This is a genomic window from Streptomyces sp. NPDC055254, assembly GCF_053606025.1.
Genome location: NZ_JBSGQV010000004.1, coordinates 1 through 115,343, shown reverse-complemented (window position 1 = coordinate 115,343; position 115,343 = coordinate 1). Strand labels below are relative to the sequence as shown.

The 115,343-nt window shown below is 73.8% G+C and carries 89 protein-coding genes and 2 pseudogenes (1 of these 91 running past the window's edge); 55 read left to right on the top strand and 36 right to left on the bottom strand.

Features of this window, described 5'->3' with window-relative positions; all coding sequences use genetic code 11:
* A protein-coding gene (locus tag ACWFQ8_RS05965) for a glycoside hydrolase family 15 protein (RefSeq protein ID WP_453784968.1) crosses the window boundary here: on the top strand, positions 1-1,469 show its 3' portion. The gene continues 325 nt to the left of window position 1, outside the view; the window shows 1,469 of its 1,794 coding nt (coding positions 326-1,794); its start codon lies off the left edge, out of view; its stop codon occupies positions 1,467-1,469.
* Between the two features lie 59 nt (positions 1,470-1,528).
* Here the strand turns inward: ACWFQ8_RS05965 and ACWFQ8_RS05960 are convergent, their stop codons facing one another.
* The 3 genes from ACWFQ8_RS05960 to ACWFQ8_RS05950 all read right to left on the bottom strand — a co-directional run bounded on the left by ACWFQ8_RS05960 (position 1,529) and on the right by ACWFQ8_RS05950 (position 5,226).
* Positions 1,529-2,062 (bottom strand): rhodanese-like domain-containing protein, encoded by a 534-nt coding sequence (locus tag ACWFQ8_RS05960; protein WP_453784967.1) that lies wholly within the window; start codon positions 2,060-2,062, stop codon positions 1,529-1,531.
* Positions 2,063-2,390: 328 nt separating this feature from the next.
* Positions 2,391-2,966: a hypothetical protein gene (locus ACWFQ8_RS05955; RefSeq protein ID WP_453784966.1), complete on the bottom strand. Its 576-nt coding sequence runs from the start codon at positions 2,964-2,966 to the stop codon at positions 2,391-2,393.
* Between the two features lie 106 nt (positions 2,967-3,072).
* Positions 3,073-5,226 (bottom strand): SpoIIE family protein phosphatase, encoded by a 2,154-nt coding sequence (locus ACWFQ8_RS05950; protein ID WP_453785150.1) that lies wholly within the window; start codon positions 5,224-5,226, stop codon positions 3,073-3,075.
* 407 nt (positions 5,227-5,633) lie between these two features.
* Here ACWFQ8_RS05950 and ACWFQ8_RS05945 point away from each other — a divergent pair, with 407 nt between their 5' ends.
* Positions 5,634-6,371: a class I SAM-dependent methyltransferase gene (locus ACWFQ8_RS05945; RefSeq protein ID WP_453784965.1), complete on the top strand. Its 738-nt coding sequence runs from the start codon at positions 5,634-5,636 to the stop codon at positions 6,369-6,371.
* Positions 6,372-6,465: 94 nt separating this feature from the next.
* On the opposite strand, the gene ACWFQ8_RS05940 is transcribed toward ACWFQ8_RS05945, so the two are convergent.
* A complete protein-coding gene (locus ACWFQ8_RS05940; RefSeq protein ID WP_453784964.1) occupies positions 6,466-7,374 on the bottom strand; it encodes an alpha/beta hydrolase fold domain-containing protein in 909 nt (302 codons plus the stop codon).
* A 209-nt stretch (positions 7,375-7,583) separates the two neighbouring features.
* Between ACWFQ8_RS05940 and tdh the strand changes: the two genes are divergently transcribed.
* The 3 genes from tdh (at position 7,584) to ACWFQ8_RS05925 (ending at position 11,008) form a co-directional block, all read left to right on the top strand.
* The gene (tdh, locus tag ACWFQ8_RS05935) at positions 7,584-8,612 is read left to right on the top strand and encodes an L-threonine 3-dehydrogenase (RefSeq protein WP_453784963.1); all 1,029 of its coding nucleotides are present in this window, start codon (positions 7,584-7,586) and stop codon (positions 8,610-8,612) included.
* A 121-nt stretch (positions 8,613-8,733) separates the two neighbouring features.
* A complete protein-coding gene (locus tag ACWFQ8_RS05930; RefSeq protein WP_453784962.1) occupies positions 8,734-9,936 on the top strand; it encodes a glycine C-acetyltransferase in 1,203 nt (400 codons plus the stop codon).
* 157 nt (positions 9,937-10,093) lie between these two features.
* Positions 10,094-11,008 (top strand): LysR substrate-binding domain-containing protein, encoded by a 915-nt coding sequence (locus ACWFQ8_RS05925; protein ID WP_453784961.1) that lies wholly within the window; start codon positions 10,094-10,096, stop codon positions 11,006-11,008.
* Between the two features lie 129 nt (positions 11,009-11,137).
* On the opposite strand, the gene ACWFQ8_RS05920 is transcribed toward ACWFQ8_RS05925, so the two are convergent.
* On the bottom strand, positions 11,138-11,917 hold the full coding sequence (locus tag ACWFQ8_RS05920; RefSeq protein WP_453784960.1) for a DeoR/GlpR family DNA-binding transcription regulator: 780 nt from the start codon (positions 11,915-11,917) through the stop codon (positions 11,138-11,140).
* Positions 11,918-12,071: 154 nt separating this feature from the next.
* Here ACWFQ8_RS05920 and ACWFQ8_RS05915 point away from each other — a divergent pair, with 154 nt between their 5' ends.
* The 3 genes from ACWFQ8_RS05915 to ACWFQ8_RS05905 all read left to right on the top strand — a co-directional run bounded on the left by ACWFQ8_RS05915 (position 12,072) and on the right by ACWFQ8_RS05905 (position 15,177).
* Positions 12,072-12,974, top strand: coding sequence for an SIS domain-containing protein (locus ACWFQ8_RS05915; RefSeq protein ID WP_453784959.1), 903 nt, complete (start codon positions 12,072-12,074; stop codon positions 12,972-12,974).
* Complete coding sequence (locus ACWFQ8_RS05910) at positions 12,971-13,807, top strand: class II fructose-bisphosphate aldolase (protein ID WP_453784958.1); 837 nt, start codon at positions 12,971-12,973, stop codon at positions 13,805-13,807. Before ACWFQ8_RS05915 ends, ACWFQ8_RS05910 begins: the two co-directional genes overlap by 4 nt.
* Positions 13,808-13,986: 179 nt before the next feature.
* Positions 13,987-15,177 carry an acyl-CoA dehydrogenase family protein gene (locus tag ACWFQ8_RS05905; protein ID WP_453784957.1) on the top strand — a complete coding sequence of 397 codons (1,191 nt, stop codon included), beginning with the start codon at positions 13,987-13,989 and terminating at the stop codon, positions 15,175-15,177.
* On the opposite strand, the gene ACWFQ8_RS05900 is transcribed toward ACWFQ8_RS05905, so the two are convergent.
* Entirely contained in the window at positions 15,075-15,794 is a 720-nt protein-coding gene (locus tag ACWFQ8_RS05900; RefSeq protein ID WP_453784956.1) for an SAV_915 family protein, read from the bottom strand. The genes ACWFQ8_RS05905 and ACWFQ8_RS05900 overlap by 103 nt on opposite strands.
* A 404-nt stretch (positions 15,795-16,198) precedes the next feature.
* Here ACWFQ8_RS05900 and ACWFQ8_RS05895 point away from each other — a divergent pair, with 404 nt between their 5' ends.
* The 3 genes from ACWFQ8_RS05895 to ACWFQ8_RS05885 are packed head-to-tail and all read left to right on the top strand — an operon-like array spanning position 16,199 to position 20,771.
* Positions 16,199-17,059: an oxygenase MpaB family protein gene (locus ACWFQ8_RS05895; RefSeq protein WP_453785149.1), complete on the top strand. Its 861-nt coding sequence runs from the start codon at positions 16,199-16,201 to the stop codon at positions 17,057-17,059.
* Between the two features lie 26 nt (positions 17,060-17,085).
* Positions 17,086-19,173: a protein kinase domain-containing protein gene (locus ACWFQ8_RS05890; RefSeq protein WP_453784955.1), complete on the top strand. Its 2,088-nt coding sequence runs from the start codon at positions 17,086-17,088 to the stop codon at positions 19,171-19,173.
* The gene (locus ACWFQ8_RS05885; protein WP_453784954.1) at positions 19,170-20,771 is read left to right on the top strand and encodes a phytoene desaturase family protein; all 1,602 of its coding nucleotides are present in this window, start codon (positions 19,170-19,172) and stop codon (positions 20,769-20,771) included. Before ACWFQ8_RS05890 ends, ACWFQ8_RS05885 begins: the two co-directional genes overlap by 4 nt.
* Before the next feature lie 71 nt (positions 20,772-20,842).
* Here ACWFQ8_RS05885 and ACWFQ8_RS05880 read toward each other — a convergent pair whose 3' ends face one another.
* Both ACWFQ8_RS05880 and ACWFQ8_RS05875 read right to left on the bottom strand, forming a co-directional pair.
* Positions 20,843-21,292: a nitroreductase family deazaflavin-dependent oxidoreductase gene (locus ACWFQ8_RS05880; RefSeq protein ID WP_453784953.1), complete on the bottom strand. Its 450-nt coding sequence runs from the start codon at positions 21,290-21,292 to the stop codon at positions 20,843-20,845.
* Positions 21,293-21,364: 72 nt separating this feature from the next.
* Complete coding sequence (locus ACWFQ8_RS05875) at positions 21,365-22,570, bottom strand: FAD-dependent monooxygenase (protein ID WP_453784952.1); 1,206 nt, start codon at positions 22,568-22,570, stop codon at positions 21,365-21,367.
* 122 nt (positions 22,571-22,692) lie between these two features.
* On the opposite strand from ACWFQ8_RS05875, the pseudogene ACWFQ8_RS05870 reads away from it, so the two are divergent.
* The 3 genes and pseudogenes from ACWFQ8_RS05870 to ACWFQ8_RS05860 form a co-directional block, all read left to right on the top strand.
* Positions 22,693-22,932, top strand: a pseudogene (locus tag ACWFQ8_RS05870) (TetR/AcrR family transcriptional regulator); the annotation flags it as partial.
* 45 nt (positions 22,933-22,977) lie between these two features.
* Positions 22,978-23,628, top strand: coding sequence for a hypothetical protein (locus ACWFQ8_RS05865; RefSeq protein ID WP_453785148.1), 651 nt, complete (start codon positions 22,978-22,980; stop codon positions 23,626-23,628).
* A 212-nt stretch (positions 23,629-23,840) separates the two neighbouring features.
* Positions 23,841-24,218 carry a VOC family protein gene (locus tag ACWFQ8_RS05860; RefSeq protein WP_453784951.1) on the top strand — a complete coding sequence of 126 codons (378 nt, stop codon included), beginning with the start codon at positions 23,841-23,843 and terminating at the stop codon, positions 24,216-24,218.
* A gap of 852 nt (positions 24,219-25,070) precedes the next feature.
* Here ACWFQ8_RS05860 and ACWFQ8_RS05855 read toward each other — a convergent pair.
* The gene (locus ACWFQ8_RS05855) at positions 25,071-26,825 is read right to left on the bottom strand and encodes a serine hydrolase (protein WP_453784950.1); all 1,755 of its coding nucleotides are present in this window, start codon (positions 26,823-26,825) and stop codon (positions 25,071-25,073) included.
* 1,894 nt (positions 26,826-28,719) lie between these two features.
* Here ACWFQ8_RS05855 and ACWFQ8_RS05850 point away from each other — a divergent pair.
* The 3 genes from ACWFQ8_RS05850 to ACWFQ8_RS05840 all read left to right on the top strand — a co-directional run bounded on the left by ACWFQ8_RS05850 (position 28,720) and on the right by ACWFQ8_RS05840 (position 33,183).
* On the top strand, positions 28,720-29,826 hold the full coding sequence (locus ACWFQ8_RS05850) for a nitronate monooxygenase (RefSeq protein ID WP_453785147.1): 1,107 nt from the start codon (positions 28,720-28,722) through the stop codon (positions 29,824-29,826).
* Between the two features lie 122 nt (positions 29,827-29,948).
* Complete coding sequence (locus tag ACWFQ8_RS05845; RefSeq protein ID WP_453784949.1) at positions 29,949-31,505, top strand: acyl-CoA synthetase; 1,557 nt, start codon at positions 29,949-29,951, stop codon at positions 31,503-31,505.
* Between the two features lie 538 nt (positions 31,506-32,043).
* The gene (locus ACWFQ8_RS05840) at positions 32,044-33,183 is read left to right on the top strand and encodes a calcium:proton antiporter (RefSeq protein WP_453784948.1); all 1,140 of its coding nucleotides are present in this window, start codon (positions 32,044-32,046) and stop codon (positions 33,181-33,183) included.
* Positions 33,184-33,416: 233 nt separating this feature from the next.
* On the opposite strand, the gene ACWFQ8_RS05835 is transcribed toward ACWFQ8_RS05840, so the two are convergent.
* The 5 genes from ACWFQ8_RS05835 to ACWFQ8_RS05815 all read right to left on the bottom strand — a co-directional run bounded on the left by ACWFQ8_RS05835 (position 33,417) and on the right by ACWFQ8_RS05815 (position 41,955).
* Entirely contained in the window at positions 33,417-34,550 is a 1,134-nt protein-coding gene (locus tag ACWFQ8_RS05835) for a helix-turn-helix domain-containing protein (protein WP_453784947.1), read from the bottom strand.
* Between the two features lie 614 nt (positions 34,551-35,164).
* On the bottom strand, positions 35,165-37,618 hold the full coding sequence (locus ACWFQ8_RS05830; RefSeq protein WP_453784946.1) for a penicillin acylase family protein: 2,454 nt from the start codon (positions 37,616-37,618) through the stop codon (positions 35,165-35,167).
* 291 nt (positions 37,619-37,909) lie between these two features.
* Positions 37,910-38,752 (bottom strand): YhjD/YihY/BrkB family envelope integrity protein, encoded by an 843-nt coding sequence (locus ACWFQ8_RS05825; RefSeq protein WP_453784945.1) that lies wholly within the window; start codon positions 38,750-38,752, stop codon positions 37,910-37,912.
* 93 nt (positions 38,753-38,845) lie between these two features.
* Entirely contained in the window at positions 38,846-40,147 is a 1,302-nt protein-coding gene (paaK, locus tag ACWFQ8_RS05820; protein ID WP_453784944.1) for a phenylacetate--CoA ligase PaaK, read from the bottom strand.
* Between the two features lie 167 nt (positions 40,148-40,314).
* Positions 40,315-41,955 carry an acyl-CoA synthetase gene (locus ACWFQ8_RS05815; protein ID WP_453784943.1) on the bottom strand — a complete coding sequence of 547 codons (1,641 nt, stop codon included), beginning with the start codon at positions 41,953-41,955 and terminating at the stop codon, positions 40,315-40,317.
* Between the two features lie 189 nt (positions 41,956-42,144).
* Between ACWFQ8_RS05815 and ACWFQ8_RS05810 the strand changes: the two genes are divergently transcribed.
* From ACWFQ8_RS05810 to ACWFQ8_RS05795, 4 genes are all read left to right on the top strand, one after another.
* Positions 42,145-42,945 (top strand): crotonase/enoyl-CoA hydratase family protein, encoded by an 801-nt coding sequence (locus ACWFQ8_RS05810; protein ID WP_453784942.1) that lies wholly within the window; start codon positions 42,145-42,147, stop codon positions 42,943-42,945.
* 144 nt (positions 42,946-43,089) lie between these two features.
* A complete protein-coding gene (locus ACWFQ8_RS05805; protein ID WP_453784941.1) occupies positions 43,090-44,058 on the top strand; it encodes a Zn-ribbon domain-containing OB-fold protein in 969 nt (322 codons plus the stop codon).
* Entirely contained in the window at positions 44,058-45,116 is a 1,059-nt protein-coding gene (locus tag ACWFQ8_RS05800) for a thiolase domain-containing protein (protein WP_453784940.1), read from the top strand. The genes ACWFQ8_RS05805 and ACWFQ8_RS05800 overlap by 1 nt, the downstream gene beginning before the upstream one ends.
* Positions 45,113-46,279 (top strand): thiolase domain-containing protein, encoded by a 1,167-nt coding sequence (locus ACWFQ8_RS05795; RefSeq protein ID WP_453784939.1) that lies wholly within the window; start codon positions 45,113-45,115, stop codon positions 46,277-46,279. Before ACWFQ8_RS05800 ends, ACWFQ8_RS05795 begins: the two co-directional genes overlap by 4 nt.
* A gap of 208 nt (positions 46,280-46,487) precedes the next feature.
* Here the strand turns inward: ACWFQ8_RS05795 and ACWFQ8_RS05790 are convergent, their stop codons facing one another.
* On the bottom strand, positions 46,488-46,895 hold the full coding sequence (locus ACWFQ8_RS05790) for a DUF3662 domain-containing protein (protein WP_453784938.1): 408 nt from the start codon (positions 46,893-46,895) through the stop codon (positions 46,488-46,490).
* 345 nt (positions 46,896-47,240) lie between these two features.
* Here ACWFQ8_RS05790 and ACWFQ8_RS05785 point away from each other — a divergent pair, with 345 nt between their 5' ends.
* The 6 genes from ACWFQ8_RS05785 to ACWFQ8_RS05760 all read left to right on the top strand — a co-directional run bounded on the left by ACWFQ8_RS05785 (position 47,241) and on the right by ACWFQ8_RS05760 (position 53,340).
* Complete coding sequence (locus ACWFQ8_RS05785; RefSeq protein ID WP_453784937.1) at positions 47,241-47,480, top strand: DUF397 domain-containing protein; 240 nt, start codon at positions 47,241-47,243, stop codon at positions 47,478-47,480.
* A 610-nt stretch (positions 47,481-48,090) separates the two neighbouring features.
* Positions 48,091-51,309: an AAA family ATPase gene (locus ACWFQ8_RS05780; protein WP_453784936.1), complete on the top strand. Its 3,219-nt coding sequence runs from the start codon at positions 48,091-48,093 to the stop codon at positions 51,307-51,309.
* Positions 51,310-51,355: 46 nt separating this feature from the next.
* Entirely contained in the window at positions 51,356-51,676 is a 321-nt protein-coding gene (locus ACWFQ8_RS05775; protein WP_453784935.1) for a maleylpyruvate isomerase N-terminal domain-containing protein, read from the top strand.
* A complete protein-coding gene (locus tag ACWFQ8_RS05770) occupies positions 51,673-52,158 on the top strand; it encodes a maleylpyruvate isomerase N-terminal domain-containing protein (protein ID WP_453785146.1) in 486 nt (161 codons plus the stop codon). The genes ACWFQ8_RS05775 and ACWFQ8_RS05770 overlap by 4 nt, the downstream gene beginning before the upstream one ends.
* A 109-nt stretch (positions 52,159-52,267) precedes the next feature.
* Positions 52,268-52,768: a hypothetical protein gene (locus ACWFQ8_RS05765; protein WP_453784934.1), complete on the top strand. Its 501-nt coding sequence runs from the start codon at positions 52,268-52,270 to the stop codon at positions 52,766-52,768.
* Between the two features lie 158 nt (positions 52,769-52,926).
* On the top strand, positions 52,927-53,340 hold the full coding sequence (locus tag ACWFQ8_RS05760; RefSeq protein ID WP_453785145.1) for an SgcJ/EcaC family oxidoreductase: 414 nt from the start codon (positions 52,927-52,929) through the stop codon (positions 53,338-53,340).
* Positions 53,341-53,465: 125 nt separating this feature from the next.
* Here the strand turns inward: ACWFQ8_RS05760 and kstD are convergent, their stop codons facing one another.
* A complete protein-coding gene (gene kstD, locus ACWFQ8_RS05755) occupies positions 53,466-55,253 on the bottom strand; it encodes a 3-oxosteroid 1-dehydrogenase (RefSeq protein WP_453784933.1) in 1,788 nt (595 codons plus the stop codon).
* A 167-nt stretch (positions 55,254-55,420) separates the two neighbouring features.
* Entirely contained in the window at positions 55,421-56,548 is a 1,128-nt protein-coding gene (locus ACWFQ8_RS05750) for an aminoglycoside phosphotransferase family protein (protein ID WP_453784932.1), read from the bottom strand.
* A gap of 231 nt (positions 56,549-56,779) precedes the next feature.
* Between ACWFQ8_RS05750 and ACWFQ8_RS05745 the strand changes: the two genes are divergently transcribed.
* The gene (locus ACWFQ8_RS05745) at positions 56,780-58,276 is read left to right on the top strand and encodes a DNA-binding protein NsdB (protein WP_453784931.1); all 1,497 of its coding nucleotides are present in this window, start codon (positions 56,780-56,782) and stop codon (positions 58,274-58,276) included.
* A gap of 125 nt (positions 58,277-58,401) precedes the next feature.
* Here ACWFQ8_RS05745 and ACWFQ8_RS05740 read toward each other — a convergent pair whose 3' ends face one another.
* The gene (locus tag ACWFQ8_RS05740; protein WP_453784930.1) at positions 58,402-59,829 is read right to left on the bottom strand and encodes a PP2C family protein-serine/threonine phosphatase; all 1,428 of its coding nucleotides are present in this window, start codon (positions 59,827-59,829) and stop codon (positions 58,402-58,404) included.
* A 202-nt stretch (positions 59,830-60,031) separates the two neighbouring features.
* Entirely contained in the window at positions 60,032-60,283 is a 252-nt protein-coding gene (locus ACWFQ8_RS05735; protein WP_453784929.1) for an SCO4226 family nickel-binding protein, read from the bottom strand.
* A gap of 341 nt (positions 60,284-60,624) precedes the next feature.
* Between ACWFQ8_RS05735 and ACWFQ8_RS05730 the strand changes: the two genes are divergently transcribed.
* Both ACWFQ8_RS05730 and ACWFQ8_RS05725 read left to right on the top strand, forming a co-directional pair.
* Positions 60,625-62,835, top strand: a complete 2,211-nt coding sequence (locus ACWFQ8_RS05730) for a molybdopterin cofactor-binding domain-containing protein (RefSeq protein ID WP_453784928.1) — start codon at positions 60,625-60,627, stop codon at positions 62,833-62,835.
* Positions 62,836-62,856: 21 nt separating this feature from the next.
* Positions 62,857-63,312: a (2Fe-2S)-binding protein gene (locus ACWFQ8_RS05725; protein WP_453784927.1), complete on the top strand. Its 456-nt coding sequence runs from the start codon at positions 62,857-62,859 to the stop codon at positions 63,310-63,312.
* Between the two features lie 48 nt (positions 63,313-63,360).
* On the opposite strand, the gene ACWFQ8_RS05720 is transcribed toward ACWFQ8_RS05725, so the two are convergent.
* On the bottom strand, positions 63,361-63,774 hold the full coding sequence (locus ACWFQ8_RS05720) for an SHOCT domain-containing protein (protein ID WP_453784926.1): 414 nt from the start codon (positions 63,772-63,774) through the stop codon (positions 63,361-63,363).
* A 195-nt stretch (positions 63,775-63,969) separates the two neighbouring features.
* Positions 63,970-65,211, bottom strand: a complete 1,242-nt coding sequence (locus tag ACWFQ8_RS05715) for a PucR family transcriptional regulator (protein ID WP_453784925.1) — start codon at positions 65,209-65,211, stop codon at positions 63,970-63,972.
* A gap of 263 nt (positions 65,212-65,474) precedes the next feature.
* Here ACWFQ8_RS05715 and ACWFQ8_RS05710 point away from each other — a divergent pair, with 263 nt between their 5' ends.
* The 8 genes from ACWFQ8_RS05710 to ACWFQ8_RS05675 all read left to right on the top strand — a co-directional run bounded on the left by ACWFQ8_RS05710 (position 65,475) and on the right by ACWFQ8_RS05675 (position 73,070).
* Positions 65,475-65,717, top strand: coding sequence for a helix-turn-helix domain-containing protein (locus ACWFQ8_RS05710; RefSeq protein WP_453784924.1), 243 nt, complete (start codon positions 65,475-65,477; stop codon positions 65,715-65,717).
* Positions 65,718-65,877: 160 nt separating this feature from the next.
* A complete protein-coding gene (locus ACWFQ8_RS05705) occupies positions 65,878-66,294 on the top strand; it encodes a hypothetical protein (protein ID WP_453784923.1) in 417 nt (138 codons plus the stop codon).
* Complete coding sequence (locus ACWFQ8_RS05700) at positions 66,291-67,076, top strand: transcriptional regulator (protein ID WP_453784922.1); 786 nt, start codon at positions 66,291-66,293, stop codon at positions 67,074-67,076. The genes ACWFQ8_RS05705 and ACWFQ8_RS05700 overlap by 4 nt, the downstream gene beginning before the upstream one ends.
* 71 nt (positions 67,077-67,147) lie before the next feature.
* The gene (locus ACWFQ8_RS05695) at positions 67,148-67,567 is read left to right on the top strand and encodes a roadblock/LC7 domain-containing protein (RefSeq protein WP_453784921.1); all 420 of its coding nucleotides are present in this window, start codon (positions 67,148-67,150) and stop codon (positions 67,565-67,567) included.
* An 88-nt stretch (positions 67,568-67,655) separates the two neighbouring features.
* Positions 67,656-68,030, top strand: a complete 375-nt coding sequence (locus ACWFQ8_RS05690) for a hypothetical protein (protein WP_453784920.1) — start codon at positions 67,656-67,658, stop codon at positions 68,028-68,030.
* A 183-nt stretch (positions 68,031-68,213) separates the two neighbouring features.
* Positions 68,214-71,798, top strand: a complete 3,585-nt coding sequence (locus ACWFQ8_RS05685; protein WP_453784919.1) for a bifunctional glycosyltransferase/CDP-glycerol:glycerophosphate glycerophosphotransferase — start codon at positions 68,214-68,216, stop codon at positions 71,796-71,798.
* A 124-nt stretch (positions 71,799-71,922) separates the two neighbouring features.
* On the top strand, positions 71,923-72,405 hold the full coding sequence (locus tag ACWFQ8_RS05680) for a VOC family protein (RefSeq protein ID WP_453784918.1): 483 nt from the start codon (positions 71,923-71,925) through the stop codon (positions 72,403-72,405).
* A gap of 224 nt (positions 72,406-72,629) precedes the next feature.
* A complete protein-coding gene (locus tag ACWFQ8_RS05675; RefSeq protein WP_453784917.1) occupies positions 72,630-73,070 on the top strand; it encodes a hypothetical protein in 441 nt (146 codons plus the stop codon).
* A 101-nt stretch (positions 73,071-73,171) separates the two neighbouring features.
* Here the strand turns inward: ACWFQ8_RS05675 and ACWFQ8_RS05670 are convergent, their stop codons facing one another.
* Positions 73,172-73,615 (bottom strand): subtilase-type protease inhibitor, encoded by a 444-nt coding sequence (locus ACWFQ8_RS05670; RefSeq protein WP_453784916.1) that lies wholly within the window; start codon positions 73,613-73,615, stop codon positions 73,172-73,174.
* A gap of 266 nt (positions 73,616-73,881) precedes the next feature.
* Positions 73,882-74,340 carry a Crp/Fnr family transcriptional regulator gene (locus ACWFQ8_RS05665; protein ID WP_453784915.1) on the bottom strand — a complete coding sequence of 153 codons (459 nt, stop codon included), beginning with the start codon at positions 74,338-74,340 and terminating at the stop codon, positions 73,882-73,884.
* A 267-nt stretch (positions 74,341-74,607) separates the two neighbouring features.
* Between ACWFQ8_RS05665 and ACWFQ8_RS05660 the strand changes: the two genes are divergently transcribed.
* Both ACWFQ8_RS05660 and ACWFQ8_RS05655 read left to right on the top strand, forming a co-directional pair.
* Complete coding sequence (locus tag ACWFQ8_RS05660; protein ID WP_453784914.1) at positions 74,608-76,533, top strand: glycoside hydrolase family 5 protein; 1,926 nt, start codon at positions 74,608-74,610, stop codon at positions 76,531-76,533.
* Positions 76,534-76,829: 296 nt separating this feature from the next.
* A complete protein-coding gene (locus ACWFQ8_RS05655; RefSeq protein WP_453784913.1) occupies positions 76,830-79,568 on the top strand; it encodes a DNRLRE domain-containing protein in 2,739 nt (912 codons plus the stop codon).
* A 118-nt stretch (positions 79,569-79,686) separates the two neighbouring features.
* Here the strand turns inward: ACWFQ8_RS05655 and ACWFQ8_RS05650 are convergent, their stop codons facing one another.
* On the bottom strand, positions 79,687-80,139 hold the full coding sequence (locus tag ACWFQ8_RS05650; RefSeq protein ID WP_453784912.1) for a hypothetical protein: 453 nt from the start codon (positions 80,137-80,139) through the stop codon (positions 79,687-79,689).
* 93 nt (positions 80,140-80,232) lie between these two features.
* On the opposite strand from ACWFQ8_RS05650, the gene ACWFQ8_RS05645 reads away from it, so the two are divergent.
* The 3 genes from ACWFQ8_RS05645 (at position 80,233) to ACWFQ8_RS05635 (ending at position 84,701) form a co-directional block, all read left to right on the top strand.
* Entirely contained in the window at positions 80,233-80,559 is a 327-nt protein-coding gene (locus ACWFQ8_RS05645; protein WP_453784911.1) for a hypothetical protein, read from the top strand.
* A 1,868-nt stretch (positions 80,560-82,427) separates the two neighbouring features.
* Positions 82,428-83,243 (top strand): peptidoglycan-binding protein, encoded by an 816-nt coding sequence (locus tag ACWFQ8_RS05640; protein ID WP_453784910.1) that lies wholly within the window; start codon positions 82,428-82,430, stop codon positions 83,241-83,243.
* Positions 83,244-83,624: 381 nt separating this feature from the next.
* A complete protein-coding gene (locus ACWFQ8_RS05635) occupies positions 83,625-84,701 on the top strand; it encodes an RNA ligase (ATP) (RefSeq protein ID WP_453784909.1) in 1,077 nt (358 codons plus the stop codon).
* A 48-nt stretch (positions 84,702-84,749) separates the two neighbouring features.
* On the opposite strand, the gene ACWFQ8_RS05630 is transcribed toward ACWFQ8_RS05635, so the two are convergent.
* Positions 84,750-85,085, bottom strand: coding sequence for a hypothetical protein (locus tag ACWFQ8_RS05630; RefSeq protein WP_453784908.1), 336 nt, complete (start codon positions 85,083-85,085; stop codon positions 84,750-84,752).
* Between the two features lie 327 nt (positions 85,086-85,412).
* Between ACWFQ8_RS05630 and ACWFQ8_RS05625 the strand changes: the two genes are divergently transcribed.
* From ACWFQ8_RS05625 to ACWFQ8_RS05615, 3 genes are all read left to right on the top strand, one after another.
* Positions 85,413-86,834 carry a cytochrome P450 gene (locus tag ACWFQ8_RS05625; protein WP_453784907.1) on the top strand — a complete coding sequence of 474 codons (1,422 nt, stop codon included), beginning with the start codon at positions 85,413-85,415 and terminating at the stop codon, positions 86,832-86,834.
* A 245-nt stretch (positions 86,835-87,079) separates the two neighbouring features.
* Entirely contained in the window at positions 87,080-88,207 is a 1,128-nt protein-coding gene (locus ACWFQ8_RS05620; RefSeq protein ID WP_453784906.1) for a selina-4(15),7(11)-diene synthase, read from the top strand.
* A gap of 15 nt (positions 88,208-88,222) precedes the next feature.
* Positions 88,223-89,578, top strand: coding sequence for a cytochrome P450 (locus tag ACWFQ8_RS05615; RefSeq protein WP_453784905.1), 1,356 nt, complete (start codon positions 88,223-88,225; stop codon positions 89,576-89,578).
* A 69-nt stretch (positions 89,579-89,647) separates the two neighbouring features.
* On the opposite strand, the gene ACWFQ8_RS05610 is transcribed toward ACWFQ8_RS05615, so the two are convergent.
* The gene (locus ACWFQ8_RS05610; protein ID WP_453784904.1) at positions 89,648-90,901 is read right to left on the bottom strand and encodes an erythromycin esterase family protein; all 1,254 of its coding nucleotides are present in this window, start codon (positions 90,899-90,901) and stop codon (positions 89,648-89,650) included.
* 58 nt (positions 90,902-90,959) lie between these two features.
* On the opposite strand from ACWFQ8_RS05610, the gene ACWFQ8_RS05605 reads away from it, so the two are divergent.
* Positions 90,960-91,691, top strand: a complete 732-nt coding sequence (locus ACWFQ8_RS05605; RefSeq protein ID WP_453784903.1) for a TioE family transcriptional regulator — start codon at positions 90,960-90,962, stop codon at positions 91,689-91,691.
* A gap of 97 nt (positions 91,692-91,788) precedes the next feature.
* On the opposite strand, the gene ACWFQ8_RS05600 is transcribed toward ACWFQ8_RS05605, so the two are convergent.
* Positions 91,789-93,147 carry a hypothetical protein gene (locus tag ACWFQ8_RS05600; protein ID WP_453784902.1) on the bottom strand — a complete coding sequence of 453 codons (1,359 nt, stop codon included), beginning with the start codon at positions 93,145-93,147 and terminating at the stop codon, positions 91,789-91,791.
* A gap of 133 nt (positions 93,148-93,280) precedes the next feature.
* On the opposite strand from ACWFQ8_RS05600, the gene ACWFQ8_RS05595 reads away from it, so the two are divergent.
* Entirely contained in the window at positions 93,281-93,460 is a 180-nt protein-coding gene (locus ACWFQ8_RS05595) for a hypothetical protein (RefSeq protein ID WP_453784901.1), read from the top strand.
* A gap of 127 nt (positions 93,461-93,587) precedes the next feature.
* Here the strand turns inward: ACWFQ8_RS05595 and ACWFQ8_RS05590 are convergent, their stop codons facing one another.
* A complete protein-coding gene (locus tag ACWFQ8_RS05590; protein ID WP_453784900.1) occupies positions 93,588-95,033 on the bottom strand; it encodes an ROK family protein in 1,446 nt (481 codons plus the stop codon).
* Positions 95,034-95,192: 159 nt separating this feature from the next.
* Between ACWFQ8_RS05590 and ACWFQ8_RS05585 the strand changes: the two genes are divergently transcribed.
* The 5 genes from ACWFQ8_RS05585 to ACWFQ8_RS05565 all read left to right on the top strand — a co-directional run bounded on the left by ACWFQ8_RS05585 (position 95,193) and on the right by ACWFQ8_RS05565 (position 100,840).
* Positions 95,193-96,512, top strand: coding sequence for an ABC transporter substrate-binding protein (locus ACWFQ8_RS05585; protein ID WP_453784899.1), 1,320 nt, complete (start codon positions 95,193-95,195; stop codon positions 96,510-96,512).
* 10 nt (positions 96,513-96,522) lie between these two features.
* Positions 96,523-97,557, top strand: a complete 1,035-nt coding sequence (locus ACWFQ8_RS05580) for a carbohydrate ABC transporter permease (RefSeq protein ID WP_453784898.1) — start codon at positions 96,523-96,525, stop codon at positions 97,555-97,557.
* A complete protein-coding gene (locus tag ACWFQ8_RS05575) occupies positions 97,547-98,410 on the top strand; it encodes a carbohydrate ABC transporter permease (RefSeq protein ID WP_453784897.1) in 864 nt (287 codons plus the stop codon). The genes ACWFQ8_RS05580 and ACWFQ8_RS05575 overlap by 11 nt, the downstream gene beginning before the upstream one ends.
* Complete coding sequence (locus ACWFQ8_RS05570) at positions 98,407-99,801, top strand: GH1 family beta-glucosidase (RefSeq protein ID WP_453784896.1); 1,395 nt, start codon at positions 98,407-98,409, stop codon at positions 99,799-99,801. Before ACWFQ8_RS05575 ends, ACWFQ8_RS05570 begins: the two co-directional genes overlap by 4 nt.
* Before the next feature lie 121 nt (positions 99,802-99,922).
* Positions 99,923-100,840 carry an NADP-dependent oxidoreductase gene (locus tag ACWFQ8_RS05565; RefSeq protein WP_453785144.1) on the top strand — a complete coding sequence of 306 codons (918 nt, stop codon included), beginning with the start codon at positions 99,923-99,925 and terminating at the stop codon, positions 100,838-100,840.
* Positions 100,841-101,002: 162 nt separating this feature from the next.
* On the opposite strand, the gene ACWFQ8_RS05560 is transcribed toward ACWFQ8_RS05565, so the two are convergent.
* From ACWFQ8_RS05560 to ACWFQ8_RS05535, 6 genes are all read right to left on the bottom strand, one after another.
* Positions 101,003-103,159, bottom strand: a complete 2,157-nt coding sequence (locus ACWFQ8_RS05560) for a discoidin domain-containing protein (RefSeq protein ID WP_453784895.1) — start codon at positions 103,157-103,159, stop codon at positions 101,003-101,005.
* A 352-nt stretch (positions 103,160-103,511) separates the two neighbouring features.
* Positions 103,512-106,775 (bottom strand): poly(A) polymerase, encoded by a 3,264-nt coding sequence (locus ACWFQ8_RS05555; protein ID WP_453784894.1) that lies wholly within the window; start codon positions 106,773-106,775, stop codon positions 103,512-103,514.
* Positions 106,775-108,661, bottom strand: coding sequence for an RNA ligase family protein (locus tag ACWFQ8_RS05550; RefSeq protein ID WP_453785143.1), 1,887 nt, complete (start codon positions 108,659-108,661; stop codon positions 106,775-106,777). The genes ACWFQ8_RS05555 and ACWFQ8_RS05550 overlap by 1 nt, the downstream gene beginning before the upstream one ends.
* A gap of 181 nt (positions 108,662-108,842) precedes the next feature.
* Positions 108,843-110,342 (bottom strand): hypothetical protein, encoded by a 1,500-nt coding sequence (locus tag ACWFQ8_RS05545; protein ID WP_453784893.1) that lies wholly within the window; start codon positions 110,340-110,342, stop codon positions 108,843-108,845.
* A gap of 59 nt (positions 110,343-110,401) precedes the next feature.
* Positions 110,402-110,926 carry a hypothetical protein gene (locus ACWFQ8_RS05540; protein WP_453784892.1) on the bottom strand — a complete coding sequence of 175 codons (525 nt, stop codon included), beginning with the start codon at positions 110,924-110,926 and terminating at the stop codon, positions 110,402-110,404.
* A gap of 57 nt (positions 110,927-110,983) precedes the next feature.
* A complete protein-coding gene (locus ACWFQ8_RS05535; protein ID WP_453784891.1) occupies positions 110,984-111,775 on the bottom strand; it encodes a LysR substrate-binding domain-containing protein in 792 nt (263 codons plus the stop codon).
* 58 nt (positions 111,776-111,833) lie between these two features.
* Between ACWFQ8_RS05535 and ACWFQ8_RS05530 the strand changes: the two genes are divergently transcribed.
* Positions 111,834-112,238 (top strand): DUF5997 family protein, encoded by a 405-nt coding sequence (locus tag ACWFQ8_RS05530; protein WP_453784890.1) that lies wholly within the window; start codon positions 111,834-111,836, stop codon positions 112,236-112,238.
* Positions 112,239-112,521: 283 nt separating this feature from the next.
* On the opposite strand, the gene ACWFQ8_RS05525 is transcribed toward ACWFQ8_RS05530, so the two are convergent.
* On the bottom strand, positions 112,522-113,859 hold the full coding sequence (locus tag ACWFQ8_RS05525) for a DUF418 domain-containing protein (RefSeq protein ID WP_453784889.1): 1,338 nt from the start codon (positions 113,857-113,859) through the stop codon (positions 112,522-112,524).
* Positions 113,860-113,997: 138 nt separating this feature from the next.
* On the bottom strand, positions 113,998-114,279 hold the full coding sequence (locus ACWFQ8_RS05520; RefSeq protein WP_453784888.1) for a hypothetical protein: 282 nt from the start codon (positions 114,277-114,279) through the stop codon (positions 113,998-114,000).
* A 140-nt stretch (positions 114,280-114,419) separates the two neighbouring features.
* Between ACWFQ8_RS05520 and ACWFQ8_RS05515 the strand changes: the two are divergent.
* Positions 114,420-115,237, top strand: a pseudogene (locus ACWFQ8_RS05515) (IS5 family transposase).
* Positions 115,238-115,343 lie beyond the last annotated feature (106 nt).

Genomic DNA, 115,343 nt, shown 5'->3' with positions numbered 1-115,343 from the left:
GGATCTCCGGCCGGGTCAGGATGCGCAGCACCCTGCGCCTGCGCTTCGACTACGGCAACGTCGTCCCCTGGGTCCGCCGCAGCGACGAGGACCGGGTGGCCGTCGCCGGACCCGACTCCGTCTGGTTCCGCAGCGAGCCGCCCGTCCGCACCTGGGGCGAGGAGAACAGCACCCGCTCGCAGTTCCCGATCAGCGCCGGTCAACGCGTCGCCTTCGTCCTCACCTGGCACCCTTCGCACGAGCCGCGCCCCGAGGTCATCGACCCGTACGAGGCCCTGGAGCACAGCCTCGCCGACTGGCGCGCGTGGACCGCCCAGTGCCGCTACGAGGGCCCCTACCGGGAAGCCGTGACGCGCTCCCTGATCACCCTCAAGGCCCTCACCTACGCCCCGACGGGCGGCATCGTCGCCGCCGCGACCACCTCCCTCCCCGAGGAGCTGGGCGGCGTCCGCAACTGGGACTACCGCTACTGCTGGCTGCGCGACTCGACCCTCACCCTCGGCGCGCTCCTCGCCACCGGCTTCCTCGACGAGGCCCGGGCCTGGCGGGCATGGCTGCTGCGCGCGGTCGCGGGCGACCCGGCCGACCTCCAGATCATGTACGGGATCGCCGGGGAACGGCGGATTCCCGAGGCCGACCTGCCCTGGCTGCGCGGCTACGCCGACTCGGCGCCCGTACGCATCGGCAACGCCGCCGTCGACCAGCTCCAGCTCGATGTGTACGGGGAGGTGCTCGACTCGCTGCACCTGGCCCGGGCGACCGGCCTCGCCGCCGAGGCGCACGCCTGGAAGATCCAGCTCGCGCTGCTCGACTTCCTGGAGCGCAACTGGAAGCGGCCCGACGAGGGGCTGTGGGAAGTGCGCGGCCCCCGCCGCCACTTCGTCCACTCGAAGGTGATGGCCTGGGTGGCCGCGGACCGGGCCGTGAAGGCCCTGGAGCGCGACCCCCTGATCCCCGGCGACGTGGAGCGGTGGCGGGCCATGCGCGCGGCCGTGCACGCCGACGTGTGCGAGAAGGGCTACGACCCGGTCCGCAACACCTTCACCCAGTACTACGGCTCCCGGGAGCTCGACGCCGCGACCCTGCTCATCCCCCGGGTCGGATTCCTGCCGCCCGACGACCCCCGCGTCGTCGGGACGGTGGACGCCGTGCGCGAGGAACTGGGCCGCAGCGGACTGGTACGCCGCTACAGCACCGAGGGCCCCTCCATCGACGGACTGCCCGGCGACGAAGGGGCCTTCCTGGCCTGTTCGTTCTGGCTCGCCGACGCCCTGCACCTGACGGGGCGCGGCAAGGAGGCCCGCGACCTGTTCGAACGGCTGCTGGGGGTGTGCAACGACGTGGGACTGCTCGCCGAGGAGTACGACCCCGTCTCCGGACGCCAGCTGGGCAACTTCCCGCAGGCGTTCAGCCACATCGGCCTGGTCAACACCGCGCTCACCCTGGGCACGGGCGAGGTGCTGGACTGACGGCCACCGGTCCCGGGCCTCGAACCGCTACCCGTACCCGCTGCCGGCCGCGGGAGCGACTACCGGCGCCGGTTGAAGGGCAGCCTGCCGAGCACCACGGCCATCCCGCACGTGCCGGTGAGCGCCGAGAAGACCAGCCCGCCCGCGAGCCCGGCGCTGAGCAGCTGGAACGCCGGGTGCACCAGCAGCCCGAGGAGCAGGCCGAGCAGCACGATCAGCCCGGCGGTCAGCCGCACCTGGCGTTCCATGGCCCACACGGCCCGCGGGCGCTCGGCGGGGTAGTCGAGGCTGTGGCCCCCGGCTGACCAGGAACTGGTGCCGCCGGTCAGGCTGGCGGCGGCGATCCCGTGCTCGGCCAGGGTCCGGGCCGCGTTCTCGGAGCGCGCCCCGGAGGCGCAGACCAGCAGCAGACCCCCCTTCGCGGCGGCTTCGCGCAGCTCGGGCAGGGAACGCCGCAGCCGGTCGAGCGGGATGTTCACCGCGCCGGGCAGGTGCCCGGACGCGAACTCGCCCGGGGTGCGGACGTCGACGACGGTGAGCTCGTCCTGACGGGAGTGGGCCTGGCTGACGCTGGGGGTGGTGGGAGTGCTCATGCGATCGGGCTCCTCGGTACGGCGGGGGAGTGCGATACGGGCGTGGGGCACGGGCCTGCGGTACGCACGTCACGTACGCGAGTGAGGTACGGCAGGCCCCGACCGGCCGCGGGGGCGGCGACGGCACGGCGCGCGGAACGGCCCGGGCGGGGCCCCGCGCGCCGACGGGGCGCGTCGCGGGATCCGGAAGGCGGGCAGGCGTCAGCGACAGCAACAGGAGCGCGACAGGAGGCGCGGTACGACGGCCATGCCGCGGATCATAGACACTGCGGCGGGATCGGGCCAGTGAGGCACCCGTTCGTGGACGGCGCGCGTCTCACCAGGCGGATCAGCCGTAGTGGATCGGGCGGTTCCAGCGGAGCGCGTACCGCGCGGCAGCGAGGTGCACCGCCGTGAAGTACGCGGCGTCGAGGTCCCGCGTCCACCCGCCCGGCCGGGCCGCGGCCGCCTCGGCGACACCCGGACCGGCGAACCAGTTCGTCAGGCCCAGAGCGCCCCCGTGTGCCGTCGCCACCGCCGGCAGCGAGAGGGCGGCGGCGAGCCGCTCCGCCGCCTCCAGCGCCCGGTGGGCGCTGCGGACGGTGATCTCCTCCCCGGTCACCGGGTGTTCGGGGAGGTCCAGGGATCCCGTGAAGGGGAGCGGGACCAGCAGGTTCCAGTCGAGCAGCGCGTCCTCGCACTCCGTACCGCCGGACTGCGCCCGGCACAGTTGCGAGAAGCCCTCCATGGGGCGGTTCAGCTTCTCGGAGAACCCCGGCTCCGGCGCGTGCGCCGGCCCCGCCGCCGGACCCCAGGCCGGCCATCCGCGACGTGCCAGCTCGGCGTCGAGCGCGAGCGCGGTCGGCCGCAGCACCTCTTCGTCGGACCAGTCGGCCGCGTCGACGGAGTACAGGTAGATCCCCATCCCCGGGAATTTACGCCCGGGCACCGACAACGCCGGCGGCAGCCCCTCAACGGCGCTTGCGGAGGCGGTGCTTCTGCTCCCTCCGGAGGAGCGGACCAGTGGCCGGTCAGCGCTCTCGGTAGGGGCGGGCGTCCTCGGCGGCGCCGGGGCCGGGGCCCCCGGGGTGTTGTACGGCGGCGCCGGGGCCGGGGCCCCCGGTGCCCGGCTCGGCGCCGCCCGTACGGGACGCGAGCAGCAGGGCGATGTCGTCCGGCCGGTCGGTGGCGCCGCCCGCCTCGCTGATCAGCCGGTCGGCCGTCTCCGTCAGCGGCGCCGGCCGGGCCGCCGCGGCCAGGGCGCACCGCAACCGCTCCACCCCGAGGTCGATGTCGACACCCGGCGCCTCCACCAGCCCGTCGGTGTACAGGGCGAGCACGGAGCCGATCTCCAACCGCAGCGGCGTGACGGGGTACGTGGCCTCCGGGTCGATGCCGAGGACCACGCCGCCCGCCAGATCCAGCACCTCGGTCCGGCCGTCGGGGTGGCGCAGCAGCGGTTGCGGGTGCCCGGCGCGGACCGCCCGGACGGCGCCCGACGCGGGGTCGAGCAGGATGTAGCAGCAGCTGGCGAACTGCCCCGGGTCCAGGTCGATGAGCAGCCGGTTCGTTCCGCGCATCACCTCTTCCGGCGTGCTGCCGGCGAGAGCGAAGGCCCGTACCGCGCTGCGGAGCTGGCCCATCGTCGCCGCGGCCGACACCCCGTGGCCCTGGACGTCCCCGATGACCAGGGCCAGCGGTCCGCCGCGGGTCTCGATGACGTCGTACCAGTCGCCGCCGACCTCCATGCCCTGGGTGCCGGGGAGGTAGCGGCCCACCGTGTCCACGTGTTCGCGCACCAGCAGGCGGTGCGGCAGCAGTGCGGCCTGGAGGCCGCGGGCCAGCGCCGCCTCGGTGTCGTAGCGCCGCGCGCGCTGCAGGGCCTGCGCGATCAGCCCGGCCAGCGCCGTCAGCACCGTACGCTCCTCCGGACTGAATCCCCGGGGCGCCTCGAAGCCGAGGATGCACGAGCCGACCGGCCGGCCGGAGGCGATCAGGGGCAGGAAGGCGCGGGCCCCGACGTCGGCGTCCAGCGGGATGCCCGGATAGGCGGCCGCCAGGTGCTCCATCGACTCGAAGAACAGCGGGCGGCCGGAGGTCAGGGTCTCCACACCGGGCAGCCGGACGTCGAGCGCGACCCCGTCGAACCGGTTGAGGAAGCCGCGCGGGAAGCCGGTCTCCCACGCCAGGTGCAGGTGCCGCTCGTCGAGCAGGTAGATCGCCAGTTGGCGTCCGCCGAAGGCAGGCAGCAGCTCCTGCGTGACCACCGCCGACACCTGGCGGGCCGTGACCGCCTCGGACAGCGCGATGGCGAGGGCCACCGGCCGGTACAGCGCGGTGGCCCGGTCGGTGGGCGAGTCCGGACCCGCGCCCGGCTCGATGACGGAAGCGGGCGCGTAGGCGCTCCTCTCGGCGGCACCGATCGTCAGCGTCACCCCGCCCGGGCCGGGGTAAAGGCCGACGGACATCCACTCCCCGGGCGGGTGCCGGCCGCGCCGGGCCCGGAAGTGCACCGGTTCGGTGGACATGAAGACGGCCCGGAAGTGGTCCTCGTACGCGGGATGCCCCAGCCACGGCAGCACCTGCCAGAGCACCTGCCCCCGCAGCCGCGCCGCGCGGAGGCCGAGGAGCTCCTCGGCGGCGGAGTTGACGAAGCCGACGACGCCCTGCCGGTCCAGGGACAACACGGCCTGCGTCAGCCGGTCCACGGCCTCGCCCGCGCCCCCGCCGGTCGCGGGCGGGCCGACGCCGAGCGCGTCCCCCTCCCAGGCCACCGGGTCCCCGGCGCGTGTGAGCGCGGCGAGGTCGCGGGCGAGCCGCTCCCCGGCCGCGCGCAGCCGCTCCCGGTCGAGGGCCCCGACCGGGACCCCGGGAGTCGCCGCGCGGATGACGAACAGCACGCCGAACCGCTCCGGACCGGCGGCCACCGGTTCGTAGAGGGAGGCGAAGGGGAACGGCAGCCCGACCATCAGCTGCGGGAAGCGCATGGCCGCCTCCGCGTCGGTCAGGTGCACGGCCTGCCCCGTGCGGTACACCTCCGCGACCGGGTAGGGGCGGTTCGCGTGCATCCGCCACCAGGGCCGGAAGAGGCGTACCGGCAGTCCCGTGACCACGGCCAGCCGGAGCAGTCCCTCGCTGCCGGAGCGCAGGTAGACGCCACCCGCGTACCCGCCGACGGCCGCCACGGCTTCCAGGATGGCCCGGGCCAGCGTGCGGGCCGTGGCATCGGGGGCGGGGCCGCCGTTGTCCGGTCTCGCCGTCACACCGCCAGGATGCGCCCCGATCGGCGGGCGCCGCACCCCGGAGGGCGCCCCGCGCGGGCGGAGAGCGGTGCTTCGGAACGCGCCTGGTGCTCTCGCGCCGCCCGCCGGGTCCGCGCCCCTTCCACACGCCGCCGCCGGGTCCGCGCCCCTTCCGCAGACCTGCCCGCCGGGCCCGGCGCCGCCCGCCCCGGGCCCGGTACGGGACGCTACCTGGGCCGACCGCTTCCCTCGTCCGGGGGACGCACGGGTGTACGGGACTTCCCGCGGGTGCGCGCCGGGGCACGATACGCACGCGTCCCCACCCCCGGCAGGCCCCCGGAAGGCAGAGCATGCGGTTCCAGTACGACACCATCGGCGAGCGTTACGCGGAGTCCACGACCACGGCGGCCTTCTCGGCGGCCGACACCTACACCCTGCACGGCGCCCTCGACGCGCTCGGCGGCGTACGCGGCCTCGACGCCCTCGACCTGGGGTGCGGTTACGGCTACAACACCCGGCTGCTGGCCCGGGGCGGAGCCCGCCGGACCGTCGGCGTGGACACCTCGGAGGAGATGATCAGGCTCGCGCGCGAGCACGAGGCGACGCGGGACCGCCCCGACGTCGAGTACGTCGTCGCCGACGCGGACGGGCTGCCCGACCTCGGCCCCTTCGACCTCGCCACCACCGCCTACCTCTTCAACCACGCGCCCGACCGCAGCTCCCTGCACGCAATGTTCCGCTCCGTGCGCACCAGCCTGCGCGCGGGCGGACGGCTGCTCGCCATCGTGCCGAACGCGGGCGCGTTCCCGCGCGTGGACTGGTCACCGTACGGGGTCCGGATCCTCGACCGGGTGGTGCAGGGGGACGCGCCGCTGCTCAAGGCGCACTTCCTGACCGAGCCGCCGATGCCCTTCGAGTTCCGCGAATGGGCCCACGCGGACCTCGCCGAAGCGGCCGTCGAGGCGGGGTTCACCACCGTCGGCTGGCAGCCGAACCGGACCCCACCCGCCGACCCGGTGCGCGACGAGGCGTACTGGACGGCGTACCGGGCCTGGCCGATCAGCTCGCTGATGACCTGCACGGCCTGAGCGCGACACCTCGCGGCCCCCGGCGGGGCGGAAAAGGCCGCCGCGCGGGGCACCCGCGAAGCCGGCGCCGCGGCCGCCCCCGCCCGGGCCGCGCTCAGAGCTCCGCCGCCTCCTGGATCAGCCGCACGATGTGCTCGCGCGCCGCCCGCCCCTCCGGGACCGGCAGCAGCGGGTACACGTGCGGCAGCCCCGCCTCCTCGTGGAAGTCCACCTCCACGCCCTCCGCCCGTGCCCGGCGCACCAGCTCCCTGCTGTCGGTGGCCAGCACGTCCCGGGTCCCGCTGAACACCGTCAGCGGCGCCAGCCCCGCGAAGGACCCCCGGAGCGGACTCACCAGGGGATCGTCGGCCGCCAGCGTCCCCGCGTACAGCCGCCCGGCCTCCCGCAGCCCGGCCCGCGCCAGCATCGGGTCGCCGGTCTCGATCGCCGCCTGGTCCGGATGGCTCATGGTCACGTCCAACCAGGGCGAGATCAGCACGATCCGGGACGGCTGCGCCCCCGTGCGGTCGCGCAGCCGCTGCGCGGCCGCCAGCGCCAGTCCCGCGCCGGCCGAATCCCCGACGAGCACCGTCCCGCCGTCCCCGCCGCTGGCGATCAGGCCGCTCAGCAGGTCCGCGGCGGCCGGGACCGTCCGGTCGGCGGTACCGCGCGGGGCCAGGATGTAGGCCGGGACGATCACCTGTGCCCGGGCCCGCGTGACCAGGGTCCGGATCATCGCCCAGTGCGGACGGACCAGTTCGTTGATGTAGCAGCCGCCGTGCAGGTACAGCACGTGGACCGCCGGCTCGGCCTCGCGGGGGGACACGTTGTACACGGGCCAGGCCCCCACGAAGGTCCGCGAGATCTCCGCCGCCCGGCCCAGCGAACGCGGAGGCAGGTGCGACGCCGGCCGGCGGGCGGACTCCGCCACCCGGGTGCGCACCGCCTCGGCACTCGCGAACCGTCTTCGCCGTCCTGCCGCGATCAGCGCCGCCGACAGCGCCCTGCTGCGCAGACTCGGCACGCCCCCCACCTCCCCGTTCCCCCGTGCCGTCCCCGGCCCGGGCCCCTGCCCGTCACCTGAGGAGCATAGGCGTGAAGCTGGGCTGTCGACCCGCTTAAGAAAGTCTCGATGGACTGATCACCACGCCGCTCGGCAGATTGGTGCCCGTCACCGACGCCACCCGTGCCACCGCACTCGGGGCGCCCCCTTCCGCATGCCTGGAGCCACCCATGAAGGCGCTCGTCAAGCACAAGGCCGAACCCGGTCTGTGGCTCATGGACGTCCCGGAGCCCGAGTACGGTCCCGGTGACGTACTGATCAAGGTGCTGCGCACCGGCATCTGCGGAACCGACCTGCACATCCGGTCCTGGGACGGCTGGGCGCAGGGAGCGGTCAAGACGCCGCTCGTCCTCGGCCACGAGTTCGTCGGCGAGGTCGCCGCGCTCGGAGCCGACGTGCGCGACATCGAGATCGGCGCACTCGTCAGCGGCGAGGGCCACCTGGTGTGCGGGAAGTGCCGCAACTGCCTGGCCGGCCGCCGCCACCTGTGCCGCAGCACGGTCGGGCTCGGCGTCGGGCGCGACGGCGCCTTCGCGGAGTACGTCGTGCTCCCCGCACAGAACGTGTGGGTGCACCGCACGCAGGTCGACCTCGACGTGGCGGCGATCTTCGACCCGTTCGGGAACGCCGTGCACACCGCGCTGTCCTTCCCGCTGGTCGGCGAGGACGTGCTGATCACCGGCGCCGGACCGATCGGGATCATGGCGGCGGCCGTCGCCCGGCACGCCGGTGCGCGCAGCGTGGTGATCACCGACGTCAGCCCCGAACGGCTGGAGATCGCCCGCAAGGCGGACGCCACGCTGGCGGTGAACGTCGCCGAATCCTCCATCGCCGAGGCGCAGAAGTCGCTCGGCCTGCGCGAGGGCTTCGACATCGGCCTGGAGATGTCCGGCCGCGCCGAGGCCATGCGCGACATGATCGACAACATGACCCACGGCGGCCGGATCGCGATGCTGGGCCTGCCGGCGCAGGAGTTCCCGGTGGACTGGGCGAAGGTGGTCACCTCGATGATCACCATCAAGGGGATCTACGGACGCGAGATGTTCGAGACCTGGTACGCGATGACCGTGCTGCTGGAGGGCGGCCTCGACCTCAGCCCCGTCATCACCGGCCGCTACTCGCACCGCGACTTCGAAGCCGCCTTCGACGAGGCGTCCACGGCCCGCAGCGGCAAGATCATCCTGGACTGGACGGCGTAGACCCCGACCGTCCGCCCCGCAGACCACCTCCCCCGGCCGGGCCCCGCAACCCTCCCCCCTCCGCGGGGCCCGGCCCCCCCTCGTCCGCCTCCGCCCCTCCGCCGCACCAGGAGAACCGCACATGTTCGAGTCCGTCCGCGAAGACCTCCGCAGCACCCTCGACGAGATCCGCGCCGCCGGCCTGCACAAGCCGGAGCGCGTCATCGGCACCCCGCAGAACGCGGCCGTCGCCGTCACCTCGGGCGGAGCCGCCGGCGAAGTCCTCAACTTCTGCGCCAACAACTACCTCGGCCTCGCCGACCACCCCGAGGTCGTCGCCGCGGCGAAGGACGCCCTCGACCGCTGGGGCTACGGCATGGCCTCCGTCCGCTTCATCTGCGGTACCCAAGAGGTGCACAAGGAGCTGGAGGCACGGCTGTCGGCGTTCCTCGGCCAGGAGGACACGATCCTCTACTCCTCCTGCTTCGACGCCAACGGCGGTGTCTTCGAGACCCTGCTCGGCGCCGAGGACGCGGTGATCTCCGACGCCCTCAACCACGCCTCGATCATCGACGGCATCCGCCTCTCCAAGGCCCGCCGCTACCGCTACGCCAATCGCGACCTCGCGGAGCTGGAGACCCGGCTCAAGGAGTCGCAGGACGCCCGCCGCCGGCTCATCGTCACCGACGGCGTCTTCTCCATGGACGGCTACGTCGCCCCGCTCGCGGAGATCTGCGACCTGGCCGAGCGCTACGACGCCATGGTGATGGTCGACGACTCGCACGCCGTCGGCTTCGTCGGCCCCGGTGGTCGAGGCACCCCGGAACTGCACGGGGTCATGGACCGCGTCGACATCATCACCGGCACCCTGGGCAAGGCCCTCGGCGGCGCCTCCGGCGGCTACGTCGCGGCGCGCGCCGAGATCGTGGAGCTGCTGCGCCAGCGCTCGCGCCCGTACCTCTTCTCCAACTCCCTCGCCCCCGTCATCGCGGCGGCCTCCCTCAAGGTCCTCGACCTGCTGGAGTCGGCCGGTGACCTGCGCGAGCACCTCGCCGCCAACACCGCGCTGTTCCGCACGAAGATGACCGAGGCCGGTTTCGAGATCCTGCCCGGCGACCACGCCATCGCCCCCGTGATGATCGGTGACGCGGCGGAGGCGGCCAGGATGGCGGAGCTGCTCCTGGAACGCGGCGTGTACGTGATCGGCTTCTCCTACCCGGTGGTCCCGCTCGGCGCCGCGCGCATCCGCGTGCAGCTCTCGGCGGCCCACTCGACGGCGGACGTGGAGCGCGCGGTGGCCGCCTTCATCGACGCGCGCGCGGCGCTGGCGGCGTCCGGGGCCTGACCGTCCGGGGCCGGTCCGGCGGGACCGGTGAGGCCCGGGTGCCGACGGGGCCGACAGGACAGTCGGGGCCGGAGCAGGGCGCGAGACCTGCGCGTCAGCCGGGGCCGGCGAGGATCGGGCGGCCGTAGGGGTCCCGGTGGCCTGCGACAATGGCAGGGTGATCGACCCCCGCCGGCTGCGCATCCTGCGGGCCGTGGCGGACCACCGTACGGTGACCGCCGCGGCCGCAGCCCTGTACCTCACCCCCTCCGCCGTCTCCCAGCAGCTCGCGGCGCTGGAACAGGAGACGGGCCACGTGCTGCTGACCCGCAGCGGCCGGGGCGTACGGCTCACGGCGGCCGGCGAGATCCTCGTCGGACACGCCAGTGCGGTACTGGCCCAGCTGGAGCGGGCGGAAGCCGAACTCGCCGCGTACGCGGGCGGCTCGGCGGGAGAGGTCACGGTGGCCGCCTTCGCGACCGGCATCGCGGAAGTACTCGCCCCGGTGATCGCCCGGCTGGCCCTGGAGCAGCCGGGCATCCGGCTGCGGGTCCGGGACGCGGAGGGCGACCAGAGCCTGCCGCAGCTGCTCGACGGCGAGGCCGATCTGGCGCTCGCGGTCGAGTACCGGGGCGCGCCGGGCGCGGACGACGGCCGGCTCTCCGTCCTCCCGCTGTACGCGGAGCCCTTCGATGCCGTGCTGCCCTCGGGGCATCCGCTGGCCGACCTGCCCGCGGTGGCGCTGGCCGACCTGTGCGATGCGGAGTGGGTGGGCCAGTACCCCGGTAACCCGTGCCACGACGTGACGCTGCTGGCGTGCGAACTGGCCGGCTTCCAGCCCCGGTTCGTGCACTGCTCCGACGACTTCCGCGCCGTGACCGCCCTGGTGGGCGCGGGCGCGGGAGTGGCCCTCGTGCCGCGGTCGGCGCTGCGCGGCATGGACCTCAAGGAGGTCCAGGTCCGTCCCGTGGCCGGCCCGGCCGCCACCCGCAGGGTCTTCGCCGCCACTCGGCGCGGCGCCGAGACCCACCCGCTGATCGCGCCCGTCCTGGCCGCCCTGGTACGGGAGTCCGAGCGGCTCACGGCGCACTGATCGGCGGGCCGCTGCGCCGGCCGCTGCGCCGACCGCTCCGGCGGCCGCTCCGGCGGCCGCTGCGCCGCCGTGAGTGCGGTGGCGCCCGGTGCGGCGCGGAAGCGTTTCGCCGGCGGGCCGGTCGGTCCGTCAGACCCGCAGCACCTGGACGCCCGCCGCCTCGAACTCGGCAGCGACCCCGGACGACAGACCCGTGTCCGTGACCAGGACGTCCACGTCCGCGGTCGCGCAGATACGGGCGAAGGCGCGCACGCCCAGCTTGCTGGAGTCCGCCGCGACGACCACCCGGCGGGCCCGCTCGCACAGCAGCCGGTTGACGGAGGCCTCGTCCTCGTGCCGGGTGGCCGCGCCGTCCGCAGGGTCGAAGCCGTCCACCCCGAGCACCGCCGTGTCCACCGCGAGCTGCCCCAGCACCTGCTCCGCGAGCGGACCCGTCAGCTCGTACGACTGCGGGCGTGCGACACCGCCGGTGAGCACGATCTTGAACTGCGGCCGGATCACCAGCTCGCCCGCGATGTTGAGGGCGTTGGTCACCACGGTCAGAGCCGGCGCCCCCGAGGCCAGGTCGGGACGCCCGGCCAGCGCCCGGGCCACCTCGGTGGTGGTGGTGCCGCCGGTCAGGCCGATCACCTCGCCGGGGGCGACCAGGCCCGCCACCGCCTCGCTGATGCGGTGCTTCTCGGCGGCGCGGCGCGAGCTGCGGTAGCGCAGCGGGAGTTCGTACGACACCCCGTGCTGCACGGCCCCGCCGCGCGTACGGACCAGCAACTGCTGCTCGGCCAGCTGGTCGAGGTCGCGCCGGATGGTCGCCGCGGACACGCCGAGGACCTCCGCCGCCGGCTCCACCTCCAGCTCACCCCGCTCCACGAGCAGGTCCAGCAGCTTCTGCCAGCGTTCTTTGCGGGTCATCGGCCGCCCCCTTCGGTGTACCGCGTTCTCCCTCGGCCTACCCGCCGACACTAACGCAACCGATCAGGTCGTCGATGCTTGAAGTTGCGTGAAACTGCGCGCTATCTTGCAAGAAAGCGCATCGATCCCTAGCCGGCAGCACGAGGGAGCCCGTATGAGTCACGTCGCGCACGAGTTGGGCACGCAGCCCGCATGCTGGGAGCGGGCCGCCGAACTGGCCCCCGCGCACCGTTCGGTGCTGCCGCGACCGGGGGAGCGTACCGCCGTCGTCGGCTGCGGGACCTCGTACTACATGGCCCAGGCGGCGGCCGTGTTGCGCGAGGAGGCGGGACACGGCGAGACCGACGCCTTCCCCGCCTCGGAGTTCCCCCGCCACCGCCGGTACGACCGGGTGGTGGCCCTGACCCGCTCCGGCACCACTACCGAGGTGCTCGACCTGCTGGCCGGGCTGCGGGACGCGGGCGTGCCGACGACCGCCGTCATCGGCGACCCGGCGACCCCGGTGACGGCCCTTGCCGACGACCTCGTCGTCCTCGACTTCGCCGACGAGCGGTCCGTGGTGCAGACGCGCTTCGCGACCACGGCCCTGACCCTGCTGCGCGCCCACGTCGGCGCGCACTGCGCGGCCGTCGTCGCGGACGCCCGGACGGCCCTCGAACGGCCGCTCCCCGCCGAACTCGCCGGCCGGGGGCAGTTCACCTTCCTGGGCCGGGGCTGGAGCGTCGGGCTCGCCCACGAGGCGGCCCTCAAAATGCGCGAGGCCTCGCTGTCCTGGGCCGAGTCGTACCCGGCCATGGAGTACCGGCACGGGCCGATCAGCGTCTCGGGCCCCGGCACCGCCACCTGGTCGCTCGGCGAGGCGCCGGACGGGCTCGCCGAGCAGGTGCGGGACACCGGCGCCCAGTGGGTGGCCGGCGCCCTCGACCCCCTCGCCGAACTGGTCCGGGTGCACCGGCTGGCCCTGGCGGTGGCCGAACACCAGGGGCTGGATCCGGACGCGCCGCGCCATCTGACCCGCTCGGTGATCCTCGCGGCGGGCGAGGAGGCGGTCCGATGAGCCTCGTACCGGCGGGTGCACTGGTCCTGGAGGCGGCGGGCGCGGGACGGGCCGTCGCGGCGTTCAACATCATCACCCTGGAGCACGCCGAGGCCGTCGTCGCGGGGGCCGAGGCGGCCGGGCTACCGGTCATCCTGCAACTGAGCGAGAACGCCGTGAAGTTCCGCGGCGGGCGGCTGCTGCCCATCTCCCGGGCCGCCGTCGCCTGCGCGGAGGCCGCCGGCGTCCCCGTCGGCCTGCACCTGGACCACGTCAAGAGCGCGGAGCTGCTCCGGCAGGCGTGCGACGCGGGATTCAGCTCGGTGATGTACGACGCCGCCCACCTCCCCTACGGCGAGAACCTGGAGGCCACCCGGTCCGCCGCCGACTGGGCGCACGCCAACGGCCTCTGGATCGAGGCCGAGTTGGGCGAGGTCGGCGGGAAGAACGGGGCCGCCCCGCTGGACCCGCACGCGCCGGGCGCCCGTACGGACCCGGACGAGGCGCGCCGCTTCGTCGCCGACTCCGGGGTCGACGCGCTGGCCGTCGCCATCGGCAGCAGCCACGCCATGACCAGCCGGACGGCTTCCCTGGACCACGCGCTGCTGGCCCGGTTGGCCAAGTCGGTGGACGTGCCGCTCGTCCTGCACGGTTCCTCCGGGCTGCCGGACGCGGAGCTCGCGGCCGCCGTCGCGGGCGGCATCCGCAAGGTCAACATCGGCACCGCGCTGAACGTGGCCATGACCGACGCCATCCGCGCCCACCTGACCCCGGCGGACCCCCGGCCCTACCTGACGGCGGCCCGTACGGCGATGACGGCGACGGCCGAGTCGATGATCAGCGCCCTGAACTGAGGGCGCAGGGGGGAGCGGCGGTGCTCAGGGCCGTTCCTTCCCGCGCCGGGCCCGGCCGGCCGCGCGATCGCCGTGCCGGGGTCCGGCGTCACCGCCCCCTTCCGGATTCTTGTAACAGGTTCTACTCTGACCGCCGCCATCACAGCGACCGGACGGACCGCGAGACTCCCGGAGGGGCCGTGCACCTCGAATACACGCCTGAGCAGCAGCAGTTGCGCACCGAGCTGCGTGCCTACTTCGCCGAGCTGGTCCCGCAGGACGTCTACGCCCGGTACGAGGACCCGGTCGCGCAGAAGCGCTTCTACCGGGAAACCATCCGCCGGCTCGGTGCGGACGGCTGGCTCGGGGTCGGCTGGCCGAAGGAGTACGGCGGCCGCGGAATGTCCCCGATGGACCAGTTCATCTTCTTCGACGAGGCCGCGCAAGCCGTCGTACCGCTGCCCCTGATGGCGCTCAACACCGTCGGACCGACCCTCATGCGGTTCGGCACCGACGAGCAGAAGGCGTACTTCCTGCCCCGGATCCTCGCGGGCGAGATCGACTTCGCCATCGGCTACAGCGAGCCGGACGCCGGGACCGACCTCGCCGCGCTCACGTGCAAGGCGGTCCGCGAGGGCGACGAGGAGACCGGCAGCTACGTGGTGAACGGCCAGAAGATATGGACCACCAACGGCGACACCGCCGACTGGGTCTGGCTCGCCGTCCGCACGGACCCGGACGCCCCCGCGCACAAGGGCATCACCATGCTCCTGGTGCCGACCACGAACCCCGGCTACTCCTGCACCCTCATCAACACCCTCGCCTCGCACGACACCACGGCCAGCTACTACGAGAACATCCGCGTACCGGCGAGCCGTCGCGTCGGGCAGGAGAACACGGGCTGGCGCCTGATCACCAACCAGCTCAACCACGAACGCGTCACCCTCGCCGCCCACGGCACCATGGCCATCCGCGCCCTGCACGACGTCCAACGCTGGGCGGCGGCGACCGGACTGGCCGACGGCCGCCGTGTCATCGACCTCTCCTGGGTGCGCGGCCGCCTGGCCCGTACGCACGCCCGGCTCGACGCCATGAAGCTGCTGAACTGGCAGATGGTCAACGCGGTCCAGGACGGCACCCTCACCCCGCAGGACGCCTCCGCGGTCAAGGTGTACGGATCCGAGGCCCGCCGGGACGCGTACGCGTGGCTCATGGAGGTCGTGGGCGCCGCCGGCTCGCTCAAGGACGGCTCCGCCGGCGCCGTCCTGCACGGCGAACTCGAACGCGGCTACCGCAGCGCCGTCATCTTCACCTTCGGCGGCGGAAACAACGAGATCCAGCGCGAGATCATCTCGTGGATCGGCCTCGGCATGCCCCGCGTCCGCCGCTGAAACGGCCGCCCTGACCGCCGCCCAGCGCGTTCCGCGCGTTCCGCGCGCGCACGCCGGCCACGGCGAGGCCGCCGTGCGCGAGCGTGGTCGTGGACGCGGGCCAAACGGACAGGGCGTCGTCGGCGCCCGCGCGGGTGGCGCGCAGTACGGCCGTGGTCACGGGGCGACCCCCCCCGCCGCACGGCACCGGCCGGACCGGCTGCGGGGCCGGCTGCGGGGCCGGTTGCGGGCTCGGCTGCGGCCGAGGCTCCGGCTGTGGCTGTGGCTGTGGCTGTGGCTGTGGCTCCGGTCCCGGGCTCGGGCTCGGCTGCGGGCTCCGGCGCCGGGGTGACCGGGGGCGCGGTGAGCGTCGGGTCGACGGTCAGCGGGACCGCTCCGAGCGGTTCGGCCAGCGCGCGGAGCGCCGCGCCGGAGAGCCGGATCCAGGGCTGTTCGGCGCCGAGGGTGTCGGCCAGCCGGCCCGGGCTGGTGAAACCGACGGCGGTGCGGGCGCCGAGCGGGGTGCGGAACAGCCGCACCACCACCCGCGCCCCACCCGGCCGGGCGGGCACGTACAGGAGCCCGGCCGGGACCCGTTCCTCGGGCTCGGGATCGTCTTCGTACCGGTACAGACACATGGGGCCCTCCCAGGGAACCACGAGCGGCGGGCGGAGCCCCGGATGCGGGGAGGCGGTCCGGGGCGCGACACCGAAGCCATGCCCGTGATCACCTGTCGGCGGACACCCCGTAACGCCGCCCTGACGGCGGCGGGCCGAGTCTCGACGCGGTGCTGACGTGGGTAGCCTGGAAATCCGCCGGGCGCCTGCGACAGGGAGGTACGGGGATGGACGCGGCACCGGAAGCGGGAACAGGAACAGGGCCCGGACCGGCGGCGGGGACAGGGCCGGGACCGGCGGCGGGAACAAGGTCGGGACCGGGAGCAAGACCCGCAGCGGGAACAGGGCCGGGACCAGGACCGGTCGCGGCAGCGGCACCGGCTGCGGGCCGCCCCCCGGGACCGGGCCCCGACCCCGACCCCGGGCTGTACGGGCCCTCGTCCGTCACCTGGCAGTGCCACGGCGACCCGATGATGTGGATCGCCGGGGTGCGCGCGCTCTACCTGCAGGCGCTGCACCCCCGTGCCGTGCGCGGGGTCATGGCGAACTCCGCCTTCGAGCGCGACGCCTGGGGCCGCCTGCTGCGGACCGCCGACTTCGTCGGCACCCTCACCTACGGCACCACCGAGGCCGCCGAACGTGCCGGCGGCCGGGTCCGCGCGATCCACCGCAAGCTCTCCGCCACCGACCCGGTCACCGGCGAGCGCTTCCCCGTGGACGACCCCGAACTGCTGCTGTGGATCCACTGCGCGCAGATCGACAGCTTCCTGCACGTCCTGCTCCGCTCCGGCATCCCGCTGGACCCCGCCCAGGCCGACCGCTACGTGGACGAGAACCGCGTCAACGCCCGCCTCGTCGGCCTCGACCCCGCCACCGTCCCCGCCGACGCCGCCGGACTGGCCGCGTACTTCGACCGCGTCCGCCCCGAGCTCGCCGCCGGTCCGGACGCCCGTGCCGTGGACGATTTCCTGCGCGGTCCGCCCGTCCACCCCCTCCTCGTCCCTGGCCGAAATCTGCTGTGGCGACCGCTCGCCGGTCTCGCGTACGGGTCCCTCCCCGGCTGGGCGCACCAGCTGTACGGCCGGCCCGCACCGCCTCCTCGTACCGTCACCCGGCACCTGCGCCTCACCGGACGCGCGCTGCGCACCATCCCCGCAGGTCTGCGCTGGCAGCTGCCGCCAGGTCACATCTTGAAAGCGATGCGCCGCATGGGCCCCGGGAGCCGCCCCGCGCCGTACACACTGCGTACATCAGCGGCCATACTGGACGGGCCGGGGAGGGCGTAGCACGACGACGGGGGCGGCTTCAAGACATGGCGGAGTCCAGACTGATCCAGGGTCGGTACCGGTCGCTCGACCTGATCGGCCGCGGCGGCATGGGCGAGGTGTGGCGGGCCCGGGACGAGTCGTTGGGCCGGCAGGTCGCCGTGAAGTGTCTCAAACCGCTCGGTCCGGAACAGGACGCGCACTTCACCCAGGTGCTGCGAGAGCGGTTCCGCAGGGAGGCCCGCGTCGCCGCGTCGCTCCAGCACCGGGGCGTCACCGTCGTCCACGACTTCGGCGACGACAGCGCCGCCGGCGGCCCCCTCTACCTCGTCATGGAGCTCCTGGAGGGCCGCAACCTCAGCCAGCTCCTGGAGGACAACGACACCCGGCCGCTGCCGGTGGACGTGGTCGTCGACATCGCGGAGCAAATGGCGGCCGCCCTGGGCTACACCCACGACCAGGGCGTGGTGCACCGTGACCTGAAACCGGCCAACATCATGCGGCTCACCGACGGCACCGTGAAGATCTGCGACTTCGGCATCGCCCGCCTCGCCCACGACATCGGCTTCACGGCCAAGCTCACCGGCGGCGGGATGGCCATGGGCACCCCGCACTACATGTCTCCCGAGCAGATCGCGGGCGGCGAGGTCGACCACCGCAGCGACCTCTACTCCCTGGGCTGCGTCCTGTACGAGATCGCCACCGGCGCGCCGCCCTTCGACCTCGGCGACTCCTGGTCGGTGCTGGTCGGCCACCGGGACACCGCGCCCGTGCCACCGCGCGAGCACCGCCCCGAGCTGCCCGGCTACTTCGACCAAGTGGTCCTGGACCTCCTCGCCAAGCGCCCCGAGGACCGGCCGGGCGACGCCCGCCACGTCCACCGCCGGCTGGTCGAGGCCCGGATCGGCCCGAGCGGCCCGCCCGGCGCGGCGGCCCCGCTGCCGGCATGGGCGCACGGCATGACCGCCGGGCGCAAGGCCGGCCTCGACGCCCGCCCCGCGAGCGGCGCGTGGGCGGTGCTCACCGGGTCCTGGTCAGCCACCGAGCAGGTCACGCCGCCCGCGAGCGGCCCCCACCTCCACCCCCGGCCCACCGCCCGCCCCGAGCCGGGCCGGGACCCCCGGCTCACCGCCGCGTACGGGCTCCCCGGCCGCCCGTCCGGGCCCGGCACGGGCGCCGACGCGCTCGCGGCCGGGCACACCCACGCCTTCGCCCTCAGCCGCGCGGGCCGCCCCGAAGAGGCGCTCGCCGTCTACACGGCCGTCGCGGACGGGCGCGCCCGGGCCCTCGGCGCGGACCACCCCGACACCCTCGCGGCGCGCCAGGAAACCGCGTACGAACTGGGCCGACTCGGCCGCCACGCGCAGGCGTACGAGATCTACCGGACGGTGCTCGACGCCCGCGACCGGACCGCGGGCCCCCGCCACCCCGACACCCTGCGCTGCCGCCACAACCTGGCCTGCGCCCTCGGGGCCCTCGGCCGGCACGCGGAAGCCCACACGACGGCGGCCGAGGTCGCCGACGCCCGGGCCGAGGTGCTCGGTGCCGATCATGTGGACACCCTGCTGACCCGCTACGAGGCCGCGTACGCGCTGGGCCGGCTCGATCGCTGGGAGGACGCGCTGACCGGCTTCCGCGAGGTCGCCGGCGCACGGGAGCGGGTCCTCGGCCGAGACCACCCCGACACCCTGGCCGCGCGCTACGAGGTCGGCATCGCCCTCGGGCGCACCGGGCGGCACGCCGAGGCCCTCGCACTCTTCCGGGCTCTCGTCCTGGACCGCACCCGCGCGTACGGGACCGCCGACCCGGAGACCCTGCGCGCCCGGCACGTCCTCGGCGTCAACCTGGGCCGGCTCGATCGCTGGGAGGAGGCGGTGGAGGAGGCGCGGCAGGTCGGCGCGGCGCGCGCCGAGGCACTGGGCGCCGAACACCCCGACACTCTGGTCAGCCGCCGCGAACTGGCCGTCGGGCTCGGCCGGCTCGGCCGCTGGGAGGAGGCCCTGCCCGTCTACCGGGACCTGTCCGGCATCCGCGAGCGGGCGCTCGGCGACGACCACCCCGACACCGTCCTGGCCCACGCGGACGAGGCCCATTGCCTGGAGCGGCTCGGCCAGGTGTGCTACCAACAGCCATGACCACTTCGCGGGGTTCGGCACGGACAGGTCTCGACGACTTCGGCAGCGCGGTGCACGACGCGGTGATCGTGGGAGGCGGCCACAACGGGCTGGTGGCCGCCGCGTACCTGGCCCGGGCGGGCCGGTCGGTGCTGGTGCTGGAGCGGCTCGGCCGCACCGGCGGGGCCGCGGTCTCCGCCCGCCCCTTCGCCGGGGTCGACGCCCGGCTCTCGCGGTACTCCTACCTCGTCTCCCTGCTCCCGGCGAAGATCGTGCGCGATCTGGACCTGCGGTTCTCGGTACGCCGGCGCACGGTCTCCTCGTACACGCCGGTCGAGCGCGACGGACGGCCGGGCGGGCTGCTCGTGGGCGGCGGCGAGGCGCGCACCCGGGAGTCCTTCGCGCGGCTGACCGGCTCGGACCGGGAGTACGACAGCTGGCGCGCCTTCTACGGGACCACCGCGCGGGTCGCGCGCAAGGTGTTCCCGACCCTGACCGAGCCGCTGCCCACCCGGGCACAGCTGCGGTCCCGGATCGACGACGAGGCCGCGTGGCGGATGCTGTTCGAGGAACCGCTGGGGCGCGCGGTGGAGCGCGAGTTCGCCGACGACCTGGTGCGCGGAGTGGTCCTCACGGACGGGCTGATCGGCACCTTCGCGGACGCGCACGACCCCTCGCTCGCCCAGAACCGCTGCTTCCTCTACCACGTCATCGGTGGCGGGACCGGCGACTGGGACGTCCCCGTCGGCGGCATGGGCGCGCTCACCGACGCCCTCGCCGCCTCGGCCCGGGCGGCCGGGGCGCAGATCGCCACCGGTCACGAGGCGCTGCGCATCGACACGGACGGCAGCGGGCCCGCCGAGGTGCTGTTCCGGACGGCCACGGGGGAGGGGCGGGTCGCCGCGCGCAAGGTCCTGGTGAACGCCTCGCCCAGGGCGCTGGCGGAACTGCTCGGCGAGAGCCCCTCCGGCGCACCCGCCGAGGGGGCCCAGCTCAAGATCAACATGCTGCTGCGGAAACTGCCCCGGCTGCGCGACACGGCGGTGGACCCGCGCGAGGCCTTCGGCGGCACCTTCCACATCGCCGAGGGGTACGCCGAGCTCGCGCGGGCCCACGCGGAGGCCGCGGCCGGCGAACTGCCGTCCGTACCGCCCTCGGAGATCTACTGCCACTCGCTCACCGACCCGACGATCCTCGCTCCGGAGCTGGTGGAGCAGGGCTACCAGACCCTCACCCTGTTCGGGCTGCACACCCCGGCCAGGCTGTTCGCGCACGACAACCAGCAGGCGCGCGAGGTGCTGCTGACCGCCACCCTCGCCCAGCTCGACGCGCACCTGGACGAGCCGCTCACCGACTGCCTCGCCTTCGACGCCGAAGGCCGGCCGTGCATCGAGGCCAAGACCCCGCTGGACCTGGAGCGGGAGCTGCGCCTTCCCGGCGGCCACATCTTCCACCGGGACCTGTCCTGGCCGTACGCGGACGAGGGCGACGGCGCGGGGCGGTGGGGCGTGGAGACCGCCCACCGCGACGTGCTGCTGTGCGGCGCGGGGGCGGTGCGCGGCGGCGGGGTCAGCGGGATCCCGGGGCACAACGCGGCGATGGCGGCCCTCGGCCGCTAGGGGGCGGTGGAGGCGGGGGGGCCGTGGGGGCGCGCCGGGGTCGGGCCGGGGTCGGGCCGGGGTCGGCCGGGTCAGGCCGTGGGTTCGATCACGACGACGGGGATCTCGCGGTCCGTCTTGGTCTGGTACTCGTCGTACGAGGGCCAGTGCCCGACCATCAGCGGCCAGTAGGCGGTGCGCTCCTCGGGGGTCGCGGTGCGCGCCGTGCCCCGGAGCGTCCGGGACCCGACCTGCACCCGCACCTCCGGGTGCGCGGACAGGTTCTTGTACCAGGACGGGTGTTCGGCGGCGCCGCCGTTGGAGGCGACGACCACGTACCGGCCCTCGTCCTGGCCGTAGATGAGCGGGGTCCGCACCGGGTTGCCGGAGACACGGCCCAGGGTGGTGAGCAGGAGGGTCTGCGTGCCGTTCCAGTAGTGCCCCTCGGCTCCGTTCGAGCCGGTGTACAGCTTGACGTGGTCGAGCTGCCAGCTCCCCGGCCGGGGGTCGGTCGGGTGGTCCCAGTCGATGTCGTTCGTCATACGGCTCTGCCTGCCTTCGCATTGAACGGTCAGCAACTTCACCAACGAGCGTCAACGCGCGCGGGTACGCGGTTATGCCCCACCGGCCGCCGCCCGGTCGGGGAGGACGAAACCGTCGACCACGGTGTCCAGGGCCCGCAGGGCGACGCGGTCCGGTGTGGCGCGCACGGCCAGGTCGCGGGCGGCCGCGGCGAGCGGATGGGTGACGGCGGCGAACCGGCCTGCCCGCCGGGCCCGGACGCGGATGGCGTCGGTGCGCGCGAGGCGGGCCCGGCTGTAGGCGGCGAGGGCGGCCGGTACGTCGTCCGGGGCGGCCGGCTCCAGCAGGTGGGCCAGGACCACGGCGTCCTCGACGGCCTGGCAGCCGCCCTGGCCGAGGTTGGGGGTCATGGCATGGGCGGCGTCGCCGATCCAGGCGAGCCGGCCGCGGTGGTAGCGGGGGAGCGCGACGGCCAGGTCGTACAGGTCGTGCTGGAGCACGGCCGCCGGGTCGATCCGCGCGATGATCTCCGGGATCGGGTCGTGCCAGTGGCCGAAGCGGCGCAGGAGTTCGGCGCGGACGTCGGCCGGGCGGTGGCCTTCGGGAGCGACGGCGGTGGCGTAGACGTAGAGGCGGCCGTCCGCGAGCGGGACCACCCCGAAGCGTTCGCCGCGGCCCCAGGTCTCGGCGGTCGCGGTGGCTTCGGTGCTTCCCGTCCCCGCCCCGTGCGGTGCGGGCAGGACGGTGCGCCAGGCGGTCTCGCCGCTGTGCCGCAGGCCGGGGTGGTCCGGGAAGTACCGCCGGCGCAGGGGGCTGTGGATGCCGTCGGCGGCGATCACGACATCGGCGGTGAGCTCGCCGGCGGAGGTACGCACTACCGGACCGCTGCCGTCGGGGTCGTGCACGGAGGTCACGGCCGTCGCGTGGCGGACCGTGCCGTCGGGGAGCTCGGCGGCCAGCGCGCCGGTCAGGGCCGAGCGGTGCACGGCGAGCGGGGGCCGGCCGTAGCGGGCCGTCAGCGCGGCGGTGTCGGCGCGGCTCAACCAGCGGCCGTCGGGGCGGCGCAGCCCCATGGCCGCGGGCACGGTCCGGCCGGCGGCGCGGGCGGCGTCGAAGCCGATGGCGTCGAAGGCGCGCAGGGCGTTCGGGGCGAGGACGATCCCGGCGCCGACGGCGGCCGGCCCGGCGGCGCGTTCGCACACGGTGACCCGCCAGCCCCCGCGGTGCAGGGCCACGGCCGCCGTGAGCCCGCCGATCCCCGCCCCCACCACGACCGCGTGCCGCGGAAGCTCCGACATGACGCACCACACCCTTTCGCGCTGCCGGGCGTGCGCGGTACCGCGTATGCGTACCGCTCCACACCCTGCCTCTACAGATGTAGAGGCGGCATGGGTCCACTCTACAACCGTAGAGTGGACCCATGTCCACGCCTCCCCGCACTCCTGCCGCGTCCCTGCCCTCCCCCGACCGGAGGACCCTCATCGCGGACACCGCGATCGGCATCGTGGCCGCCGCGGGACTGCGCGGCCTGACCCACCGCGCCGTCGACGGCGCGGCCGGACTGCCGGCGGGCAGCACCTCGTACTACTTCCGGACGAGGACGGCTCTGATCGGCGCGTGCTACCAGCGGTTGGCGGAGCTGGACCTCGCCGACTTCGACGACGGCGTCGGGCCGCCGGGATCCGGACCCGGCGGCGTCTTGGGCGTGGTTCCGGGGGCCGGTCCGGGTACTGATACGGGCGCGGTCGCGGTCGCCGGGGCCGGTTCGGGAGTTGTCGCGGACGCTGGCAGGGGGGCCGGATCGGGCACCGGTGCGGAAGCGGGCACGGGCGTGGTCGCGGAGGAGGTTCCGCGTCCTGGTCCCGGGTCGGTGCCGCCGGATCGGGACGCGGCCGCGGCAGCCCTGGCCGGACTCCTGTACCGCTGGCTCACGGTGGGGCGCGCACGCCAGCTGGCGCGCTTCGAACTCAGCCTGGAGGCGGCCCGCAACCCCGAGCTGGAGACCGACTTCCACCGCGCGGGCCAGGGTTCGCGCGCCCGGGCCGCGCAGGCCCTCGCCGTCCTCGGGGCCGACCGGCCCGAGGAGGCGGCGGAACTGGTCGTCGCCTGGACGGACGGCCTCCTCTACGACCGGCTCGCCGGAGCCGCCGCCCGGTCCCTGCCGGCGCCGGACCTCGCCGAACTGACCGCCACGTTCCGCCGGATGCTCGACGCCGCCCTCGCTCCGCCGCCCCGGCCGGAGCCGGTGCCGGGGGCCGGCTCCGTGCCGTCGGGTCCGGTGACCGGGGCCGCTTCCGGGCTGTCCGGTCCGGTGCCCGGGGCCGGCTCCGGACCGCGCGGTCCGGGTCCCGCCTGACCGCTGCCGCCGGGGCACCCGGATGCGTCCGGTTACGGCACCCCGCTCGGGCGTGCCCGCGCACCCGGGTGCGTCCAGTGACCGCACTTCCGCTCGGACGTGCCCGCGCACCCAGGTGCGTCCAGTGAGGGCACACTCCCGCTCGAACACGTACACAACCGACGCCCAACGAACCGACGGAACCCGTGGGAGTGACGGCCTAGGATCCGGCCATGATCGCTGAACTTCAGTGCGTGGTCCTGGACTGTCCCGATCCGTTGCGACTGGCGGAGTTCTACCGGTCGCTGCTGGGCGGTGACGTCAACCGGCCGGACGCCCGGTGGTCGCTCGACGCGGAGTGGGCGACCCTGCACACCCCGTCCGGCACCGTCCTGGCCTTCCAGCGGGCCGCCGACTTCCGCCCACCGACGTGGCCCGACCCCACCCGACCGCAGCAGTTCCACCTGGACCTCGGGGTCCCCGACCTCGACGGGGCCCAGGAGCAAGTGCTGGCGGCCGGCGGGACGCTACTGGAGGCGGGCGCCGCGTCGCGGGGCTGGCGGGTCTACGCGGACCCGGCGGGCCACCCGTTCTGCCTGGTCCGCCACTGACCGCCCCGCCGGACCGGTCGCCGGACGCGCCCAGACCTGCCGCCCGGCCCCGCCGGACCCGCCGCCGGACCCGCCCAGACCTGCCGCCCGGCCCCGCCGGACCTGTCGCCCGCCTCGCCCAGACCTGCCGCCGGACTTGCCGGACCCGCCACCCGCCCCGCCCGGACCTGCCGCCCGGCCTGCCGGACTCGTCGCCATCCGCCTCGCCTCCCTCGTGTTCGTCGACGCTAGAGGGCGGGCGCCATTCAACGGCGGGCGCGGGTCGCCAGGTGCTGGGCCTGCGGACCATCCCGAGCGAGCCGAGCCGGCTCCCGCAGAGCGACCTCGACCTGCGGAGGGTGACGGTGCCGCTTCCGGGGATTTGCAGGCCGGTCACGGCTCCGCCGCCTGAGCCCGCCGCCTGACTCACCGGACCCGCCGCCGGCCCGCCAGCCTGCCGACCCGCCAGACCTGCCGCCCGACTCGCCCGCCCCGCTTGCCCGGCTTCCGGACCTGCCCGGAGCGCCCGCCCGGCCGGCCGGACCCGCCCCGCCGGGCCAGCCGGATTTGCCACCTGCCCCACCCGCCCGCCCGACCGGCCCGCCGGACCCGCCGCCTGACTCACCGGACCCGCCCAGACCTGCGGCCTAACTCGCCGGACTTGCCGCCCGGCTCTCCGGACCCGCCCCGGACCTGCCGCGGCGTTCCGGACGTACCGCCCGACTGGCCGGACCTGCCCCGCCGGGCCTGCCGGATCTGCCGCGCGCCCCGCTCGGCCCGCCGGACCCGCCCGGACCTGCCGCCCGGCGCGCCGTGGGTGCCGACCCCGGCCCGACGTCGGGTCGGGGTGGACCGTCATCCCCGGGTCACCGCCTAGTCCGCCGACCTGGACCAGCCGACGGCCCGGACGCGGGCGGCGTCGGCCTCGCGGTCCTCCGAGAAGAGGAGCCCCGCCGGTTCCGCCACGCGCACCACGTCGACGTACACCCCTCGCCCCACGTAGCGGCCCGTCGCGGTGTGCCGGAAGCGCAGGTGTGTCTCGCGGCCCGCCCGCGCGGGGGGCAGGGGGGCTTCGAGGCGGTGCCAGACGCGGCCGGACCAGCCGCCGGCCGAACCCCGGGGCCACGCCTCGGGGGCGCCGCCCGTGCTGCGTACCGTACTGAACGGCAGCGGCTCCCAGGCCTCCCCGTCGGACGAGACCTCCAGGTGGAAGGCGCCCTCGCCCGGCACCGTGTCCCACCACACGGCACACCGCAACCGGGCCGCGCCGGACGCGGGGGTGAGCGGGGGCAGGGTCAGGGTGCCCGATCCGCCGGGGGAGTTGCCCGAGAACCAGGCCGGGCCGCCGTGCCGGGTGCGGACCGGGACGGCGCGGGCGAAGCGGTTGCCGGCCGCCACGCGGGGCGCGCTGCCGGCCCGCCAGGTGCGCACGGGGTGCACGGAGTTGCCGAGCAGGATCAGGAAGGAGTCGGTGGAGGGGTCGAGGACCAGCGAGGTGCCGGTGAAGCCGGTGTGGCCGGCGGAGTGCGGGGTGGCCATGGCGCCCATGTACCAGTGCTGGTAGAGCTCGAAGCCGAGACCGTGGTCGTCGCCGGGGAAGCCGGTGTTGTAGTCGGTGAAGAGGAGCTCGACGGAGGCGGGGCGCAGGATGCGCCTGCCGGCGTAGACCCCGCCGTCGAGGAGGGTGCGGGCGAGGACGGCGAGGTCCCAGGCGGTGCCGAAGATGCCGGCATGGCCCGCGACGCCGCCGAGCGCGTACGCGTTCTCGTCGTGCACCTCGCCCCACACCAGCCCGCGGTCGAGGCCGGACCAGGGCGGCCGTTGCACCTCGGTGGCGGCGATGACCCGGCGCCAGGAGAGCGGTGGGTTGTATCGAGTGCGGTGCATCCCGAGTGGAGCAGTGATCTCGTCGTGGAGCAGGACATCCAAAGTGCGACCGGTGATCCGTTCCAAGAGCAGTTGGAGCGCGATCAGGTTCAGGTCGGAGTACCGGTACACGGTCCCCGGTGTCTCCTGCGGCCGCACCGACCACAGGAGGCGCAACTTCCCCTCGCGGGTGGACTCCTGGTAGAAGGGCGCCCACGAGCGCAGCCCCGAGGTGTGCGTGAGGAGCTGACGGACCGTGATGACCTCCTTGCCGCCGCCCGTGAACTCCGGCAGGTGGCGCCGTACCGGAGCCTCCAGTTCCAGCAGCCCCCGTTCCATCTGCTGCACGGCGAGCACCGAGGTGAAGAGCTTCGTCAGCGAGGCCAGGTCGAAGACCGTGTCCTCGGCCATCGGGATCCGCTCGGCCACCGGGAGCTCCAGGGCACGATCGGTGCGGCCGTCGTAGTCCGCGTACCGGACGGCGTCGCCCACGGCCCGGTGGAGGGCCACGGTGCGGCCCCGGCCGGCGAGGACCACGGCCCCGGCGTAGTAGGGGTGCTCGGGGGAGGGGCGCAGGAACCGGCGCGCCTCGTCCACCACACCCTCGAGGTGCTCCTCCAGCAACCCGGCCCGGCGCGCGGACCCGTAGCGCAGCCGCAGCCCTTGGAGCGCGCGCCGCTCGGCGGGATTCCCGGCCGCCCCGGCACCTCCGGGAAGCACGGCGCCCCACACGAGCACCCCAGCGAGCGCCAACAGCCCCACCCCCAACCGCCGCCGCGCCACCCCCCACTCACCCGCGCCCGCCCCCGCCTCGTCAGGTGCGGCGGCCCCCGCCCCGGCCGCACCCGACGCGGGAGTACCTGGCCCAGCCGCATCGGGCGCGAGGGTACGTAGCGCGGCCACATCCGCCCCGGCCGCACCCGCCCCGGCCGTACCTGTCCCGGCCGTACCTGTCCCGGCCGTACCTGTCCCGGCCGTACCTGTCCCGGCCGTACCTGTCCCGGTGGTACTCGGCCCCGCCGCGCTCGCCCCGGGTGTACCCGTGCCGGCCGCACCCGGCGCGAGGGTACGTAGCGCGGCCACATCCGCCCCGGCGGTACCTGGCGTGGTCGTACCCGCCCCGGCGGTACCCGCATTGGCCGTCTGCGCGGCAGTACGTAGCGCGGCCACACCTGCCCGGACCGTACCCGCCCCTGAGGTATCCGCCACGGCGGTACGTAGCGCGGCCATACCTGCCCCGGCTGTACCCGGCGTGGTCGTACCCACCCCGGCCGTATCTGCCCCGGCGGTACCCGACGCGATCGCACCCGGCGCGGCGGTACGTAGCGCGGCCGCACCCGCCCCGGCCGTACCCGGCGTGGTCGTACCCGCCCCGGCAGTACCCGCATTGGCCGTACCCCGCGCGGCGGTACGTGCCGTGGCTGTACCCGCCCTGGCTCCACCCGACGTGGCCGCGTCCGCCCGGGGTGCAACTGACGTGGTCGCACCCGGCGCGGCGGTACCCGGTGCGACCTCGTCCGGTGCGACCTGCCGTGGTGCGGCTGCGTCGCGTGCGTGCTCGACCGGTACGGACTCCCTTCGCGTGTCCGTGTCGCGTGCGGCCGCGACCCGCGCGGCTCTCCTTGGTGCGGCGGCGTCTCGCGGGGGCTCGACCCGTGTGCCCGCGCCCCGCGGGACCTCGTCCGGCACGGACTGCCGTGGTGCTGCCGCTTCTCGTGTTGGCTCGAACGGTGCGGCCGCACCCCGTGTCAACTCCCTCCGTGCGGCGGCGCCCCGGGCGAGTTCCCTGCGCGTGTCCCCGTCTTGTGTGCCCGTGACCCGTGCGTCCACGTCTCGCGTGCCTGGCGCGGCTGCGAACCGTGAGACCACCCGGCCGATTTCCTCCTGTGCACCCTCGCCTCGGGCGGCCGCATCGCCTACGCCTGCACCGGTGGCGTAGGCCCGATGTGCGAGCTCGTCTCGTATGGCTCCACTACGTGCAACCCGGTCCTGCGCGCCCGCACTGCCGGTGGCTTGGTTCGGCGCGCCTGCGGCGTCTGCGCCTACACCTTCCACGGCCGGGCCCCGCGCACTCGCGCCTGCGCCGCCCGCTGTGCCTTTGCCCGCGCTGCTCGCGTCCGCGCCGCCTGTGCTGCTCGCGTCCGCGCCGCCTGTGCTGCTCGCGCTGCCCGTGCCTGCGCTGCTCGCGCTGCCCGCACTGTCCGCGTCCGCGCTGCTCGCGTCCGCGCCGCCTGTGCTGCTCGCGCTGCCCGTGCCTGCGCTGCCCGCACTGTCCGCGTCCGCGCTGCCCGCGCCTGCGGTGCCTGTGCCCGCGCCTGCGCTGCCCGCGCTGCTCGCCCTGTCCGCGTCCGCGCTGCCCGCGCCTGCGGTGCCCGCGCCGCCCGCGCCGCCTGCGCTGCCCGCGCCCGCGCCGCCCGCGCGTTCCGCGCCGCCGGGGGCGGTGCCGTGGGGTGGCTCGCCCCGTGAGGCCTCGGTGCCGGTCTTCGTGCCGTCCCCCGTACCGACCATGTCCGGCCTCCTGTTCGTGGCTGCGCCGCACGCTAGTGGTATCTGCCCGCCCGTCGGCCACCCTTCGCACCGCCCGGGTGACAAAGAATCTGACACCGCATCAGAAAACCCCTTCCCTCGGTCGCCGGGCTGCGGCATCCTGCCGCCCATGGAGACGGAGCTGAGCAAGAAACTGGGAGTCGAGCACGCCATCTTCGGCTTCACGCCCTTCCCCGCGGTCGCCGCCGCGATCAGCCGCGCGGGCGGATTCGGCGTACTCGGCGCCGTCCGCTACACCGCGCCCGACGACCTCAAACGCGACCTCGACTGGATGCAGGCGCACACCGACGGCAAGCCCTACGGCCTCGACGTCGTCATGCCCGCCAAGAAGGCCGTCGACGGCATCAGCGAGGCGGACATCGAGGCGATGATCCCGGCGGGCCACCGGGAGTTCGTCCGCGCCACCCTCGCCAAGCACCACGTGCCCGAGCTCGCCGAGGGCGAGGCCTCCGGCTGGAGGATCACCGGCTGGATGGAGCAGGTCGCCCGCAACCAGCTCGACGTCGCCTTCGACTACCCCATCAAATTGCTGGCCAACGCCCTCGGTTCGCCGCCCGCCGACGTGATCCGCCGGGCCCACGACCACGGGGTCCTCGTCGCCGCCCTCGCCGGCAGCGCCAAGCACGCCCGCCGGCACGCCGAAGCCGGCATCGACATCGTCGTCGCCCAGGGGTACGAGGCCGGCGGGCACACCGGCGACATCGCCACCATGGTCCTGGTCCCCGAGGTCGTCGAGGCCGTCGCCCCGCTTCCCGTCCTCGCGGCGGGCGGCATCGGCAGCGGTGAGCAGATCGCCGCCGGACTCGCCCTCGGCGCCCAGGGTGCCTGGCTCGGCTCCCTGTGGCTCACCACCACCGAGGCAGATCTCCACTCCCGCGCCCTCACCGACAAGCTGCTTGCCGCGGGGTCCGGCGACACCGTGCGGTCCCGCGCCCTCACCGGAAAGCCCGCCCGCCAGCTGCGTACCGAGTGGACCGACGCCTGGGACGACCCGGAGGGCCCCGGCGCCCTGCCCATGCCGCTCCAAGGCTTGCTCGTCGCGGAGGCCGTCTCCCGGATCCAGAAGTACGAGGTCCAGCCGCTGCTCGGCACGCCCGTCGGCCAGATCGTCGGCCGGATGAACAGCGAACGCGGCGTCCAGGCCGTCTTCGACGACCTCACTCGGGGTTTCGAGAAGGCCGTCGACCGCATCACCCGCATCGCCGGGCGCGCCTGAGCCCTTCCTCCCGCACCGATAGCTCCAAACCGGTCCATCCAGCGCCCCCACCCGCACGTGCCGCACGCGCCGTACCGTCCACGCCCCGCCCCCGAGGACCGATCAGAGAGGAGCGCGACCGCATGACCGCCAACCAGCCGCCCAACGGCTTCTGGGCGCAGGCCGCCGTCGACCCCGAGCGCACCGTCCTGGTGACCCCCGAGGGCGAGGAATGGAGCGCCGGCCGGCTGCACGCCGACGTCAACCGCCTCGTCCACGGCCTGCGCGCCGCCGGCCTGCGGCAGGGTGACGTCTTCGCCGTCCTCCTGCCCAACGGCGTCGAGTTCGTCACCGCCTACCTCGCCGCCTCCCAGGCCGGCTTCTACCTCGTGCCGGTCAACCACCACCTCGTCGGCCCCGAGATCGCCTGGATCGTCTCCGACTCCGGCGCCAAGGTCCTGATCGCCCACGAGCGCTTCGCCGACGCCGCCACCGCCGCGGCCGACGAAGCGGGCCTGCCGCCCGGCGGGCGCTTCGCCGTCGGCACGGTCCCGGACTTCCTCCCGTACGGGGAACTCCTCGAAGGGCAGCCCGCAGCGGCCCCCGCGGACCGCACCCTCGGCTGGGTCATGAACTACACCTCCGGCACCACCGGACGCCCGCGCGGGATCCGCCGACCGCTGCCCGGCAAGCTCCCCGAGGAGACGTACCTGGGCGGCTTCCTCGGCATCTTCGGTATCCGGCCCTTCGACGGCAACGTCCACCTGGTGTGCTCCCCGCTCTACCACACGGCCGTGCTCCAGTTCGCGGGCGCCTCCCTGCACATCGGGCATCCGCTGGTCCTCATGGACAAGTGGACCCCGCAGGAGATGCTGGGCCTCATCGACCGGCACGCCTGCACGCACACGCACATGGTGCCGACGCAGTTCCACCGCCTCCTCGCGCTCCCGCAGGAGACGAAGGACGCGCACGACGTCTCCTCGATGCGGCACGCCATCCACGGCGCCGCCCCCTGTCCCGACCACGTCAAGCGGGCGATGATCGACTGGTGGGGCCGGTGCGTGGAGGAGTACTACGCGGCGAGCGAGGGCGGGGGCGCCTTCGCCACCGCCGAGGACTGGTTGAAGAAGCCGGGCACCGTGGGCAAGGCGTGGCCGATCAGCGAACTGGCCGTCTTCGACGACGACGGCAACCGGCTGCCCGCAGGCGAACTGGGCACCGTCTACATCAAGATGAACACCGGGGGTTTCAGCTACCACAAGGACGAGGGCAAGACGAAGAAGAACCGTATCGGGGACTTCTTCACCGTGGGCGACCTCGGCGTGCTGGACGACGAGGGCTACCTCTTCCTCCGTGACCGCAAGATCGACATGATCATCTCGGGTGGCGTCAACATCTACCCGGCCGAGATCGAGTCCGCGCTGCTCGCCCACCCGGCCGTGGCCGACGCCGCCGCGTTCGGCATTCCGCACGCGTCGTGGGGCGAGGAGGTCAAGGCCGTCATCGAACCCGCGGAGGGGTTCGTCGCGGGCGACGCGCTGGCCGCGGAGATCCTCCACCACTGCGAGCGGCGGCTGGCCGGCTTCAAGCGCCCCAAGTCGGTGGACTTCATCGCGGCGATGCCGCGCGACCCCAACGGCAAGCTGTACAAGCGGCGGCTGCGCGACCCCTACTGGGAGGGCCGCGAGCGCGCGATGTGACGAGCGCCCGCCCGGGCCGGGGCGGGCGCCGGCCCGACGTGTTCCTCCCGGGCGCGGGGCGTACCCGGGCCCGGCGCGGGCTCGTGTGCAGCAGGCCGGGACCGCCCTGAACGGTGCAGCCGGGCGGGACGTTCCAGACCGTGCCGATGTGCTCGCCGTTCGAGCCGAGCGGGGACGTAGGTGAGCGGGACGAGCGCGAGGCGCGGCGCAAGGCGGGACTCCTGGTCGTCGGCCCCGGCGTCGGTGGACGGCCGAGGGGTGAGGCGACAGCGCATACCGCCCGGTCGGCTGCAACATCGGCATTCCGTCTGGCGGCGACCACCCGGGGCCGGCCGTTCTTCGGCCGATCACGAGGGCGGTCCACCCCCGCCCCGGGTCGCGTGCACGCCCACTGACGCCCCGTCCCCGCCCGGAAGCCGCTCCTCCGCAACGGACCGGACACCGCCGCCCCCGAGTTCTTCGTGAGAATCACCACGTCAGCGCCGTGGGGGCGCGCGTTGCTCCGCACCCGGGGGACAGTTCTGGCAACTTGGCTGATATGAGTACGGCAACGCACAGATCACCCCTGACCGACTGGACCGTTCTGGTCCCCGTGGTGGCCCTCGCCGCGCTCGCCTTCAGCTGGGGGCGCGACCTGCCCTCATGGGCCGTGGTCCTGGTCTCCCTCTGCCTCGCGGGCGCCGTGCTGGCGGCCGTGCACCACGCCGAGGTGGTGGCCCACCGGGTCGGCGAGCCCTTCGGTTCCCTCGTCCTCGCCGTCGCCGTCACCGTCATCGAAGTGGCCCTCATCGTCACTCTGATGGCCGACGGCGGAGCCAAGACCTCCTCGCTCGCCCGGGACACGGTCTTCGCCGCCGTCATGATCACCTGCAACGGGATCGTCGGACTGTCCCTGCTCGTCGGCGCCCTGCGCAACCGGGTCGCCGTCTTCAACGCGGAGGGTTCCGGGGCCGCGCTCGCCACCGTCGCCACCCTCGCCGTCCTCAGCCTCGTCCTGCCGACCTTCACCACCAGCAAGCCCGGACCCGAGTTCTCCACCGCCCAGCTCACCTTCGCGGCCGTCGCCTCGCTCGCCCTCTACGGGCTGTTCATCACGGTGCAGACGGTCCGTCACCGCGACTACTTCCTACCCGTGGACACCGAGCGCCACCGCGAGGAGGCCGCTCGGGCGGCGGCCTCGGCCGCCACCGGCGAGGACGAGGACCACGCCGAGCCGCCCACCGCGCGCGCCGCACTGATCAGCCTCGGCCTGCTCCTCGTCGCCCTGATCGCCGTCGTCGGCAACGCCAAGGCCGTCTCCCCGACCATCGAGGCGGGCGTGGCCGGCGCCGGCCTTCCGAACGCCGTCGTCGGTGTGGTCATCGCCCTGCTCGTCCTGCTGCCGGAGACCCTCGCGGCCGTCCGCGCCGCCCGCCGCGACCGCGTCCAGACCAGCCTCAACCTGGCCTACGGCTCCGCCATCGCCAGCATCGGCCTGACCATCCCCGCCATCGCCCTGGCCTCGATCTGGCTCTCCGGCCCGCTCACCCTGGGCCTCGGCCCTGTGCACATGGTGCTGCTCGCCCTCACGGTCGTGATCAACGCCCTCACCATCGCCCCGGGCCGCGCCACGCTCCTCCAGGGCGGCGTCCACCTCGTGCTGTTCGCGGGCTTCATCTTCCTCGCCGTCAGCCCGTAGCCGCCCCGTTCCCCGGCCGGCCCGTTCCCCGGCAGCCCCGTTCCCCGGCCGCACTGCGCCGGCTCCCCGGTGAACGCCGCTTCTCAAGCGTGGACGCCGTCGCGGTGCGCCACCGGTGCGGGGGCAAGGCGTGGGCATCGCTTTCGTGCAGCAGGAACACCGCGGTGATCGAATCCGCCGCAGCCAGGCACGAGTCCTCGTCGCACGCGCGCGGGCACGTCTCCGTCACCCGGCTACGACGAACGGTCCGCACGCCGGCCGTCATGCCTTTCGGTCCCTTGGTACGGGCCACCGGGCGGGCCGGTGCCGGCGAGATCGAGCCGCTGGGCGAGGTTTCGGCGGCCGGTACGGCGTAGGGCGGCGGGGGTGGTGCCGTACCAGCGCTGGACCGCCCGGCGCAGGGCACGGGCGTCGGCGTAGCCGGTTCGGGCGGCGATCGAGTCGATGGGGAGGTCGGTGCCGTGGAGCAGCCGCGTGATGTGGTCCCGGCGGACCGTCTCGACTTCGGCGCTCCAGGTGGTGCCGTGTTCGTCGAGGCGCCGCTGGAGGGTCCGGGTGCTGACGGCCATGCGGCGGGCCACCGCGGACAGCGTGGGGGTCGCTTCGTCATGGGCGGAGGCCAGAGCGGCACGGAAGAGGTCCAGCCAGTCGTGCAGCGGGACCGCGGTGGCGAGGGTCTGCTCGGCGTGTCTTCGGAGCACCGCCGACAGGCCGGGCTGGGCGTGCGGGGTCGGCGCGTTGAGGTCGCGCGCGAGGAAGGTGATCGAGCTGACCGGAGCCTCGAAATCGATGGCGCGGGTGCCGTACAGCTCGATCAGGGAGGCGTGGCGGCGGGGCGCCTCGGCGGCCAGGGCGACACGGACGGGAAGGAGGCGCCGCTGTGTCGCCGTGCTCAGGCGGTGCAGGTACAGGCCCAGCGCACAGGCGCGCACGGCGCAGGCCGCCTCGTGGGCCAGATCGGCAGCGTTGAAGTGGCTGAGGGTGACGTGTTCGCCGTCCTCGATGACCTGGAGGTGGTCCGTGCTGACGTCGAGGACGGTGGCGATATGGGTCGACGCGTCCCTGATCCCGTCGAGCGGAGTGGGCGCGGAGGTGATCAGGTAGTCCCAGACGCCGAGGCTGCCGACGTTCGACTGCTGGGTCATCAGCAGCGACACCTCGGTCCAAGGGGCGTGTACGGTCGCCAGTTCCGCGATACGGATGCTCGTGCCGGCCGGGGGCCGGCACCGGTCGTCGTTGAGGTGTTCGGGGGCCAGGCCCAACAGGTGTGCGTACCCGGTCGGGGGGACGCCGAGAAGGCGTGCGGCATTGACGTTCAGACGGATGAGGGCGGAGGAGGTTGTTCCCTGGTGCGCATGCGAGACCACGGGGGCCGAGCATAGACCAGCCCGAGATGCCAGGTCACCGGCGGAGGGCGACGCGTGAAGTCCCGCTCCTGGCGCGGCGGGCCCCCTGTGACGCGTTCGGTCCCGTTGTCGGCGTGCGCCGCCAGGAGGCAGCCGGGTCTCTCGGCCATAGCGTGGGCAACGTCCTCGCACCTTGCGGTGAGACGACCGCGTCGCACACCGCGGCCGCCGAACGGCCCTTGGCCGAAGCCGCGTTCGCTCCGGCGCGGCAGCCGTGGCCCATTGCGGCGGGGTCGTCTCCGATGCGGAGTACGGGCGGTCCCGAGCGGAACGGAGCTCCCCCACGGGGGTGGGGGGCTCGGATCGCGCGAACAGCGGGGTCTCACCTCCCGCACTCCGCCCGGGAGCCGGTGGGCCGTGCGGGAGCCGGTCGTATCCGCGCGGCCCGGCGGCCATGCTCGCGGGCGACGGGCGACGGGCGACGGGCGACGGGCGACGGGCGACGGGCGACGGGCCCTGGCCGCGGCAGCCGTCGTCCCCGCGGGTGCCATTGCGCACAGTGTCGGGAGGTGTGGGTGTGCCCGGCAGCCGTGTTCGCGCCGGGCACACCCCGTCCGTCCTCATGGCCCCGCAGGTCAGCGGCGCTCGCGCGGCCACACCACCTTCAGCCGCGGCGAGGTGAGGATGTCCCGCTCGCAGAACCGCGAGGTCACCCAGTGCTCCCCGGCGAACAGCCGCGTCTGGTCGGCGTAGTACGGCGAGTTCGGGTTCGCCGACTGGCTGTACGTGAGCAGGGTGCGCGCCACCGGGCAGCGGCTGCCGTCCCAGCCGACCGCCTGGATGTGGCTGGAACCGTGCAGGACCTCGGGGTAGCCGCCGGCCGCCGCGTTCCACGGAGCCTCGATCTTGTTCCAGACGCCCAGCGCCTCGGTGCCCCCGCTCACCGGCAGTTTCTCCCCGCCGCGAAGCACGAACTGGTGCTCGCCCAGCGGGGCGTCCAGCGCGATGCCGGCCGTCCTCAGCTCCAGCACCGCGTCCGCCAGCGCCCGCCCGATGCCGGGAGCCGCCTGGTTGAGCGTACGGGGGGTGCGGACCGGATCGGCCGCCGAGAACGGTACGAGCCACAGCTCTCCGGCCGGGGTCGACGCCGTCAACTTGCGCCAGAACCGGTCGAAGAGCAGCGCGCCCCGACTGGAACTGTCGGCGGTGCGGTCCCATCCCGCCAGCACCGCGCAGGCCGCCGAGACGTTCACCACCGTGCCGTTGCCCGCGGTGGCCGTCCCGCCGGGCAGGGCCGCACAGGCCTTCGCCGCGTCGACCGCCGCCAGGTCACCGGCCGGGACCCGGTTCGCGAACTGCTGCCGCTGCAGGTCGGCCACCGTCAGGCGGCCCCGCGCGGCCATCGCCGCCACGTCCTCGACGGCCCCGCGGGTGCGCAGCGAGCGCGGGGTGCCGACGTTGCCCCAGATCCGCTCGTAGCCGGTCAGCGGACGCTCGGCGTTGGCCAGCCAGGCGCTGTCGTTGGAGTTCTCGGCGTACGGGGCGTCCCGCAGCGTCGGCGCCTTCCCCGGGCCGAACACCCCCGGCTGCACCGCGTCCGGGTCCGACCCGATCGCGCAGTCGCCGCGCGAGCCGTCGAGCACCGCCAGTCCCGACGACGGGTACGTGGCCCGGCCGAGCGGGGTGGAGCAGCGGGCGGCGAGCTCGTCGGTGATCCGGGGGAGCACCTGGGACTGGGTGAAGAGGGTGCCGCCCGCGGAGTCCGCCGCCACGGTGTTGACCCAGGGCAGTCCCTGGGTGCGTTTCAGTGCCTCCTGGATCCCGGCGACCGAACGTGCCCGGCCCATGGCGAGCGCGGTGTCGGAGCCGCGCAGGTTCGCGGCATTGGGGTCGTTCAACGCGTACGCCGTCCCGGCGGTCCAGGGCAGCGGGAGGTTGGCGCCGAGGTGGGAGACGACCGGGCCGTAGCGCGTCCACCACTGGGTCCGGGTGATCGGGTCGCCGCCCGCGACCGGGACGGTGACCGTCCGCCGGGTCATCTTCTCCGACGTTCCGTCGACCAGGTAGGCCGTCGGGTCGGCCGGGTCGAGGGAGAGCTGGTGCAGGTTGACGGGCGTGCCCGTGGCGACGGTGTGGCTCCAGGCCACCTTCTCGTTGAAGCCGATGTTGACCACGGTGGTGCCCAGCAGGGAGCCGCCCGAGACGTTCAGCTCGCCCGGGATGGTCTGCTGCGACTGCCAGAAGCGGCGGCCGCCCTGCCACGGGTAGTGCGGGTTCCCGAGCAGCAGGCCGCGGCCGTTCACGGTGGTCGAGCCGTTGAAGGCCACCGCGTTGGATCCCATGTCGTAGCGGGTCGTGTCGAAGAACTCCCGCGCGGCCTCGGCGGCCCGCGCCGGATCGACCACCTCGGGGACCGCCGCCCGGGCGGCCGGTGCCGGGGGTCGCGCGGCCGTGATGCCGTCGACGCCGCGCCCCTGCCCGCCGAGGACGGAGACCGCGAAGCCCCGGGCGGCCACTTCGGTGGCGGTGACGGGGCGCACCCAGCCGGCGTCCTTGCACGCCGGGTCGGTGATCTTGTTCTGGGCGAGCCAGGCGTTGTAGCCGGCGGCCCAGCCGCGCATCAGCTCCTTCAGGTGCCCGCTCGGCCCGGCGGGCGCGGTGGTGGCCAGGAGCTTCTCCACCGTGCCGGAGTCCCGCACGCCCTTGAAGTACAGGTCGCTGGAGAGGTTCCGGGCGGCGGAGGAGAGCGAGCCGTCGGGCGCGGCGTCGGGCCCGAACCAGCGGGAGCGCTCGCCGGCTACGGTCACGAATCCGTCGGCGAGGGCGCAGACCTGGTCGGCGGCCTGGGCCCAGCCCGTGCCGAAGCCGAGGTGCGCGTAGTCGCGCGCGAGGATGTGCGGGATGCCGTGCTCGGTGTACCGGATGACCGCGGAGAGGCCGCCGCCGGACGGGCCGAGGTCCTCGCGGTCCGCGGCGGCCGTCGCGGAGGCCTGGGGGAACGCGGCCGTCGCGGCGAGCAGCGCTGCTCCGACCGTCGCGAGGCGGCGCAGGAACGGGCGGGTGCGGTGATGGCCTTGACAGAAGCTCAACGTACCTCCCAAGTGGCTTGCGGCTGGGCGTGGTTGCCCGTAACGCAGGCGGTGCGTGGTGTGCCCCCACACTCATGCAGGCGAGGTGATGGTCTGTCAACATCCCGTTTGGTATCCCCTGGGTGGACCGCGAGGCCCGGGGCCGGGCCGGCGCGGGGCCTGAACGTCGCGGGGCCGGGGCGGCGCGGGGCCTGAACGTCGCGGAGCCGGGGCGGCGCGGGGCCGGGGCGGCGCGGGCCGGACGGCGGCCGTCCGACGGGAGGCGGCCGTGACGGGCAGGGCGGCGGGCGGTCAGCGTTCGGTGGGGGAGCCCTCGGAGGGAAGGAGTCCGTCGCGCCGGAGGCGGCGCACGGTCAGGTGCTCGTGCAGCAGGCGGCCGACGAGGGCCCCGCCGTAGACCACGAAGCCGACGCCGACCAGCCAGGACTGGACGACCAGGAGCGTGCCGAAGGGGCCGTAGGTCACGGCGTTGGAGGCGATCAGCGGGGAGAACACCAGCTGGGAGAAGACGCGCAGCCCCAGCAGCCCGAGGCTGGTCGCCACGGCCCCCGGTACCAGGGCGCGCCAGCGGACCCGGCCGCCGAGCAGCAGCCACTGCGAGGCGCAGAAGAACAGGCACGTGGCGAGCAGGTCGCCGAGGGTCCCGACGGTGGTGCCGACCGTGTCGCTCGACGGGGCGGGGATCTCCACGAGCAGCGCGAGGTAGCAGACCAGCAGGGCGAGCCAGACGACGTGCCGCCACATGGTGTGCCAGCGGGCGGTCGGCACGTCCCAGACCTTCTCGTAGCCGGTCTGCACGGCCGAGCCGAAGGTCAGGCCGAAGACGGCCAGGGCGGCCAGGCCGAACGCGGTGGTCCGTTCCAGCGCCAGGTCCGCCGCGCCGAAGACCATCTCGACGCGGACCCGCGAGGACTCCGACACACCGAGGGCCTGGCCGAGCCACCGGCCGAAGCCGGAGCCGCTGCCCGGCGCGGCGGCCGCGACCACCACCAGCAGCGGAACCAGGGTAAGGAAGCCGAGGGCGGCGAAACCCATCGCCCGGTGCATCAGCTCCATCTCCCGGCCACGGCTCCAGGCCAGGCCCGCAAGGGAACCCTGGAGCCGGTCGTGGAGCCGCCGGAAGATCGAGGTCACACACCGAGCACTACCCCCGCGCACCTTCCAGGTCCCGGGCGCACCCCCGAAATGGGACCGAAGGGGTGGTGGCCCGGCGCCGGAGCGCGGGAGCTAACCGGCGCCGCGCAGGTCCACCAGGCGCTTGATCTTCCCCACCGACCGTTCGAGGGTCTCCGGGTCGACCACCTCGACCCGTACGGAGACCCCGATGCCCTCCTTGGCGGCCCGCACGACCGAGGCGGCCGCCGCCTCGCGGGCGGCCGTACCGGCCTCCCGGCGGGCTTCCACTCGTACGGTCAGGGCGTCCATCCGGCCCTCCCGGGTCAGCCGCAGCTGGAAGTGGGGGGCCAGCCCGGCCGTGCGCAGGATGATCTCCTCGATCTGGGTCGGATACAGATTCACCCCGCGCAGGATGATCATGTCGTCGCTGCGACCCGTGATCTTCTCCATCCGCCGGAAGGCCGGCCGGGCGGTGCCGGGCAGCAGCCGCGTCAGATCCCGGGTGCGGTAGCGGACGACGGGCATGGCCTGCTTGGTGAGCGAGGTGAACACCAGCTCGCCGTGCTCGCCGTCCGGCAGGACCGCACCTGTCAGCGGATCGACCACCTCGGGGTAGAAGTGGTCCTCCCAGATGTGCAGACCGTCCTTGACCGAGGCGAACTCCTGCGCCACGCCCGGCCCCATGACCTCCGACAGGCCGTAGATGTCCACCGCGTCCATACCGGCCCGCTCCTCGATCTCCCGGCGCATCTCCTCGGTCCACGGCTCCGCGCCGAAGACGCCCGTTCTGAGCGAGGTGGAGCGCGGGTCGATGCCCTGGCGCTCCATCTCGTCCAGCAGGGTCAGCATGTACGAGGGGGTGATCATGATGACCTCCGGCCGGAAGTCCTGGATGAGCCGGACCTGCCGGTCCGTCATCCCGCCCGAGGCGGGCACGACCGTGCATCCGAGCCGCTCGGCGCCGTAGTGCGCGCCCAGGCCGCCGGTGAACAGTCCGTAGCCGTAGGAGACGTGGACGATCTGGCCAGGGCGCCCGCCGGCCGCGCGTAGGGAGCGGGCGACGACATCGGCCCAGGTGTCCAGATCCCCGTCGGTGTAGCCCACGACGGTGGGCCGCCCCGTGGTGCCGCTGGAGGCGTGGACGCGGCGCACCTCGGAGCGCGGCACGGCGAACATCCCGAAGGGGTACTGGTCGCGCAGATCCGTTTTGGTGGTGAAGGGGAACCGCGCGAGATCGGCGAGGGAGCGGCAGTCGTCCGGATGTACCCCCGCCCCGTCGAAGGACCGCCGGTAGAAGGGCACCCGGTCGTACACGTTCCGCAGTGTCGCCCGCAGCCGGGTGAGCTGGAGCGCGGCCAGCTCGTCCCGGCTCAGCCGCTCGCCCCCTTCGGGGATGTCCGCGTACGCCGTCATGCCGTCACCTCACCGCGAGTCAACCGAACGATCATTCGGTAGATTGCCCGACCCCGGCCGGTAAATCAATGACTCGAACGAGTGATCGCTTGATGGCCCCGCCGCCCGCCGCCCGCCGCCCGCCGGGCTCACGTCGGACGCGTGCGGGGCTCGTGCGTGCCGGGTGGTTACTGGCCCGCCGCCGGGGAGTCGGCCTCCGTCGCCACCGCCTTCGCCCAGCGGTAGTCCGCCTTCCCGCTCGGTGAGCGCTGGATGGCGGGTGCGATCACGAGCTGGCGCGGGATCTTGTAACCCGCGAGCCTGCTGCGGCAGTGGCTCTGGATTTCGGCCAGCGTGGGCCGCGGCGCGCCCGGCCGGACCTGTACGACCGCGGCCACGTGACTGCCCCAGGTCGGGTCGGCGACCCCCGCGACCAGGGCGTCGTACACGTCCGGGTGGGACTTCAGTGCCTGCTCGACCTCCTCGGGGTAGACCTTCTCGCCGCCCGTGTTGATGCACTGCGAGCCGCGTCCGAGGACCGTGACGATGCCCTGCTCGTCGACCGTCGCCATGTCACCGAGCAGCACCCAGCGCTCCGCACCCTTCCGGAAGAAGGTCTCGGCGGTCTTGGCCGGGTCGTTGTAATAGCCGAGCGGGACGTACCCGCGCTGGGCGAGCCGACCCGGTTCTCCCACCGCCACCGGCTCGTGCGTCACCGGGTCGACCACCTGCGTACGGTCGTTGACCTCCAGCCGGAAGCCCCTCTCCGGGCCGGAGTCGTCCGTCGCCCGGCCGCTCGACCCGGACTCGGACGATCCGAAGTTGTTCAGCAGCAGGACGTCCGGTACGAGTCGCTGGAACTCGGCGCGCACCGTCTCCGACATGATCGCCCCGGAGGACGAGACACTGAACAGCGACGACAGGTCCGTCCCCTTGAGCGGTCCGTTCAGGGCGTCGACGAGGGGCCTGAGCATCGCGTCGCCCACCAGGGACACGCTGGAGACCTTCTCCTTCTCGATGGTGCGGAGCACCTCCTCCGGCGCGTACTTGCGGTGGATCACCACCCGTTGGCCGTAGTTGAAGGCGATGAACGACGTCAGCGTCGACGTGCCGTGCATCAGCGGGGGAGCCGGGAAGAAGGTGAGCCCGCTGCCGCGCGCGGCGACGCGCTCCGCCAGTTCCTCGGGCCGCTTCACCGGCTCGCCGCTCGGCTCGCCGCCGAACAGGCCCGCGAAGAACAGGTCCTCGGCCCGCCACATGACGCCCTTGGGCATGCCGGTCGTGCCGCCGGTGTAGATGATGAAGAGGTCGTCGGGGCTGCGCGGCGCGAACCCGCGCGCGGGTGAGCCGGCCGCCTCGGCGGCTTCGAAGGCGACCGGGGCGACCGCGGGCTCGCGGGCGCCCTCCGGGGCGGCCCCGACGCGGATGAGGTGGCGCAGCCCCGGCGTCTGCGGCAGCGCGGCCGCGACCCGTCCGGTGAACTCCCCCTCGAAGACGAGTGCGGCGAGGTCGGCGTCGTTGTAGAGGTAGACCAGTTCCTCCTCCACATACCGGTAGTTGACGTTCACCGGGACCAGCCGGGCCTTCAGGCAGGCCAGCACGGTCTGCAGGTACTCGATCCCGTTGTAGAGGTGCAGACCCAGGTGCTCGCCGGCCTCCAGGCCGCTGTCCAGCAGGTGGTGCGCGATCCGGTTCGCCGCCGCGTCCAGCTCCGCGTACGTGAGGCGGCGCTCGGCGCCGGTCCCGGGGTGGTCCACGTACACGAGGGCCTCGCGGTCCGGAACCACGTCCACGACCGATTCGAACAGGTCGGCAAGGTTGTACTCCACCGTTCCTCCTGACCCCGAAAGTTCCCGATGACTGACCGCAAGGCCGGCCTGCTCCGGCGGTCATTACAGCGCCGCCGAACACAAGTGGGAAGGCTGGCGTCCAAGAAATCTGACTGTGTGTCAGAAAACTATTGAACTGCACCCGCCCCTACTGCAACCTGTTCTAGGTCTTGAGACGGGAGGACGGCAATGGGTGGGACGGAACACCTGACCGTGGAACGGCACGGCGCCACGCTGGTGCTCACCATGAACAGGCCCGAGGCGAAGAACGCGCTCTCGCTGCCGCTGCTGGTGGGGCTGTACGACGGGTGGCTGGAGGCGGACGCCGACCACACCGTCCGGTCCGTGGTGCTGACCGGTGCGGGAGGGGACTTCTGCGCCGGCATGGACCTCAAGGCGCTGGCCGGCAAGGGCATGGCGGGCGACCAGTACCGGGACCGGCTCAAGGCCGACCCCGACCTGCACTGGAAGGCGATGCTGCGCCACCACCGGCCGCGCAAGCCGGTGATCGCGGCCGTGGAGGGGTACTGCGTGGCCGGCGGGACGGAGATCCTCCAGGGCACCGACATCCGGGTCGCGGGCGAGGGCGCCACCTTCGGGCTCTTCGAGGTCAAGCGGGGGCTGTTCCCGATCGGCGGCTCCACCGTACGGCTGCCGCGGCAGATCGCGCGTACGCACGCCCTGGAGATGCTGCTGACCGGACGGTCGTACTCCGCCGAGGAGGCCGCGCGGATCGGGCTGGTCGGGCGGGTGGTGCCGGCGGGGACGGCGCTGGATGCGGCGCTGGAGATCGCGGAGCGGATCAACGCGTGCGGGCCGCTGGCCGTGGAGGCGGTGAAGGCCTCCGTGTACGACACCGCCGAGATGACGGAGACGCAGGGGCTGGCGTCGGAGCTCCTGCGGGGGTGGCCGATCTTCGACACCGCCGACGCGAAGGAGGGGGCGAGGGCCTTCGCCGAGAAGCGGCCGGCGGTGTACCGGCGGGAGTAGCGCCCGGGCCCCGGCCCGGCCCCGGGGCGTCGCGGGTCCGGCGCCGCTGCCCGGACGGGGCTCCGTCCCGGGCCCCGTGCCTCAAGCGCCGGCGTGAGCGAGAGACAGCTGGTATTGCCCGTTGCGAACATCGGAGAGTCGCCCATGACAGCCCCCGCGTCGCCACCCGAGGTGCTCCGCGCGCCCCTCGTCGTCGAGTTCCCCTTCACCCGCTCACTCGGGCCCGTCCAGTCCGCCTTCCTCAGCGGCCTGCGCGAGCGCATCGTCCTCGGCGTGAAGACCGCCGGCGGCAAGGTGATGGTCCCTCCCGTCGAGTACGACCCCGTCACCGCCGAGGAGATCCGCGACCTCGTCGAGGTCTCCGCCACCGGGACCGTCACCACCTGGGCCTGGAACGGCCACCCGCGCCCCCACCAGCCCCTGGGCACCCCCTTCGCCTGGGTACTGGTCCGGCTCGACGGCGCCGACACCGCCCTCCTGCACGCCCTCGACGCGCCCGGCCCCGAAGCCGTGAGCACCGGGATGCGGGTACGGGTCCGCTGGGCCGGTGACCGGACCGGCGCCATCACCGACATCGCCTGCTTCGAACCCTGCGGCACCGCGGAGGAGAGCGCCCCCCACGGCGCCCCCCACGACGGCGTGTTCGCGGACGCCGTCACCGGCATCGTCGCCGAGGCCCGCCTCGACTACACGTACAGTCCCGGCCGGGCCCAGACCGCCTACATCAACGCCCTCTCCGAGCGGCGGACCGTCGGCGAGCGCTGCCCCTCCTGCCACAAGGTGTACGTACCGCCCCGCGGGGCCTGCCCCACCTGCGGCGTCGCCACCACCGACCAGGTGGAAGTCGGCCCGGCCGGCACCGTCACCACGTACTGCATCGTCAACATCAAGGCGCGGAACCTCGACATCGAAGTCCCCTACGTCTACGCCCACATCGCCCTGGACGGCGCCGGGCTCGCCCTCCACGGCCGGATCGGCGGCATCCCGTACGACCAGGTCCGGATGGGCCTGCGCGTCGAACCCGTATGGACCGAAGGCGGCCGCTACCCCGACCACTACCGCCCCACCGGCGAGCCGGACGCGGACTACGACGCGTACAAGGAGCTCATCTGATGTCCCGACACGCCCGCGAGGTGGCCGTGGTCGCCTTCGCGCAGAGCGACCACCTGCGCCGCACCGACGCGTTCAGCGAAGTCGAGATGGTCATGCCGGTCCTGCACCAAGTGCTGGCCGCGACCGGCATGAAGGCCGGCGAGATCGGCTTCACCTGCTCCGGCTCCAGCGATTACCTGGCCGGCCGCGCCTTTTCCTTCACCATGACCCTCGACGGGGTGGGGGCCTGGCCGCCGATCTCCGAGTCCCACGTCGAGATGGACGGCGCCTGGGCGCTGTACGAGGCATGGGTGAAGATCCAGACCGGCGAGGCCGACACCGCGCTCGTCTACTCGTACGGGAAGTCCTCGCCCGGCTCCGTGCGCGACGTCCTCACGCGCCAGCTCGACCCGTACTACCTCGCCCCCCTCTGGCCCGACTCCGTGGCCCTGGCCGCCCTCCAGGCCCAGGCGCTGATCGACGCCGGCGACACCGACGAACCGGCCCTGGCCGCCATCGGCGCCCGCAGCCGGGCCGCCGCCGGGAGCAACCCGCACGCCCAGCTCACCGGCGCCGTCCCGCAGGGCGACTACCAGGTGGCGCCGCTGCGCACCGGTGACTGCCCGCCCATCGGCGACGGCGTCGCCGCGGTGGTCCTGGCCGCCGGCGACCTCGCGCGCCGGCTGTGCGAGCGGCCCGCCTGGATCACCGGCATCGACCACCGCATCGAGGCCCACGGCCTGGGCCTGCGCGACCTCACCGACTCCCCGTCGACCCGGATCGCGGCCGAGCACGCGGGCGTCTTCGAACGGCCCGTGGACACGGCGGAACTGCACGCGCCGTTCTCCTCGCAGGAGGTCGTGCTGCGCAAGGCCCTCGGGCTCGGCGCCGAGGTGGCGGTCAACCCTTCGGGCGGGGCCCTCGCCGCCAACCCGGTCATGGCCGCCGGCCTGATCCGGATCGGCGAGGCGGCCGCCCGCATCCACCGGGGCGAGTCCGACCGGGCCGTCGCCCACGCCACCTCAGGCCCCTGCCTCCAGCAGAACCTGGTCGCCGTCCTTGAAGGAGACTCGCGGTGAGCAAAGAGCCCGTGGCCGTCGTCGGGATCGGCCAGACCAAGCACGTCGCCGCCCGCCACGACGTCTCCATCGCCGGGCTGGTCCGCGAGGCGGCCGCCCGTGCCCTCGCCGACGCCGGTTTGACCTGGTCGGACATCGACGCGGTCGTCATCGGCAAGGCACCCGACTTCTTCGAGGGCGTGATGATGCCGGAGCTCTACCTGGCGGACGCGCTGGGCGCGGTCGGCAAGCCGATGCTGCGCGTGCACACGGCCGGCTCGGTCGGCGGATCCACCGCCCTGGTGGCTTCCAACCTGGTCGCGGCGCGGGTCCACCGCACCGTCCTCACCCTCGCCTTCGAGAAGCAGTCCGAATCCAACGCGATGTGGGGCCTCTCGCTGCCCGTCCCCTTCCAGCAGCCGCTCCTCGCGGGCGCCGGCGGCTTCTTCGCCCCGCACGTGCGCGCCTACATGCGGCGCACCGGCGCGCCCGACACGGTCGGCTCGCTGGTGGCGTACAAGGACCGCCGCAACGCGTTGAAGAACCCGTACGCGCACCTGCACGAACACGACATCACCTTGGAGAAGGTGCAGGCGTCGCCGATGCTGTGGGACCCGATCCGGTACTCCGAGACCTGCCCCTCCTCGGACGGTGCCTGCGCGATGATCCTCACCGACCGGGCGGGCGCGGCGCGTTCGCCGAAGCCTCCGGCGTGGGTGCACGGCGGGGCGATGCGCAGCGAGCCGACCCTCTTCGCGGGCAAGGACTTCGTGTCACCCCGGGCGGGCAAGGACTGCGCGGCCGACGTGTACCGGCAGGCGGGCATCTCCGACCCGCGTCGGGAGATCGACGCGGTGGAGATGTACGTGCCGTTCTCCTGGTACGAGCCCATGTGGCTGGAGAACCTCGGTTTCGCGGAGGAGGGCGAGGGCTGGAAGCTCACCGAGGCCGGTGTCACCGAACTCGACGGCGACCTCCCGGTGAACCCCTCGGGCGGGGTGCTGTCCACCAACCCGATCGGCGCCTCCGGCATGATCCGCTTCGCGGAGGCGGCCCTCCAGGTACGGGGCCAGGCCGGCGAGCACCAGGTCCCCGGAGCCCGCCGCGCGATGGGCCACGCGTACGGCGGGGGCGCGCAGTTCTTCGCGATGTGGCTGGTGGGCTCCGAACCGCCCAGCTCCTGACGGCACCGGTCACGGCGCAACCGACCGGCCGAACCGCTCCGGCGCGAGGACGACCGGCTGCTCCCGCCGCCGCCCGGGCCCGAACGGCAATCGCACGCGCAGCGGCGGCCCCCCAGGCCGCCGTACTACCAGCGGCGGCCCCTCCAGCAGGTCCGCAGCGCTCCGTCCGGCGCCCGGGAGAAGCCGCCGCTCGCGGGGGCGCCGCCGGTCACGGGTCCGGAGCGCTCAGCGGCGCGGACGTGATGTGTGCCATGGGGGCACAGCGGACCTGATAGCGGCCGTTGGGGACGTGTTCGGCCGCGGCGAGCCGCACGGCGAGCGGCCCGGCCCATTCGTAGCCCTCGCGCTCACGGTGGTGCTCCAAGCGGTCGGTCAGCTCCTCCCCCACGACGGCCAGGTGCGGGCCGATCTCGGCGTACACGGGCGGAGGCAGCTCGACGATGTACACGTTCGGCACCACGGTGCGGCGGGAGCTGCACACGACGGCCTGCTCGTCGCACGTTCGGAGCAGCGCCCCCACCACCTCCGCCTCCACCCCCTCATGGCCGAACAGCTTCTCCGCGAGTGCTTGCTCGGCCCGCTCGATCGCTCGCTCCCAGCCCTTCAGCGTGTCCATGCACCGCACCTGCCCGGGTTCCGCGACCTCACGCGCCCCCCGAGGACGGCCGGACATGCCCGGGGCCGCCGGCGGGAGGCGACCACTTCCCGCTCACGGCCGACTTCTCCTGGACACCGTGCTCGACCGTCCGGGCGAGCGACTTCTTCGGCGGCCCCCACGGTGCGGCCTTGAACGACCCGGACGACCTCCCGTCCACGCCCCCCGACAAGTTCCGTACCTTGAGCTCCGGTTCGTACGCCGTGCGGGTACCGCACCTGTCACGAGTGACTCACCGTGGCCTGTGCGGCACCCGCCGCGATGGTTAACCTTGCCCCCGGACGACGTACCGGGAGGAGCACGCACATGGCCGAGAGCATGACCTCACAGGCCCTCGCCGGCTGGGGCAAGCCGGATCTCGATCTCACCGAGGCGGACTGGCAGTCGAGCAGCCGCGGGGCGGGTGACGTCCAGATCGCCTTCGTCGAGGGGTTCATCGCGATGCGCAACAGCGAGCGCCCCGAGAGCCCGTCGCTGATCTTCGCGCCGGACGAGTGGCGCAAGTTCGTGCTGGGCGCGCGGGGCGGGGAGTTCGACCTGACATAGCCGACCCGAGCGGCACCACCGGGCGCGGAGCCGCCGCCCCGGTGGGCCGCCCGGGGCCCTCACGACGTGCCCCGCGGGGAACCGGTTCCGGTGCGAACGGCCGCAGACACGGCCCCCGTGTGTACCGCCCGCACGCCCGGCCCGTGCGGACGGACGGCACGCACACGTGCTGCGCCGGGAGGACCGGCGCGGCCGGGTCGCCCACGACCGCACGGCGGGCCGGACCACCCCCCGCGTCCACTCCGCCCTCGACGCCGTCGGCCTGCCGCGGCCTTCGCCACCGAGCTCCGCGCACACGGGCCGAGCTGCAACGTCATCGCCGGCCACCCCGACGACCACCGGCCGCCCGGGCAACCGCGGCCGTAGCCGTGCGGGAGAACCTCGCGGCCCGTTCCGCGCCGGGCCGAAACCCCCGCCACGGCCCCGCCCGGACAACGCCCCACCCCGCCCGCGCCACGCTTCGTAGCGCCCGGGCCAAGGCTCGGCGGAGAAGATCGGAAACTTCCCGTCTATGGGCTCCGCGCCGCCGCGCGCGGGCGTACGCTGTTCCCCCGAACAGGCCTGGGGGGTACCAGCGATGACGGACCGCCGTAGCCGCAAACGGCGCACGATGGTCGAACGTGATGCCGAACTCGCCGTCGTCGACGAGGCCCTGGAGCAGCTCAGCAGCGCCGGGCCCGACGCCGGTGGCGCGCTGCTCGCGTTCTCCGGCCCCGCCGGACTCGGCAAGACCACGCTCCTCGCCGAACTGCGTCGACGGGCCCGGGCCCGCTCCTGCACCGTCCTCGCCGCCCGGGGCGGCGAACAGGAGCAGAGCCAACCCTTCCACGTCGCCCGCCAGCTCATCCAGCCCCAGCTGGCCGGCAGTTCCGAGCAGGAGCTGCGCACCGTCCTCGGCAGCTGGTACTCCATCGTCGGCCCGGCCCTCGGCCTCTGCGCCCCCGAACAGGGCGCCCCGCCCGACCCCCAGGGCCTGCGCGACGGACTCGACTGGGTCCTCACCCACCTCGTCGTGCAGCGCGCCCCGGTCGCCCTCGTGCTCGACGACGCCCACTGGGCCGACCCGGAGTCGCTCGGCTGGCTCGCCGCCTTCGCCCCGCGCGCCGAACACCTCCCGCTGCTCCTCGTCGTCGCGTACCGCCCCGACGAACTGCCGGCGCACGCCGAGGCGTTCCGTACGCTGCCCGGTCGGGCGGGACAGCGCCCGCTGCCCCTCGCCCCGCTCACCGAGACCGCCGTCGCCGCCCTGGTCCGCGAAACGCTCGGCGACCGTGCCGACGACGCCTTCTGCCGGGAGGCCTGGGCCGTCACCGCCGGCAACCCCTTCGAGGCCGTCGAACTCACCGCGAGGATCCGCGACAAGGGCATCGACCCGGTCGGCGCGAGCGCCCCGCTGCTGCGCGACCTCGCCGCAGCCCAGCGCGGCAGCGGCCTCGTCACCCGCCTCGAACGCCTCGGCCCCTCCACCGTCCGCTTCGCCTGGGCATGCGCCGTCCTCGGCACCGCCATCCCGCAGGAGATCGCCGCCCGGGTCGCCGCCCTCGGCAGGGAGGAGGCCGTGGACGCCACCGAGCGGCTGCGCGACGCCCGTATCCTGTCGGCCCCGGCGTCCGGCGCGCACCCGAGCCAGGGCGCCGCCGAGCCCGAAGAGGGCGCCCGCGGACTGGAGTTCGTCCATCCGCTCATCGCCACCGCCATCTACCGCGCCATCCCGGACGCCCTGCGGGTCGCCCTGCACGGCAAGGCCGCCGCGGCCGTCGTCGACGCCGGCCTCGGCTCCTCCGCCGCCGCCCGCCACCTCCTGGAGACCCACCCGGAGAACGACCCCTGGGTGGTGCGGACCCTGCGCGAGGCCGCCGCCGAGAACCTCCGGGCCGGCGCGCCCGAAGCCGCCCGCCGCCAGCTCGCCCGCGCCCTGCGCGAACCCCCCGACTTCGACGAGCGCGCGGCCGTCCTCTACGAACTGGGCTGCGCCTCCCTGCTCACCGAGCCGGCCAACACCGTCAACCACCTGCGCGCCGCCCTCGCCGAGCCCGTGGACGACCCGGCACTGAGCCAGGGCATCGTCATCCGACTCGCCCAGGTGCTCGCCCACAGCGACCATCTCCTGGAGGCCTCCGAAGCGCTGGCCCGGGAGATCCCGCACACCCATGACGCCCGGGCCCGGCTGCGCCTGCAGTCGGAGCAGTTCATGTGGGACGCCTTCAACGCCGCCGAGCCCGACTCCCCGGCCCGCTCGCGCCGACTGGCCAAACTCGCCGACCGGCTGACCGGCCGCGACCTCACCGAGCGGTACGTCATCGGACTCCGCGCCTGGGACGCCTGCCTGCGCGGCGAACCGGTGGACGTGGTGCTGCACCACGCCGGCCGCGTCCTGGAGGAGCACTTCAGCTGGGCCCACGAGGACCGGGGCTTCGAGGTGCCGGTGCTCGTCGCCATGGTGCACATGTACGCCGACCGGCCCGGCCGGGCCGAGGAGCTGTTCGACGCCGGCACCGCCGAGTTCGAGCGCCAGGGCTGGCGCGGCGCGCACCTCTCCTTCGCCTACAGCCTGCGCGCCTACATCCGCTACCGGCGCGGTCGGCTGACCGAGGCCGAGGAACTGGCCCGCGCGGGCCTGCGCCTCGCCGAGCGCGTGGGTCGGCGAACCCCCGTGCACTGGTACGCCATCGCCATCCTCCTCACCACCCTGCTCGCCCGGGGCCGGACGGAGGAGGCCTGGGAGCTGGCGGGGGAACACGAGTACGGGAAGCCCTTCCCGGCCGCCGTGGTCTTCCCGGACTCCCAGACCGTCTACGCCGAACTCCTCCTGGCCCGCGGCGACGCGGGAGCGGCCGCCGCCGAACTGGAGGCGGTGGACCGCCGGCTCACCCCGCGCGGCATCCAGAACCCGGCCTGGTGCCCGTGGCAGCTGCACCTGGCCCGCGCGGTGGCGGCGGACGACCCGGAGCGGGCGCGGGCGCTGGCCGCCGACGCGGTCCGCCGGGCCCGCGCCTTCGGCGCCCCGTCGGGCGTCGGCCAGGCCCTGCGGGTGGCGGCGGAGGTGGCGGCCCCGCAGGACCGGGTCGGCCTGCTGCGGGAAGCGGTCGCGCTGCTGACGGTCTCCCCGGCCGGGTACGAACTGGCCCTGGCGCTGGCCGCGCTGGGCACCGAGCTGCGGGACCCGGAGATCGTGCTGCGGGCCGTGGTGACGGCCCGGGAATGCGGCGCGGACGCCCTGGTGGAGGAGGCGACAGGGGCGCTGCTCGCGCTGGGCGGGGTCGTGCCGTCCGGGGCGCCCTGGGAGGACGCCCCGACCGAGGAGGAGCTCAAGGCGGCCCGACGCGCGGTCCGCGCCACCCGCGCCGCCCCGCCCCCGGCCGCCGCCGCCCCGCCCCCGGGCGGAACCCTGGCCCCCGACCGTGCCCCGGCCGCCGCCCGCCCCCAGGCCCGGGGTGCGGACCCGGCTCCGGTTCCGGCCTCCCACCCGGCCCCGACGCCGGTTCCGTCCCTGGCCTCGGCGCCGATCGCGGCTTCGGCACCGGGCACGGCTCCGGCCCCGACGCCGGTTCCGGCACCGGACCTGACCCCGGCTCCGGCCTCGGTCCCGGCACGGGGCACGGCTCCGGCACCGGTCGCCGCCTCGGGTCCGGCCCCGGCCCCGGACCTGACTCCGGCCCCGGCCCCGACCCCGACCCCGGTCTCGGGCGTGGGGGCAGGCGGCGGCGCGGTGCAGGTGCTCGGGGCGTGCGGGGGCGACTCGGATCTGTCCGGGGTCTGCCGCAAGCTGGGTACCGACGTCTCCGGCCTGCCCGCCGCGCTGGAGGCGTTCGCCCGTAGCCCGCGGTGAGCGCACCGGGCCCCCGGGACCCGGGCCCGAGAACGGGAGAGCCCGCATGATCCACATCCGCCGGCTCTCCCACCCGCGCCACGCGCGCAGCGAGACGGACGCTTTCGAGCGGGCCGTCCACCGCGCCCTCCGCCCCGGCGGACCGCCGCCCCTCGTCCCCTCCTGTCCCGGCTGGTCGGTCTCCCACCTCGTCGGGCACCTGGGCGGCGGGCACCGGTACGTCGGCCACATCCTGCGCGGTCACCTCACCGAAGAGCCCGATGCCCGCGACCTCACCCGGTACGGGCTCCCGGCCCACCGGCAGGTCCTCGCCGCCCGGCCGCAACCGACCGGGCGCCGAACCGCGCCCCCGTCCCCGGCGCGCTGACGGACTGGTGCGCGGAAGGGGCGCGGGGCCTGGAGGCACTCCTGCCCGAACGCGGCCCCGACGAGCCCGTGTGGAGCCGGTACACGGACCGGACCTCGGGCTTCTGGGTCCGGATGCAGATGATCGAGCCGGCGGTGCACCGCTGGGACGCGCAGTCCGTGACGGGCCCCCGGCCCCCTCGATCCGGACCTGGCCGCGGACGCCGTGCTCCAGGTCCTGGAGGTGATGGCCCCGTCGCGGCGGGCCCGCCCCGGCGCCGCGCCGGCGGTACCGCTTCCGGCGTACGGACGGCCCGCAGTCCTGGACCGTCACTCTCCCCGGAACGGGGGTCCGCCCGAAGCCGGGCTCCACGGCCCCGGTGGACGTCGAGGCCGAGGGCCCGGCCTCGGACCTGGCCCTCTTCCTCCGCCGCCACCGCCCCCCGCGTGTCCGGCGACACCACCCTGCTGCCGCACCACTTCACCCCGGTGCCGCCGGCCTGACGGATCCGGCGGCCCGGCGGCCCCGGCGGGGGGCGGCCGGGCCGCCGGGCACCGGCGGTACGAGGGGGCCCGGGGCCGGAAAACCCCTACGGCCACGTACCATGGCGGCATGTCCTTCCTCCGCCGCCACCGCGCCGCCACACCCGCCGGCCCGGACTTCGACGTCCTGGCCATGGACCCGGGGGACTGGCCGGGCAATCTCGGGGCCGGGCTGCTGCCCGCGCCCGACGGCAGCTGCCAGGGTGTCTTCCTCCGCTACGACCTGTTCGGCGGACGCGGCCCCGCGATGATCATCGGCAACCTTCCCCAGGGCTCCCCCGCCCGGGACCTCTCCGACGGGCAGGTCCCCTTCGAGGTGGCCCAACTCCTGGACGCCCTGGAGAACGACGAGGACGTCGAGGTCACCGGCGCCGAGGACTGCCCCGTCATGCAGGGCGACAACCTCCTCATCGTCCGGAAGATCAAGCTGTCCGAGTCCCGCATCTCCTGCGTCCAGTTCGACCGCAGCGACAACGTGCTGGTCACCATCGCCAGCTGGGACCGCCCGATCACCGACGACCTCTACGCGCTGCTCAAGCCGCTGCCCGCCGAGCTCTTCCAGCAGGGCTAGGACGGGCCAGGACCTGTCCGGCCGGCCATGTGCATGTCTCGTGCCGGGCGGTGCCCCGGGCTCGGACTGCCGAACAACGTGCGCCGGCATCGCACCGGATGCCCGGTGATCCTCGCGTCGCCACACCGCTTGACCTCAATCACGCTTGAGGTGTGACGATGATCCGCATGACCACGGAATCCACATCCCACGCGGCGGACATCGAAGCGATCAGCCGGCTCGTCGCCACCGTCGAGCACTCCCAGCGGAACAAGGACCCCGAAGAGTTCCTCGGCCTCTTCCACCCTGACGCGGTCTGGACGACGGCCCACGGCAAGGTCCTCATCGGCCTCGACGCGATCTCGGAGTTCACCCGCAAGGTCCTCCCCGCGGCCAGCTGGGACGGCAAGGTCACCTACGAGGTGGTCCACGTGCTCTTCATCCGCCCCGACGTCGCGGCGGTCAAGGTCCGTCAGCGCTACCTGGCTCCGGGCGAGGAGAGCGAGGGCGCCCCGCTGTACGTGATCTCGAAGCAAACCGACGGCCGGTGGCTGCTGACCGCCTGCCAGAACACGGGGGTCGTCGCCGACTAGCTCGCCCGGCAAGGGTGTTCGGAGCCAGATCGTGAGGGCTCTTACCCTGGCAGTGCCGAGGTGGAACGCGGACCCGAAGCAGTCACATGATCGGCCGGACGGGTCATCATCGCGCACCGACGACGTCACGCGTCCGCGAGGTCGTTCGCCGCCACGTAGCCGAACGTCATCGCGGGGCCGATCGTCGATCCGGCCCCCGCGTAGCTGCGGCCCATCACCGCCGCGCTCGCGTTGCCCGCCGCGTACAGGCCGCGGATCACCGATCCGTCCGCCCGCAGCGCCCGGGCCCGCGCGTCCGTCACGATGCCGCCCTTCGTCCCCAGGTCTCCCGGCACGATCTTGAACGCGTAGAACGGCGGAGCCCAGACCGGCGCCAGGCACGAGTTCGGGTGCACGTTCGGATCGGTGTAGTAGTGGTCGTAGGCCGTCGCACCGCGGTGGAAGTCGCTGTCGTTGCCCGTCCACGCCTGCGCGTTGAAGCGGTTGAGCGTCGCCCGGAGCGCGCCCGCCGGGACCCCGATCCGGCCGGCCAGCGCGTCCCAGGTCCACGCCTTCTTCGCCGCCCCCGCCTCGTACCACGCGTCGGGGAAGACGATCGTCGGCGGAATGTCCTTGAACAGGTACTTGTTGCGGTAGTTCTGATCCACGATCAGCCAGGCCGGGATGTGCGAGCCGGCCGCGTTCCGGTCCCTGTCGTACATCACGTGCACCACGTCGCTGTACGGGGCGGCCTCGTTGACGAACCGCGCGCCGTTGCCGTTCACGATCAGCCCGCCCGGCAGGGTCCGTTCGGCGAGGCAGAAGTACGGCTCCCCGGGCAGCGGGATCGACGGGCCCCACCACGCGTCGTCCATCAGCGCCAGCGCCGCGCCCGCACGTTGCCCCGCGCGGATGCCGTCCCCCGTGTTCTCCTTCGCGCCCACCGACCACTGGGTGCCGATCGGCTGCTGCTGGTACTGCGCCCGCATCGCGGCGTTGTGCTCGAAGCCGCCCGAGCCGATCACCACCCCGCGCCGGGCGCGGACGGTGCCCCGTACGCCCGCCTGCTCCACCACGACGCCGGTGACGGCCCCGCCCTCCTGGACCAGATCGACGAGCGGGCTGCTCAGCCACACCGGAACCCCGGCCCGCTGCAACCCGGCACGGAGCCCGGCCGCCAGTGCCTGGCCCATCGTCAGCGGCTTCTCGCCGCGCAGTGCGGCCTTCGCGCCCCGCGCGAGGCACTCGGTGGACACGGCCAGCCCCTTGGCGTTCACCGCCGCCAGGTTGAGCCACTTGTAGTCCGCGCTGAACACCACCATCCCCGCCGGGACGGGCATGTACGGCGGGTTCAGGCGGGCCAGTTCACCGCCCAGGATGTTGCCGTCGATCTGGTCCGGCTCGATGGACCGGCCGTTCGGCAGCCCGCCCGGCAGGTCGGGGTAGTAGTCGCTGTACCCGTCCATGAAGCGGAACGCGAGCGGGCTGTGGGCCATCACGAAGTCCAGCATCCGCGGACCGTTGTCGAGGAACGCCGCCTGCCGGTCCGCCGGCACCTCGGGCCCGACGACCGCCGCTAGGTAGGTGGCGGCCTTCTGCGGGGTGTCCGGCACCCCCGCCCCGAGGATCACGGAGTTGTTGGGCAGCCAGATCCCGGCGCCCGAGCGCGCGGCCGATCCGCCGAAGGTGGGTGCCTTCTCGACCACGAGCACGCTCAGCCCGCGCTTGGCCGCGGTGAGCGCGGCGGTCATCCCGGCGGCCCCCGAACCGACCACGACCACGTCGTACTCGCCGAGCGGCGGTCCGTCGGCGGCGTGCGCCGCGCCGGACGCCAGCACGGACGCGGCGATCCCCGCTCCCGCACCGGCGAGCACGGTCCGGCGGGAGGGGCGCGGGGAGGAGGAACTGCTGGACGGGGCGGGGCTCGCGGTCATGGGCAGGCTCCAGCGGGGTGGGGAGGAAGAGGGCGGCTCCAGCGTTCTGATGCCAAGTCAGAAAAGGTGTTCGGAGGATCATGTGATGTCAAGGCATCCGGCGTCCCGGACACGGCGAAGTCCCGTGGCGGTGGGTGCCACGGGACTTCGGTACCGGGGGCAGGGCGTCAGCGGGTGCCGACCGCCGCGCGGACCGCCCTGCGGGCCATGCCGGCGTCGTCGTGCAGGCGGCGCAGCAGGAGACGCTGCTCCTCGCCGGAGGACAGGGCGCCCGCCGGGAGCGGCTGGGTGGGGACCGTCGCCTGCATCGAGCGCTGGACGGCCGTCTCGGACATCCGGATCTCCCGCGTCAGCACGAGCATCAGATTGACGAGGAAGGCGTCCCGCACGGCCGGCCCGGCGGACTGGGCGAGCCGGCTGATCTGGCTGCGGGCGGCCGGGGCGTCCCCCAGTACCGTCCACAGCGTGGCCAGGTCGTAGCCCGGGAGGTACCACCCGGCGTGCTCCCAGTCGAGCAGCACCGGGCCCGCGGGCGACAGCAGCAGGTTGGACAGCAGGCAGTCGCCGTGGTTGAACTGGAGGCCCGTGCCGGACAGCTTGACCCCGTGCAGCAGCTTCTGCAGGTCGCCGAGGTCCCGGTCCGTCAGCAGACCCAGCTCGTAGTCACGGGCGATCCGCCGGGCGTAGTTCAAGGGTGTTCCGAAGAGCTCGGCCGGCGGACGCCACTGGTTGACCCGGCACACCGCGCCCAGGGCCGCCCGCAGGTCGACCCGCGGCGGTGCCTCCACCGGGTGCCGCTGGAGCGCGGCCACCCGGCCCGCCATGCGCTCCACCACCAGCGTGCAGTTCTCCGGGTCCGCGGCGATCAGCCGGGGCACGCGTACCGGGGGACGGTGCCGGACGAAGGTCCGGTACGCAGCTATTTCGTGCCGGTACCGCTCGCGCCACTCGGGTGAGTGGTCCAGTAAAACCTTCGCGACGGCGGTCGTCCGGCCGGTCGTCCCCACCAGGAGGACCGAGCGGCCGCTGCGCCGCAGCACCTGTACCGGTGCGAACTCCGGACAGATCCGCTGCACCGAGGCGAGCGCGGTGCGCAGTTGCGCTCCCTGCGGTCCCGAGAGGTCGATTCTTCCGCTGAGCGACGGCTGGGACCCGGTGCCCGGCATCCGCCTGGCCCGTACGGCGCCTTGCGCCGGGGCCGAGGGCCGGCCGGGTTCGAGGTAGGGACCGCCGCCCGCCTGGAGCGTGCGGTGCGGCCGGACCGGGGCGGACACGGAGGACGTTGCTGCGTACATGGCGTTACGGATCCCTTCGTGCGCCGACGATTGCGTACGCCACCCCGCCGGATCCCGTGCTTCACCCTGGGGAGTTCCGCCGGTGATACCGGGTCGGGGAGGCGCATTCCTACCTGACACCCGGCTGTGGGTGGCGGACCATCAGGCGTGCCCTGGCGAACCCTGGCGAATAGTCGCTGGGCATCTGACGGCGGGCTACTGTCAACTCAGCCGAGAACCTGGGGGCTTGACGTGAGCAAAGGTCCGAACACCCGCCTCAACGATCTGTTCGGCCTGGCCGGCTGGTCGAAGGGCGAGCTGGCGAGGATGGTGAACCGGCAGGCGGCGGCGATGGGCCACCACCAGCTGGCCACCGACACCTCGCGGGTGAGGCGCTGGATCGACATGGGGGAGTCCCCGCGCGAACCGGTTCCCACGGTACTGGCAGCACTGTTCACCGAGCGGCTCGGTCGTGTCGTGACCATCGAGGACCTCGGGTTCGTACGGCAGCGGCGCACCACGAAACGGCAGCCGGACGGGGCGCAGGAGAACCCCGACGGGATGCCCTGGGCGCCCGAACGCACAGCCGCGGTCCTCACCGAATTCACGGGAATGGACCTCATGCTCAACCGTCGCGGTCTGATGGGCGCGGGAGCCGCGCTCACCGCCGGCTCAGCCCTCAGCAACGCCATGTACGACTGGCTGCACACCGACCCCGCCCTCGCCAGGGAGGCGCAGCACTTCGGAGAGGCCTTCCAGGCCGATCCGGCGGGCTACGACCGCTACGAGGCCGCGCCCATCGGCTCCCAGGAGATCGAGGCCCTGGAGCGCTCCGTGGACGTGTTCCGCGCCTGGGACGCCTCCCGAGGGGGCGGACTCCAGCGCAAGGCCGTCGTCGGCCAGCTCAACGAGGTGGGCGGCATGCTCGCCTACCACCACCCCGACCACCTCCAGCGCCGGCTGTGGGGCGTAGCGGCGAACCTGGCCGTCCTCGCTGGCTGGATGTCCCACGACGTGGGTCTCGAACCGACGGCGCAGAAGTACTTCGTGATCGCCGCGCACGCGGCCCGGGAAGGGGGCGACCGCCCCCGCGCCGGCGAGGCGCTGTCGCGCGCCGCCCGCCAGATGGTCCACCTCGGCAAGCCCCACGAGGCCCTGGACCTGATGAAACTGGCCCAGTCCGGGTCCGGTGAGCAGACCCTGCCGCGCACCCGCGCCATGCTGCACACCATCGAGGCCTGGGCGCAGGCCGCGATGGGCAAGGGCCAGGCGATGCGCCGCACCCTGGGCGAGGCGGAGGAACTCTTCGTCTCCGACAAGGGCGACGTGCCGCCGCCGAGTTGGATGCAGCACTTCGACGAGGCGGACCTGCACGGCATGCAGGCGCTGGCGTACCGGACGCTCGCCGACCACGACGCCTCGGCGGCGCCGGTCGCCGCGCGGCACGCCAGGGAGGCGCTGCGGCTGCGCGGGGAGGGGTACCAGCGGTCGCAGATCTTCGACTACATCTCGATGGCCTCGGCCTGCTTCATCGCGGACGAGCCGGAACAGGCCGACCGCTACGCCCGACTGGCCCTGGTCTCCATGCACGAGACGTCCTCGCACCGGACGTGGGACCGACTCCGGGAGATGTACCGGCTCACGAGCCAGTACGCCGGCTACGCGCGCATCGAGGACCTGCGCGAGGAGATCGAGCTGGCCCTGCCCGACGGCCCGGCCCGGCGCGTTCCGCGCGGTTCGGCGGTGTAGGGCGAGCAGTGGCAGGCACCGGGACGAGAAGAGGGCCGCGCCTTCACGGCGCGGCCTCCGCGACGGGCTCGGTCCCCGGCCGGAGACGTCCCGGGACGTCACTCCACCGGGGTCCGACCGCCCGTCTACCCGCCCACCCGGGCCACGAGCACGCAGGCGTCGTCCTCACGCTCGCTCTCGCCGAACTCCTCGATCACCAGCCGTACGCAGTCCCGCGCCGACCGCGCCTGCGAGAACCTCGGGGCGAGTGCCAGCAGCCGCTCGGTCCCGTCGGCACGGCTGAACTCGATGCTGCGCGGGGTCAGTCCGTCGGTGTTCAGGACGAGTACGTCGCCCACGTCGAGGCGTTCCTCGGCCTGCCCGTACGTCGCGCCCGAGGTCGCGCCCAGCAGCACACCCTCGGGGGGCAGCAGGGAGCGGCCCGAGCCGCGGCGGAAGAGCAGGGGCGCCGGGTGGCCCGCCTGAGCCCAGGACAGCACGCGCCGAGCGGGATCGTAACTGCAGCACACGGCGGAGCCGAGCGCGGGCTGTACGGAGGTCTCCAGGAGCTGGTTGAGCCAGCCCATCAGCGGGCCGGGCTCGATCCCGGCCATGGCCATCCCGCGCAGGGCGCCCAGCACCATCGCCATCCCGGAGGTGGCGGTGACGCCGTGCCCGGTCAGGTCGCCGACCGTCAGCATCGACCGGCCGTCGGGGAGTTCGAGGGCGTCGTACCAGTCGCCGCCGATGAGCGCGCTGGTCGCGGAGGGGAGGTAGTGCGCGGCCACGTCGAGGGTGCCCACGCCGTGCTGCGGGAACCGCAGGGAGCCGCGCCACGGGGGGAGCACGGCTTCCTGCAGCTCGACCGCCAGCCGGTGCTCGGTCTGCGCGATCTCCCGCCGGCGCTGGAGCGAGTCGCGGGACTCGCGTACCGCCCGCTGGCTTCGGCGCAGTTCACTCACGTCCCGCAGCACGGCCCACATGGAGGCCGTGCAGCCGTCGGAGTCGAGTACCGGCTCGGCCCTCATGTGCAGCGTCCGGACGCGGCCGTCGGCCCGGACGATGCGGAACTCGCCGTCGATGGGCTTGCCGTCCACCAGGCAGGCGGTGACCCAGGAGGTGAGCAGCGGCTGGTCCTCGGAGAAGAGGGTGGAGCCCAGTTCGTCGAGGGGGAGCGCGCCGGCCTCCGGCGAGCGCCCGAAGATCTGGAAGAGCTCGTCGGACCAGGTGACCTCGTCGGTCAGCAGGTTCCACTCGGCACTGCCGACGCGGGTCTGACGGTCCTCGGGAGCGGGCACGGGCGCTGCCTGCGGCAGCAGTTCGACCAGCTCCGGGACGGGCGGCAACCCCTCCTTGAGCTGGTCCAGGTGCTGGCCGAGGTCGTCGAGGTGGTGGACGGCGAGGTCGCACAGCGCACGCTGCCAGCGGCCCTGGGCGTCGTCGTCGTCCACGACGGTGTCGCGGCGGACCGCGTCCACTTCTCCCCGGAGCCGCCGGGTCTGTGAGATCAGTGCGTCCACCGACCCCGGCTCGGGCGGCTGCGCGGGACGGTCCGCGAACAGGTGGGACGGCATGAGAACTCCGATACAGGCGCGGCACGGCCAAGTCTGATGGAAGGACCGGTAACGACTGTTGCACAGGCCGCGACGGCGTGTAAGGCGTTTGGCAACATCCGCCGCGTTCTTGCTTCCGACATATGCCCGAGGCCTTCCGGTCGCCTTTTCCCGTGCGAACGAATCCGGTCAACCGTGCCGGGCCGCGGGACCGGGCGCCGCGTCAGGACACGGTGACCGGTACCGGATGGATCTCGTCCGCCGGGTGCCCGGCGCGTTCGTGGACCCGCTGGACCGCGTCGGCGGAGGGACCCTCCGAGAGGCAGTAGACGGTGCCCGACTCCGGGTCGGCCCATGCCCGCTGGAAGTGGACGCCCTCGTCCGCCTCGACCGCCAGGTCCGCCTTGTGGGCGGCCGCCAGCTGCTCCGTGGTGATGCCCTTCATCCCGGTGTGGATGTCCATGAACATGGTCATGGTGGACCACCTCCCTTTCCTCCCTCCATGGTCCGCCCGAGGAGGTACCGGGTCGAGCCGGGAGCGGCAGGGGCGGCCGGAAATCGGCGTCGCCGGCGGCACCGCTCGCTCGTACGGCCGAGGCGTACGAGGGTTCCGTACCCGCAGTATTCTTCCCGGCCGCGATCAACCCGCCTGGCCGAGCACCCCCGAACGGAGGACCCGCGCCACCGGCGCCCATGCGCAAGGCCCCCCCGCGAGCACCGCTTCCCACCGCGGGGGAGGGTGGCTACTCTACGTGTCGGTAACGAGCCGGGGGTGGTCCGCACGGGCGGGCCCGCGCAGGGTGGGGACACGACGACATGACCGGGCAGAGCCGCCGTTCCTTCCTCACCGCGCTCGTCGCCGCGCCCACCCTGGCCCTCGTCACCCGCGCCGGCGCCGACGCGTTCGCCCCGCAGACCGCCCACGCCGTCGTTCCCTCGCTGCCCGCCGTCGCCGACATCGTCGACCTCGGCGACCTGTTCATCCTGGCCGGCGCCCCCACCTCCGCGCTGCTGGCCCTGGCCGTCGACGCGGACGGCACCGTCCGCTTCCGGCTGCCGCGCGAGGAGGTCGGCCAGGGATTGACCACCGCCGTGGCCATGCTCGTCGCGGAGGAACTCGACGCGCCGCTGGCACGCGTACGGGTGGAACTGGACGACGCGAGGCCCGAACTGCTCTTCAACCAGCTCACCGGCTCCTCGAACTCGATCCGGTCCCTGTACGGACCGGTCCGGCAGATCGCCGCGACCGCCCGGGCCCGCCTCCTCGCCGCGGCCGGCCGCCGCTGGAACCTCGCCCCCGCCACGCTGACCACCGCCGACGGCGTCGTCCGAGCCCCCGACGGCCGCACCGCCGACTACGGCGCCCTCGCCGCGGCCGCCGCCGACCCGGGGCTGGTCGTGCTCGGCGCCACCCCCAAGGAGACGGCGAAGCACACCCTGGTGGGCAAGGCAACCGGCCGGATCGACGCCCGCGCCATGGTCACCGGGGCCCAGCGGTACACCCTCGACCTCGACGTGCCCGGGGCCAAGCCCTGCGTGGTGCGCCGCCCGCCCACCCTGGGCGGCAGCGTCCGCACCGTCACCAACCTCGCCGCCGTCCGGGCCATGCCCGGCGTCCTGCACGTCGTGACCGTCCCGACCGGGGTCGCCGTCGTCGCCGAAACCTTCGGGCAGGCCATGGACGCCAAGGCCGCGCTCCAGGTCACCTGGGGCCCGGGGCCCGCCGACCAGCTCTCCGACACCCAGGTCCGCGCCGCCCTGCGCGCCGCCACCCCGCCACTGCTGGTGCCGCCGCTGCTCACCCCGTACGTGGACGCCGAGTTCGACTTCGCCTTCGTCAGCCACGCCCCGATGGAGACCAACTCGGCCGTCGCCGACGTACGGGAGGACGGCGCCGAGATCTGGTCCGGCCTCAAGTCGCCCATCGTGGCCCGCCAGACCATCGCCGCCGACCTCGGGCTGCCGCTCGACACGGTGAAGGTGCACGTGGTCCAGGCCGGCGGATCCTTCGGCCGGCGCCTCTTCTTCGACGCCGCCTTGGAGGCGGCCCGGATATCCAAGGCCTGCCGCCGCCCGGTCCGGCTGATGTGGACCCGCGTGGACGACACCCGGCACGGCCGGATGCGCCCCGCCACCCACCACAAGATCCGTGCCACGCACCTGCTCGGGGAGGTGCTCAGCTTCGAACACCGCGTCGCCGCCGTCGAGACCGACTTCCGGCACGGACTCGGCGAGATCATCACCGCGACCGCCGCGCACCTCCCGGCGGGGATCGGCAACGCCACCCTCGCGCAGACGCTGTTCCACACGACGGTGAAGTCGCCCTACCACTTCGGGCTCACCACCCAGGCCCTGACCGAGGTGTCGACCGGGATCCCCACGGGCTCCTGGCGTTCGGTGTACTCCGCCAACACGCGCGGCGCCGAGGAGATCGTGGTCGACGAGCTCGCCGCCCGGACGGGCCGGGACCCGTACCGGTTCCGGCGCGCTTTCCTCAAGAACGCCGCGCAGCGCGCGGTCCTCGACAAGGTGGCGACGGAGGGGCAGTGGGGCCGGCCGATGGAGGCGGGCCGCGCCCAGGGCATCGCCTTCCACGAGGAGTACAAGTCCCGTACGGCCTGCCTGGTCGAGATCGACACCCGGGACCCGGAGCGCGCCCGCGTCACCAAGGCGGTCATCGCGGTCGACGTGGGCCTGCCCGTCAATCCGCGCGGGCTGGAGGCGCAGATGATCGGCGGCCTCACCGACGCCATCTCCACGACGCTGCGCGCCGGTCTGCACCTGGACAAGGGACTGCCACTGGAGGGCAGTTACAGCCAGTTCCACTGGGCGACCCAGCGCGACACGCCCCGTGACGTACGGGTCTTCGTCCTGCCGGCCACCGGCGACGAGCCGGGCGGCGCCGGCGAGCTCGGCGTCCCGGCGGCGGTCGGCGCGATCGCCAACGCCTGGGCGCGGGCCACCGGCTTTGCGCCGCGCCGCTTCCCCCTCGACTTCGACGTCGACTTCACCCCCTACCCCCGATAGCCCGGGAACCAGGAGTACGCCGTGCCCTCGCACACCTTCACCGTCAACGGGCGGAGCGTCACCGTGGACGCGCCCGACGACCTGCCCCTGCTGTGGGTGCTCCGCGACATGCTGGGCGTCACCGGCCCCAAGTACGGCTGCGGCGTGGACGTGTGCAAGGCCTGCACCAGCCACCTCGACGGCACGGACGTCCGGCCGTGCGTCGTGCCCGTCTCCGCGTGCGCGGGGAAGGCGGTGACCACCATCGAGGGCCTCGCGGACGGGGACGACCTGCACCCCGTCCAGGAGGCCTGGCTCGAACAGGACGTCTCCCAGTGCGGCTTCTGCCAGCCCGGCCAGATCATGGCGGCCGTCGCGCTGCTGCGGCGTACCGCCGAGCCCACGGACGAGGACATCGACGCCATCGCCAACATCTGCCGCTGCGGGACCTACTTCCGGATCAGGGAGGCCATCCGCAGCGCGGCCGCCCGCATGTGAGCGGGCGGGCCGGGCCGGGAGCGGACGGGAGCGGGACTGACCGGCGGGTCAGCGCAGGAGCTTCTGCTTGGCCTGCTGGTACTCCTCGTCGCTCAGGTCGCCCTTCGCCTTGAGCTCGGAGAGGCGGACCAGGTCGTCGGCGGTCGCACGCTGCGGGTCCTTGACGGTGTCCCGGACGTAGGCGTTGAAGGCCTCCTGCCGCTCCTGCGCGTGGGTGATCTCGCGCCTGCCCATGTTCTTGCCGCGGGCGATCACGTAGACCAGCACGCCGAGGAAGGGGATGAGGATCAGGAACAGCAGCCAGGCGGCCTTGAGCCAACCGTTCATGTCGTGGTCGCGGAAGATGTCCACGATGACGCGGAAGAGCAGCACCAGCCACATGACCCACAGGAAGATCCACATCACGGTCCAGAACGCACCGAGTACCGGGTAGTCGTAGGCCAGGTAGGCAGACGCATCCATGGCCGTCCTCCTTCTTCCGTCCGGGCGGCGACCGCTCCCGTGCGTCCACTGCGGCGGCGCCGATGTGATCACCATCGCAGCGCCCCTCCAAGATCGCCACCGCTCGGCGCCGGGGCGGATTCCGGCAGGACACGGCACTCGTAGGGGCAGGGCCCGACATGCGGTAGGTACCAGGCCGGGGCTACGGGGTCGTAGCTACGAGGGCTGCGGCCACGAAGGGTTCGGCCGGGCGTGGGCGGGGCCCCGCTCCCCGGCGGCCCGCTGCATCACCGCCGTGTGCGCCAGTGCCAGCTCCACCACGTGCTCCGGGTCGGACAGGGAGCGGCCGGTGAGCTGCTCCAGCCGCCGCAGCCGGTTGGAGACGGTGTTGCGGTGGCAGTACAGCCGCTGCGCGGCGTAGGCGGTCGAGCCCTGGCAGCCCAGCCACGTGCCCAGGGTCGTCAACAGCACCCGGCGGTCCTCGGCGGGCAGGGCCAGCACCGGCCCCAGCACCACCCGGCGCAGCCGGTCGGCGAGTTCCGCCTGCGCGGCCACCAGGGCCGCCGGCAGCCGCTCGTCCAGCAGCGCGGTGCGGGGGGCGGCGGACGCAGGTACGGTGCGCAGCGCCAGCGCCGCCAGCCGGTACGCCCGGGCCAGCTCGGCGGGCGACGCCACGACCGGACCGACGCCGGCGCGGACCCCGAGCGGCGCGAGCAGGTCCCGTACGGACTCCAGGGGGTGGTGGCCCAGCTCGACGACCCCGGTCTCCCCGTCGGCCCGGACGCGCCACAGCACGCGCGGCCCGTCGGCCGGGGCGGCGCCCGCGAGGGGGTCCGAGGCGGCGGCGGGCCCGGGCGCGCAGCCGGCGGGCCCCAGGACGACGACCGCGAACCGGCCCCGGTCCGGCAGCCCCAACTGGGCGGCGGCCTCCGAGGCGGTGGGACCGCCGGCGGCGCCTCCGCCGTCCAGCAGGGCGTCCAGCAGGGCGGCGCGGCGCTCCCGGTCGCGGTCGCTTCGGGTGGCCTCGGTGTGCCGGTACGCCTCGGCGACCGCGTCCGTCACCTGGTCCAGGACGTCCCACAACGCGGTCGCGCCCGGCACCATCGCGGGCAGCGCCGCCCGGTCGTGTGCGGCCACCGCCTCGGTGAGGGTCTGCCACAGCACCCGCCCGCCCCGCCGGTACGTGCGCAGCAGCGAGGTCAGCGGCAGCCCCTGTTCGGCGCGCAGGGTTCCCGTCGCCCGGGCGTCGGCCAGCTCGACGGACAGGTCCCGGGAACTGCGGACCAGGCCCTCGACGGCCTGCCGGAGCTTGTGGTGGATCCGCTCGCGCAGCTCGGCCCGGCCGAGGAGGGCGGCGTACGCGGGATCCTCGGCCAGGGTCAGGACGGCGAGCCGGTCCGCCGCGACGGCGATCCGGCGGGCCAGGTCCTCACGTATCTCCTCGATGATCCGCTCCATGACGCGCAGCCTGACACGGGGGAGTGGGCGCTGGGGAGGGCCTCGACAGCGGCGGCCCGCGGAGCCCTTCGCGGCGGAAGGGGTCCGTCGGCGCGAGGAGGGCGGTCCGTCGGCGCAGGGGCGGGCGGCGGCACCGGAACGACGCGGCCCGACACCGCATGAGTTGATCTTATGCTCAGGTTTACGCGCGTCCGCTGGTTTTGCGGGCGGCGAGTGGCTTTGATGGGTCCGCCAGGCCTCGCACCGGAGCAGGGGGACTACGCATGGGCACCGACCGCAACCACAAGGCCAGTACACCCACTCTCATCGGTTCCGTACAGCGTGCGCTGCGCCTCGTGGAAGCGATGCACGCGGAGGGCGGCGCGACGGCCAAGCGACTCGCCCGGCTCACGGGCATTCCGCTGCCCACCGTCTACCACCTGCTGCGGACCCTCAGCCACGAGGGCTATGTCCAGCACGAGGACGGCTCCTTCCGGCTCGCGGACGATCTCCCGCTCGCTTCGTGATCAAAAGCCGACGGGTTCCGGCCAAGCTGTCACGCGGTTCGACGCATGTTCCAGCGGAAAATGCCAGAACGCCCTTTCGGCCTGTGGAAGTTGAGTAAGTTCCCTCCTGTCGCGCCGTACGACCGTGCAGCCCGCACGTCCGGCCGGGAGGGGAGCCCGCGTGCCCGGGATCGACGAATGCCTGCTCGAAGCCATGGCCTTGCCAGGTGCGCGGGGGGCCGCGCTGGTCGACTGGAGCAGCGGACTGGCCCTCGGCACCGCCGGTGAGTCGCCCGTCGGTGATCACGAGACGACCGCTGCCGAGACCGCCGAGCTGGCCCGGGCGGCCGCCGAGTACGAGTCCTTCGCACCGTTACCCGGTCCGATATCCGGCGACGACGGGGACCCCTCGGCCGCGGGCCCGCCCGTCGAGGACCTCATCGTCACCACCCGCACCGGCTACCACGTGCTCCGCTTCGTCGAGACCAGCTTCGACAGCAGTGTCTTCCTGCACCTGTGGCTGGACCGCACCGACGGCAACCTCGCCCTCGCCCGCTACAGACTCCGCGCCCTGGCCGAAGGGCTGGTGCTCCGGTGACGGTCCCGGCCGCGGCGACCGGGCTCTCCGTCGCCGTCTCCCCCCTGCTCACCCGCCTCGCCGCCGAGCGGGCGACGGGCGCCCTGCTCCGCGACCGCGGCACCCTCTTCCTGGAGGACGGCCGCATAGTGCACGCCGAGAGCCCGGCCACCCCCGGCCTCGACGTCCTGCTGACCGCCGGCGGCGGGCTCGCCCCCGAACGCTGGCGCGAGGCCGTGGACCGGGCCGGCGCCCGCCGCCAGGTGGCCCGCTTCCTCGTCGACAGCGGCGGCCTCGCGGGCGGTGAGCTGGAGATCTGCCACCTCGCCGCCATCTTCGACGCCGCGTTCTTCGCCCTGTCCCCGGGGAGCGGCCCCTCCCGGTTCCGCCGCGGGGCCACCCACTGGATCGGCTCGGTCCGCTCGGTGCCCGCCGCCGCCGTCGAACGCGAGACCCGGCGCCGCCGCGAGCTGCTCGACGCGGTCTGGCCCTACCCGCTGCTGGACACCGCGCCGGTGGTGCCCCGGGCCGCCGCCCCGGGCCAGACGATCACCGTCCGCCAGCGGCTCCTGCTGGACCGGGCGGACGGCGTACGGACCCCCGCCGATCTGGCGTGGGCCCTGGGCCGGCCGGCCTTCCACACCCTGCTCGACGTACGGCGCCTCGCGGCCGCCGGACTGGTCGAGACGCCGCACGCACCGGCCCCCCCGCCGCCCGCGCTGCCCGACTGGATGACCCAGGCCCAATCCCCGGACGTGGCGCTGCTCCGCCGGTTACGCGACGCACTGGAGGCAAGCCTGTGAGGCTCCCGCTGCGACCGGTCCTGCGCGCCGACCGCTCCGAGCGGAGGCAGCCCGAAAGGAGAAAGGCAGACATGAGTACGGTGCCGGCCGAAGCGGTGGCCGAGATACTCGCCGAGCTCCGCAGACTGCGTGCCCGGTTGCCCCAGCTCACCGGCGCCCTCGCGGCGAGCGCGGACGGCCTGGTACTCGCCCACGACAGCGCGGCCACCGAGGCGGAGTCCGTCGCCGCCCTGACCGCAGCCGCCCTCGGAGTGGCCCAGCGCCTCAGCGACTGCACCGGCCAGGGGGGATTCCGCGAGCTGCTCGTACGCGGTGAGCGCGGATACACCGCCACCTATGCGGCGGGCGAGGCGGCCGTCCTCACCCTCATCGCGGAACCGCGCGTCAACGTCGGACGGCTCCACCTGGAAGCCCGGCGTTCCAGCCTTCGCATATCCGAGCTCATCGACCGCACCCTCGGCAGGCGGGGCCCCGGCGCCCCGTCGGCCTGACCGAACCCCGCGGCGGGACCGCCCCGGACCCGCTCACCCGGACCCGTCACCGGATCCCGTAACCAGCGAAAGAGAAAGAGGAACCGTCATGGTCAATGTGGAGACCGCGCTCAAGGAAGCCACCACCACGATCGAGGGCGCGATCGGCGCCGCCCTGGTCGACTACAGCAGCGGCATGGCCCTCGGCACGATCGGCGGCAGCAAGGACCTCGACCTCACGGTCGCCGCCGCGGGCAACACCGACGTGGTGCGCGCCAAGGTCCGGACGATGGAGATGCTCGGGCTCAACGACGAGATCGAGGACATCCTCATCACCCTCGGCGGCCAGTACCACCTCATCAGGCTGCTCAAGGGCCGCAACGCCACCGGCTTCTTCCTCTACCTGGCACTCGACAAGGGCCGGGCCAACCTCGCGATGGCCCGCCATCAACTGAAGAAGATCGAGGCCGAACTAGAGGTCTGACCGGCGCCCGAGCCCGTCGGACCGCGTCGTCGAGGTGGCGGGCGGCTTAATTCTTTGCCGTCCGCCCCGACGATCGGCTGCACTATGTCCGGGATGCGGCGACTTTATGATTCTGTTACAGAGTAAGATGCTGTGAGTAGCTGATCATCGATAAAGCATAAAACGCTGGAGAACCCGCCACCCATGCCCCCGCGCCTGAGCATCGTCGTCCCCGTCTACAACGTCGAGCTCTACCTCGACGAGTGCCTGGAATCCATCGCCGCTCAGACCTTCGAAGACTTCGAGGTCATCCTCGTGGACGACGGGTCCACGGACACCAGCGCTGTCATAGCCAAGGCCTTCGCCGCACGGGACAAGCGCTTCCGGGTCGTCATGCAGGACAACGCCGGCCTCGGCGCCGCACGCAACGTCGGCGCCCGGCACGCGGACAAGGACAGCGAGTACCTGGCCTTCGTCGACAGCGACGACACCATGCCCGACTACGCGTACCAGCGGCTCATCGAGGCCCTCGACGAGACGGGCTCGGACTTCGCCGGCGGCAACGTGAAGCGTTTCCGCTCCGTCGGCATGCAGCAGTCCTGGGGCCACCGGGCGGCCTTCGCCAAGACCCAGCTGAAGACGCACATCTCCAAGTTCCCGGCGCTGGTCACCGACCGCACCGCGTGGAACAAGGTCTACCGGCGCAGCTTCTGGGACCGGCACGGCTTCCAGTACCCGGAGGGCATCCTCTACGAGGACGCCCCCGTCAGCATCCCCGCCCACTACTTCGCATCCAGCGTCGACATCCTCAGCGACTGCGTCTACCACTGGCGCGTCCGCGAGACGGGCGAGCGCTCCATCACCCAGCGCTCCACCGACCCCGTCTCCCTCATCGACCGCGTCACCTCCGTCCGCCTGGTCCGCGAGTCCCTCAAGGCCAAGCAGGGACAGGGCGCGAAGTACACCCGTTACCTGCGCGACTACGACTACAACGTGCTGAGCGAGGAACTCCCGCTCATCTACAAGTACGTCGGAGAGGGCGGCGCCGACTTCCGCGCCGCGTTCGTCAAGGAGGTCGGCGGCCTCGTCCGCGAGATCGGCACCGGCCCCTGGTCCGACCTCACCGTCGCCGACCGCCTCAAGGCGTACCTCGCCAGTGAAGGCCGGGTCGAGGAGTTCATCGCGCTCCAGGACCACCAGCGCGACTACCACTACAGCGTGCCGGTCAAGGGCCTCGCCCGCCCGCAGGCCGACTACCCGTTCCTGCAGGGCCGCCCGCCGGTCCCGGCCAAGATCCTCACCCTCGGCCCGCGCGAGCGCCGCGTCGTCAGCCGCCTGGAGCAGGCCGCCTGGGCCGACGGCAAGCTGCTGCTGCGCGGCTACGCCCTGCCCGGCCACCTCGGCGCGGAGAGCCGCCTCGGCTCGCGCAAGATGCTCGTCTTCCGCGAGGGGGGCAAGCGCCGCCGCTCCGTCGTCAGCACCCGTACGGTCGCCTCGCCGATGGCCACGGTCAACGCCCCGCACCTCGCGCTGCGGCACGCCGACTGGGCCGGCTTCACCGCGGTCGTCGACCCCTCGATCTTCCAGTCGGGCGGCACGTGGCGCGAAGGGATATGGACCACCTCGGTCGCCGTCACCGGCGCCGGCGGCCTGCACCGCGCCCGCCTGCGCGGCGGTGAGCACAACACCGGGCAGAACCCGCCCCCGCACTGGGTCGCCCCGGACGTCCGGATCGTGCCGACCGTGGCCGGTGCCTTCACCGTCCAGGTCGAGCTCGTACGCGCCCGCGCCCTCGACGTCCGCCCGGCCGGTGACGACGCCGTCGAGATCGCCGGCGAACTCGCCGCCGAGGTCGGGGCCGCCGCGACCCTGCAGGCCGTCCACGTCAGCACCGGAGCCGTCCTCTCCGTCCCGCTGGAGACCACCGCCGCCGGCTCCGGCCGCGTCCCGTTCACCGTCCGCGTGCCGCTGGCCGACCTGGCCGCCGTACCGGACGCCGAGTGCGAGCCCGGCGAGTGGACCCCGGAGCCCTGGAGCCTGTCCGTGCTCGGGGCCGACGGCACCCAGCACCGCCTGGTCCACGACGAGCGCGGCGGTTTCGCCGGCCTGGTCCTGCCGCTGCCCGGAGGGGACACCTCCCGCGCCCTGTTCGCCAAGCGCGGCAACACCGGGCACCTGACCCTCTCCGTGCAGCCCTCGCCGCCGCTGGTCGACGAGGTCGCCGCGACGGACGGCGCCGTGACCCTGCGCGGCCGCTTCGTCGCGCCCACCGACGAGCCCTACGAGCTCGTCCTGCACAACGTGCACGGCGTGGAGTTCAGCTACCCCGTCGACCGCGACGGGGACACCTTCGAGACCACCTTCGAGCCCGTGCTCCCCGAGGCGTACGCCGGCCGCACCACCCTCCCCGAGGGCCGCTGGTGGCCGACCCTGCGCCCGGCCGCCCAGGGCGGAACCACCGCCGGCCTGCTCGGCGTCGACCGCGGCGCCCCCGTACAGGTGGCCCCCGGGCTGCTCTTCTCCGGACCCGTGCCCCTCACCGTGCTGGGTCGCCGGATGCGGGTCGAGACCCGCTTCTACGACCGCATGGTGCTGGTCGCCGACCCGCTGCTCAGCCCGCACGACCGCTCCAACTTCGCCCAGCGCGTGGCCCGTTTCGAGACCTACCCGGCGCAGCGCGCCCTGCCGGTCAAGGACGTGGTGGTCTACGACACCTTCCGCGGGAACGGCGCGGGCGACTCGCCCCGGGCCATCCACGAGGAGCTGCTGCGCCGGGGCGAGAAGCTGGAGCACGTCTGGCTGGTCCGCGACGGCCGGGCCGAGGTCCCCGCGACGGCACGCGCCGTCCAGTACGGCAGCGTCGAATCGTGGGACCTGCTGGCCCGGGCCCGGTACTTCGTGACCAACGACAGTGTTCCGACCCGCTTCCAGCGCCGCCCCGGACAGGTCGTCGTCCAGACCTGGCACGGCACACCGATCAAGCAGATCGGTCACGATTTCGTCCACGACTACTACACCAGCCCCGAGATCCTGGAGGGGCTGGCGCACGACAGCGCCCAGTGGTCGCTCCTCGCCTCCCCGAGCTCGTACGCGACGCCGCTGCTCAAGCGCGCGCTCGGTTACGAGGGCGAGGTCATCGAGGCCGGCAGCCCGCGGACGGACGCCCTCGTGCGGCCCGACGCGGAGCGGATCGCGGAGGTCCGGCGCCGCCTCGGCCTGCCCGAGGGCAAGAAGGTCGTCCTCTACATGCCGACGTGGCGGGAGAACTGCGAAGGCTGGTCCGGCGGTTACAAGCTCGACCTGCGGATCGACCTGGAGCAGGCCCGCCGCCGGCTCGGCGAGGACCACGTCCTGCTGGTCCGCGGCCACCACCATGTGGGCGAGCAGGTCCGCGACGGCGTCCGCGACGGCTTCGTCGTCGACGTCTCCCGCTGGCCCGACGCCACCGACCTGCTGCTCGTCGCCGACGTCCTGATCTCGGACTACTCCTCCGCGATCTTCGACTTCGCGCTGACCGACAAGCCGATCCTGCTCTTCACCTATGACCTTGAGCACTACCGGAGCACGCTGCGCGGCTTCAACTTCGACCTGACGGAGAAGGCGCCCGGCCCGCTGCTGGCGGATTCCACGAGCCTGATCGACGCCGTGCGCGACGTGGACGCGGTGAGCGCCGAGTACGCCGAGGCCCGGGCGGCGTTCCGCGCCGAGTTCTGCGACCTCGACGACGGCCGCGCCGCGGAGCGCGTCGTCGACCGCATGCTCGCCAAGGGCGCCGAGCCCGCGCAGTAGGCCGGACGGGCGAAAAGCAGGCGAACACGGACCGGCCCCGGGCCCACCGATGAATTTCGGGCCCGGGGCCGGTCTGTATGTGAGGGAAGGGATCCATCCGCCCCGCACGCGCCTGGAGGCAGCCATGACCAGCAACGGATTCACCACGTGCCTGTGGTTCGACGGCGACGCGGAGGCCGCCGCCGACTACTACCTGTCCGTCTTCAAGGACGGCAGGCTCGGCAGGATCGGCCGCTACACGGAGGCGGGACCCGGCCCGGCCGGGTCGGTGATGGTCGTCGAATTCGAGATCAACGGGCAGAAGTTCATCGGTCTCAACGGAGGCCCGCAGTTCCCCTTCACCGAGGCGGTCTCCTTCCAGATCCGGTGCGCCGACGAGGCGGAGGCGGACTACTACTACGAGGCCCTGACCAGGGACGGTGGCCAGGAATCGGCCTGCGGTTGGGTCAAGGACAAGTTCGGTGTGTCCTGGCAGGTCACTCCGGAGGAGGCCATCGACCTGGTCTCCGACCCGGACCCGGCGCGGGCGGCGCGGGCCACCGCCGCGATGATGCGGATGAAGAAGCTGGACGTGGCGGCGATGCGCCGCGCCGCCGACGGGGAGTAGTTGCCCGGGAAGACCGCTCCACCGCCGGTCGCGGCGGATGCGGGTGGAGATCGCGGTCCCGGGGGCACGGCCGAACGCCGCGCACCTGGCGCCGTGACCCCGGGCCGCGGTCGCCGCGCCGTCGCGAGCGGGTGGCCGGTGCCCGGTGAATCACGCCCCCCACAGGAGTGAGATCAGTGCGGCACCCGGCCCGGTGCACCCGCCGAGCGGGTACAAAGCCGGACATGACGCTCAAGACCTACTTTCTCGGCGCCCTGCTGCCGGCCCTGCTCGCCCTGTCGGCCCCGGCCTCCGCCTCGGCGGCGGCCCAGGCGGACCGGGCGGCACAGATCCAGCAGGGGCACACCGCCGCCGACATCAGCCGTTTCCTCAGCGCCTTCTACGGCGACCACGGCCCGACCGCGCACAGCCGGGAGACCGAGGTCTCCCAGGTCCTCAAGGACAAGCAGAACGCGAACAAGGAGGGCGACGTCGACGTTCTGCTCTGCGCCCAGAACGAGCCGCAGGACATCGGCGTCGGCCCGGTCACCGTCGTCCAGTCGGCCGGGGTGGGCTGGGCCACCGTCACCACGCACTGGGGAGCCGCCGACACGGACACCTTCACCGCGTACGTCCGCCTCGACTCCCGGCCCATCCTGCTGGACGACGTGATCTGCGCCGGCTGAGTGCTCGCACGGCACGCGCCCGGCCGGGCGGTCTCGGTCGACGTGCCCGACGCCGACCGACCCGAAGTCCGGTCTCCACGCTGCCCGTCGCGGGGAGTCCGTCAGAAGTCGAACAGCACGCCGTTGGAGTTCCGCAGGCCGCACGGGTTGGCGAAGGTGTACGCGTAGCCGACCCTGCCGCCCTCCCACACTCCGTCCGCCGTCACCGTCATCGGGTTCCACTCCCTGGTACACGCGGTGTCGGCGGCCGGCGCCGCGAGCGCGTCCCATCCGGCCTGATTCGCGCGCAACTCGGCGCAGGCGGCCGCCGGGTTCGGGTGCGTCCCCGCCGGAGCCGGTGCGCACACGAGCGTCACCGCCCGCACCACGGTGCCCGCGTCGGCGTCCTCCCCCGCCGTGAGGGCGAGCACGAGCGCCGACGGCGGGTAGAGGCTCGCCGTGCCCGCCGGTGCGGCCCCGGCCGCTCCGGGCCAGGCCAGCGCCGTGAGCGCGGTGAGCGCCATCGCGGCGGAACCGAGGGCGAGACCCCTTGAGATGGACCGCATTTCGAACACTCCCTTGAAGTCGGTGTTTCGGATAGCGGACAGAGTCTTGCCCAGAGCGAGCGCGAACGCCCGTTCGTACCTCCATTTTTCGTCACCGATCGTGTACGGATGAGTGCAGACCGCAGCCGGGGCCCCGGGCTGACCAGTGCCGCAGCCGCCCGTGGAATCGGCCGAACACCGACCGGGACATCCCCCCGAAACCCCGCCGCCGGTCGCGCGGTCGCCCATCGGCGCGCCGCGCGGCCCGCCGCGGCGGGCCGCGCAGGTCAGCTCGCCGTGAGGCGCGGGGCGTACAGGTCGAGCAGTCGGGTCCGCGTCTGGTGCAACCGCAGGGCGAGGACGCGCCCCACCCAGTGCCCGACCGCCGAGCCGAAGGCGGGATCGGCGTCCATCAGCATCCGGACGGCGTGCGCGTCGAACTCGTACGCGCGCACCGGGGTCATCGCCTCCGCCGCCAGCTGCCACACGTACGGCGGGAACAGCCACGACCAGCCCACCAGCTCGCCGGGGCCGAGGTTCTCCACCTGCGCTGCCTTGTGGCCGGGCACGGGGATTTCCAGGGTCACGGTGCCGGAGCGCACGATCCAGAAGGAATCGGCCCGCGCGCCCTCGTCGAAGATCCGCGTTCCCTCCGGGAAATTGACCTCGCGGGCTCGCGACATCAGCCGTCCGCGATGCTCGGTGGACAGGACGGCAGCGATCCGAACGGGGGAAGGTGTGCTCACGACGGCCTCCGATCACGACCCCCCACGACACTCCTGCTTCCCCCAGTGTGGCCCACGTCCGGCGGAACGGGCCCTGCCTCTTCCGGGAGCCCGCCGGAGCGCCAGTACGTGGGGGCCCGCAGGGGCGGAAGTAACCCTGTGTGATCGGGTTGGAGCGGTTCGCTCCGGAAACCGGACGTGATTCCCTGCTTCCACCCTGAGCGACCGGCCGGTAACTTGGCCGCCGCGCCGACCGCCCCCGGACGGCGGCAGCCCGGTGGGAGCGATATGAAGAACCTCTTGCGCGCGGTCCTGTGCGCCCTGCTGCTCGCCGCGGGTGTCCTGCCCGCCCGGGCCGCGGCGCCCGCGGCCGCCCCGACCGGCACGGCCGCGGTCGAGCCGGCCGGAGCCACGGCGGATTGGGCGCCGCCCCTGTCCACGCGGGGCCGGTACGTGGTCGACGCGCGGGGCGACCGCTTCCGGCTGCGCTCGGGGAACTGGGACGGTGCCCAAGGGTCATGGAACGGCTCCGGCGACCGGGACGACCCGGCCACCCACCACAGCGGGCAGCACGCGTACGGCATCCCCCTCGGCCTGGACCGCGTACCCCTGTCCACCCTGCTGGCCGACTACCGCGCCCTCGGGCTCAACAGCATCCGGCTGCCGTTCTCCAACGAGATGCTCCGCACCACCGCCCCGGTGCCGGACGCGGCCGTCACCGCCAATCCCGCCCTGCGCGGCCGGACCCCGCTCCAGGTGTTCGACGCCGTGGTCGCCGCGCTCACCGCCGAGAACTTCGCCGTCATCCTCAACAACCACACCGTGACCACCCGGTGGTGCTGCGGTCTGGACGGCAACGAACGCTGGAACAGCGGCCGTTCCACCGCCCAGTGGGCCGACGACTGGGTGTTCCTCGCCCGCCGCTACCGTGACGACCCGCGCGTGGTCGGCGCCGACCTCTACAACGAGGTGCGCCGCGACGTCTTCGACGACCCCAACTGGGGCCTCGGCGACGGACACGACTGGCACGCCGCCGCCCAGGAGGCGGCCGACCGCATCCTCACCGAGGCCAACCCCGACCTGCTGATCGTGATCGAGGGCATCAACTGGACCGGCCTGCCCGTGGACGGCTTCCCGCACGGCCGTCCCACCCTCACCCCCGTGCACACCCTGTCCCACACCCTCGTCGTCTCCGGCAAGCTGGTCTACTCGGCCCACTTCTACGGCTACACCGGCCCGCGCCACAGCGGCGCGACCGGTCTCGGCGAGACCAGCGACCCGCGCTACCAGGACCTGACCCGCGCCCAGTTGGATCAGACCCTCCACGACCAGGCGTTCTTCGTCTCGGCCGAGACCGGCGCGCACTTCACCGCCCCCGTCTGGATCAGCGAGTTCGGCATCGGCGCCGACGAGAACGGCGCCGCCCCGCGCGCCTGGTTCGACCACCTCACCGCCTACTTGACCCGCACGGACGCCGACTTCGCGTACTGGCCCCTGGTGGGCTGGAGCACCACCGTCCAGGGCGCGCCCGGGGGCGACACCTGGGCCGTGCTCCGCTACGACAGCACCGGCCGCCGGACCGGAGTGCTGGATCCGGGGGACTGGCGCACCGCGCCCTGGAGCGCCCTCGTCGGCGCCCCGGGCCGGACCGGCCCCGTCCCCGCCACCCCGGCCCGCTACCAGCTGACCACGGACCACCGCGACCACAACGCCTCGCTGCGGACCCGGTCCGGCGGCGACTGGGACAGCGGGGCCCGCAAGGCGGCCTGCCCCGACGGCGCCCGCCTGGAAGGGTTGGCCCACACCGGCGGACGCGGGCTGTGCGCCACCGACGACCTGCGCGCCGCGTCCGGTTCCGCCACCGCGGTCCGCGACGAGAGGTACGTCCCGCCGGGCGGGGACTGGGCCACCGGGTACACCAAACTCCACTGCCCGGCGGGGCAGTTCCTCATCGGCTACAGCCTGCGCGGCGAGCGGGTCTCGGCGGCGCTGTGCGCCCCGGCCCGTACCTCCCTCCCGGCGGGCGGACGCACCCTCTGGTTCGACCGGGGCGACAACCGCCCGCAGGGGTACCCGGGCGGGGAGTTCGCGCACGGGCACTACAAGGGCCAGTGCGCGTCCACCGAGTACGCGGCGGGCATCGCCTTCACCACCCGCGCCGCCACCCGCCCGTCCCCGGCCGCGCTGCTCTGCCGCCCGCTGCCGGGTTACTGACGGGCGGGGGCAGCCCGGCCTCGGACAGAGTGCGGTGCGACATCGGCCGACCGCACCCATGACACGAGCTCATGAGTGGTCAGCGCGGACCGGGGCGGCCGTGCCTCTCAGGGCTTCCGGCCGCTCACTGCCCGGCGCAGTTCGGCATCCGATGCGTCAGGGGGGATGAATCGAGCGCCGAATCCCCCTAGGGTGCGCCCGTACGCGCATGGTCGCGGGCGGCCGTTCGGCTGTTTCGGCCATGACCCGACGGTCGCGCGCCCTACGGTCGTCCCGCACACCGAACTGGGGGGTTCATGCGTAGATCCCGAGGGCCGGCCGCCGCGCTCGTCCTGTCCCTGGCCGCAGCCGCGGCGGGAGCGGGCCTCGGCCTCGCCCCGCCGGCCGCGGCACTCACCCCGCCCGTCGCCTTCACCGCGGACCCGCTGGCGACCTGGCAGCCCAACGGCGTCGTCTGGGCCCTCGCCGAGGCGGGCGGCCAGATCTTCGCCGGAGGCACCTTCTCCACCGTACGGCCGCCCGCGGGCGGCGGCGGCAGCGAGCGGCCGGCCGTCAACTTCGTGGCGCTCGACGCCGCGACCGGCGCCCCGACCTCCTGCGCGCTGTCCTTCACCGTCGGCGCGGGCACCGCCACCGTGCGCGCCCTCGCACTCTCCCCGGACAAGAGCACGCTGTACGTCGGCGGCTACTTCGGAGCCGTCAACGGCACTCCCGTCTCCAGCCTCGCCGCTGTCGACGTGGCGACCTGTACCGTCGAGCCGTCGTTCCGCCCCGCCTTCGCGGCCACCGTACGGGCCCTGGCCGTCACCGGGGACACCGTGTACGCGGGCGGCGACTTCCTCACCGTCGCGGGCCGGCCCCGCCAGCGCTTCGCCGCGGTCGACGCCACCGACGGGGCGCTCAAACCCTTCACCGCGAACGCGGACGAACCGGGCCGCGCCGTCGAGGTCACCCCGGACGGCGCGCACGTGATCCTCGGCGGCGACTTCTTCACCGTCAACGGCGCGAACACGCACGCACTGGCCGTGGTGAACGCCACCACCGGCGCGCTCACCACGGCATACCCCGGTTTCATCGAGACCAACTCGGTCGTCAAGGACATCGCGACCGACGAGACCGGCTTCTACACCGCCAACGAGGGCACGGGCGGCGGCGTCTTCGACGGCCGGATCGGGCTCGACCTGTCCGGCTTCACCCAGCGCTGGCGCGACACCTGCCTGGGCGCCACCCAGGCCGTGCTGCCGTACCGGAGCGTCCTCTACAGCGCTTCGCACGCCCACGACTGCTCCAGCGTCGGCGAGTTCCCCGACGGTCGGCGCCACCACCTGCTCGCCCAGCCCACCAGCGGCACGGCCAAGCTCGGCTGGGCCCCCGACACCAACGACGGCATCGGCGAGGGCATCGGTCCGCGCGTGATGACGGTCGGTTCCAAAGCCGGCGTCCAGTACCTGTGGGTCGGCGGCGAGTTCACCACCGTCAACGGCGCGGCGCAGCAGAGCCTGACCCGCTTCGCCTCCACCGGCGACACGGGCGCCCCCACGGCCCCCCTCGCGAGCGCGGTCAGCTTCAAGCCCGGCGAGGCCCAGGTGCGCTGGCGCACCAGCCTCGACCTGGACGACAGCGCGCTGACCTACCGGATCCACCGCGACGGCGCGGCCGCCCCGATCGCCACGGTCACGGCGGACTCCCTGTTCTTCCGCCGCCCGCAGGCCTCCTGGACCGACACCACCGTCGTGCCCGGCCGGTCGTACGCGTACCGGGTCACCGCGACCGACGCCGCGGGCAACACCAGCGCCCTGTCCGGGACGGCGGCCGTGACGGTCCCGCTGACGGCGGACGGCTACCCGAACCAGGTCCGCGCGGACGGCGCCCAGCAGTACTGGCGCTACGACGAGCCGGCACTGCCCTTCGCCGCAGACTCCTCCGCCGGCGGCAACCGCAGCGGCGTCCACTTGAACGCTCCCGCGCTGCGCCAAGCCCCCGGCGCCGTCTCGGGCCCGAGCACCGCCATCGGCTTCAACGGTACCGACACCCAGGTGTACGGGGACCAGCGGCAGACCGTGGGCGCGACCTACTCCATCGAGACCTGGTTCAGGACGGGCACCACCCGGGGCGGCAAGCTCGTCGGCTTCGGCAACAACCAGGAGCGCGGCAGCAGTCAGTACGACAAGCACCTCTACATGACCAACGACGGGCGGCTCGTCTTCGGCGTCTACACCGGCGCGACCCGCACCATCACCACCGGCGGCCCCCAGCGGTACAACGACAACAGCTGGCACCACGTGGTCGCCACCCAGGGTCCCGGCGGGATGGTCCTGTACGTGGACGGCGTCCCGAAGGGCACCCTCGACGTCACCGCGCACGAGAACTTCTCGGGCTACTGGCACGCGGGCGGCGACAGCCTCGGCGGCTGGCCGGACCGGCCCCTCAGCGAGTACTGGGCCGGACAACTGGACGAGACCGCCGTCTACCCGACCGTCCTCGGCGCCGCGCAGGTGCAGCACCACCACGCCCTCGCCACCGCACCGGCGGACTCCGTCGTGGAGGTGACGGCCGCCGCCGACACCTACGCCAACGCGGGCGCCCCCGCCGCCAACTACGGGACCTCCGGCTCGCTCGCCGTGCGCGGCACCTCGTTCTACGCCTCGTACCTCCGCTTCGACCTGCCCGCCGCGCCGCCGGGCACCGTGCTGAAGTCGGCCGTGCTCGGCGTGAAGACGAGCACGATGAGCGGAGCCGGTACGACGGACACCGTCTCGGTGGTCCCGGTCACCGGTTCCTGGACCGAGGACGGGACGACGTACGCCAACCGGCCCGCACTGGGCGGCCCGGCGCTCGGCAGCTTCCCGGGGATCCCGGACGGCTCGGCGGTGCACACCGCCGGACTGCACACCGCGCCGATCGCGGCGGCGCTGGGGAGCGGGTACTCCCTGGCGCTGAGCAGCACGGGCACGGACGCCCTGTGGCTGTGGTCCTCGGAGGCACAGGCCAACGAGGGCACGCCGCGGCTGGCCCTGACCTTCGGCGCCCCCTGACAGAGCCCCGGTGAGCCGGCCGAGGCACGACGCCCCGGCCGGCTCGCCCACCGGGCAGGGCGTTCCGCGCGCGACGGTGAAGGCGCCGGAGCGAAACCGGGTCCTCGGTCCCGCGCCGTCAGCGCGGGGGTTCCACCTCCAGGAAGCGGCGGCGGCGCGGACCCCGGTACATCAGGCAGACCCATCCCAGCCGTTCCAGCGCGGCCGCACAGGCCGTCAGCCGTTCCTGTTCCTCCTCCGCCGCGCCGCCGCCCGGCGGACCGAGCCAGGTCACCTCGACCCGGCCGGGCCCCGACGCGGCGGCGCTCACCCGGTAGCCCGTCCGCGTCCGCCGCCCCCGCGCGTCCACCGCTGACGGAGGGAGTCCCGCCGCCTCCAGTACGAGGGCCACCGCGTGCGGCAGCCGGCGCAGCTCCCACGGCGCGGGAACTCCCGTACCGGCCGGACCGTTCACCAGACGGCGGATCTGCAGCAGCCCCTCGTACGCCGTGCGCAGCTCCGCCGCCCGGCCGTCGTGCGGCTCCGGGCCGTCGCCCGTCGCGGCCTCGAAGCCCTGCCCGGGTACGGACATCACCGATCACCCCGTCCGTCTGAGTACCTCGTGCCCAACGGCCTGAGTATCCGCCCCGATTCCCTCGCGCGCAGCCGCTGGTCGAATGGGCGCATGACCTCCGACGCCCCGCGCGGCGCTGCCCGCCCGCGCATGCAGCACGTGACCACCGCCGGTTCGGCCCTGGCCGTGGCCCTGGTCCCGCTCGTGGTCGGCGTCCTGCTCGCCAAGGCGCTGGCCGCCGATCCCATGACCCCGGTCAACGCCCTGATCGCGGGCGGTGGTCAGCGCGCCGTCCTGCCGCGCGGCGAGTGGCGGCGCCGGCGCCACACCACCATGCGGCGGCTGCGCGAGGTCCGGCACGACACGGCACGCCGCTGCGCCCACGCCCGCGGAGACCGCTCCGGAGCGAACGTGATCGCTTGGCGCCGCTCCTCCTGACGCCGCGCGCCCGGCCAGGCACCGGCGGCCCGTGGGGAGCGCGGCCGGACCATCCGTAGCGGGGCGAACTCCGGTTCCCGGCCCCGCCGCAGGATCTCGGCGCGGCGGGGCTCGTCCGGGTCCGGGACCACCGACCGCGTGGGCGGCACTCAGCCACTCCCGCCACGACTCGCGGTTGCCGCCGAACAGCCGCTCCCGCAGCGGCCTCCGGCGCAGCGAGCGGAACAGGACCCTTCGCATCATCGCGGACCGGGGACGGTCGAGCCGCGCGCGATCACGTCGCCGGCGGGGCAGATGGGGCGGATCAGCGCCCGTACTGCCGGCAGAGATCGACGATCGACGGCGGGACCGTCCCTTCCGCGGCCGCGCACAGCTCCACCGTGCCGGGCGGCCGGACCGGAGGGCGGCCGGGCGGCCGGTGCGGGTGGGCGGTTGCGGGTCCCGGCGGGCGGACGCGCCGGGGCGGCGCCGCCGGCTTCGCGGGCCGCGCGGCGGGCGGACGGGCCGCCCGGCCTGACGGCCGCTCCGGCGGGGCGTCGGGGCCCGCCTCCGCGCCCGGGCCGTCCGCCAGGGGGAGCTGTCCCAGGGGGAGGGGCGCGAACTCGACGGGCGAGTCGGGTGGTCCGGGTGAGACGGGTGAAGGCGCGTCGAGAGCGCTGACCGGCGGTAGGGGACCGCGTGCCGGCACCGGGGCTCCGGGGCTGACGGAGACGCAGCCGGCGCTCGCGAGGAGCGCGACGAGGGAGAGGGGCACGGCACGGTGCAACTGCATGCGGCCACCATGCCGCAAGGCCCGGCCGGCCCCGCTCCCCGGCCTCACGCGTCCGGGTGACGGGAGCGGGAACGGCACCGGTTCGGTCGCGCACGGGCACCCGCCGACGATGCGGTGGGGAGCAGCGAGAACGAACGGGCCGGACCGGGGCGGGCGAGCCCGGACCGGGGCGTGGACGGGCCGTGACGAGGCGGGGTGGGCGGGGCGGCCCCGTGCGGATCGGGGTTGACCGGCCGGGCAATACCGGAAGGGGGTGAGAGAGGGGAACGGCAGTGCGGATGGCGGGGGAGGGGCGACCCCCGGAGTCGCGTGCTGCTCCGGCCGCTCGGACGGCCCGCAGGTCTCCCGTACGGAGTAACGTCCCGTGAGTTCAGCCGTCGCGTCCGGCAACCCCTGCCCGCTCCCACGCCCGTGGGCGGCCCGCGGCCGGGCCCACCGGGGGCCCCGAGCCGGCGCGGGGTTCGGCGCCCGTACGCACCACGGTCCCGCGTCGGCAGGGGTCGGCGTCCGTGCCCGGTGGACGTCCCGCGCCGACCGGGGGTCAGGCTCCCGGGCCCGTCTCCACGCCCGCTCCCGGGCCCGGCCCGAACATTCGGGGTTCCGCACCTGCTGGGGGTGGGGCGATCCGGCGGCGCGCGTAAGCGCTGACCGGCTGACCGGCTGACCGACCAGCGGACTGACTGGCCGACTGACCGACCGACTGCCGGACCAGCGGGCTGCCGGATGGGAAACAAGGGGACGGATCGGACAACCGGCTTGACGGGGCCGCCCCGGAGGGCGAGAGTGCGCCGACCGAGAAGCACTGTTACCGCCGTTACCGCTGCTTGAGCCGCACTTCGGAGATGCCGCAGATGTCCGTACCCGTCCGCCCGTCGCCCGCCTCGGCCATGGCCGGCGGTTCCCTCGCCCCCGGCACGCGCGCTACCCGCGGCACGCGCGCTACCCGCGGCACGCGCGCTACCCGCGGCACGCGCGGCGCGGCCGCGACGGCCCGCCGATGCCCTGCCCCGGCGCCCCAGGCCGCACGGCGGCGGGCAGCCTGACCGGCGGGGTGGGGAGGAGGCGTCGCGCCGCCCCCCGCCCGCTGGGAGACACCATGTCCCACGAACCCGTTCAGCGCGGTGCGGCCACCCCCGACGACCGCCGCCTCGTGCGCCCGTACGCGCCCGTGCCGGGCCCGGCGTCCTCGTCCCCGCCGTCGCCCCTGTTCGTCCCCGGGCCCGCCGCTTTCCCGGGTTCGGAGCCGCCCCCCGGCCCGGCCTGGCCGGAGAGCGGCCCGCCGGCCTTCCCCGGTCCGACGGGACCCCGCGCGGCCGGATCCGTGCCCTACCCCACCGCCGCACCCGCCGCCGGAGGCCGTCCGGCCGTGTCCCCGGCCGAGGACGGTCGCGGCGGCAGCCGGCTGAAGGTGGCCGTCCTCACCCTGCTCGCGCTCGCGGCGGTCGGCGCTCTGGCGTCCGTGCTGCTCGGGCCGGACGCGGCGCCGCCCAAAGCCTCACCGCCGCTCCGGCTGCCCAATCCGGTCCTCCCCGCGCACAGCCGGGCGGCCGTCACCGACGAACCCGCCTCCGCACCCGGGTCGCCCTCGCCCTCCCTCTCGCCCTCACCCACGCCCGACCGGTCCACCAGCCAGAAGGTGCAGTCGCCGACCGGCGCGCCGGGCCCGTCCGCCACCCGCCCGACCTCACCGGCCACGACGGCCGAGGACGGGACCCTCCGCCCCGGCGACCGCGGCCCGGAGGTGCGGACCCTCCAGGAGCGCCTCCGAGCGCAGGGGTTCACGTACGTCAACGTCACCGGCGTCTACGACGGCAACACCCGCCGAGGCGTCTCCCAACTCCAGAGCGACCGCAACATCACGGGCGACCCCCGTGGCATCTACGGCCCCGCCACCCGGGCCGCGTTCGAGTGACAGAAGAAACCTTCGTCGCCGTCCGGTCACATCCGCCGGGTCCGGTCCGTCAGGTGGGTGCGGACACCGGACCGAAGGAGACCCAGCCATGTCGAACACCTCGATCTCGCGGATGCCGAACCCGGGCGAGTTCGTTCCCGAGCTGAGCGACGTCAGCGCCGCGCTGTTCCGGTCACGGGCAATCGGCGGGCGCCCTGCGGCCGGCCCGCCGGCGGCGCGGCAGATTAGCATCGCGATAAGTGCTGGACCAGCGAAAATATCGGCCCGAGAGTGGACTTCGCAGCCGGCGCCGGGCCACCGGGAGGGGTGGTCCGCCCCGCCGGCCCGCCCTGCACCGTCGTTGTCCCGATCTCTCCACGTCGCAATTCCCAGGGGGTCCCCATGTCCGCACTGCGCGTCACGGTCGAAGAGCTGACCGTCCACGAGCATCCGAACGCCGACGCGTTGGAACTGGCCCAAGTGGGCCTGTACCGCGCTGTGGTCGCCAAGGGCGTCTACCGCACGGGCGACTTCGCCCTCTACATACCCGAACAGGCCGTCCTGCCCGCCGAGCTGATCGAGGAGCTGGGGCTGACCGGCCGCCTCTCCGGGAGTTCCGCCGACCGGGTCAAGGCCGTCCGGCTGCGCGGTGAGCTCTCGCAGGGCCTGGTCTGCCGGCCGCGCGCCCTCGACGGCGTCGACCTGGAACTCGCCGCGAAGGAGGGAACGGACTTCGCGGAACCGCTCGGCATCACCAAGTGGGCGCCGGTGATACCGACCCACATGAGCGGCGACGTCGAGGCAGCCCCCGACCTGATGCCGTGGGTGGACATCGAGAACCTCCAGCGCTACCCGGAGCTGTTCGAACCCGGTGAGCCCGTCGTCCTCACCGAGAAACTGCACGGGACGGCCTGCCTGTTCACGTACGTGGTCGAGGGCGAGCGGACCCTGGTCTCCTCCAAAGGCTTCGGCGCGAAGGGTCTGGCGCTCCAGGAGGACGAGCGCAACCTGTACTGGCGTGCCGTGCACGGCCACGCCGTACGTTCCGTCGCCGCGGGACTCGCCGCGCGGCTCGGCGCGACCCGGGTCGGGATCTTCGCCGAGGTGTACGGGGCGGGGGTCCAGGACCTCGCGTACGGCCACGACGTGCGCACCGCCGACACACCGCCCGGGTACGCCGTCTTCGACGTGTCCGCCGAGATCGACGGGCAGGTGCGGTGGTTCGACCCCGCGTCCGTGCTCGCGGACGGCGAACTTCCGCTGGTGCCAAAGCTGTACGAGGGCCCGTACGAGCTCGGCGCGGTACTGGAGGTGGCGAGCGGGCGGGAGACGGTGTCCGGGCGGAGCCTGCACCTGCGCGAGGGCGTCGTGATCCGGCCGGTGTCCGAGCGGTACAGCCCGATCGTCGGCGGTCGCGCCATAGCGAAGGCGGTCAGCCCGGCGTACCTGACCCGCAAGGGCGGCACGGAGTACGAGTGACGCGGGTATGACGGGCGATGCGGGGGTGCCGCCGGTCCGGGACGGGTCCTACGCGGCGGCCTCGGCCTCCTGGAGCACGTACTCCCGCGCGCCCTCCGGGCCGCCCCAGCGCGGATCGGCGGCCGCGACGGGGCCGCGGGAGGTGTGGTGGCCGGTGTCCCAGTCCCGCAGCCGGTCCGCGCACGCGCGCGCCTGCTCGGCGACGCCCGGATCGGCGGGGCTGACCGCGAAGTGCAGCTGCCCGACGATCGCGCGGCGCAGCAGGTACTCGCGCTCCTTCGCGGGCGGGGGCGGGGTACCGGCGCGTTCGGCGGCGGTGAGCTCCTCCAGGAGACCGGTGAGGGCGGCGGTCTCGGTGATCAGCGCCCAGAGGTCCTCGTCCATCGTGCTGGCTCTCCTCTCGGGGATGGGGGCCGCCGGCGCGGCACGGGCCCCGAGCACTCTACTGGCCGCTCCACTCGGCGTGATCACCGCCGGTCGGCCCCGATCAAGTGGTGCAACGGACCGGCCAGTTCCGCGGCCCTGTCCTGAATTCCCACCGTGCTCGGCCGATTTCGGCGAGCGATATGCTGCCTTCGGCTCGGGATCTTGTATGACCACACCGGCGTGGTCGACGGACCGGTGCCAGTGACACTGTGAGCGCGGCACCGGCGCCCCCGCCCGCGCGCTCGCGTGTCCTCCGTCCCAAACGACAGCGGCTTCGGAGGCCTTGTGAGTACCCTGCGTCCAGAACACCCCAGCGACGGTTCCGCTCTCGTGCCGCCCCCGGGCTGTCCTGCGCACGGGCAGGGCGCCGCGGGCACGTCCCGGCTCTACGGACCCGAGGCGGAGCGGAACCCGGCAGCGCTCTACGAGCGGCTCCGCCGGCAGTACGGCCCGGTCGCGCCGGTCCTGCTGCACGGCGACCTCCCCGCCTGGCTGGTACTGGGCCACCGCGAGAACCTCGACGTGGCACGCACCCCCTCGCTCTTCTCGCGCGACTCGCGCCGCTGGCGGATGTTCGAGGAGGGGCGGGTCGCGGCGGACTCCCCCCTGGGGCCGACCGTCGGCTGGCAGCCCATCTGCGTCTTCGCCGACGGCGAGGAGCACCAGCGACTGCGCGGAGCCGTCACCGACAGCCTGGCCCAGTTCGACCGTCGCGGCGTGCGCCGCTATGTCGTCCGCCACACGAAGCAGCTCGTCGGCACGTTCGCCGAGACCGGCCGGGCCGACCTGGTACCCCAGTACGCCGAGAAGCTCCCCATGCTCGTCATGACGCAGCTCCTCGGGATGCCGGAGGAGTACGGTCCCCGGCTCGTGAGCGCCTGCCTCGACCTGATGAAGGGCACCGAGACTGCGCTGGCCAGCAACGACTTCCTCGTCGTCACCTTGCGGGAGCTGGTCAGGCGTAAGAAGGAGACGCCCGGCCGCGACCTCGCCAGCTGGCTCATCGGCCACGAGTCCGGTCTGAGCGACGACGAGGTCATGGAGCATCTGCGTCTCGTGCTCGTCGCCGCGAACGAGACGACGGTGAACCTGATCGCGAACACGCTCAAGATGGTGCTCACCGACCCGCGTTTCCGCGCGAACCTGGCCGGCGGCCACATGACGCTGCCCGACGCGCTGGAGCAGGTGCTGTGGGACGCGCCGCCGCTGTCGGTCATACCGGGACGCTGGGCGACGGGCGACACGGTCCTCGGCGGTCAGCAGATCCGCAAGGGCGACATGCTGCTGCTGGGAGTGGCGGCGGGCAACGCCGATCCGGAGATCCGCCCCGACCTGACCGCCCCGGTCCACGGGAATCGCTCGCACCTCGCGTTCAGCAGCGGTCCGCACGAGTGTCCCGGGCAGGACATCGGCCGGGCCATCGCGGCCGAGGCCATCGACACCCTGATGACGGAGCTGCCCGGTCTGACGCTCACGGTCCCCGAGGACGAGCTCCGGACGAGCACCTCCTGGGTGTCCCAGCGCGTGGACACGCTGCCCGTCACCTTCCCGGCACGGCAGGCAACGGCGGGGGACGGCTCGACCACGCGCTCCCGGGTTCGGCTGCCGGACCTCGCCGGGGTGGCCCCGGGGGAACCGTCGGCCGTGCCGTCGGGCGCCGGGCCCGCGCGTCGCCCGTGGTGGAAGTCCCTGCTGTCCCGGCGCTGACCGGCCCGGCGTCTGCCCGTCGCCGACCGGTGGTCTGCCGGCCGCCTGCCCGTCGCCCACCGGTCCCCGATCGATCGGTACCGCTGCGGTGCCGATCCGGGGACCTCTTGGACGGGCGGATTCCGGTGGGTACCATCGCCGGGATGTTGATCACCCATGCCAGGCGTTGAGTGTGCCTCCGGCACAGACCCACACCGCCCTTGTGTGGTCAGGGGTTCGCACGGACGGCTGAGAGGGGATCAAGAATGAGGCAGGGCCCCGAGTTCATAGTTCCGCCCACCTACGCTCCCATACCGCCCGCCATCCATCCGCGGCACGCGGCCGTCGACGCCCAGACGGCCGCCTGGGCCGAGACGTTCGCGATCGGCTCCGAGGAACTGCGCGGCAGGCTCGTCCGACACGACATCGGTACCTTCTCGGCCCGGATCCTGCCCGCGGGCCACGAGGAGGTCGTCGCCCTCCTCTCCGACTTCGTGCTGTGGCTCTTCGGCGTGGACGACGGGTTCTGCGAGGAAGGCCCCCTGGGCCGAAGACCGGGCGATCTGACCGCCGCGCTGCACCGGTTGCTGCGCGTGGCGCAGAACCCGGAGGCCCCGATGCTCCTCGACGACCCGCTCGCCCGAGGCCTGCGGGACCTCCGGCGCAGGGTCGCCCGGTACGGCACCGCCGGTCAGACCGCGGCCTGGGTCTCCGCACTGCGCGAGTACTTCTTCTCCGTCGTGTGGGAGTCCTCCCACCGCACCGCGGGCACGGTGCCCTCGCTCAACGACTACACCCTGATGCGCCTCTACGACGGGGCGACCACGGTGGTGTTCCCGCTGCTGGAGATGGGGCACGGGTACGAACTCGCCGCGCACGAGCGGGAGCGGCCGGACGTGCGGGCGGCGGCGGAGATGGCCTCCTTCGTCATCACCTGGGACAACGACCTCTTCTCCCACCACAAGGAGAGCCGGGGCACCGGCTACTACCTCAATGTCCTGCGGGTGCTCCAGCACGAGTACGCGATCACCCTCGACCAGGCCCTGACCATGGCGATCGGTCAACGCGACCGGGTGATGTGCGCCTTCCTGCGCCTCTGGGACTCCCTGCTGGACGGTGCGAGCCCGCAGCTGCGGCAGTACCTCCAGAGCCTCGCCTCCTTCATCCGCGGCTCACAGGACTGGGGGATCTCCTCACTGCGCTACACCACGCCCGAGGATCCGGCCGCCCTGCCCACGCACTTCACGGACTCGCCGAGCGACGACCGTCCCGATCCCCTGGAGATTCCCGCGATCTCCTGGTGGTGGGACCTGCTCCCCGCCGCACCCGCGCGCGCGGCCCATCAGCTCACCCCCGGCCGCGCTCCGTTCGAGCCCGTCACCGCGACCCCGTAGAAGAAAGGATTCGGCGTGTCACTACCGTTGAAGGCGGTCCCGCGTGCCCCGGGGGGGATGCCGCTCCTCGGGCACGCCTGGAAGCTGGGACGTCAGCCGCTGCAGTTCCTGCGGTCGCTCACAGAGGTCGGCGACCTGGTGCGCGTCGACCTGGGCACGATGCCGCTCTACGTCGTCACCAGCGCCGAACTCGTCCGCGACGTCACGGTCACCCAGGCCCGCGCCTTCGAGAAGGGCCGACTGTACGACCGGGTGCGGCCTCTGGTGGGCAACGGCCTGGCCACGGCCGGCGGAGACGTCCACCGCCGCCACCGCCGGCTCATCCAGCCCATGTTCCACCAGGCGCGCATCGCCGACTACGCGCAGATCATGAGCGACCGGGCCGTCGCCCTCGCCGAGTCCTGGACCCCGGGCCGGCGCATCGCCGTCGAGCAGGTGATGGGGGAGCTGGCCATCGACATCCTCGCCGAGACCATGTTCTCCACCGACTTCGGCCGGCCCGCCGTCGGGGCCGTCCGCCGGGACCTGCCCGTCATCCTGAAGAACATGCTGCTGCGGGCCGCGTCCCCCAAACTGCTGGACCGCCTCCCCATTCCCCCCAACCGGGCGTTCGACGCCGCCGCGCACAGCATGCGCCAGGTCATCGACGACGTCATCGCGGGCACCCGCCGGTCGGGGCGCACCGATCAGGCCGACCTGCTGTCCGTGCTGCTGGCGGCACGCGACGCGGACACCGGGGAGGCGCTCACCGACGAGGAGGTCAGGGACGAGCTCGTCACCATCCTGTTCGCCGGCACCGAGACCACGGCGTCCACCCTCTCCTGGGCCCTCCACGAGATCGCCGGTCACCCGGAGGTCGAGAAGCAGCTGGTGGCCGAGGTCGACGAGATCGTCGGCACCCGCCCGGTGACCATGGAGGACGTCCCCCGCCTGGTCGGCATCCGGCGGGTGCTGGACGAGGTGATCCGCCTGCACGGCGTCACGCTCCTGATGCGCCGCACCACGGAGGAGGTCGAGCTCGGGGGGTTCACGATCCCCGCCGGCAAGGAGGTCGGCTTCAGCCTCTACGCCCTGCACCGCGACCCGGCGCTGTACGCGGACCCGGACCGCTTCGACCCGGACCGGTGGCTGCCCGAGCGCCGCGCGCACATCCCGCGCGAGGCGTTCGTACCCTTCGGGTCGGGCAACCGCAGGTGCATCGGCGACGCGTTCGCGTGGACTGAGGCCACCATCGTCCTCGCGACGCTCCTGGCCCGCTGGCAGTTGCGTCCCGTCCCCGGGCACAGCCCCCGCGAAGCGGCCTCCGCGATGGCGCACCCCGACCACGTACCGATGGAAGTCGTGGCACGCGCCGCCGGCGAGCGACGCTGAGGGCGCCGGGGGCCGGCCCGAGCGGCCGGGTGGCGGGCGGCGAGCAGAGGACCGGGCCGGCGCGGCCCCTCAGTCCTGCGGGATGTCCTTGAGGAACACGATCCCGTCGACATCGGCCAGGTGCGCCGGGTCCACCGGGAAGTAGCCGTGGTACGGGGACACGCGCGGGGCGGGCGGCGTGCCGCCCAACGCGGTGGCCAGCCGGGGGGCGTCGACGAGGCAGCGGTCCTGCGGAAGCGCGTACAGGAGTCCTTCTACCGTGCCCGCCGGCGGCGCGTCCACGCCCCGGTGCCCGATCGTGCCGAGGGCGGTGGCCACGAACGCGTACCCCTCGCCCAACCGGGCGCTCACGAGCCCGCCGGCGCTCCACCACTCCACCGACCGGCCGTCCATCCGCATGGTGCTCACGTTCCGCTGGAGGTGGAGGTTGTGGGCATGCACCAGGGCCGGGCCCCGTTCGGCGAGGGCGAGGAGATTGTCGGCCATCATCTGGCCCCGCAGGCCGATCAGCCGCGCCATGCGGCTCGGTGAGGCGTCGGCCATCCAGAAGTGGTAGCGCAGCAGGCCCAGGGCGGTCCGCCCGTACAGGCGCGCCCGGTCCCAGTCCTCCCGGGAGGCCGCCGTGGTCAGGCGAGGCGTCTGCGCGTCGAGCAGCGCCACCAGATCGTCGGTCAGCAGGCGCAGCTCCTTCGCCTCCGCCGATTTCCCCACGGACCGGGACGGGTCCCTCATCGCGGCGGGCTCGGTCCACCGGTCGTCGGCGCCCAGCAGATGGTCGAGCGTTTCCGCGGTGCAGGGCAGCAGGCCCTCGTCCACCCGGGCCGCCAGACAGCCGTGCAGGGCGGTGAGGGCCTGCCGGGGGCTCGCGGCAGCGGTGATCTCCAGGGGGCCGTCGAAGCCGGCGAAGCGGATCCGCTCGGAGGCGGGCCGGCGGTCGTTGTACGCGCGCATCCAGCGCACGAGTTCGCGGTTGGCCGCGGACGCGCCGAAGCCGTGGCTGAATCCGCGCTCCATGACCTCGTCCAGGGTCCCGGCGGCGGTCGCGGCCGCGTCGAAGGACCCGTTCGCCTCCGAGGCGGTGTCCGGGCCCGCGGTGACGTACGCGTCCACGAGCAGGCCCGCCAGGCAGTCGCTCTCGATCGCGATGGCGCGGTAGCCCTCCTGCTCGACGAGCTGCCGGAAGAGCTCGTTGCGCAGGTCGAGCAGGGCGTCCTCGCCGTGGGTGGGCTCGCCCAGGCCGAGCAGGCGGGGCCGGGCCGGGAGCAGCTCCATGACGGCGGAGGCGTCGACGGCACGGGTGGTTTCCTCGATGTCAGTTGCCATGCCTTCAACGGTATCGTTGAAGCTTCGGTTGAAACTTCTGCGCGAAACCGGCGGGATCATGGGGAGAAACCTTCAAAGGGGCGACCGGCTCAGGCCGATCGACCTGGCACGTGCGCACGGGCTGTCCACGCAGGCCGTCAGGAACTACGAGGAGGCCGGCATCCTTCCGGCCGCCGCGCGGACCCGGCACGGCTACCGCACCTACACCCCCTTGCACGCGGCTGCTCTGGGCGCGTTCGTGGCCCTGCTGCCGGGCCACGGTCACGCGGCGGCGACGTCGATCATGGGGGCAGTGCACCGGGGCGCGGTCGACGAGGCCTTCCGCGTCGTCGACGAGAGCCACGCCCAGCTCCTGGAGGACCGGCGGACCCTGCACGCCGTGGAGAACGCCCTGCGCGACCTGGAACCCGAGGCGGAGTCCGGGCCGGGCCCGGCGTCCGGGCCCGGCGTGACGTTCATCGGTCCGCTGGCGAGGAGGCTCGGGATCCGGCCCGCCACGCTGCGCACCTGGGAGCACGCCGGACTGGTGCGCCCGCGCCGGGACCCGCGGACCGGCTACCGGGTGTACGCCGACGCCGATGTGCGGGACGCCCGGCTCGCCCGCCAACTCCGGCGCGGCGGCTACCCGCTGGAGCAGATCGCCCCGCTGATCGCGCACGTACGGTCAGCCGGCGGGCTGGAGCCGCTGGAGGCCGCCCTGCACGACTGGCGCGGCCGACTGTCGGCCCGAGGGCGTGCGATGCTGGCCGGCGCCGCCGAGCTGGAGGCGTACCTCCGCGCGCGGGGATGAGCGCGCCCGTTCGGCGCGGCCCGCTCCCGCAGCACGGCCTCCCGGCCGTCGCCCCCGAGGGGGTCGTAGTACGGGACCGTGCCGGGTCGATCCGACGTCACGACAGTGCGCCGGATGTGCGCAGGGTCGCGGCAGGCACCACCAACCCCCGGTTTCTCGAACTCTGGTACGTCGCGAACACGAGACCGGCTACCTCCCCGCTACTGGAGAACGCCGGGGCGCCGGCGAGTCCCCCGACGATCTCACCCGTGACGCGAAGCCAGTCACCGGTGCGGCCGGTGACGTCGAGGAGGCACGAGTAGGGGCCGCTGGTCGCCTGAGCGCCCACCAGCAACTGTCGACCGGGAATGAGCCGCCAATCGAAGGACAGCGGTCGCTCGGGGAAGGGGGCCGCTTCGGCCAGGCGCAGGGTGACCACGGAGTTGGTGACCTCCGATCCGATCTCGGGCAGGTCAACGGTCGCGCTCGGAACGGCGCGGATCACCTGCTCCCCGACCACGACCTCGATCGGCTGTCCCGGTTCCCCGAACTCCGTGCTCCGCTTCAGCAGGACGCCTGCGGTGAGCACGCTGTGGGGATCGAGCAGGAGCCCGTTGCCCAAGTGCGCGTCACCTTGTCTGATGCGGACGGTGACTGCGGCGATGAACGATTCGTCCACCCGCCAGAGGTCGGTGAACACGTTGATGGTGCCGTGGACCTCCCCGAAGTGATAGGACGTGCTGGTGGGGGCGGCCGAGTGCGGGAGTGGCTCAGCCTTGAGACCGGTGAACGGGATCGCCGCCGGAAGCAGATCCGATCCGCCGGACCGACGCTCCTGTCCCTCCGCCTCCGCGAGCAAGCGCTCCAGTTGGTTGCAGCGCTCCTCCGCATCGCGGTGCAGGGCCCGGACCCGTGCCAGCTCGTCCTGGAGCCTGCGGATCTCGTCGTGCAGCCGGGCGTGCTCCTCCGGAGGGGCCTCGGACGGTGTCGGCTCGTCCATCCCGTGCGACGGCATCCCACCCGTCATGGCCTGCAATGCCAGGTAGTGCAACTCCAGGTCGCGTACGCGGTGTTCGCGGTCCCGGAGGGTCTCCTCCAACCAGCGCTCCCGGGTGGCCGCCCGCCGGGCCTCGTCGTCGGCTTCGGCCAGCTTTCGCTCCAGCAACTGCACCTTGCTGACGGGGCTGTTGCTCGACCGCACCGCCGCGGCGTGCAACGAACGCAGCATGGCCACCGTGTCCTGTGTCGGAGTGGTGCCCCGCTTCTCGGCGACGTCGTGCATGAGGTTGAGAACGAACTCCCACGGCGGCAACCGTCGCCCGCTGAGGTACCGGGACACGGTGGAGGAGTCGTACGAGCGGCGGGCGGCATAGCGGCGGGTGGAAATGCCCAGGCCGGCGAAGAGACTGCGCAACGCCTCCACCAGCGCTCGCGCTTCGGGGGACAGTTCGCCGTCGACCGGCTTCAGTTCACTCATCGTTGCCCCGCACCCCCGTTGCCGCTGCTGCCTGCCGACCGGCAGCACTGCTGCGCCTTCCGCAGCGGCCGATGCCGTGGCGACGCTGGATGCCATCGTCACAGACACCACCCCGGCACGCGGAGGAATTCCTGTGTTCAAGCGCATCCATGGAGTCCAGGATCTCGTCGTCTTTCTCGCCGTGCTGGCCGCCGGCACGCTTCTGGTGCTGCGCGGCGTCGAGCCGGAGCTGCTCGTGGCCTTCGTCGTACTGGTCACCGGCCTGTACGCGGCTTGGCGGAACAACGGGAAGACCCCACCGTCGAGCGGATGACCGAACCGCTCACTTCTCGGGGACGCGGCTCGGCTCGCTTCCCCCGGCGGCACGGCCGCTCCCGCCCGCGCCGTGCGGCGGTGCGCCGCAGCGCCCCCGGAAGAGGAGCCGCGGCGCACGCCCCCGGTTACGCGCGGCGGGCCGCCGGGGCCTCGGCGCGGACCTCCATCGCCGTGCGCCAGCCCGGGGGTTCCGTGCGCGGCTCGGGGGTCGCGCGGCGGCCGCCCGTCGCGAAGAACGCCGACAGCGGGAGGGTGGCCGCGCCGACCGTGACGGCGTCCGCGCCCAGTGAGCCGAGCCCGATGCCGACCCGGGCGGCCGGGTGGCGCAGGGAGTACCGGGTCGCGTGCTCCCGTACCGAGTCTAGGATGTGCGGGCCCAGCATCAGGCCCGCCCAGCCGCCGATCAGGATGCGCTCCGGCTGGAACAGGTTGATCAGGTCCGAGAGCCCCGCACCCAGGTACTCCGCCGTCTCCTCCAGCACCTCCAGTGCCACCGGGTCCTGCGCCTCGGCCGCCCTCAGCAGGGCGGACAGGGCTTCCTCCTCGTCCACGGAGCCCACGGCCCCGGCGGGCCCCGCGGAGCCCGCCTGCCCCACCGGACTCATCGAGCCCGTCTGCCCCGCCTGCCCTGCCTGCCCCACCGAACCCACCGAGCCCGCCGGACGGGCGGAGCCCACCGAGGCCTTGCTCCCGACCCCGCCGCCCCGCTCCGCCCACCGCGCCAGCAGCGACTCCGCCCCCGTGTACGCCTCCAGGCACCCCAGCGCCCCGCACCGGCAGCGCCGCCCCCGTACCGAGACCGTCAAGTGCCCCCACTCCAGCGGAGTTCCCTCCGTCGTCCCGCCGTCCGGGGAGCCGTCGGTGATGAGGCTCGCGCCGACGCCCGAACCGAAGAGGACGACCACTGCCTCGCGTGCCCCGCGCCCTGCCCCGAACCACATCTCCGCCTGTCCGAGCGTCCGCGCACCGTTGTCGATGATGTACGGGACTTCCTCCGGTAGCGCCCGCGTGGCACGCAGCAGTTCCTCCAGCGGCACCGCGTCCCAGCCGATGGTCTGCCCGTGCACCACCGTGCCGCCCGGTGCCCCCCGCTCCACGATGCCCGGTACGCCGATACCCACGCCCAGCAGCCGCTCGGTCCCCACCCCGGCCTCGGCCAGTACGGTGGCGATGCCGGTCCTGATGTGGTTCACGATGGGGCCGACGTCGTAGCAGCCGCGCGGCAGCAAGGGCAGCTCCGTCCGCGCCAGTTCGGTCAGGGCCAGGTCGAACAGCTCCACCCGGACGCGCGTTTCCCCCACGTCGACGCCGATCATGTGGGCGCAGCCGGGGGCCACGCGCAGCAGGGTGCGCGGTCGTCCGCCGTCCGAGTCGACGATCCCGGCCTCCTCCAGCAGCCCGTCCGCGACGAGTTCGCCGACGACGTTGCTGACCGAGCCGGAGCTCAGCCCCGTGGCCGGCCCCAGCTCCTGGCGGCTCATCGGTCCACCGAAGTACAGCCGTTGCAGGACGGCGCTCCGATTGCCGCGCCGCAGGTCCCGCACCGTACGTCCGCTACGCCCCGTGGTCATCCGGCCCCTTCCGCAGTGACATTGACGGCAACATACCCCTGCGCGACCCCTTGACGCGACCCTTTCACGAGGCTTAACTCACGTCCTGAATTAAGGCCTGGACGGAGTACGCCTCGTCGGCCTTCGCCCTCCGACCCCGCCGAAAGGGACCGAGCCGCCATGCGCAGAACCAGAGCCGCTGCCGCCGCCGTCGCAGTCTCCCTGCTCGCCGCCACCGCCACCGCCTGCGGCGGGGGATCCGCCGGCGACGCGGGCGGATCGAACACCGCCCCCGAGGAGCTCACCTATTGGGCCTCCAACCAGGGCCCCGACATCGCGGCGGACCAGGCGGTTCTCACCCCGGAGCTGAAGAAGTTCGAGGAGCGGACCGGCATCAAGGTCAAGCTGGAGGTCGTCCCCTGGTCGGACCTGCTCAACCGGATCCTCGCCGCCACCGCCTCCGGGCAGGGCCCGGACGTCCTGAACATCGGCAACACCTGGTCCTCCTCCCTCCAGGCCACCGGAGCCCTGCTCCCGTGGGACGCGAAGAACTTCGAAGCGATCGGCGGCAAGGACCGCTTCGTCGAGTCGGCCATCGGCTCGGCCGGCGCCGCCGGCCAGGACCCGGCCGCCGTCCCGCTCTACTCGATGTCGTACGCGCTCTACTACAACAAGAAGATGTTCCGGGAAGCGGGCATCGAGAAGCCGCCGGCCACCTGGGACGAGATGGTCACCATCGGCCAGAAGCTGTCCAAGGACGGCAAGTGGGCCCTGGGCGCCGAAGGGGCGAACCTCTCCAACAACATCCACCAGGCGTTCGTCCTGTCCAAGCAGCACGGGGCCGAGTTCTTCGACGCCTCCGGCAAGCCCGCGTTCGACAGCCCCGCCAACGTCGAGGCCGTCAAGCAGTACGTCGACCTGATGGCGAAGCACGAGATCATCTCGCCCGGGAACGCCGAGTACGACAAGAACCAGTCCCTCCAGGACTTCGCCAACGGCAAGACCGCCATGGTCCTGTGGCAGAGCGCGGCCAGCAGCTTCAAGGCGCACGGCATGAAGGAGGGCGACTGGGGCGTGGCCCCCGTCCCGGTCCCCGCGGGCGGCGCCCCCGGTCCCGGCAGGAACACCAACTCCATGGTGGCCGGCATCAACATGGCCGTCTTCAAGAACACCGACAACATCGACGGCGCGCTCAAGTTCGTGCAGTTCATGACCAGCGACGAGGAGCAGAAGCTCCTCAACAAGACCTACGGATCCATCCCGCCGGTCAAGGCCGCCCAGACCGACGCCGCGTTCAGCAGCGAGGACCTCACCGTGCTCCGCACCACGCTGGCCACCAGCGCCGCCCCGCTCCCGCAGGTCCCCGAGGAATCGCAGTTCGAGACCGCCGTCGGCACGGCCGTCAGGGAGCTGTTCGCCGATGCCGCGGCCGGCCGCCCGGTGACCACCGAATCGGTCCGGGCGCGGCTCACCAAGGCCCAGCAGCAGATGACGAGCTGAGTCCTCCCCGATGACCTCCGCACCCACCGCGACCCCGCCCGGCGCCGTGCCGGGGCGGGTGCGCCGCGCGGCGGCCCGCATCCCCCGCCCCGGTCGCCCCGTCCGCACCGTCCGCCCGGCCCGCCCCGGCCGCCGGCGCCGGATCGCCCTGCCCTACCTCCTGCTGCTGCCCGCCCTGCTCCTCGAACTGCTCATCCACCTGGTTCCGATGGTGATGGGCATCATGATGAGCTTCCGCCGACTCACCCAGTTCTTCATACGGGACTGGACCCGCGCGCCCTGGACGGGCCTGTCCAACTACGAACTCGCCGTGGACATCGACCGGCCCGTCGGCGCGGCCCTCCTCGGCTCCTTCCTCACCACCTGCCTGTTCACCCTGCTCTCCGTCGGCCTCTGCTGGCTGCTGGGCACCGCCGCCGCCGTGTTCATGCAGGAGACCTTCCGGGGCCGGGGCATCCTGCGGGCGCTGTTCCTCGTCCCGTACGCGCTGCCCGTCTACGCGGCCGTCATCACCTGGGCGTTCATGTTCCAACGGGACAACGGCCTGGTGAACCACGTCATCCACGACCAGCTCGGCCTCGGCGGCGCCGAGCACACCTTCTGGCTGCTCGGCGAGAACAGTTTCTGGGCCCTGCTGACGGTCTCCGTCTGGAAGGGCTGGCCGTTCGCCTTCCTCATCGTCATGGCCGCCCTCCAGAACATCCCCAAGGACCTCTACGAGGCCGCCGCCCTGGACGGGGCCGGCATCTGGCAGCAGATCCGCCGGATCACCCTGCCCTCGGTCGGCGCCGTCAACCAGGTGCTGGTCCTGGTGCTCTTCCTCTGGACGTTCAACGACTTCAACACACCCTTCGTGCTCTTCGGCACATCGGCTCCCGAGGCCGCGGACCTGATCTCCCTCCACATCTACCAATCGAGTTTCGTCACCTGGAACTTCGGCACCGGATCGGCGATGTCCGTCCTGCTGCTGCTCTTCCTCCTCCTGGTCACCGCCGTCTACCTGTTCCTGACCAGCCGCGGCCGGAAGGACACCGATGCCCGCTAGAACCCGCGGCCCCCTCGATCCGCCGCTCGCCTTCCGGGTGGTCCGGGCCGTCTTCCTGACCCTGCTCGCCGGCTTCGTCCTGCTGCCCGTCTACGTGATGGTCACCAGCTCGCTCAAGCCGCTCAAGGACGTCGCTGGGGAGTTCCGCTGGATCCCCAGCGGGCTCACCGTCCGCCCCTACATCGACATCTGGCACACCGTGCCGCTCGCCAAGTACTTCGTGAACTCCCTGATCGTGGCGGGCACCGCCACCGCCTGCTCCGTCGTCATCGCCGTCTTCGCGGCGTACGCGGTCAGCCGCTACCGCTTCCGCGGCAAACGCCTGTTCACGGTGACCGTCCTGTCCACCCAGATGTTCCCGGGGATCCTCTTCCTCCTCCCGCTGTTCCTGATCTTCGTGAACATCGGGAACAGCACCGGGGTCGCGCTCTACGGCTCCCGCGGCGGACTGATCCTCACCTACCTCACCTTCTCCCTCCCCTTCTCCATCTGGATGCTCATCGGGTACTTCGACTCCGTGCCCCGCGACCTCGACGAGGCCGCCACCGTCGACGGCTGCGGCCCGCTCGGCGCACTCTTCCGGGTCGTGATCCCCGCGGCCGTGCCCGGCATCGTCGCCGTCGCCGTGTACGCCTTCATGACCGCCTGGGGCGAGGTCCTCTTCGCCTCCGTCATGACCAACGACGCGACCCGCACCCTCGCCGTCGGCCTGCAGGGCTACTCCACGCAGAACGACGTCTACTGGAACCAGATCATGGCCGCCTCGCTCGTCGTCAGCATCCCCGTCGTCGCCGGATTCCTGCTGCTGCAGAAGTACTTGGTGGCCGGACTCACGGCAGGAGCCGTCAAGTGACCCTTTCCGAAAGCCTGCCCCTGGCCGACGCCCCCGCCGACGCCCGCGCCGTCGACCTCGCCGCGCTGCCCCGCGACTTCGTCTGGGGCACCGCGACCTCCGCCTACCAGATCGAGGGCGCCGTCGACGAGGACGGCCGCGCCCCCTCCATCTGGGACACCTTCTCCCGCACTCCCGGCGCCGTCGCCGGCGGCCACACCGGTGACACGGCCTGCGACCACTACCACCGCTGGCCGCAGGACATCGACCTCATGCGCCGGCTCGGAACCAACGCCTACCGGCTGTCCGTCGCCTGGCCCCGGATCGTGCCCGGCGGCGACGGCCCGGCCAACACCAGGGGCCTCGACTTCTACGACCGGTTGACCGACGGGCTCCTCGCCGCCGGGATCGAGCCCTCCGTCACCCTCTACCACTGGGACCTGCCCCAAGCCCTCCAGGACCGCGGCGGCTGGCCCGAGCGCGCCACCGCCGAGCACTTCGCCGTGTACGCCGCGGTCGTCGCCGAGCGCCTCGGTGACCGCGTCACCCAGTGGGCCACCCTGAACGAGCCCCTCTGCTCGGCCTGGATCGGCCACCTGGAGGGCAGGATGGCCCCCGGTCTGCGCGACCTCACCGCCGCCGTCCGCGCCTCCTACCACCTCCTGCTCGGCCACGGCCTCGCCACCCAAGCCGTCCGCGCCGCCGCCCCCGGCGCCCGGATCGGCATCGTCAACAACCTCTCCACCGTCGGACCCGCGACCGGAAGCGACGCCGACCTTTCCGCCGCCCGCCGCATGGACGGCCACGTCAACCGCTGGTGGCTCGACCCCGTGCACGGCCGAGGCTTCCCCGCCGACATGCGCGAGGTCTACGGCGTCGATCTGCCCGAACACCCCGGCGACCTCGCCACCATCGCCGCCCCGCTCGACTGGATCGGACTGAACTACTACTTCCCCCAGTTCGTCACCGCCGACCCCGCGGGCCCCGTCCCCTACGCCCGCCAGGTCGACCGACCCGACGCCCCGCGCACCGGAATGGACTGGGAGGTCGACGCCGACGGCCTGGAGACCCTGATCATGCGACTGGCCGGGGAGTACGGCGCGGGACGCATCCACATCACCGAGAACGGCTCCTCGTACCCCGACACCGTCGCCCCCGACGGCAGCGTCCACGACCCGGAGCGCACCGCCTACCTCACCGCCCACCTGGCCGCCTGCGCCCGCGCGGCCCGCCGCGGCGCCCCGGTCGCCGGCTACTACGCCTGGTCCCTGCTGGACAACTTCGAATGGGCTTACGGCTACGACAAGCGCTTCGGCCTGGTCCACGTCGACTACGCCACCCAGCGCCGCACCGTGAAGTCCAGCGGACACCACTACGCCCGGATCATCGCCGCGCACCGCGCCGCCCACTGACCTCCCGCCGCACCGCGCCCGCCCCGCTTCTCGGGGCGGGCGCGCCGTGCGTGGTGGGATGGGAGCCGGGGGGTGGCCCAGCAACCACGGAGAGGTCGACTACATGCAGCAGGACGACACCATGCGGGCGATGGCGTACGCGGCGTACGGCGGGACGGAGGTGCTCGCCGAGACGCGGCTCCCCGTGCCGAAGGTCGGTCCGGGCGAGGTCCTCGTACGGGTGAAGTGCGCATCCGTCAACCCCGTCGACTGGAAGATCATGGCGGGCGGACTCGACGCCCTGATGGACGTGGTGTATCCCGTGGTGCCGTGCTGGGACGTGTCCGGCACCGTCGAGCGGACGGGCATCGACGCGCCCGAGTTCGCCGAGGGGGACGAGGTCATGGCCTACGTCCGCAAGGACTACGTGCACGGCGGCACCTGCGCCGAGTTCGTCTGCGTGCCCGTACGGGCCCTCGCGCACAAGCCGGCCTCGCTGGGCTGGGCCGAGGCCGCCGGCCTCCCGCTCGCCGGACTCACCGCCCACCAGGTGCTGACCCGGCTCGGCACCGGCAAGGACGACACCGTCCTCATCCACGGCGCGGCGGGCGGCGTCGGCTCCTTCGGCGTGCAGATCGCCCGCGCCCTCGGCGCCCGGGTCATCGGCACCGCCTCCCCCCGCAACCACGACCGCGTACGGGCCCTGGGCGCCGAGCCCGTCGCCTACGGGGACGGCCTCGCGGGGAGAGTGCGCGACCTCGCCCCCGACGGAGTCACGGTCGTGGCGGACTTCGTCGGCGGCGTCCTCGCCGTCACCCGCGAAGTCCTCCACGACGACGGCCGCCACGCCTCCATCGCCGACCCCACCGTGACCGGTTCGGGCGGCGAGTGGATGTGGGTGCGACCCGACGGCAGGGACCTGGAAGCACTCGGACGCCTCGCGGACGCCGGGCAGCTCACCGTGTCCGTCGCGCGGACGTTCCCGCTGTCCGAGCTGGGCGCGGCCTTCGAGCTGAGCCGGGAGGGCCACACGGCCGGCAAGATCGTCATCGAGGTCTGACCGCGGTACGGGACACGCACGGCCGCGCGCCGCCCGGCGGGGAGACGGGCGACGCGCGGAGCCGGGGTCAGGGGTGGGTCAGAGGTGGATCAGGACGGATCGGCGGTGGATCAGGGCTGGAAAGGGGCCGGATCAGGGACGTGTCCGTCGATCGACCGTGGATCAAGGGAACGAGACGACGGTGGAGGGGACGGTCGAGGTGCCCGAAGTGGGAGCGCCGATGCCGTTGATGACGTGCTCGTACTGCCCGTTGCCGCCGAGCGAGACGACCAGGAGGTCGTGGAACTTGACTCCCGGTTTCACCGGCGCCTGGAACCCGTGCTCCTGACGAATGGTGGGGTCCACGTTGTAGTAGCAGTAACTGCCCAGGCCCCAGCCCTCGTGGGTGTTCACCGCGTCGGCCACCTTGTAGCCCGCGTACCCCTTGACGGAGCCGTTCTGGATCGCCGCCTGGTCGGGGGCGTCGTAGGCCTTCTCGTTCTGGAAGAAGATAGTGCGGCCGCGCTCGCCGTTCCACTCCACGTCGTACTTGTTGAAGTGCTCGACGAACAGACCGGTGGCCAGCACGTCGTCCCCGTTCACGCGGAAGCCGTAGTCGGAGCGGTTGGTCTCCCAGCCCACCCCGTCGCCGTGGTCGGCCCGCCAGATCCAGGTGTGGTCGACGATCGTGTCGTCGTTGTTGACCACCATGCCGAGCGTGGCCTTGCCCGGGCCCGCGCCGCCGACGCGGATGAACACGTCCTGGACGGTGGTCGGGTTCGCCGAGTGGTCCGCGGCGGCGCCCGCCGGCCCGACCTCCAGCAGGGTGGGGGAGTTGACCGGGCCGGCGTCGATCAGGAAGCCGGCCAGCTTCACGCCGTCCACGTCGGCGACCCTCATCGCCGTCACGCCGTTGTCCGGGATGATCGTGGCGAGGCCGAGGCCCAGGACGACCGTGTCCGGGCGGTTGATCTGGATGGTCCGGTCCACGTGGTACACGCCCGGGGTGAAGAGCAGGTGCAGGCCTTGCGTCAGCGCCGCGTTGATGGTCGCCGCGCTCGCGCCGGGCTTGACCACGTAGAACTGGCTCAGCGGGATCGAGCTGCCCTGCGGCGCTCCGTTGCCCCAGGAGGTGCCGCGGGCGTCGGTGCGCTTGGCCGGGACGAATACCTTGTACTCGGTCCCGTCCAGGTGGAGGAAGGGCTTCTCCCGGGAGGTCGGCGTGGTGTCGAGGGTGGTGTAGGGCGGGTTCGGGTAGGACTGCGCCGGGGCGCCCTGGGTGCCGGAGAAGACCTGGTTCCAGACGGCGTTGGACCAGCCGCCGATCGAGCTGTCACGGGTGTACCACTGCTGCTGCGAGTAGTTGCCGACCTGGCCGTCGATCTTCGAGTCCGCGATGTAGCCGCCGGAGGCCCAGCCGTAACCGCTCGGGGCCAGGTTCAGGCCGCCCCTGACGTGCATCCGGCGGAACGGGGCCGCCTGCGAGACCGCCCAGCGGTTGGTGCCGTTCACCGGGTTGAGCGCCAGGTTCTCGGCCGAACGCCAGAAGTTCTGGGTGGCGTTGCCGCCGAACCAGCCGGCGTCCACGGTCACGTCACCGTTGATGGTGGTGTCGTCGGGGCTCAGGCCGAGGCCCGAGACCGAGGTGTAGAAGCCGATCTGGGCGTTCAGGCCGTTGTACGTGCCGGGCTTGAAGAGGAACTGGTAGCGGCCGGAGCCGAACTGCGCGGATTCCTGCTGCGTGAACACCTCGTCCAGCTTGGCCTGGATGCCGGGGGTCGACGGGTCGAAGACGATCACGTTGGGGCCGAGGTCGCCGCCGCCCGGGATCACCGGGCCTGTGCCGGAGGTGCCGTACACCTGGAACTCCCAGAGCGAGTAGCCGTATCCGGTGGCCCGCGCGGTTCCGTACACGCGGACGTGGCGGGCGGTGCCGGTGATGTCGTGGGTCTGGACCCCGCCGGTGCTCGTGGTCGTGGACCAGGCGGTGGTCCAGTTGGCACCGTCCAGCGAGTGTTCGATGCGGTACGCCTTCGCGTACGCGGTCTCCCAGCGCAGGACCACCTGGCTCAGCCGGGCCGGGGCCCCGAGGTCGACCTGTATCCACTGCGGGTCGGCGAACCGGCTGGACCAGCGGGTGCCGTTGTCGCCGTCGACGGCCGCGCCGGCGGGTGTCCCGGCGCCCTCCAGGCTGGAGGCGGTGACCGCCTTGCCCTGGGAGAGGAGCACGGGAGCCGCGTGGGCGGCGGCGCCGGGCAGCAGCACGAGGAGGGCCGCGATCAGGACGGAGGCGAGCGCCGCGGCGGTGAGCCGCGGCGGGCGATCGGAGAGGAGGGGCATGCGGGGGGCTCCTGACGTCATGGATCCGGGGGGGATCGAAGCGTGAGTGAACTGCCCTCCGCGAAGGCCGTCAAGGGTTTGAGCGTTCATGAACTGAAGGCCGAGCGGCATGTCAACTGCGCCTCAGGCCCGTGAACTTGGGGTTTCTTCAATCCTTGTGAAAAGTATTGACGAAAAAAGTTCGCACGGCTGTACTGATGCTCCTGACCGCTCCGTCCCGCCGTGCCCGCCCGGCGGGACGGAGCTCGGACCGTGTTCGGGAAGTGTGCCCGGCCGCAGCGCAGGTGTGGCCATGCGTTCGTTACTCGTCGTCCCGGTGCGGGGCGCTACCGCTGCCGGGCCCGCTCCACGCTCAGCGGAGGTCCGGGACGTCCGCGCACGCCGCGCGGACGACCTCGACGCCCGGGAGACCGGACGACCAGGAAGCGGCCAGGGCGGACAGCCGCGCGGCGTCGGGCGGGGTGGCGCCCAGCCCGATCGCGTAGCGGGCGAGCGTCGGACCGGCCTCGAACGGGCGGGGCCAGGCATGGACGTCACCGTACCCGGCCTCTTCCAGGGCGCCGAGCAGCGCCCGCAGCCGGCCCCGTGTCCGGCCCAGGGACTGCTCGAACTCCCGCGGCGCCGAAGCCCGTACGGTCACCACGGCCCAAGCCGCGTGCCGGCGGTGCAGGGGCGGCGGGGCCAGCACCTCCGCGAGGGCCCCCGGGTCGGCCTCCAGCAGCTCCCAAGCCCGGTACAACTCCCGGAGCAGCAGGTCCCGCATGCCGGTCCCCACCTGGGCGGTGCAACTGCGCACAGGTTCCGAGGGCGTGAGCACGGTCACCGGCCCGGCGCCGACGGCCTGCGGCGGCGGCACCGCCGCGGACACCCGCGGGCCGCACCCGTTCACCCCCGCGGGGCGGTCCGGCCGGACCGCCCCGGATGCGTCCAAGGTGCCGGTGGCACCCGCGGCGCGGCTGGTGCCCGCCGGGCCTTTGGTGCCCAGGGTGCAGGTGGTGCCTGCCAGGCCTGTTGTGCCCGCGGTGTCCGCCGTGCCGGTGGTACCTGCGGCGTCCGCCGTGCCCGCGGTGCCTACGGTTCCTGCGGTGCTTGCCGAGCCCGTGGTGCCTGCGGTGCCCGCCGGGCCGGTGGTGCCCGGCGTGTCCGTCGGTATCAGGGCGACCGGCTCCCGCCAGTCCCAGGCGGCCCACGTGCCGAAGAACGCGTGCAGCAGGGCGTCGGGCGGTAGCGCCCCCGCCTCGCGCACCGTACGGGCGGCGAGCACGGTCCAGGCCAACCCCGGCAGCCCGCCGAACGGCGCCGAGTCCAGCCCGCGTGCCCGGGCCCATGCCTTCACCTCCCGTGCCAGACGCGCGAACGCCGCGTGCCCCGCCCCCGCGGAGCCCCGTACCGCATCCGCGTCGCTCACGGCGCTCAGCGCCACGGCCGCCGCCTCGCCCAGGCCGGTCCGCCGCTCCACAGCCGCCGCCGGGTCGAGCGCGCCGGTGGCGACCACCGTCAGGTCCACGTCCAGCGTTCCGACCCGCAGCCGCAGTCCCGGAACCCGCGCCCCGGTGACCTCCCGCAACCGCTCGGCCCCGGGCAGCGCCGCCGCGATCCGCTCCCGTACGTCGGCGACGCGCGCCTCGCCCGGCAGCGCGGCCACCAGGTCCAGGTCGGCGTCGGGCAGGGCGCAGCCCATGCGTCGGGACCCGACGACGTGCACCACCCCGTCAGCGAGGGCGCCGGAGATCCGCGCGGCAACCCGCGCGGCCGCCCCGGTCCCGGCATCCCGGTCCGCGATCCCGACGCCCGCCGCGCCACCTGCCGCACTGTCCGCCGCGCCGCCGAGCGCACCACGCGCCGCTCCGCCTGCCGCGCGGCCTGCCGTTCCGCCCGCCGCGCCGCCCGCCGCGCTCGGCGGCTCCGCCGCCCACCGCACTCGGCCCGTGCCCAACTCCACCGTCGCCCGGACCCGCATCGGCCCGTCCCCGCGCCGCGAGAGCACGGCCAGCTCCCCGACCCGCGCGGACACACCGCCGCCGAGCCGGGCGGTGAAATCGGCGGCAGCCCGCCGCGGGTCCCGGCTGCGCCCCAGCGTCAGGTGCGGGGTGTAACCGTCCGGCCCGTCTGCGCGGCCCCGGCATCCGGGAAACCGCTCCACGAGCGCCCGCCGCAGTTCCCGCCACGGGGCCTCGCCGCCCGCCGCTGCCGGGTCCAGCCACAACGTCGCGTCCTCGCGGTGCCCGAAGCTGTACACCCCCTCCAGCCAAGTACGGAACGGCACTGTCGCGGCGGCGACTTCGGAGACCAGCACGACCGCCTCCGTGAACGAGGACTCCGGTACGAAGCCGAAGAGCAGATTGACGTGCGCGGGCCACCGCCCGGCCCGCGGGTCGTGCTCGCGCCGCACCTCCTCCACCCCCGAGGGGAGGCGGGGCGGCAGCCAGGCCACCGCCGTCCGCGTCGTCCCCGCACGGTCCAGCACGGCGGGACCGCCGTCCGGCGCGCCGAACTCCACCGACGCCTCCACACCGAAGTGGTCGGAGGCGAACAGCCCCTCCGGACCCGGGGAGTCGCCGCACAGTGCCGCCCGCGTCACCCGCGCCGTCCGGGTCCCGGAGGACCCCAGCAGGATGCGGTCGAGCCGGGCCGCCCGCCCGGACAGCGAACCGACCGCCGCCAGCGGATTGGCCACCGGGTCGAAGGTCGGCGTGTCGTCCGCCGCGCCGTGCACCTCGCACCAGGCGTCCCGCAGCCCCAGCGCACCGGCCGGCCCCTCGGCTCCGGAGCGGCCGTCGTTGAAGTCCCCGAGCAGCGCCACCTCGGCCCCGATGCCGCCCAGGCCCTCGGCGAGCAGCGCCAGTTCGGCCGTTCGCCGCACCGCCCCGTCCTGAGTGTGGTCGCTGGTCAGATGGGTGTCCGCGACGACCAGCGGGCCCACCGCAGTGTCCACCGTCACGGCGGTCACCGCCTTGTGCGCCCTGAGTTCGCGCAGCCCCGCCTCCAGGACCGGCAGTCGGCTCAGCACCAGCAGGCCGTACGAGGCGACGTCCCGGCCGCCCGGATCCGTACCGACCGTGTACGCGTCCCGGACCCACGGTTCGGCCAGCAGCATGCGGAGCAGCTCGGGCTCGACCTCCTGGAGCGCGATGACGTCCGCGTCGGCGGCGGCCAGGTCGGCGAGCAGCAGCGGCCTGCGTCGCGCGGTGGCGATCCGCGGGGCGTCGTACCGGTCCCAGAGCGTGTTCCACGTCAGCAGCCGCACCGACGTGGGGCCCGTCCCCGGGACACGCGGTACGGCGCCGGCCGGCCGCCAGGCCCCGGCACCCGACGGGTCCCACGCGTACGGGGTGCGCGCGGCGAAGAACGGCGCGCGCAGCAGGCGCGGGCCGCGGACCCGCCCCGCCTCGGTGACGTCGATCCGGTCCACACCCGTGGCCCGGTCCCACACCAGTTCCCCGTCCGCCTCCACGAACAGGACCCGGTGCCAGGGGATGTCGCCACCGGGCACGAAGGACGGCAGGGGGACCCGCTCGGGCCCGGCCCCGCGCTGCAGCAGTCCCAGGACGAACCGGGCCGGATCGAACCGCGGGTCCCAGCGGACCCGGTGGTAGAGCTCCTCGCTGGTACGCATCAGTGTTCCCCGCCCGTCGCCGTGTGCGCCGGAGCCGCCGGACCGGTCGAACCGGCCGCCCCGCCCGACGCGCCGCTCGCCGCCCCGCCCCCGAGGCGGCCCGCCGTGTCCTCGACCGTGCCGCCGGCGCCGATGTACCAGGTCCGGTGCGCACCGCCCGGATACGGCGGGCCGAACCGGTGCAGCTGGCCCGCCAGCACCTCCGGCGGCACGGGGTGGGCCCGCGCCGCGTTGCGCCGCAACAGCTCCGCCTCCTCGACCAGCACCACGGCGTGGGTGACCAGCGCGTCGCGCCGACGCGCCACGGAGCCCGCCGTGCCGCGCTGCCGATCGGTCAGGGAGGTGGCGTCCCACACCACCGTGGCGCCCCGCGCCAGTGCGTCGTCGAGCCGGTCCAGGGCCTCGCGCAGCACCTGCGGGTTGGCACGCTGGTCGGCCCGGGAACCCCGCGCGGTGCGCAGGTCGTCGAGCCCGATGTACGTGTCCACACCGGTCAGGCCGCGGGCGAAGGTGCTCTTGCCGCTGCCCGAGGGCCCGCACAGCTGGATCAGCCGCGGGAACTCTCCGTCCCGCCACCGCCACGTCGCCGCCACGGCCTCCTCGCGCGTGCCGATCCGGCCCTCACCGAACGCGCGCCGGGCCTCGGCCCAGCAGCGGTCCGCCGCGTCGGCGTCCAGTCCCGCGAGGTCCTCGCGCAGCCCGTCCCGCAGGAACCCCAGCGGATCCGGGCCGAGCAGCCCCGCGTCCTCGGCGCACAGCGCGGACCATTCCACGCACTCCCGCGCCCCCGCGTCCCCCGCCGCGGCGCCGGCGAGCGCGTGCAGCACCCCGAGGTCGGCGGACTCCGCCATCCGGACCAGCCCGGCCCGCCGCTCCGCGTCGGGGAACGGCCGCTGGAGGTAGGGGTACAGGCCGACCAGGTCGGCCACCCTGCGCGCGAGACCCGTCCCGAGCGGGCCCGCCGCGAGCCGCGCCGCGATCCGGGCCCGGGGCGCGCGGTGCAGCGCGGCGGCCAGTACCCCGGCCAGCCGGGCGTCCCCCGTGCGCTCCCGCTCCATGCCGTCGATCAGGGCCGCGACCTCGTCGACCACGGCCCGATCGGCCCCGACGAGGCCCGTGTCCGCCCCGGGGCCCGCTGCCGCCGCCGAGGCCTGCGACGCACCCGCCGGACCTGACGTACCGGGCGTGCCCGCCGGTCCGGCACCCGCTGCCGCCAGCAGTTCCGCCGCGTCGGCCCCCGCGCCCGAGCGCACGGCCCACAGGGGAGCCGCCGCCCCGAGCCCGTTGGGCACCACCTGCGCGAACATCCAGTGCGTGTCGGTCCGTACGTGGCCCCCGCGCACCCACTTGGCCACGTACCGGCCGAAGTCCTCCCGCGCGAAACCGTCCACGGTCCGTACGACGTAACCCTCCTGCCGGGCCGTGTCCAGCCGCAGCCTGCGCAGGGCCCGTTCGTCGAAGACGCCCCGCCACAGCACGCGCGGGGCGGGCACGCCCAGCCCCCGCAGGAAGGCCGCGGTCCGGTCCCAGTCCAGGCAGCGCTCGCCGTCCCAGACCGAGAAGCCGTAGAACCAGCTGTCCAGATCGTCGTACGCGAGCGAGTGCCGGGCGTAGAGGTTCTCCCCGCACACCCGCCAACCGGCCGGTATCCGGCCGCCGATACGGCCCTGGAGACCCTTGACCCAGGCCCGGGACGGATGGTGCGCCGAGTCGAGCGAGCGCGCGTGCAGGCCGTCCCGGTACAGGGTGGTGTTCTCCCCGTCGAGCTTCTCGGTCACCACGACCTCGCGCCCGGCGAGCCCGGCCGGCCCGGTCGCCCGCACATCGTCCGAGGTGGCCCCGGGGGACCAGGGCAGGTGCGGCGTGCGGGGATAGTGGGTGCGCATGGTCCGCTCCTGCTCGACGACGTGCTGCCCCGTCACTGTAGGTACGCGAAGGGCGCGCCTCCACCCAATATGCAGGAGGGAACCACCCGAAAACGCACGTCACGGACGCCTCGGCAGCTGCCGACCGGAACGTTCGGTAGCCGCGCGGGCCGCACCGCCGCCCCCCGCCCCCGCCCCTCCGTCAGGCGTCGGCCGGTACGGCGGCGGCCAGTTGCCCGCCCGCGGCGAAGTGCAGGCGCTCCAACCGCGCCGCGTACGGCCACTTCGCCGCCCGGTGGAAGCACAGGTCGCTCGGGATCGGGACCGCCCGCAGGTCGGCGGCGTGCGTCCCGTCCGGCAGCCCGGCGGCCGCCGCGAGCAGCGGGTCCGCCGAGCCGGCCCATTCGCCCACCGGGGCCGGACGGGGCCAGGGCTCCCCGGTGTTGGGGGACAGCCACCGGGCGTCGCGGGTGACCCGGCCCGCGAAACCCGGTCCGTCGGCGGCCTCCCGGGCCAGCCGGGCGAAGGTCAGCAGCAGGTCCGCCAGCGACTCGGCGAGCAGTGTCACCTCCGGGTACTCCCGCAGCCCCTCGGCCTCGGCGGACACGGACACGGCGTACCCCCACCGCCCGGTCTCCGGGTCGATCCGGACCTGTACGAGCGCCTGACCGCGACCCCGGCCCACCAGAGCGAGCGGCCAGTACGTCCCGTCCCCGCCCAGCATGCGGTGCACCTCGGGGTCCACCGCGAGCCCCGGGTCGCCGGGCAGCAGCCGCAGCGCCGGAAGCCCCTGGACCGCGACGCCGCCCACCTCGCGGAGCACGCTACGGACGTCCTGCGGCACCGGCGCGCCCCAGCCGTCCATGGCGGCGTCCGAAGTGCCGGGAGTGAGCACGACGAATGCGGGGAACCGGGCGGACAGCGACCGCAGTTCGGCCACCGCACGGTGCGCCGCGTCCGCGGGTACCGCGGGCCGGCGGACCGGCCTGCCGAGGAAGTCCCCGCTCACGACACTGCGCAGGAGCAGCGCCCGGCCGTCGCCCACGATCCGGAACTGGACCTCGCTGCTCCCTGTGTCGGCCGTCTCGTAGACCGTCGAGAAGTACGGCTCCCAGTCCACCGCGCACGGGTACCCGGACACCGCGTGCAGATCGACGAGGTCGGTCAGCGAGTCGCCCCGGCCGACGAGCGAGGCGAGTTCCCGGTCCGTCCCCTCCGCCACCTCGACGGTCGGCACCGCGGGCACGAAGGACGGCCTTGCACCGGGCGGGAGTTCCCGCGCCCCGCCCGACAGCCGCCCGGCGAAGCCGGCGAGCCAGGCGACGAAGTCCGGTGCCTCGACGGTGACGTCGCGGTCGTCGCCCCAGGGGTGGACGGCGACGACCGGGCCCCAGCCGGCGGACCCGACCCCGACGATCAGCGAGCCCTCGCCGAAGTCCAGGGCGCCCAGGGTCCAGCAGCCGTCCGCGAACCTCTCCCGGCCGCGCGGCCCGAAGCGGTACGCGTGCTCCCCGGCCTCCAGGCCGCCGATCGCCCGCAGCACGGCCCGGACGCCGTCCGGTACGGCGACCGGCCAGGAGTCCAGCTCGGCGTCGGTGAAACCGTCGAACAGCTCGACCTCGTCCGGCCGTTCCCGCGCCAGATCGCGCAGCGCGCGGACGACTGGCGCCGCCGCCTCCGGTCCCGCGTCCGTGATGTGCACCGTGCTCCCCGAGTCGCTGTCCGCCTGACGGCTCCGAGCCTAATCGGAGCCCGCCGGGCCTATCGGCACAGGGCCGCGATGGACGGCGAGACCGTGCCCCGGGCCGCCTCGCACAGGGCGGCCATGTCGTACGAACGCTGCGGCGCGGGCCGGGACTTCGGGGGCGCCGGGCGCTTGCGGGGCTTCGCCGGGGCAGGGCGCGCGGGCTTCGCGGGCCGCGCCCGCCGGGGCGGTTCGGCCGGTCGGGGGCGCGGCGGCGGCCCGGCGGCGGGCGGAGCGGGAGGTCGTGGCGCGGCCGCGTCCGGTACGAGGGGCTCAGGCGGAGCCGCCGGAGCCGCCGGAGCCGCCGGAGCGGCCGGGGCCGGTAAGGCCTCCATCGCCAGCGGCAGCCGGCTCAGCGGCAGGGCGGATCCGGCCCGTTCCGCCGTTTCCGTACGGGCGGCGGCCGCCGCCGCTGCCAGGCGCGGTGCGCCGGGCGGAGTCGCGGGACGGACGGTCATGCACCCGGTGGCCATGACGAGCGCGGCAAGGGTCAGGGGCAGGGCCCGGCACAACTGCATCCGCCCACCCTGCCGTACGCGCACCACCGGAGTCCCACCCGTCACGCGGACGGGTGACGGGGGGAACTGCCGGGGGAGGGACTACGGCCTGCGTCGGGGCTTGGAGCTCTTGGTGCCCTTGGCGTTCTTGGCGCCCTTGGCGCCGGCGGAACCACCCGCACCGCCGCGGGAGTTGCGGCCCGTCGACTTGCCGCCGGCCGGCTTGCGCTGCGTTGCGGCCTTGTCCGCGCGCTTGGCCTTCGGCTGCGGCGGTGTCGGGGGCCGGCCCCGGGTGCTGTTCACGGTCCGTCCCCGGACGATCCCGATGAACTCCTCCACCAGGTCGGTGGTCTGCTCCTGCGGCCAGGACAGTGCCACCCGCGACTCGGGGGTCCCCGAGACCGGCCGGTAGGTCAGGTCCTTGCGGTGGTGCAGGCGGGCGAGCGACTGCGGAACGACCAGCACGCCCACCCCCGCCGCCACGAGTTCGACGGCGTCCGCCGTCGTGGCCGGGCGCTCGAAGGCGGGTAGGCCCGGCGGGCGCTCCCAGTCGAGGGTGTCGTCGAGGGGATGCAGCACGATCTCGTCCGCGAGGTCGTCGGCGGTGATCTCCTCGACGGACGCCACGAGGTGGTCCTTCGGGATCACCACCACGGTCGTCTCGGTGTAGAGCGGGATGGCGCTGAGGTCGTCCCGGTCCACGGGCAGCCGGACGAATCCGGCGTCGGCACCGCCGCCGCGCAGCACGTCGAAGGCCTCGGCGGGGGACACCGCCACGAGGGTCAGGGGAACGTCGGGCAGCCGCTCGTGCCAGGTCCGCACCCACTTGGTGGGCGTCACCCCCGGTACATACGCGAGCCGGAACGATGATGGGGATACTTCCGAGCCTGTCACTCCGCCAGGTTACCGGTCGTGGTCGGAGGTAGCGCACATGCTCGATACCCTTGGGACCATGACATCGCACCAGAGCACCCAGACGATGAAGCCCGCGACCGCGGCAAAGAAGCTGGGTGTGTACCTTGAGGCCACCCCCGCCGAATTCCAGGAGGGCGTGGTCTCGCGCACCGAGCTGAGCGCCCTGCAGGCCGACCCGCCGGAGTGGCTGCAGGAGCTGCGGCGCAACGGCCCGCACCCGCGGCCCGTGGTCGCCGCGAAGCTGGGCGTCTCGATCGCGGGCCTGGCGCGCGGCGGCGTCACCGAAGCCCTCACCACGGAGCAGATCGACGCGCTGAAGAACGAGGCGCCCGAGTGGCTCCAGCGGGAGCGCGCCACCCAGGCGGACGTCCGCAAGGAAGCCGTGCGCATCAAGGAGCGGAACGCGGAGCGGGCCGAGAAGACCCGCGACCAGAACTCCTGACCCCTGACCGCTGACCCGAGCAGCTCCCCAGCCGCTCGGGAGGTCGCGCCTCCGGCGGTCCCGGCCCGTCCGGGACCGCCGTCGAGGCCTGCTCGCGAAGTGCCGGGCCCGCGAAGTGCGGGCCCGCGACCTGCTGCTCCCCGCGGCGCGCCGGCCCCGCGACCCGCCGGGCCCGCGATCTGCGGGCCCCCGCGCCTTGCAGCCCTGCGACCTGCCGGGCGGCTGAAGTGCTGCCTCCCGCGATCCGCGGGCCCGGCGACCTGCCGGGGCACGCGCGAATGATCTAGCCCCGGCTTCGGCCCTGCGCAGCCAGGCGCAGTGCGTACTCCACCGGGCCGCGGCGCAGCGGGCTGTCGGCCCAGACCCGCTGCCAGACCCAGGTCAGCCCCAGCGCGGCTCCGCTGAAGCCGATCCACGCGCCCCACGACGCGGCGCCGTGGGCCGGCCCGGCCAGCACCAGCGCGTGGACGACGTACGCACTGAGCGCCATCGCCCCCAGGAGGGTGAGCGGCCGCAGCAGGCCGGCGCCCAGCCGGTGCCGCGCGACCAGCGCGCACAGCCCGATGAGGGCGGCGCCCACACCCGCGTTGCCGAGCGTCTCCAGCGGGGTCTGGCTGTAAGGATCGGCCACCAGCAGCCAGTCCCACGAGGTGCTGGGCACCGCGCCGTACTGCCCGTTCAGGACCTCCCGTACCGGATCGGCGGCGCCCATCGCCTCCGGGTGGTGCACCGCTATCGCCTCCAGCAGCCGCTCCCGGGCGCCGAAGACGTGGGTCGCGAGCCACGCGGAGCCGTAGCCGGCCACGGCGGCCGCCGCACCCCACACCACCAGCCGGGCGGACACCGCGCGCTCCCGTATGTCGCAGAGCCGGGCCAGGGCCATCCCGGCCAGCACGTACGGGAAGTACGTGGCCAGCGGGTACGCCCCGGTCAGCAGCAGCTCGGTCACCACATCGCCCAGCCCGGCCCAGCTGGTCAGATCGGCGGCCTCGGGCACCAGGCCCCGCCCGGAGGAGCCGTACCCGAACACCGGGCCGAGCAGGAACGACAGCAGCGGGCCCGCCACCACCGACACGCCCGCCACGGTGCCGAGCACGGGGGTGGAGAGCCGGGTGAAGGGCTCGGCGGCCAGGAAGTACACGGCGAAGAAGGCCAGGATCACCAGGATGCCGGGCCAGAGCGAGGCCAGTCCCAGACCGAGCGCGGCCAGGATCGCGCACCGGATCAGCAGGGGGCGGTAGCGTCCCGACCAGCCTCCCGGCCCGTCCGAGGGGTTCCGGCCGCGCTGGGCGAGGACCAGGGAGAAACCGGCCAGCAGCGTGAAGAGCGCCGGGGCCCGTCCGTCGGCGGCGACGAGCAGGTAGCCGGCGCCGTCGGGCTCGGGGCCCGGACCGACGTGGACGGCGAACATGCCGAGTACGGCGATGCCGCGCACGGCATCGACCCCCGCCAGTCGTCCGCCGGCGGCCCCGGCCGAGGCCGTCACCGCGATCCCGGCCGCGTCGGCCCCGGTCGCTCCGACGCCCGTCCCGTCGGCACCCGCCGCGCCGGTACCGGTCGCTTCGGTACCGCTCGCTCCGGCCCCCGCCGCGCCGGCTCCCGGCACCCTCGCCACCGACATCCTCGCCCCCACCACCGCTGTCCCCGACACTGCTGCCCCTGCTGTCCCTGTTGTCCCCGCCACGGGTGTCCCCGCCTCCGACACTGCCGCCTCCGACGTTCCGACGCCCCTCCGGCGTTCCGCGGCGTTCCCCGCGTCCTACGCGCCGCGGGTCACACTGTCACGCGGTGCGCCCCGGGTCTTCATCGTCTCCCGCCGGACTTCCTTGCCGCCCGTGGCCAACCCGCGGTCCACGGCGACGTCGAGCCCGCGCACTCCTCCGGTGCCGGGGGCGGCGTCCTCGCCGGTCGGCAGCGGACCGGCGACGTACAGCCCACCGGATCCGAGGACCGCGGCGCCGCCGGTCGATCCGACGCGGCCCGGTACGGTCCACCGCTTTGCGGCGGCCGCCCCGATGCCCGTACGGGAAGCGCGGCGCATGTCGGGATCTCTCCTCGGTCCGGTGACGTGGTCGGACCAGCGGTTTTCACGCCGCCAGTCCGCCCGCCGAACGTAGCAGGGCTCGCATAACCAGGTAATAAGACCGTCTCCTATGTGGTGAGGCGTTCGTTGGCCTTGATATGGGGCGGGGTACGTGGAGTTGGATTGTTCCGGACGGGTTGTGGGAGATCGCGCTGCCGTTGATCCCACCGTCGAGGGTGCGGCCGCAGGGCGGTGGAACGCAGGACACGCCTGATGAGACGCTGTTCGCGGCGATCATCTACGTCCTGGTCAGCGGCTGTGCCTGCCGATCGCTGCCGCCCTGTTTCGGGATATCGAAGTCGACGGCCCACCGCAGGTTCCTGATCTGGTCGAGGGCCGGAGTCTGGGGCCGGCTGCACGAGGAGATCCTGCACCGGCTCGACGACGCGGGCCTCCTCGATCTCTCCCGCGTGGTGCTCGACTCCGCTCATGTCCGCGCTAAAAAAGGGGCGAACTCACAGGTCCGAGCCCCGTGGACCGGGGCAAGCAGGGTTCCAAGATGCACGTCCTGTCGGACGCGAACGGACTGCCCCTCCTCGTCTGCGTCTCGGCCGCCAACACCCACGACAGCCAGGCCTTGAAGCCGATGGTGCTCGGTCACCAAACGAGACACGACCCTCACCGCGGCCGCCACTTCAAGCCTCAACGCTTGCACGCCGACAAGGCCTACGACATTCCTGAACTGCGGAAATGACTCCGCGGCAAGCGGATCGGCGTCCGCATCGCCCGCAAGGGAATCGAGTCCTCCGAACGGCTCGGGCGGCGCCGGTGGGTAATCGAGCGGACCATGTCCTGGCTGACCGGCTACCGCAGACTCAACCACCGTTACGAGCGCCACTCCCGCAACTACCTGGCTTTCCTCGGCCTCGCTGCAGGCCTCTGCTGCTACAAACGACTCGTCCGCCTCACCACATAGGACACGGTCTTAGACCGTGTCCTACATGGTCAGTTGGCAGTTGTACGGGTCATGGGGAGTGGACGGTGGGGATGGATCGTTCCGGACGGGTTGTGGGAGATAGTGA

Bases quoted from the DNA above. Each gene is read 5' to 3' on its own strand.
- ACWFQ8_RS05960 (WP_453784967.1), bottom strand. From the start codon at position 2,062: ATGAGCACTCCCACCACCCCCAGCGTCAGCCAGGCCCACTCCCGTCAG.
- ACWFQ8_RS05955 (WP_453784966.1), bottom strand. From the start codon at position 2,966: ATGGGGATCTACCTGTACTCCGTCGACGCGGCCGACTGGTCCGACGAA.
- ACWFQ8_RS05945 (WP_453784965.1), top strand. From the start codon at position 5,634: ATGCGGTTCCAGTACGACACCATCGGCGAGCGTTACGCGGAGTCCACG.
- tdh (WP_453784963.1), top strand. From the start codon at position 7,584: ATGAAGGCGCTCGTCAAGCACAAGGCCGAACCCGGTCTGTGGCTCATG.
- ACWFQ8_RS05930 (WP_453784962.1), top strand. From the start codon at position 8,734: ATGTTCGAGTCCGTCCGCGAAGACCTCCGCAGCACCCTCGACGAGATC.
- ACWFQ8_RS05920 (WP_453784960.1), bottom strand. From the start codon at position 11,917: ATGACCCGCAAAGAACGCTGGCAGAAGCTGCTGGACCTGCTCGTGGAG.
- ACWFQ8_RS05915 (WP_453784959.1), top strand. From the start codon at position 12,072: ATGAGTCACGTCGCGCACGAGTTGGGCACGCAGCCCGCATGCTGGGAG.
- ACWFQ8_RS05910 (WP_453784958.1), top strand. From the start codon at position 12,971: ATGAGCCTCGTACCGGCGGGTGCACTGGTCCTGGAGGCGGCGGGCGCG.
- ACWFQ8_RS05900 (WP_453784956.1), bottom strand. From the start codon at position 15,794: ATGTGTCTGTACCGGTACGAAGACGATCCCGAGCCCGAGGAACGGGTC.
- ACWFQ8_RS05890 (WP_453784955.1), top strand. From the start codon at position 17,086: ATGGCGGAGTCCAGACTGATCCAGGGTCGGTACCGGTCGCTCGACCTG.
- ACWFQ8_RS05885 (WP_453784954.1), top strand. From the start codon at position 19,170: ATGACCACTTCGCGGGGTTCGGCACGGACAGGTCTCGACGACTTCGGC.
- ACWFQ8_RS05880 (WP_453784953.1), bottom strand. From the start codon at position 21,292: ATGACGAACGACATCGACTGGGACCACCCGACCGACCCCCGGCCGGGG.
- ACWFQ8_RS05875 (WP_453784952.1), bottom strand. From the start codon at position 22,570: ATGTCGGAGCTTCCGCGGCACGCGGTCGTGGTGGGGGCGGGGATCGGC.
- ACWFQ8_RS05860 (WP_453784951.1), top strand. From the start codon at position 23,841: ATGATCGCTGAACTTCAGTGCGTGGTCCTGGACTGTCCCGATCCGTTG.
- ACWFQ8_RS05850 (WP_453785147.1), top strand. From the start codon at position 28,720: ATGGAGACGGAGCTGAGCAAGAAACTGGGAGTCGAGCACGCCATCTTC.
- ACWFQ8_RS05845 (WP_453784949.1), top strand. From the start codon at position 29,949: ATGACCGCCAACCAGCCGCCCAACGGCTTCTGGGCGCAGGCCGCCGTC.
- ACWFQ8_RS05840 (WP_453784948.1), top strand. From the start codon at position 32,044: ATGAGTACGGCAACGCACAGATCACCCCTGACCGACTGGACCGTTCTG.
- paaK (WP_453784944.1), bottom strand. From the start codon at position 40,147: ATGACGGCGTACGCGGACATCCCCGAAGGGGGCGAGCGGCTGAGCCGG.
- ACWFQ8_RS05810 (WP_453784942.1), top strand. From the start codon at position 42,145: ATGGGTGGGACGGAACACCTGACCGTGGAACGGCACGGCGCCACGCTG.
- ACWFQ8_RS05805 (WP_453784941.1), top strand. From the start codon at position 43,090: ATGACAGCCCCCGCGTCGCCACCCGAGGTGCTCCGCGCGCCCCTCGTC.
- ACWFQ8_RS05800 (WP_453784940.1), top strand. From the start codon at position 44,058: ATGTCCCGACACGCCCGCGAGGTGGCCGTGGTCGCCTTCGCGCAGAGC.
- ACWFQ8_RS05790 (WP_453784938.1), bottom strand. From the start codon at position 46,895: ATGGACACGCTGAAGGGCTGGGAGCGAGCGATCGAGCGGGCCGAGCAA.
- ACWFQ8_RS05785 (WP_453784937.1), top strand. From the start codon at position 47,241: ATGGCCGAGAGCATGACCTCACAGGCCCTCGCCGGCTGGGGCAAGCCG.
- ACWFQ8_RS05780 (WP_453784936.1), top strand. From the start codon at position 48,091: ATGGTCGAACGTGATGCCGAACTCGCCGTCGTCGACGAGGCCCTGGAG.
- ACWFQ8_RS05775 (WP_453784935.1), top strand. From the start codon at position 51,356: ATGATCCACATCCGCCGGCTCTCCCACCCGCGCCACGCGCGCAGCGAG.
- ACWFQ8_RS05765 (WP_453784934.1), top strand. From the start codon at position 52,268: ATGTCCTTCCTCCGCCGCCACCGCGCCGCCACACCCGCCGGCCCGGAC.
- ACWFQ8_RS05760 (WP_453785145.1), top strand. From the start codon at position 52,927: ATGATCCGCATGACCACGGAATCCACATCCCACGCGGCGGACATCGAA.
- kstD (WP_453784933.1), bottom strand. From the start codon at position 55,253: ATGACCGCGAGCCCCGCCCCGTCCAGCAGTTCCTCCTCCCCGCGCCCC.
- ACWFQ8_RS05750 (WP_453784932.1), bottom strand. From the start codon at position 56,548: ATGTACGCAGCAACGTCCTCCGTGTCCGCCCCGGTCCGGCCGCACCGC.
- ACWFQ8_RS05740 (WP_453784930.1), bottom strand. From the start codon at position 59,829: ATGCCGTCCCACCTGTTCGCGGACCGTCCCGCGCAGCCGCCCGAGCCG.
- ACWFQ8_RS05735 (WP_453784929.1), bottom strand. From the start codon at position 60,283: ATGACCATGTTCATGGACATCCACACCGGGATGAAGGGCATCACCACG.
- ACWFQ8_RS05730 (WP_453784928.1), top strand. From the start codon at position 60,625: ATGACCGGGCAGAGCCGCCGTTCCTTCCTCACCGCGCTCGTCGCCGCG.
- ACWFQ8_RS05720 (WP_453784926.1), bottom strand. From the start codon at position 63,774: ATGGATGCGTCTGCCTACCTGGCCTACGACTACCCGGTACTCGGTGCG.
- ACWFQ8_RS05715 (WP_453784925.1), bottom strand. From the start codon at position 65,211: ATGGAGCGGATCATCGAGGAGATACGTGAGGACCTGGCCCGCCGGATC.
- ACWFQ8_RS05710 (WP_453784924.1), top strand. From the start codon at position 65,475: ATGGGCACCGACCGCAACCACAAGGCCAGTACACCCACTCTCATCGGT.
- ACWFQ8_RS05695 (WP_453784921.1), top strand. From the start codon at position 67,148: ATGAGTACGGTGCCGGCCGAAGCGGTGGCCGAGATACTCGCCGAGCTC.
- ACWFQ8_RS05690 (WP_453784920.1), top strand. From the start codon at position 67,656: ATGGTCAATGTGGAGACCGCGCTCAAGGAAGCCACCACCACGATCGAG.
- ACWFQ8_RS05685 (WP_453784919.1), top strand. From the start codon at position 68,214: ATGCCCCCGCGCCTGAGCATCGTCGTCCCCGTCTACAACGTCGAGCTC.
- ACWFQ8_RS05680 (WP_453784918.1), top strand. From the start codon at position 71,923: ATGACCAGCAACGGATTCACCACGTGCCTGTGGTTCGACGGCGACGCG.
- ACWFQ8_RS05675 (WP_453784917.1), top strand. From the start codon at position 72,630: ATGACGCTCAAGACCTACTTTCTCGGCGCCCTGCTGCCGGCCCTGCTC.
- ACWFQ8_RS05670 (WP_453784916.1), bottom strand. From the start codon at position 73,615: ATGCGGTCCATCTCAAGGGGTCTCGCCCTCGGTTCCGCCGCGATGGCG.
- ACWFQ8_RS05660 (WP_453784914.1), top strand. From the start codon at position 74,608: ATGAAGAACCTCTTGCGCGCGGTCCTGTGCGCCCTGCTGCTCGCCGCG.
- ACWFQ8_RS05655 (WP_453784913.1), top strand. From the start codon at position 76,830: ATGCGTAGATCCCGAGGGCCGGCCGCCGCGCTCGTCCTGTCCCTGGCC.
- ACWFQ8_RS05650 (WP_453784912.1), bottom strand. From the start codon at position 80,139: ATGTCCGTACCCGGGCAGGGCTTCGAGGCCGCGACGGGCGACGGCCCG.
- ACWFQ8_RS05645 (WP_453784911.1), top strand. From the start codon at position 80,233: ATGACCTCCGACGCCCCGCGCGGCGCTGCCCGCCCGCGCATGCAGCAC.
- ACWFQ8_RS05640 (WP_453784910.1), top strand. From the start codon at position 82,428: ATGTCCCACGAACCCGTTCAGCGCGGTGCGGCCACCCCCGACGACCGC.
- ACWFQ8_RS05635 (WP_453784909.1), top strand. From the start codon at position 83,625: ATGTCCGCACTGCGCGTCACGGTCGAAGAGCTGACCGTCCACGAGCAT.
- ACWFQ8_RS05630 (WP_453784908.1), bottom strand. From the start codon at position 85,085: ATGGACGAGGACCTCTGGGCGCTGATCACCGAGACCGCCGCCCTCACC.
- ACWFQ8_RS05620 (WP_453784906.1), top strand. From the start codon at position 87,080: ATGAGGCAGGGCCCCGAGTTCATAGTTCCGCCCACCTACGCTCCCATA.
- ACWFQ8_RS05610 (WP_453784904.1), bottom strand. From the start codon at position 90,901: ATGGCAACTGACATCGAGGAAACCACCCGTGCCGTCGACGCCTCCGCC.
- ACWFQ8_RS05605 (WP_453784903.1), top strand. From the start codon at position 90,960: ATGGGGAGAAACCTTCAAAGGGGCGACCGGCTCAGGCCGATCGACCTG.
- ACWFQ8_RS05600 (WP_453784902.1), bottom strand. From the start codon at position 93,147: ATGAGTGAACTGAAGCCGGTCGACGGCGAACTGTCCCCCGAAGCGCGA.
- ACWFQ8_RS05590 (WP_453784900.1), bottom strand. From the start codon at position 95,033: ATGACCACGGGGCGTAGCGGACGTACGGTGCGGGACCTGCGGCGCGGC.
- ACWFQ8_RS05585 (WP_453784899.1), top strand. From the start codon at position 95,193: ATGCGCAGAACCAGAGCCGCTGCCGCCGCCGTCGCAGTCTCCCTGCTC.
- ACWFQ8_RS05580 (WP_453784898.1), top strand. From the start codon at position 96,523: ATGACCTCCGCACCCACCGCGACCCCGCCCGGCGCCGTGCCGGGGCGG.
- ACWFQ8_RS05575 (WP_453784897.1), top strand. From the start codon at position 97,547: ATGCCCGCTAGAACCCGCGGCCCCCTCGATCCGCCGCTCGCCTTCCGG.
- ACWFQ8_RS05565 (WP_453785144.1), top strand. From the start codon at position 99,923: ATGCGGGCGATGGCGTACGCGGCGTACGGCGGGACGGAGGTGCTCGCC.
- ACWFQ8_RS05560 (WP_453784895.1), bottom strand. From the start codon at position 103,159: ATGCCCCTCCTCTCCGATCGCCCGCCGCGGCTCACCGCCGCGGCGCTC.
- ACWFQ8_RS05555 (WP_453784894.1), bottom strand. From the start codon at position 106,775: ATGCGTACCAGCGAGGAGCTCTACCACCGGGTCCGCTGGGACCCGCGG.
- ACWFQ8_RS05550 (WP_453785143.1), bottom strand. From the start codon at position 108,661: ATGCGCACCCACTATCCCCGCACGCCGCACCTGCCCTGGTCCCCCGGG.
- ACWFQ8_RS05530 (WP_453784890.1), top strand. From the start codon at position 111,834: ATGACATCGCACCAGAGCACCCAGACGATGAAGCCCGCGACCGCGGCA.
- ACWFQ8_RS05525 (WP_453784889.1), bottom strand. From the start codon at position 113,859: ATGTCGGTGGCGAGGGTGCCGGGAGCCGGCGCGGCGGGGGCCGGAGCG.
- ACWFQ8_RS05520 (WP_453784888.1), bottom strand. From the start codon at position 114,279: ATGCGCCGCGCTTCCCGTACGGGCATCGGGGCGGCCGCCGCAAAGCGG.